Raw genomic sequence first — 114,497 nt, forward strand, 5'->3', positions numbered from 1 at the left:
AGGGTTCGAATCCCTATTCCTCCGCCATCAGAATTAAGAAATCCCTAAGTCACACGGCTTAGGGATTTTTACTTTGTATTACGTTATTTGGTCAATCCATTCACTAGTGAAATAACAGTCTGAATATCGCTATCAAACAATTTTCCTTCTTTCACAAATTTTACTTTTCCCGTTTTGTCTAACACGATAATTGCACTATCTTTAGAATTTAATCCCCAAGCATTTTTTACCGCACTTTTATCATCTAACACAACTTGGCTATGTGGATTTTCCTGTTTGCCTTTTTGCGCACTATTTTTTACAAACATACCTGTACCAACAATCGCATCATCCGCATTAATAATAGTGGTTGTTTGGTATTTTACAGGATTAAAATGGGATGCTTTTATCGCATCAATCATCGACTGATTTTTCTCTTTTGCAGCCGTTCTACCCGCTAAATGATGAACAACACGCACTTTACCCGCTAATTCCGCAGAACCCCAAGGTTGAAACGCAGTATCTTTTCCTGAAAGCACAATTTCACCATACTCCGTTACTTGCACTGCTGGTAAAGATTGCTCTAATTGCAAATTGTGTGCCCAAGTCGAACTACTAAACATTACGCCACAAACTAAGGCAAGAATTTGTTTTTTCATACATTTTCCTCAAAAATTTATCAAAAACTTTCACGCTTTGGCGAAAGACATCTTTTTGCTATACTCGCGCGTCTATTATATGTAATCAAGAAGGAAAACCCAATGGATCAAATGCCTAATTGCCCAAAATGTCAAAGTGAATACGTTTACCACGATTCAATTAATTTTGTTTGCCCTGATTGCGGTAATGAATGGGACAATAATGAAATTCAAGAATCAAATGACGATCAACTAATCGTAAAAGACAGCAATGGGAATTTGCTTGCAGATGGCGACAATGTACTTTTGATTAAAGATTTAAAATTAAAAGGTTCATCAGAAGTATTGAAAAAAGGTACAAAATTCAAAAACATCCGCTTAGTAAATGGCGATCATAATGTCGATTGCGGCAAAATCATGTTGAAATCTGAGTTTTTGAAAAAGGCTTAATCGAAAAAACGCGGTCTAAATAGACCGCACTTTGCACTTTAAAGAAATAAATTTATTTAATAATATCAATCACTTCTCTGACTAATCGTCCAATTTCATCCCAATTTTTGGATTGAATCAATTTTTTCTCCACAAACCAAGAGCCTCCACAAGCAACAATATTAGGAATAGCAAGATAATCCCTTATGTTATGAAGCCCTATACCACCAGTCGGCATTATCTGTAATTGAGCATAAGGACCGAGCAATGCTTTAATCATTTTCACTCCGCCTGAAGCCTCTGCAGGGAAAAATTTTACCGCCGAAATTCCCATTTCTAATGCAGTTTCAATTGCCATAGGATTATTCACCCCTGGCGTTATTGGAAAATTTAAATCTTGACATAATTTCACAATTTTTGGATTTAACCCAGGAGTAACCACAAAATCTGCTCCGCTACTTTTAGCTAAAACTACTTGTTCCGCAGTTAAAACTGTGCCCGCAGCAATTAAAAAGTCAGGTCTATTTGCACGCAACAAACGGATCGCATCTGCCGCTGCTTCAGAGCGAAAAGTAATCTCTGCCACAGATAAACAATTTTTAGCCAACGTATCTGCTAGCGGCAAAATATCGTCTGCATTATCCAACGCAATTACAGGCACAATTTTGAGTTCACGAAGTTTTTCAATAATTTGTTGAGTTGTGTATGACATTTTAATTTGCTCCTATTAGACTCCACTATACGCAGAAAAACCACCATCAACAGGTAAAACCACGCCATTGACAAAAGCAGAATAATTTTCATCTATTAAGAAAAGTAATGCACCGAGCAATTCTTCTGACTCACCAAAACGTCCCATTGGTGTGTTAGTGAGGATTTTATTTGCTCTATCTGTTGGTTTTCCTTCAGTATCAAATAATAAAGCGCGGTTTTGATTACTAACTAAAAATCCTGGTGCGATAGCATTACAACGAATACCAACTTTTGAGAAATATACAGCAAGCCATTGAGTAAAATTACTGATTGCAGCTTTTGCACCAGAGTAAGCAGGAATCTTTGTGAGTGGCGTAAAGGCATTCATACTGGAAATATTAATAATATTTGCCCCTTGTTTACCAAGCATATCTTTTGCAAAAACTTGGGTTGGTAATAATGAACCTAAGTAATTGAGATTAAATACAAATTCTATACCAAATTTATCTAAATCAAAGAATGTTCTTGTCGTTTCATTTAAATCAAATTGATGGAACTCATTATCTGTTGTCGCTTTTGGATTATTCCCACCAGCACCATTAATTAAAATATCACAAGTGCCAAAATCAATAGCTATTTGATCACGCACTTCTTTAATATTTTCAAGTTCTAACACATTAGTTTTATAAGCTTTTGCTTTTCCACCTGATTGGTTAATTTCCTTTGCTACTTTGTCTGCTGCCTCGAAATTCAAATCTAACAGGGCAATATTAGCTTTAGTATACGCTAACTGCTTAGCTAGAAATGAACATAACACTCCGCCAGCCCCCGTAATTATAATTAGTTTATTTTCTAAGTTATGGTTTGCTGCAATATTCATAGTAAACTCCATTAATTAAATTCAGATTGAAGATGAGAAGTTGCGACTTTATCTATGATCGCACCTTTATGTTGAATGACGATGCCAGCAATACGATTACCTTGCTGACAACAAATTTCTAAAGGCTTATTTCGTAAATAACCATTCAGAAATCCAGCATTAAAAGAATCACCAGCAGAGGTTGTATCCACCACATTTAAAATAGGTTCAGGCATCACTTGCCCATATTGAGATAAATACCTATCTGAAAAAATAGCACCATTCTTACCGCACTTCACAATCACTTTTGGTATACCAATTTTATGTAATCGCTCTAAAGTATCCCTAGATGTTTTATCTTTCCATAATGCTTGTTCATCATCAAAAGTCACCAAAGCTATATTGACACTAGGTAAAAGCTGCAAATAACAATCTTGTGCTTCTTCTAATGAACCCCAAAGTTTAGGGCGATAATTACTATCAAAAACAATTTCTACGCCTTTTTTAGCTAAAGAAGATAATTGTTCAATTAAAAAAGTGCGGTCATTTTTCGATAAGATTGCTAATGAAATACCACTTAAATAAATCAAATCAACTTGCTGAAGTTCTGCAATAATCTTAGCAAAATCAGGATGTTGAACCATATAACGTGCTGCAGATTGATTACGCCAATAAAGGAACGTGCGTTCGCCTTGAGCATCTAATTGGATTAGATAAAGACCTGGTTGATGCTGTTCATCCTGTAAAACACAATTTATTTGGATGCCATCTTCTTGCCAATATTTAAGCATTTGCTTGCTTAAATTATCGGTTCCTAATGCAGAGACATAATGAACTTGAATCTCTTTTGATGAACTTACTCGGCTAAGATAAGTGGCAGAATTTAAGGTATCTCCACCATAACTTTGCCACATTTCCGCAAAGGGTTTCCCATTGAGTTCAATCATACACTCGCCGATAAATGCTATTTTTTTCATGATGCAACTTCCTAATAAATCAAGATAACCAATTCATTGGAACAATTACAATTTCAGGAAAAAATACGATCAACATCATAATAATTGCGTACACAAATAAGAATGGAGCAATTCCTTTGGATAATGCTCCTATCCCTAATTTTGATATCCCTGAGCCTACATACAAAACTGTTCCCACAGGCGGTGTTATTAATCCTATAGATAAATTAATCACCATCATGATTCCAAAATACGCAATATCAATATTATATGCTCTTAACACTGGTAATAAGACTGGAACAAAAATTAATACCGCAGGAATTAAATCCATTACACATCCAACAAGTAATAAAAATAGCATTATAATAAACATTAAAATTGTCGGACTATCAGTTAATCCTTTAATCGTTTGGACTAATTCTGTTGGAATTTGAGCAACTGTAATCGCAAAAGCAGATATCATTGCTGATGCAGCAACAAACATTACCATTGATGTTGTTTTGATGGTGCCAATGAAGACGTCTTTTAATTTAGAAAATGTTAAGCCTTTATAAGCAATACTTACTATGCCAGCATAAATTGCAGCAACAACTCCCGCTTCTGTTGGAGTAAAAATCCCTCCTCTTAATCCCACAATAATAATGATAGGTAATAATAAAGGCCAAAATGCTTTTTTAAAAGCAACCCATCTTTCTTTGCCAGTTTGTTTTCTTTCTAGACTTGTATCATTATTTCTATACAAAATTTTCCAAGTAACCCATAATCCAACGACCATTAATAAGCCTGGTACAGTTCCCCCCATAAATAATTTAGTGATGGATGCTCCAGCAGTAATACCGTAAATGATCATAGGAATGCTTGGAGGAATAACAACTGAAATAATACCTGCAGCACAAATTAATCCTGTGGAACGAGCACCATCATATTTTTTAGAAATCATCATAGGAATTAGTATTGCACCTAACGCGGCCGTATCCGCTACCGCAGAACCAGATAACCCTGCAAATATCAACCCAGAAATGATCGCAACATAACCTAAACCACCTTTAATATGACCAACCATACTTGTTGCAAAATTAATGATTCGCTCAGAAATTCCACCATGCTTCATTATTTCTCCAGTAAGCATAAAGAAAGGAATAGCCATCAAAGGAAAATTATTCGTTCCCATCACAAAGTTTTCTGTAATTAATTGCGTATCAAACATATCAAGATGATATAGCATAATACTCGCACTCAACAGCATTGATAGTGCTACAGGTACACCAAGAAATAACAATAAGAATAAACTACACAAAAATAATAGTAACATTATAAGCTCCTATTTATCAGAGGATTCTTTATAGTCTTTAATCATGCTAAACATGACAATAAAAAAGTAAGATACGGCAGATATAACAGCAGCTAAATATAAAAAAGATGAAGATATACCTGTAGCTGGCATTTGTTGAGTATAGGTCAAAGACATCAGTTGTAATGCACCATAAGCTATAAAAATCATTGCAATCAGAACGCATATATTTGCAACTATTAAGACTATTTTTCTATACTGCTCAGGTAACGCAGAAATAATAATATCAACAGTAAGATGAGCTTTATCCTTGGCAACAAGGATAATCCCAAAGAAAATCATATATACAAAACAAATCCTAGAAAACTCTTCAGAAAATGCAATTCCAGAATCAAAGAAGTACCTCAAGACAGAATTAAAAAACACGAGAGAAATCATAATAACTAATGCTAAGATAGAAAGATATTCTAATGATTTGTCTAAATACTTTGCTATTTTCATAAAACAAGCTCCTTCTTTATCCCCCATGAGCAATTTATAAAATTGAACATAGGGGATCTTATTAATTATTTAGCTTCGTTAATTTTTTGGACTACATCCTTAGCCCAATCATATTTTTTATAAAAACTATCATAAAGCACCTTAGATGCATTCACCATGTCATTTTTAAATGCTTCACTTGGTACGATAATTTCATTTCCATGTTTAGCTAGATAATCTTTAACTTCTAATTCTGTTTTAATTGCTAATTCCCACTCTTTCTCTTGATACAATTTAGCTGCTTTTTCAAAAATAATTTGATCTTCTTTTGGAATTTTATTCCAAGTTTTTAAGCTAATTTGTAATAATCCTGGAGAGAAAATATGGTTACTTTGGATAATATATTTTTGTACTTCATATAACCCAGAGTCTTTAATTAACATATACGGATTTTCTTGACCATCAATTACCTTTTGTTCTAATGCAGTAAAAACTTCACTGAGCGGCATGCTTTGTGGATTTATATTCATTGCTTTAGCCCAATCAACAAAAAGTGAATTCAGCGGAACTCTTAAACGTAAACCTTTAAAATCGTCAAATTTCTCTAATTTTTTATTAGATGAAATAACACGAAATCCATTCATACCATAGGCAAGTAATTTAATTCCATACTTCTCCATTTTTTGACCAATTTTATTTGCGATTGGAGATTCCAATACTTTTTTAGCCTCTTGATTATCCTTAAATAAATAAGGCCATTCCCAAACTCCAAAAATAGGATCTACATTTTGCAATAATAAACCTGTAATACCTGCTTCTATAGTGCCATTACGTAATCCATTTACAATTTGATCTTCACCGCCAAGTTGATTATTAGGATAAAGTCTAATCTCATATCTATGATTTGTTTCATTTTCAATTGTTTTCTTAAAATATTCCTGTAATGCAATATGTGATGGATGTATATCAGAATTATAATGTCCTAACTTAATAATTGTTTTTCCAAATGCACTGCTACTAAACAATATACTTGAAGCAAGTAATAATTTACCTAAGCTTTTAATTGACTTCATAACTTTCTCCTTATTGATTATGTTTTTTAGAAAACTGCATTAATTTTTAAATAATTTTCTGGATGATCAGATAAATCAGAAATAAAACTAGGAATTTCTTCAAATTTGATACACTTAGTAATGATATGAGATGCATTAATTTTATTAGTAGCAAGCATATCCAATGCCTCCTCAAATTCCCCCTTGCTTGTTCTAGAACCATAAATATTCAATTCTTTAAAGGTAATTAAATTTGTTGGTAATGGAGTTTCTGTTTTTGGCCATCCTGTTAAAGCAATTCTTCCTGCAAAGGAGGTATAATGCAGAGTATTTTTGATAGAAATATTAGCACCAGATGCCTCCATAACAACTTCTGCCATACGACCACTTGTAATTTCCTTAATTCTTTTAATGTCATCCTCCTTATGCGGATTTACAATATGTTCAATTCCCAAGGATTTTGCATACTCAAGACGTTGTTCTAATATATCAACTAAAATTGGGATTGCTCCATATTGAACCGCTGCTAATGCTGCCATTAATCCAATTGCACCAGCTCCAATAATTACTATGTGTTCCCCTGATTTTAAAGTTGTTCTATGTAAAGCATGTAAAGCTATTGTTAAAGGTTCAGCTAAAGGTAATTGATGAATCGGTAGGTTATCTGGGACTTTAGTTAAAAGATGAGCGGGATGTCTAATTACCTCTTGCATACCTCCATCAATATGAACACCAATTACCTTTAATGATTCACAACAATTGGTTCTACCAATTGAACAAGGATAGCATTGACCACAAAAAACATAAGGATCAACAATTACTCGGTCTCCAACCCTCACCCTATCCGGCATACCAATTCCACTTTCAATTACTCTCCCTACAATTTCATGCCCAAGTATTCTTGGATAAGTTACTAATGGATTAGTTCCTCTATATGCACCAATATCAGAACCACAAATCCCCATTGATTCTACCTGAATAAGTACATCATTATCACTTTTCTCGGGATAAGGCACTTCTTTAACAACTACATTGTTTGGTTTTTCTAAGCATATTGCTTTGATTCGCTCCTTCATTTTTAGACTCCTTATATGCCATTGACAGAATAAAATTACTTGTTATGTTTAACTATGATATGATTATGAAACATAAAAACTCTTTTTGGAATACCAAATATCTATTTTTGTGAGCCGTATCACAAAAATAAAAAATTGGAATACCAATTTAAGGAAAAATATGGAAAATATAGTAAATAGAACATATACCCGAATCGGTCAATTGCTAAAACAAGATATTTCTCAAGGAATTTATAGCATTGGAGACAAACTCCCTACAGAACGAGAAATTTCTGAAAAATTTGGTGTAAGTAGAACTATTGTTAGAGAAGCAATGGTTATGTTAGAAGTAGAAAAATTAGTAGAGGTAAAAAAAGGGTCAGGCGTTTATGTAGTAAGAACCCCCGAATCAATACATATGGAACATTCAGATTTACCAGATGTAGGTCCATTTGAACTTTTACAAGCTAGACAACTATTAGAAAGTAGTATTGCTGAATTCGCAGCGTTACAAGCGACTAAAAAAGATATTTTAAATTTAAAACAAATACTGAATCGAGAGAAAGAATTACTTACTCAGAATCAAGATGACTATAGTGCAGACAAAGATTTTCATTTGGCACTTGCAGAAATTACACAAAATGATGTGTTAGTCAAATTACAAGAACAATTGTGGCAATATCGCTTTAATAGTGCGATGTGGGCACAATTACATTCTCGTATTTTACAAAATGATTATCATCATTTATGGATAGAAGATCATCAAACAATTTTATCTGCTATTCAAAAGAAAAATGCTAATGAAGCTAGAAAAGCTATGTGGCAACACTTAGAAAATGTAAAAGTAAAATTATTTGAATTATCTGATGTAGAAGATCCACATTTTGATGGATACCTATTCAATACAAATCCAGTTGTTGTAGGTATCTAAATACTTGTAATAACATAGGAGTTAAAAATGGAACAAGCATGGCGTTGGTATGGACCAAAAGATCCTGTTTCTTTATCTGATATTCGTCAAGCAGGCGCAACTGGTATAGTCACTGCACTTCACCATATTCCTAACGGTGAAGTGTGGAGTATCGAAGAAATTAAAAAACGCAAAACTGAAATAGAGAATGCTGGTTTAATCTGGTCAGTAGTGGAAAGTGTACCAGTTCATGAAGAGATTAAAACTCAGACTGGAAATTATCAAAAATGGATTAATAACTATAAACAAACTCTTCGCAATCTTGCTCAATGCGGAATTGACACTGTTTGTTACAATTTTATGCCTGTTTTAGACTGGACTCGTACTGATCTCGCTTATGAATTACCAGATGGTTCTAAAGCATTGCGCTTTGATCATATCGCTTTCGCAGCATTTGAACTTCATATTTTAAAACGTCCTGATGCAGAAAAAGCCTATAATCAAGAAGAACAAGTTGCAGCAAGAACCTATTATGACAAGATGTCAGAGCAAGATATAACGCAATTAACGCGTAATATTATTGCGGGCTTACCCGGTGCAGAAGAAGGTTATACTCTTGATGAATTTCAAACTCAATTAGATCGCTATAAAGATATTTCACCCGAAAAATTCCGTACGCATTTGGCTTATTTTTTAAATGAGATCGTACCTGTTGCCCAAGAAGTAGGAATCAAAATGGCGATTCATCCAGATGATCCTCCACGCCCAATCTTAGGCTTACCGCGCATAGTTTCAACTATTGAAGATATGCAATGGTTTGTAGAAACTCAACCATTACCAGCAAATGGTTTTACAATGTGTACGGGTTCTTATGGCGTACGCTCCGATAATGATCTCGTAAAAATGACAGAACAATTTGCAGATCGTATTTACTTCGCACATTTACGTTCTACTCAACGTGAAGATAATCCACTAACCTTCCATGAAGCAGCTCATCTAGAAGGAGACGTAGATATGTTTAATGTGGTAAAAGCCTTATTAAATGAAGAATATCGTCGATTAAATCAAGGAGAAACGCGTTTAATCCCAATGCGCCCAGATCATGGGCATCAAATGTTGGATGACTTACGTAAAAAAACCAACCCTGGCTACTCTGCCATTGGTCGGTTAAAAGGTCTAGCTGAATTTCGCGGTTTAGAGATGGCACTAAAAAAAGTGTATTTCAATAAGTAAAAGAAAAAGTGCGGTCATAAAAAACATTATTTTTATCGACCGCACTTCCAATTTATTTTATCAATCTTCTCATTCGAATATTGATCATTTCGACCACAACAGAGAATCCCATTGCAAAATAGATGTAACCTTTCGGGATGTGAATATCTAAACTTTCTGCAATTAAACTAATTCCAACTAAAACCAAGAAGGCTAAAGCTAGAATTTTCAAGGTTGGATGCGTATCTACGAAAGCGCCGATTGGTTTTGCTGCAAACATCATCACGCCAACGGCAATAATAATCGCCAAAATCATCACAGGAAGGTGGCTTGCCATACCTACTGCTGTAATCACAGAATCTAAAGAAAAAACAATATCTAGCACTGCAATTTGAATTAATACGCCAAAATAACTCACTTTGTTTTTGCTTTCAGAATTATGGTGTTCTTGATGATTTATTGCCTCTTTAATTTCCCCAAAGCTTTTTATAATCAGGAATAAACCACCGATTAATAAAATCAAATCACGCCCAGAAATTTCTTGATTAAACACAGTAAATAACGGTGCAGTAAGTTTCATTATCCACGCTAGTGACATTAAAAGTAAAATTCTTGTTAGCATTGCCAAAGCAAGCCCAAGAATACGACCAGACTGGCGTTGGCGTTCAGGTAAACGTCCAACTAGGATGTTAATAAAAATAATATTGTCGATTCCTAAAACGATCTCTAAAGCCGCAAGTGTCGCAAGTGATATCCACGCTTCAGGATCTGCAATCCATTCAAACATAATTTTTCCTATAATTGAGTTAAATAAATCCGAAAATACAGATCATAATGGCTTTATGACGAAAAGCAATCGTTATTTATATTTGAGAAATGATTGATTAGTCGTTTTTAAGCGTTTCAAAAATCCTTTCAGCAAGTTTAGGGGAAATGCCCGGTACAGAGGCTATTTCATCTAAGGTCGCCTTTTTCACACCTTGTAAACCACCAAGATATTTCAGTAAAGCCTGACGACGTTTAGCTCCCACACCTTCAATGGTTTCTAAACCACTTTGTGTAAAGGCTTTTTGACGTTTTTTACGGTGTCCGCTTATTGCGTGATTATGGCTTTCATCACGGATGTGTTGAATCAAATGCAATGCCAAACTATCATCAGGCAAATGAATTTCGCGGTCTTGTTTGCTGATGATCAGTACTTCCTGTCCTGCTCGACGATCCACACCTTTTGCCACGCCAATTAAGTGCGGTCTATTTTTATCCCATTTTACTTGAAGATGTTGGAACACGTTCAATGCTCGATTTAACTGCCCTTTTCCACCATCAATAAAAATAATATCGGGAATTTTATCTTCTTCTAAATCACGCTCATAACGTTTCTGCAACGCTTGTTCCATCGCAGCATAATCATCTCCGCCAGTAATGCCTTCAATATTAAAACGACGATAATCAGATTTCAGTGGACCTTCTTTATTAAAAACAACACAAGATGCGACTGTTTGATTTCCCATTGTATGGCTTATATCAAAACATTCCATACGCTTAATTTCAGGAAGATTTAACAGCTCACACAACGCTTGATAACGCTCTGACATTCGTGAAGATTGTTTAAGTTGTACATTTAAAGCCGCTTTAGCATTAACTTGTGCGAGCTGTAAGTATTTACTTTTATCGCCTTTTACGCTTTCTTGAATCGTCACTTTTCTGCCAGCTTGCTCCGTAAGAAGTTGCTCAAGCTCTGATTTTTCAGATAATTGACGATCGACAATAATACTATTCGGAATACTTCGTCCTTGATGACCTTGTAAATAAAATTGCCCCACAAAAGTTTCGGTAAGTTCCGATAAATCCGTATTGGCGGGGACTTTTGGGAAATAACTGCGATTGCCTAGCACTTTTCCTTGACGAATAAACATCACCTGTACACAGGCTAACCCGTGTTGGTAAGCGATAGACATAATATCCATATCATCTAAACGCTCATTGGATACAAATTGTCTTTCTATAACCGAACGCACAACCTGAATTTGATCGCGATAACGAGCAGCCTGTTCAAAATCTAAATTTCTGCTTGCCTGCTCCATTTTACCGATTAAATAATCTAACACCTGTTGATCTTTGCCTTGTAAAAATAAGCGGGCTAATTCAACTTGCTGATTATATTCTTCATCGGAAACATATCCCTGTACACAAGGCGCAGAACAACGCCCAATTTGATACTGCAAACAAGGACGAGAACGGTTGGAATAAACGGAATTTTCACATTGGCGAACAGGGAAAAGTTTTTGCAAAAGCGATAAAGTTTCACGCACAGCCCCTGCGTGAGGATAAGGCCCGAAATATTCGCCTGCAAATTTTTTAGAACCACGATAAGAAGTAATTCTTGGGTGGCGTTCTTTGGTTAATAAAATAAATGGATAGGATTTATCATCACGCAATAATACGTTATAGCGAGGCTGATAAAGCTTGATAAAATTATGCTCTAGCAGTAAAGCTTCCGTTTCAGATGAAGTTAGCATGGTGTCAATATGATGAATTGATGCTACCAACGCCTCTGTTTTTTTACTACTCAGATTTTTACGAAAATAGCTTGAAAGACGTTTTTTTAGATCCTTTGCTTTCCCAACATAAATAACCTGATCTTTATCGTCATACATACGATAAACACCAGGTTCGTGAGAGACATCCGCTAAGAACTTTTTAGCATCAAACATTTTAATTCGCCGCTAAAATTGCCCGCACTTTTTCCAAATCTTCAGCAGTATCCACCCCCACTGCAGGCACTTCTTTCGCAAGCTCTACGTGAATGCGTTCGCCGTTATATAACACACGAAGCTGCTCAAGTTTTTCTAGATTTTCAAGTTGAGTCGGAGCCCATTGCACATATTGTTTTATGAACCCCGCACGATATGCGTAAATGCCAATATGACGTAAGTAAGCGTCCGCAAGCTGTACTTTCTGAACATCCTGTAAATTCATAAACTGATCACGATCGTAAGGAATAACCGAACGGGAAAAATATAGCACATAGCCGTCTTTATCCGTCAAAACTTTCACTGCATTTGGATTGAATAATTCCTCAGCATCATGAATTTTTACCGCAAGACTTGCCATATTGACATTAAATTTTGCTAAATTATCTGCCACTTGTCGCACGATAACGGGAGGAATCAAAGGCTCATCGCCTTGAATATTGACAATGATTTCATTGTCAGGAATCGCTAATTTTTCTACAACTTCCGCTAAACGTTCTGTACCAGAATTATGATTAACCGAAGTCATGCACACTTCCGCGCCAAAATTTTTGGCAACATCAGCCACATTTTCATTATCGGTGGCAATAATCACTCGGTTCGCCCCAGACTGCAGCGCTTTCTCAAATACATGTTGAATCATTGGCTTACCTGCAATATCGGCAAGCGGTTTTCCAGGTAAACGACTTGATGCAAAACGAGCGGGGATAATAACGGTAAATGACATAATTTATTCCTTATTCTTTAATATTTCAGCTTTCTCGGTAAGCAATCAAAACAACTGGAGATAAATCCTTTCAGCCATTTCTATATTGCGCCACAAGTTTGTCTATTTTGCTCCAAAAGTGCGGTAAATTTTCACGTTGTTTTTCAGCCTCAATAATTTCTGCATCGACAGGGACATACCACCAATTATCTTTAGCAAAAGATTGGCATTTTACGGCATCTTTTTCCGTCATAAAGAGCGGTTGATTTTCAGAAAGTTTTTCTAATTGAGACGCTTCAAAATGTTGATGATCTTGAAATGCTTGAGTTTGCTTTAACTGAATCCCTAACTTTTCTAACATACTAAAAAAACGCTGTGGATTGCCAATCCCTGCGATGGCAACACCAGATTGAAATTCATTTAATTGGCGTTTTTCATTGGTTTTTAAATTAATCGCGAAATGAGGCACAAGACGCATAACTGCATCTGAATACTGATTTTTTCCACCATTAGTGATCACAAAATCGACAGATTTTAATCGACTTGGTAATTCTCGCAATGGACCTGCTGGCAATACAAAACCATTTCCCAACGCACGCTCAGCGTCCATTACGACAATTTCCAAATCACGCTGTAATTGATAATGTTGTAAACCATCATCAGAAACAATAATATCGCACTCTGCTTGGCTTAAGAGTAATTCAATCGCTTGCTGGCGATTTGGGGAAATCACTACTGGCACATTGGTGCGTTTAGCAATCAATACAGGTTCATCACCACCTTCAATCGGATGCGTATTTTCAGTAACGCATAACGGATACGTTTTAGATTTACTGCCGTAACCACGAGAAATCACACCTACGCGAAAACCTCGTTTTTTTAATTCTTCCACAAGCCAAACAACCACAGGCGTTTTGCCATTTCCACCCACAGACAAATTTCCCACAATTATCACTGGTTTTGGTGCGCGATAAGAAGACTTCAGCCCCAAAGAGAATAAGGCGCGACGAAGTTGGCTAATCAACCAAAACAATAAAGAAAAAGGCGATAAGAGCCAAATAAGTTTGGAGTTGGAATACCAGAAGGGCATAGAAAATCCTTTCTAATAAGTGCGGATAAAATAACGCGAGTTTTTCAACTCGCGTTTTCGATAATCAATAAATTAGCCAGTAAACTGCATACTATGCAACTGTTTATAGGCACCATTTTGTTCAAGCAATGTTTTATGGTTGCCACGCTCACGAATTTCTCCGTGATCAATCACAAGAATTTCATCCGCATTTTCAATAGTAGATAATCGATGGGCAATCACAACAACCGTGCGATCTTTCTTTAATTCCTCTAATGCAGATTGGATTGCTCGTTCTGATTCCGTATCTAGTGCAGATGTAGCTTCATCTAAAATTAATACTGGCGAATTACGCAATAAAGCACGAGCAATCGCTAAACGCTGACGTTGCCCACCTGATAGGCTAGCGCCATTTTCGCCAATTACCGTATCAAAACCTTGCGGTAATTTTTCGATAAACTCTAAAGCATAAGCCGCTTTTGCTGCAGCGATAATTTCTTCGCGAGAATACTTATCTTGTGCTGCATAAGCAATATTATTCGCAATAGTATCGTTAAATAAATGGACTTGTTGAGAAACCACAGCGCAGTTTTCACGTAAATTAGATAAACGATAATCTTGGATATTTACGCCATCAAGTAAAATCTCGCCTTGCTCAATATCATAAAAACGTGTCACTAAATTAGCAATGGTTGATTTGCCCGATCCAGAACGTCCCACTAAAGCAACGGTTTTTCCTGCAGGCACGCTAAAAGAAATATTATTTAATGCAAGTTCCTCTTTTCCCTGATATGCAAAACTCACATTTTTAAATTCTAACTCGCCTTTAGCAGGTTCTGCTTTATAAGTGCCGTTATCTTTTTCTGGTTCTAAGTCTAAAATGGCAAATAAAGTTTGACAGGCTGCCATTCCACGTTGGAATTGAGAGTTTACATTCGTTAAGGATTTTAATGGGCGCATCATTGCCAACATAGATGAAAAAACTACCGTAAAAGAACCCGCACTTAGATTATCTTCCGCAATTAATGGCGTGGTAGCTAAAAACAATACAGCAACTAAAGCAAAAGAAGCAATAATCTGCACAACAGGGTCGGAAATGGAATCTGCAGTAACCATTTTCATACCTTTACGACGCATGTTGTTACTCACTTTATTAAAACGCTCTTCCTCGACAAACTGACCACCAAAAGAAATCACGACTTTATGTCCTTTCAGCATTTGCTCCGTCGTCGCCGTCAATTCCCCCATTGAATCTTGTAAATTTTTACTCAACTTACGGAAAATTTTTGAAACGATAGTGATCAATACTGCAATAATTGGCCCGATAACAAATAAAACAAGGGTTAATTCCCAGCTTGTATAAAACATCACTGCCAATAGCGAAATAATATATGCTCCTTCTCGCACAATGGTAATCAAAGATCCTGAAGAAGAACTTGCAATCATCTCAGAATCATAAGTGATACGAGAAAGTAATTTCCCCGTTGAATTTCTGTCAAAGAAACTCACTGGCATAAACATTAAATGTTTAAATAAGCGGCGACGCATTGTCATGACAACTTTGCCTGATACCCACGCCAAGCAATAATTAGAAATAAAGTTAGTCACGCCACGTAAAATAATCATTCCCACAACAACAAAAGCCATTATTTTCAAAAATGAATGGTTTGCCTTGCCAAAACCATCGTCCAACAAAGGTTTTAACAAGTAAATCAAGCCTGAATCAGCCAATGCATTAAAAACTAACGCAATACCTGAAGCAATAAGCCCCGCTTTAAAAGGTTTAATCATTGGCCACAAACGTTTAAAAGTTTGTAAGGTTGAAAAATCATTTTCTTGTAATTTTTGCTCTTGCATAATCGCTATCTAATAGTAAAAATTGCGTGCATTGTACCTTTTATTCCTTTGATAATCCAATTACACGCGCATACCAAGGGGAAAATTTTGTGCGAGCTTGCTGGATTTCTAATCGGTCTTGAAAAAAATTTACCCGCACTTGCCCCGAAACAGCGGTATTTTCTACCGCACTTTTATAGCGATGAAGCCTTTCCATAACCGAATAATGAGGGAATTTCCACGGATTCCAACGCCCACTAGAAATAATCGCTACATCTGGTCTAACCTGAGAAAGCAAGTATTCACTTGTTGATGTTTTACTCCCATGATGCCCCACTTGCAACACATCGATTTTGCCTAAAGCGCGGGCAAAAATTTGCTCATTTTTTGCTTCAGCGTCGCCAGTTAGCAAAACGCTATGCTTTCCATCATCGACTAAAATTACACAAGAATGGGGATTATCAGCTCGTGTCACAACGTTGTGAGGAGAAAGTATTTGAAAATGCAACCCTTGCCAATGCCAATCACGCCCAGCAGTACAAAAAGTGCGGTAATTTTCCCCATAATTTTTTTGCGAAGGGGTAATTAATTCCACATTGGGATACGCCTTTAAAATTGTTGAAGCACCACCTGCGTGATCGTTATCGTCGTGGCTTAAAATCAATTTTTCCAAAACAATCCCTTCTCTTTGTAAATAAGGCAAAATTTCCAACTCAGCCATACTTCCACCTCGCCAAGAAGAACCCGTATCATAAAGAATCCCTTTGCCATTTTTCACAATCAGCGTTGCCAAGCCCTGCCCCACATCTAAAGTATCTACCTGCCAAGTTGACTTACTAAATTGTTTAAACAACAAAATCGTAAAACACAGTAAGATAATGCCGAAAGAACATCGCAAAACGTTGATTCGTTCATTTTTTAGCAAAGGTTTACTGAGATTCAATGTAAAAAATCTTGGTCGTTTAATTTTCCAAGTTGATGATGAAACCTCTGGTTCTCGATAAATACGCCAAATAATTAACATAAAAATTCCTGCACAAAGTGCGGTTAAAACCAATGCTAAATTAAATGAAACATTAAACCAATTCCCTTGAAAAACAGAAATTAACCCAGTACTTCCTTCGGCTAACTTGTTTGCTAGTTGCCAAGAAAACATTGTGCCGTTAGTAAAAACGGCAAATAAAATTAATGGCACAAGCAAAAAACTATAAATTGGAACCGCCATAAGATTGGCTAAAAATCCACTCAGCGATAAGCCATTAAATAGAAAAAGTTGCAAAGGTGTAAAAAAAAGCAATAACCCAAATTGCAAATGAAATAAACTCAAAATCCACCGCACTTTTGGTGAAAAGGGGCGATTTTTCCATTGAAAAAGAGAAAAAGGCACATAACGATACCAGAGGATCAAACACCCAACTGCACCACAAGAAAGCCAAAAACTGACCGAAAGCGGCATTAATGGATCGCAGAAAAGCAAGAATCCGACAACCACCGTAAAAAGCTGAATGGGCGAATAATGTCGCCTCATTATTTGAATAAATAAAACGAAAACAAGTGCTGAAATGGCACGAAAAGTTGGCACGCTAAAACCAGCCAAATACGCATAAATTAAAGCAAATAAAACACCAAAAACTAAAGGAAAATAAGGATGAATAAAACGGGTGGGGAAAAATACTTGCACAACACGCACCAAGCAAAATCCAATTCCCATAGCCAACCCAATATGTAAGCCAGAAATAGCAATAAGATGTGCGGTATTGGTTTGTTGGTAAATTGACCAAGTGGTTTTATCTAACCAAGCCCGTTCGCCAAAAGCTAAGGCAATCAATAAACCTTGTAAGGACAACCCTTCTGTTTGTTTTTTCACTTGTTGCAATTTTTCTGCTCGCAATGATGAAACATCCGCAATTTTCACCGCACTTTTTACCGTTCCAACAGCCGTAATTCCTTTTGAAAAATACCATTGTTGCCGATCAAACCCACCAAAATTTAATCGTGCAGAAAGGGGACGTAAAGAAATTTCAGCTTGCCAAATTTCCGATAATTGAGGCACCTCTTTCGCTTTCCAATTTAAGAAAATTCGTTGTTCTTGCAAATTATTCGCCAATGTTGCTGTGGCGATAAGCGTTTGATAATCCTGTTGGTGCAAAATTTCTTGAATCTTAAAAGTTACCACTTGCTTTTGAGCGGTAATATTTTGAGCTTGTTGTAATAAACTCAAAGCCGAATAATGAAAATAGCCAAGAGAGGCAACAAAAAAAGCAAGGCTAACTAAGAAATTTCTACGCAAGAAAATAAAAAGAAAAATCAAAACAAGCGCAATAACGAAAGCAACTTGCCAAGGCAATAGCAACGGTTGCGGTAGAAATAACAACGTTAAATCCGCGACAATTAACAAGACAGCTAAAGTTATTAAGTTTAATTTCATTTTTATAAAAGATTAATTCCAGTCTCTCTAAGCCTAGGCTAGTTTTATTTAAATATGCAAACGGTTGCTTCAAATTTTGCGATCCATATCGTAAAAATAAATTTTTCAGGAAAATTTACTTGCTAAAACAAACAACTTCTGATATTTATACCGCCCGCAAAAGTTGGGTTCCTAAAAGAGCTGTCAGGAACAAACTAAAATAACAAGACAGGAAGTCGTGAAGTCCACGCTTAAATTCTGTATGTATTAGGAGTGAGAGATGTCAAGAGAATCATTGAGCTTGCTAGATTTAGCAGGCGTTAAGCCTTATCAAATGAAAAAAGATGAAGAATATATGAATGAAGAGCAAATTCTTCATTTCAGAAAGATTCTTAATGCTTGGCACGAGCAAATCGTGGAAGAAGCTTCTCGCACCGTTGCACATATGCAGGATGAAGTAACCAATTTCCCCGATCCTGCAGACCGAGCAACTCAAGAAGAGGAATTTAGTCTAGAATTACGTAATCGAGATCGCGAACGTAAACTAATGAAAAAAATCGAAGCAACCTTGAAGAAACTTGATACCGATGATTTTGGTTACTGCGATTGTTGTGGCGAGGAAATCGGTATCCGCCGTTTAGAAGCACGACCAACAGCAGATCTTTGCATTGATTGCAAAACTTTAGCTGAAATCCGCGAAAAACAAGTCGCTGGTTAATTCATTCTATTGAAAAATACAAAAGTGCGGTTAAAATTAGCCGCACTTTTTTGCATTTAAAAATGCAGGAAAATCCACTTGCCTTTTTCTTTACAGGAAAAGAGCCTGTCATTTATTTCCAACAACAAAACGGAGTAAATTATTCTTACTTATATCAAAAATTTGTTTGGCAAGAAGACAAAAAAATCAAAAGAGGTTGCCAAAACAAGTGCTCATTCTAAACGAGTTGAGCGTTCTAATAGCCAAATGCCAAAAGCGCGAGCAAAAAAATCAGAACAAACACGTCGCTATGATAAAAATGTGATTAAAGCGGCTCAATTTGATATTTCTCCGCGTGATTTTAGCCGTAATGCACTCAATGTAGTGGAAAAACTGCAACGTCAAGGTTTCGAGGCCTATATCGTCGGTGGATGTATCCGTGATTTATTGCTCGGTAAAAAACCAAAAGATTTTGATGTTGCAACAAACGCCCGTCCTGAGCAAATCCAAAACATTTTCCAACGCCAATGCCGTTTAGTGGGTCGCCGTTTCCGCTTAGCACATATTATGTTTGGTCGAGATATTATTGAAGTCGCCACTTTCCGTGCCAATCACAGTGATGCTCGCAATGAAAATCAAGCGAAACAGAGCAATGAAGGCATGTTACTGCGCGATAATGTTTACGGTACGATCGAACAAGATGCAGTGCGCCGAGACTTTACGGTCAATGCGCTGTATTACAATCCACAAGATAATACGTTACGAGATTATTTCGAGGGCATTAAAGATCTCAAAGCAGGAAAACTACGCTTAATTGGCGATCCTGTTACACGTTATCAAGAAGATCCTGTGCGCATGCTACGCTCCATTCGTTTTATGGCAAAACTTGATATGTTCCTTGAAAAACCAAGTGAACAGCCAATTCGTGAACTTGCGCCTTTATTAAAAAATATTCCACCAGCTCGCTTATTTGATGAAAGTTTAAAATTATTGCAGGCTGGACAAGGGGTAAAAACCTATCGTTTATTACGCCAATATGGTTTATTTGAACAACTTTTCCCTGCATTAAGCTCATATTTTACAGAGAAAGAAGATAGCTTTGCGGAACGCATGATCGTCACTGCACTTACTTCTACGGATGAACGTGTTGCGGATAAACTTCGTATTAATCCTGCATTCTTATTTGCAGCATTTTTCTGGTATCCATTACGCGAAAAAGTGGAAATCTTGAAAAATGAAGGTGGTTTAAATAATCATGATGCTTATGCGTTGGCTGGCAATGAAGTTTTAGATTTATTCTGCCGTGCTTTGGCTGCACCACGTCGTCATACTGCGGTCATTCGTGATATTTGGTTCTTACAACTGCAATTATTAAAACGTACTGGATCAGCACCAATGCGTACCATGGAACATCCAAAATTCCGTGCTGGCTTTGATTTACTGGCTATGCGTGCAGAAATTGAAGGTGGCGAAACCATTGAATTAGCCAAATGGTGGCATGAATATCAATTTAGTAATGGCGAACAGCGTGAACAATTAATACAAGAGCAACAACGTTTACATCCCAAACCAAAGAAAAAATACTACCGTCCACGCCGTCGTAAAACAACGCACTCAGCTGAATAAGGAAAAAGATGATTACTGCATATATTGCGCTGGGCAGCAATTTAAATACGCCAGTAGAACAATTACATGCTGCGCTTAAAGCGATAAGTCAGTTACCAAACACTCATTTAGTAACAACGAGCTCTTTTTATAAAAGCAAACCGCTCGGTCCACAAGATCAACCTGATTATGTGAATGCCGTTGTAAAAATTAAAACCGAGCTTAGTCCGCTCAAGCTATTAGATGAATTACAGCGTATTGAAAACGAGCAAGGTCGAGTGCGTTTACGTCGCTGGGGCGAACGCACGTTAGATTTAGATATTTTGCTTTACGGCAACGAAATCATTCAAAACGAACGCTTAACAATTCCCCATTATGATATGCATAACCGTGAGTTTGTCATTGTGCCGTTGTTTGAAATCGCATCGGATTTAGTTTTACCAAATAGTCAAATCATAACAGAGCTGGTCAAGCAATTTGCTGACCACAAAATGATAAAATTAAATCCCTAGAAATTTCACCGCACTTTTATGAACCTCAAAAGTGCGGTAGAATCAGCCCACATTTTTCTTCATTCATGACCCGTTATGGAAAGCTTAACTCAATATATCCCTGATGAATTTTCTATGCTTCGCTTCGGCAAAAAATTCGCCGAAATTCTTTTAAAATTGCATACAGAAAAAGCCATTATGGTTTATCTTAACGGTGATCTTGGGGCAGGAAAAACAACGCTGACACGCGGAATGTTGCAAGGCATCGGTCATCAAGGTAATGTAAAAAGCCCAACTTATACGCTGGTTGAAGAATACAATATTGCAGGCAAAATGATTTATCATTTTGATTTATATCGTCTAGCAGATCCTGAAGAACTCGAATTTATGGGTATTAGAGATTATTTTAATACGGGTAGCATTTGCTTAATTGAATGGTCTGAAAAAGGCCAAGGCATATTGCCGGAATCGGATATTTTAGTGAATATTGATTATTACGATGATGCACGAAATATTGAATTAATCGCACAAACAAATTTGGGTAAAAATATTATAAGCGCATTTTCTAATTAACTTATTTATGAAAACTAAAATTTTATTTTTTCTTTTTTTCTCGACATTTAGCTTTTCTATTTTTGCAGCTCCTATTACGATTGCAATTGACCCTGGTCACGGAGGAAAAGATCCTGGTGCAATCGGCCGAAACTTAGGTATTTATGAAAAAAATGTTACCCTTTCAATTGCAAAAGAATTAAAAGCCTTATTAGATAAAGATCCACATTTTCGTGGCGTATTAACACGTAAAAGTGATTATTATATTTCCGTGCCTGAACGTTCAGAAATCGCACGTAAATTTAAAGCGAATTATCTTATTTCCATTCATGCGGATTCATCTGAATCGCCTGATCGTCGCGGGGCTTCTGTTTGGGTATTGTCAAACCGTCGAGCCAATGATGAAATGGGTCAATGGCTAGAAGACGATGAAAAACGCTCGGAATTACTTGGTGGCGCGGGAAAGGTGCTTTCACACAATAATGACAAATATCTTGACCAGACTGTACTTGATCTGCAATTCGGACATAGCCAACGTACAGGCTATGTGTTAGGCGAACATATTTTGCACCATTTTGCGAAAATAACAACCTTGAGTCGTAGTACACCACAACATGCAAGTCTGGGTGTTCTACGTTCGCCAGATATTCCTTCTGTGTTGGTAGAAACTGGATTTCTTTCCAATTCAGAAGAAGAAAAAAAACTTAATTCCCAAACTTATCGTCGCCGCATTGCTTATATGATTTATGAAGGCTTAGTTGCATTCCGTAGCGGTAAAACCAACACTTTAGTTAAAGACAATTTAGTGCAAAACATCAAACAAAACGATATAAAAAAATCAGGGAAAAATAACCGCACTTCAGAACAAAATATAAATGAAGATAATATTAAAGACAGTGGCATTCGCCATATTGTAAAAAAAGGAGAAAGTTTAGGTAGCTTATCAAATAAATATCACGTAAAAGTCTCTGATATTATTAAATTAAATCAATTAAAGAGAAAAACACTTTGGCTAAATGAAAGTATTAAAATCCCTGATAATGTCGAGATAAAAAATAAATCATTAACAATTAAAGAAAATGATTTTCATAAAAAACAAAATAGCTCAGTAAATAATACCAATAAAAATTTAAAAAAAGAGAAAAATACACAAACTAATAATCAAAAAAATATAATTCCGCTCTATCATAAAGTAACAAAAAACCAAACACTTTATGCTATTTCGAGGGAATATAACATTCCAGTAAATATACTATTGAGCCTAAATCCACATTTAAAAAATGGCAAAGTTATTACAGGACAAAAAATAAAATTAAGAGAAAAATAAATGCCTATTAAAATTCTTTCCCCACAACTTGCTAACCAAATTGCTGCTGGAGAAGTGGTAGAACGCCCTGCATCAGTGGTAAAAGAATTAGTGGAAAATAGCCTTGATGCAGGTGCAAATAAAATCCAAATTGATATCGAAAATGGTGGGGCAAATTTAATCCGCATTCGTGACAATGGCTGTGGTATTCCAAAAGAAGAATTAAGCCTCGCTTTGGCACGACATGCCACGAGTAAAATAGCCGATCTTGACGATCTCGAAGCGATTTTAAGTTTAGGTTTTCGTGGCGAGGCATTAGCTAGTATCAGTTCCGTATCACGCCTAACCCTTACTTCTCGTACCGAAGAACAAACTGAAGCGTGGCAAGTTTATGCGCAAGGTCGTGATATGGAAACCACAATCAAACCCGCATCACATCCTGTCGGCACAACAGTTGAAGTCGCCAATCTTTTTTTCAACACGCCAGCCCGCCGAAAATTTTTGCGCACAGATAAAACAGAATTTGCTCATATTGATGAAGTCATTCGCCGCATTGCTTTAACAAAATTCAATACGGCATTTACATTAACGCATAATGGGAAAATTGTGCGTCAATATCGCCCTGCCTTCGATCTCAATCAGCAACTAAAACGTGTCGCCGTGATTTGTGGGGATGATTTTGTCAAAAATGCCTTACGAATTGATTGGAAACACGATGATTTGCACTTATCTGGCTGGGTAGCTACACCAAATTTTAGCCGAACTCAAAATGATTTAAGTTATTGCTATATTAATGGCCGAATGGTGAGAGATAAGGTAATCAGCCATGCGATTCGACAAGCCTATGCTCAATATTTACCAACCGATGCTTATCCTGCGTTTGTGTTGTTTATTGATTTAAACCCGCACGATGTAGATGTCAATGTTCATCCAACCAAACATGAAGTACGCTTTCATCAACAACGCCTCATTCATGATTTTATTTACGAAGGCATAAGTTATGCACTAAACAATCAAGAACAGCTTAATTGGCATACTGAACAAAGTGCGGTAGAAAATCACGAAGAAAATACAGTGCGCGAGCCACAACCGAATTACAGCATTCGTCCTAATCGTGCAGCTGCGGGGCAAAATAGCTTTGCGCCACAATATCATGAAAAACCACAGCAAAATCAACCGCACTTTTCTAACACACCAGTGTTGCCAAATCATGTAAGTACTGGTTATCGAGATTACCGTTCTGATGCACCGAGTAAAACTGAGCAACGTTTATATGCTGAATTGTTACGCACGTTACCGCCTACAGCGCAAAAGGATATATCGAATACAGCACAACAAAATATTTCAGATACAGCACAACAAAATATTTCAGATACAGCTAAAATCATCTCAACTGAAATAATTGAGTGCTCATCACATCTGCGAGCCCTTTCACTTATTGAAAATCGCGCGCTCTTATTACAACAGAACCAAGATTTCTTTTTGCTTTCATTGGAAAAATTACAACGCTTGCAATGGCAATTGGCTTTACAACAAATACAGATTGAACAACAACCATTGTTGATTCCAATCGTATTTCGTTTAACAGAGGCACAATTTCAAGCATGGCAACAATATTCAGATAACTTCAAAAAAATTGGCTTTGAATTTATCGAAAATCAAGCACAATTACGCTTAACCTTAAATAAAGTGCCAAATGTGTTACGCACACAAAATCTACAAAAATGCGTGATGGCAATGCTGACTAGAGATGAAAATTCATCACCATTTTTAACCGCACTTTGTGCACAATTAGAATGTAAAACCTTTGACGCTTTAGCGGACGCACTCAATTTATTAAGCGAGACGGAACGTTTACTCACGCAAACAAATCGCACGGCATTCACCCAATTACTCAAACCTGTTAATTGGCAGCCTTTATTAGACGAAATTTAGATTCTTCATGAAACCAACCACAATTTTTTTAATGGGCCCAACAGCCTCAGGTAAAACAGATTTAGCCATTCAACTACGAAGCTCACTTCCAGTCGAAGTGATTAGTGTGGATTCAGCTCTTATTTATAAGGGAATGGATATTGGCACAGCGAAACCATCAAAAGAAGAACTTGCTCTTGCGCCTCACCGTTTGATTGATATTTTAGATCCATCAGAAAGCTATTCCGCAATGAATTTCCGCGATGATGCGCTACGCGAAATGGCGGATATTACCGCACAAGGCAAAATCCCGTTACTAGTGGGCGGCACGATGTTGTATTACAAAGCATTAATTGAAGGGCTTTCTCCCTTGCCTTCTGCTGATGAAAATATTCGCGCCGAGCTTGAACAAAAAGCAGCTCAACAAGGTTGGGCAGCATTGCATACAGAACTCGCCAAAATCGATCCCATGTCTGCCGCCCGAATTAATCCGAGTGATTCTCAACGAATCAATCGTGCTTTAGAGGTTTTTTATATCACGGGAAAATCACTCACAGAGCTGACTGAAGAAAAAGGCGAAGCCTTGCCTTATGATTTTGTGCAATTTGCAATTGCGCCGCAAGATCGCCATGTTTTGCATGAACGCATCGAACAACGCTTTCATAAAATGATTGAACTGGGCTTTCAAGAAGAGGTAGAAAAACTTTATACGCGTGGCGATTTAAATATTAATCTGCCGTCAATTCGCTGTGTAGGCTATCGTCAAATGTGGGAATATTTACAAGGCGATTACGATCACGAAGAAATGATTTTCCGTGGTATTTGTGCAACGCGCCAACTTGCAAAACGCCAGCTCACTTGGCTGCGCGGCTGGAAAACACCAATACAATGGCTAGATAGTTTGCAACCTCAACAAGCTAAAGAAACCGTATTACGTCACTTAGATTCCTATCAAAAAGGTTAGAAAAAATGACCGTACTTTCTGCCCTCATTGAACAAAAATTACAATCTCTTGGCACAATCCTGTGCCAATCTTTTCCAGAACTTTCCCCAGAAAAAATTCACGAAGCCATTCAACAAAATTCAAATCATTCAGAACTGCCTGTTTATCAATTAGGCTATGCTATGGCAATATCTGACTTTGTGGAAAAAGTCTTGCAAAAATACCCGCACTTAGTGAAACAATGGTGGGAAAAATCCCCCTGTTTTACAGATTGCACTGCCTATATTGAACGTTTGAATAGAGAGTTAGCCAATGTACATGACGAAACTGCACTCTATCAAACATTACGCCAATTCCGTAACATTGAAATGGCAAAATTAAGTTTTTGTCAAAGTTTGAATCTTGCCACTGTTGAGGAAATTTTTGTTCAGCTTTCACAACTTGCAGAGAGTTTAATTATCGCTGCCCGCGATTGGCTTTATCATCAAGCCTGTGCGGAGATAGGCACACCAATGGATGAACAAGGCAATCCGCAGCAGCTTTATATTCTAGGAATGGGGAAATTAGGCGGCTTTGAACTAAATTTTTCCTCAGATATTGATTTAATTTTCACTTATCCATCACAAGGGGAAACGTCCGTTGAGAATACGAATGCTCGACGTTCTGTGGATAATGGAAAATTTTTTACACGTTTAGGGCAACGCCTTATTTCTGCCTTAGATGAATTTACCTCTGATGGTTTTGTGTATCGAACCGATATGCGATTACGCCCATTTGGTGACAGCGGTGCGCTTGTTCTCAGCTTTGCAGCAATGGAACAATATTATCAAGATCAAGGTCGAGATTGGGAACGTTATGCGATGATTAAAGGGCGAGTATTGGGCGTACAAACAAAGGATCCCAACGTTTCAAAATTGAAAAAAATGTTACGCCCCTTTGTGTATCGTCGCTATATTGACTTTAGTGTGATTCAATCTTTACGTGAAATGAAAGGCAAAATTGAGCGAGAAGTACGCCGTCGTGCTTTGAAAGATAATATTAAACTAGGTGCTGGTGGTATTCGTGAAGTCGAATTTATCGTACAAGCTTTTCAACTCATTCGAGGCGGGCGAGAAATCAATCTGCAACAACATTCACTCTTAAAGATCTTACCTGAAATTACCAAACTAGGATTAATTACCGAACAACAATTCCACGATTTACGTGAAAGTTATATTTTTTTACGCCGCGTAGAAAACATTCTACAAGCCATTAACGATCAACAAACTCAAACACTACCAACCGATGAAATAGATCAAATTCGTTTAGTCGAGGCATGTAAAACTTTCACCTGTTTAAATGAAAATAATCAAACCATTGAAAAACATTATCCAATAGAAAATTGGGACGATTTTTACCGCACTTTACAACAAAAACAAGAAAAAGTGCGGGCAGTATTTACTCAATTAATCGGTGATGAACAAGATGAGCCTTCACAAACTGATAGCCAATGGCAAGATTTTTTAGAAGCAGATTTTGAGGATATTGAACAAACATTATTAGAGAGTGGTGTATCAGAAAATAATATTAATGAAGTTTTAGAAAAGCTTGCTCAATTCAAAAACAGCCTAAATCACAGAGTGATTGGTTCGCGTGGGCGTGATGTATTAAGTCATTTAATGCCAACGGTATTTGCACTCATTTTTGAACAAGAAAATTACCGCACTTTGCTCCCCCGAATACTGAACATTATTGAAAAAATTTCAAGTCGTACAACTTATTTAGAATTATTATTGGAAAATCCTCGTGCCCTTCAGCAAGTTATTGAACTTTGTGCGCAGTCTCAACTTATTTCAGAGCAACTGTCCCGCCATCCTATCTTATTAGATGAATTGCTTAATACGGAAGCACTACGTCATTCTTTGCCATTTACCCAATATCCTACAGAGTTACACCAATATCCTACAGAGTTACACCAATATTTGCTTCGTTTCCCCCCTGATGATGAAGAACAGCTTATCGATGCTTTACGTCAATTTAAACAAGCAACCCTATTAAAAGTGGCAGCGGCAGATATTTTAGGTGCATTGCCAGTAATGAAAGTAAGCGATCATTTAACCTATCTTGCTGAAGCGATTATTGAAGTGGTTGTGAATCTAGCTTGGAAACAAGTTTCGTCTAGATTTGGCGTGCCTGAACATTTGCAAAATAATGAAAAAGGATTTTTAGTTATTGGTTATGGAAAACTTGGTGGTATTGAACTCGGTTATAAATCCGATTTAGACCTCATATTTTTGTACAATGCCGTAGAAAGTCAAACAACAGGTGGCAAAAAAGTGATTGATAACAATCAATTTTACCTACGCTTGGCACAAAAGATTGTGAGTATTTTCAGCATAAATACTTCCGCTGGCGTACTTTATGAGGCAGATATGCGCCTGCGCCCTTCTGGCGATGCTGGCTTAATTGGCTGCTCTCTTTCTACATTTTCCCATTATCAATTGAATGACGCTTGGACATGGGAAAAACAAGCACTTGTGCGCGCTCGTCCAATATTTGGCGAATCATCTCTTAAAGCTAAATTTGAGCATATCCGCCAACAAGTGCTTTCTGCATCACGAGATATTGAACAATTAAAACAAGATGTTGTTGAGATGCGGAAAAAAATGTTTGCCCATTTATCTCACTCAAAACACAGTGAATTTAACCTTAAAACAGATCGCGGTGGTATCACTGATATTGAATTTATCGCTCAATATTTAATGCTTGCCAATGCCCCACAAAACCCACAACTGACAAAATGGTCAGACAATGTTCGTATTTTCGATGATATGGCTGGGGCGCAAATTATTAGCCAAACAGACTGCAACGCTTTAAAACAAAGTTATGTCAATTTACGCAATACCATTCATCATTTGAATTTGTTGGGTAAATCTTCCGTTGTGGAAAACAGTAAATTTGTTAAAGAGCGGTCATTTATTCAAGCATTTTGGGATAAGCTATTTAGTTCGTAAAATAGTAATTAAATCCCATTTTAATGAACTAAATCTAACATTTCCTGTGCATTGGCTAAGGCTAATTCTGTAATTTCACTTCCGCCCAAGAGTCTTGCCAAGGCTGGTACACGTTCAGATTGTGAAAGTGCGGTCATTTTTGTTTCAGTTTTATTATCCACAGTAAATTTTTCTACATTAAACTGATGATGACCATGACAAGCAACCTGTGGCAAGTGAGTGACGCATAATACTTGGCAGCGTTCACTTAATTGACGTAAAAGTTTTCCGACAACACTTGCTGTTTTTCCGCTAATGCCCACGTCCACTTCATCGAAAATTAAGGTTGGAATAGCCGATTGATCAGAAGTTAAAACTTGAATCGCTAAAGAAATACGAGAAAGCTCACCACCAGAGGCAATTTTAGTTAATGGCTGCGGTTGTTGTCCTAAATTACTACGCAAAGTGAAAATCACATTATCCGCACCATTTGCACTCACTTTATCTAAATCCGTATTCAACTCTACATAAAATTCAGCGTTTTCCATTGCAAGTTGTTTTATCGACTGTGTGACATTTTGCGCTAAGCGATTTGCTGATTTCTGACGACTTGCTGTTAATGCTGTAGCCGTTGCTTGCATTTGTTCAAATGCGAGTTTTTCTTGCTCAATCAACATCTCTTCACTTTCAGAAAAATCCAAAAGTGCGGTTAATTCTGCTTTTAATTTTTTGTGCTGTTCTACAAGATCTTCAGGTTTAACTTGATGTTTACGAGCAAGTTGTAAAGTCTGACTAATTCTTTGTTCGATTTCCTGTAAAAGCTGAGGATCTTGCTCGATATTACTTGATAAATTTTGCACTTCACTGGTTGCTTCTTGCACTTGAATCAACGCATCATTCAACATATTTTGCACTTCAGCATATTGCGGATCAAGTTCAGCTAATTCATCAATATATTGTGTCGCACGATAAAGCAAACTATCGATATTTACGGTGTCATTTTCACTTAAAATTTGCAGTGCAGATTGGGAAAGTTGGGTTAGCTGTTCGCTGCTAGATAAACGACGTTGTTCATCTTCTAATTCCAAATATTCATTTGGTCGAAGGTTAAATTCATCTAGTTCATCCACTTGATACTGTAAAAGTTGTTTACGTGCTTCATTTTCCGCCACTTTTTGTTGAAAGGTTTTAACTTGATTTTGAAGATTTTTCCATGTCTGATAATCTTCACGCATTTTCACAAGTAATTCAGGATGAGCGGCAAAATTATCAACTAACTGAAGCTGATAGTCATTTTTTAACAATAATTGAGAAGCGTGTTGCCCATTAATATGAACAAGATATTGAGCAATTTCTTTTAATTGAGAAGCGGATACTGGTGTACTATTAATAAAAGCCTTAGAACGTCCGTCTGCATTAATTATGCGACGTAAAATACATTCAGTTGGATTATCTGGATCCTGTAATTCTTGCTCACTCAACCAGTGATAAGCAGGATTTTGCGATTCTAGTTGGAAAGTTGCACAAATTTCCGCACGCTCTTGCCCTTCACGCACCATTGAGGTTTCTACTCTTTGTCCGAAACATAAACCTAAAGCATCAATGGCGATAGATTTTCCAGCACCAGTTTCCCCTGTTATAACAGACATTCCTTTCGCCAATTCAATATCAAGCTGACGAACAATCGCAAAATTATTGATAGTAAGTTGAGTAAGCATAGCAAAATCCTTTAACTGTATATTTAATATGATATAACTGATTTAATTTACAGTAAAGGATTTTTTACAGTATTTTGTCAAATCTATTTCAATCGAAAATTTTTACCATAATCAAAATGATTTTAACCAACCTAATTTGCTACTTAACACATTGTAATAATTATAATTTTTCAGATGAAGCAAACGGAGTTTATGCTCGCTTTTTTGAATATGCACCACATCATCTGGGGTAAAAGGTAAGGTAATTTGACTATCACAGCCTACTTCTAATTGAGAGGTATTATGTTCAGCAAAACGAATCGATATTTTACTATCCCCATCAACAACAAGAGGGCGAGAAGTTAATGTATGTGGAAACATTGGCACTAATGCAATGGCATTAAGGTTTGGTGTCAAAATAGGTCCACCAGCGGAAAGAGAATAAGCCGTAGAACCTGTTGGAGTAGAAACAATTAATCCATCAGAACGTTGAGAAAATGCAAACTTATCATTGATATATACGTGAAAATCAATCATATGTGCAATTTTGGCGGGATGAATAACCGCTTCATTTACCGCATTGCTGGTTGATACGATTTCACTTGCTCGTTCGATTTTTGCTTCCAATAAAAAACGTTCTTCCACAAAAAATTCGCCACGTTCTAAACAAGCTTCAAGCTGGGAATAGGCATTTTTCGGGTCAATATCCGTTAAAAATCCCAAATTACCACGATTAATACCAATCAATGGAATATCATATTTTGCTAATACGCGAGCGCGCCCTAGCATATTGCCGTCTCCACCAATCACAATGGCTAATTGGGCTCGGTGGCCTATTTCTTCTAACGTAGCAAGATGTTCAAAAGGTAACTCAAGTGTTATGGCGACTTCTTTTTCCACCAACACTTGATAACCACGTTCCATTAACCAATGAAATAAGTTTTTGTGCATTTGTAAGTTAATATCATTGCGAGGCTTACCTACAAGAGCAATGGTTTTAAAGGAACGATATAAATGATTCATAAAATGACCGCACTTGAATTTAACATTTTCGTCATTATATCGTTTTTTGCTACACTATGCCCAATTACGATTAATCAATTTTGTTTTACGGAGAAAAAAATGTCAGAACAAGAACAAAAAGTTAAAAACTCAGAAGTAGAAAATCAAGAAGAAGTCGTTGTGGAAGAAGCACAACAAGCAGATCCTTCTCAAGAATTTGATCCTTTAGAAGAAGCTATTGCCCGCGTGCAAGAGCTTGAAGAGCAGCTAAAAACTCAAATAGAAGAAGCCGCAAATAAAGAACAGGATATTTTACTTCGCTCTCGTGCTGAAATTGAAAATCTTCGTCGTCGTACTGAACAAGACGTAGAAAAAGCACATAAATTCGCTTTGGAAAAATTTTCAAAAGACATTTTGAATACTATCGATAACCTAGAGCGTGCGCTTGCCACTCCAGCAAATAAAGAAGATGAAAGCGTAAAAGCCTTATTTGACGGTGTAGAACTAACCTTAAAAGAATTAGTTTCAACCGTTGGGCGTTTTGGCGTGGAAGCTGTGGGAGTTGTCGGTGAAGCATTTAATCCTGATTTACATCAAGCCATTTCAATGCAACCTGCTGAAGGCTTTGAAACCAATCAAATTAGCGTCGTATTGCAAAAAGGCTACACCTTAAGTGGTCGAGTCATTCGCCCAGCGATGGTAATGGTGGCAGCTTAATTTACATTTGGTCTAAAGAGCGGTCGGTTTTTCGACCGTTTTTTCTTTTTCCTGAATAACAACATAAACTTTACGGATAATTTCCCTAAAATCTTCGCTCGTTGTAGCCCAATCTAGAAGATCAACGCGCCACGGTAAATCTGATTCAGAAAAAGCTTCTTTTAATCTGTCACGAGCTAAAAAATCTAAAGGTTCCTCAGAGATAATCGCAAGGTCAAGATCGGAATATTTTTTTGCTTTTCCCTTTACACGAGAACCGAAAGCCCATACGGTATAATCAGGTACTAATTGTTGTAAAATAGTTTTCACAATCGCCAATTCTTCAGAATTTATATCAAGCTGTGCAAAACTAGTCATATTAATTTCTCTGACGTAATTGTTCCAATAGGAAACGACTTTCTATTAAAAAATCATCAATTTGTGCATAAACAGCCATGGCTTTTTCCTGATCATAAGTATGTGATGTAATATTACGCATATCACGATAAACAACCCATTTTGACATATCTTCAATCAAACCAAATCTCAATGCTTCTCGCAAAATATCCTTAAATCCATAAGCCCCAATATCATTGGTATTAATTGCATCTTGTTGAAGTTGGCGTTTCATCATTTTTAAACTTAACTCATAAACAAATTCAAATTTCTGAATTGCACCTGCAATTAAGGTATCTTGTACAATAGAGGGTTGCATATCAAACCAATTTCTGTCTGAAATTTGTACTACGGTTTGCTCTAACGAATAAAATGCAGCATCTAATACATTTAAATTTAGCTTATCAGTCATCATTTTTACCTCTGTTAAATACTCATCTATTTTACCATAGACTATTTTTTCTCAAAACCTATAACCCCAAAAGTAAACATTGTGATATTGATCACAAAATCAAAAATATTTGAGAAAAGCTCTCAACAACTTAATGTGATATTTTTCTAATAAAATCAATCTTTAACAAAATTATCTTACGACAAAAAGGTCTAAAACACTACATATTGTGTGTTGATTATCTTTTTAGATCTATATATAGTGCAATCCGCATTTCAAAAACACTATATATTGGAGCTATATCATGAGTAACTTTGGGGTCATCAAGCGCGATGGTTCTCGTGCGGAGTTTGAGATTCAACGTATCATTAATGCCATTAAAAAAGCCGCAAGTGCGGTCAATATTTCCGATGAATTTTATTGCCACCAAATTGGGCAAGAAGTAGGGAATGAAATTTTCACCCGTCATCAAGGCGAGATTGATATTAATCAGATTCAAAAAATCGTTGAAGATAAATTGATGGCAAGTCGTTATCCTGAGGTTGCTCGTGCGTATATCGAATATCGTCATGATCGTGATTTAGCGCGAGAAAAACGTAGTCAGCTGACAAAAGAAATTGAAGGCTTGATTGAACAAAGCAACGTAGAATTACTTAATGAAAACGCCAATAAAGACGCGAAAGTGATTCCAACGCAACGAGATTTGCTTGCTGGAATTGTGGCAAAACATTATGCCAAGCACCATATTCTTCCACGCGATGTGGTAGAGGCTCACGAAAAAGGTGAAATTCATTATCACGATTTAGATTACGCGCCGTTCTTTCCAATGTTTAACTGTATGTTAGTTGATTTAGAAGGGATGCTTTCTCGTGGTTTCAAAATGGGCAATGCGGAAATCGAACCCCCTAAATCTATCGGCACCGCAACGGCAGTGACAGCACAAATTATCGCCCAAGTTGCCAGCCATATTTACGGTGGCACAACCATTAATCGTATTGATGAAGTGCTTTCCCCTTATGTGCAAATCAGTTACGAAAAACATCTCAAACATGCCCAAGAATGGAACGTGCCTGATGTTGAAGGTTATGCCAAAGCATTGATTGAAAAAGAATGTTTCGATGCCTTCCAATCCTTAGAATATGAAGTTAATACACTACATACTTCAAATGGGCAAACACCATTTGTGACCTTTGGTTTTGGTTTAGGTACAAGCTGGCAATCCCGCTTAATTCAGCAAGCTATTTTAAAAAATCGTATTCGTGGACTCGGAAAAAATCATAAAACGCCAGTATTTCCAAAACTTGTTTTCACTATTAAAAAAGGCTTGAATCAAACTAAAGGCGATCCAAATTACGATATCAAACAACTCGCATTGGAATGTGCATCAAAACGTATGTATCCAGATATTCTCAATTATGATCAAGTTGTCAAAGTCACGGGCTCTTTTAAAGCCCCGATGGGATGCCGTAGCTTTTTAGGTGCATACGAAGAAGACGGACATGAAATTCATGATGGGCGTAATAATCTTGGTGTGGTGAGTTTGAATTTACCGCGTATCGCGTTGGAGTCTAAAAACGAAGAAGATTTCTACCGCACTTTAGATGAACGTTTAGCTATTGCGAAAAAAGCATTAATGACGCGAGTTGCCCGCCTTGAGAATACCAAAGCTCGCGTTGCCCCCATTCTTTATATGGAAGGCGCATGCGGAGTGCGGTTAAAAGCGGATGAAAATGTGGCACAAATTTTCAAAAATGGACGTGCCTCTATTTCACTTGGCTATATCGGTATTCACGAAACCATTAATGCACTATATAACAAAGGACATATTTTTGATGATGAACAATTACGCGAAAAAGGCATTGTGATTGTTCGCCACCTTAGCGAGGCAGTGAAACGCTGGCAAAAAGAAACAGGTTATGCCTTCAGCCTTTACTCCACGCCAAGCGAAAACTTATGCGACCGCTTCTGCCGTCTAGATACCAAAAAATTTGGTGTGATTGAAGGCGTCACGGATAAGGGCTACTACACGAACAGTTACCACTTAGATGTAGAAAAGAAAGTGAATCCTTACGATAAACTAGATTTCGAAATGACATATCCCCCACTCGCCAGCGGCGGTTTTATTTGCTACGGCGAATATCCCAATATTCAACACAACTTAAAAGCATTGGAAGATGTGTGGGATTATAGCTACGATCGCGTACCTTACTACGGCACAAACACACCGATTGACGAATGTTATGAATGTGGTTTCACCGGCGAATTTGAATGTACCAGCAAAGGTTTTGTTTGCCCAAAATGTGGCAATCACGACAGCACAAAAGTGTCTGTCACTCGCCGCGTCTGTGGCTATCTAGGCAGCCCTGATGCCCGCCCATTTAATGCGGGAAAACAAGAAGAAGTGAAGAGAAGAGTTAAACACCTTTGATTTAACACGATAGCAAAAGCACGCATTTTTTAATGCGTGCTTTTTGTTTCCAACTTTGGCATTCCCAAAATCTCCGCTAAAATAACCGCACTTTTTCTTATCTTCTAGGAAAGCAATATGTCAGATATTCTCAATAACCTTATTCATCTTCTTAAACTTGAAAAAATTGATGATTTAATCTTTCGTGGTGAAAGCCAAGATTTAGGTTTTCGCCAAGTATTTGGCGGGCAAGTAGTGGCACAGGCGTTATCTGCAGCAATGCAGGTGGCGCCAGAAGATCGCATTTTGCATTCTTGTCATGCCTATTTTCTTGCACCAGGAGACAGTCAATATCCGATTATTTACGATGTAGAAACCTTGCGTGAAGGGCGTAATTTTTCTGCATTACGCGTAAAAGCCATTCAACATAAAAATACCATTTGTCATGTAACCGCTTCTTTCCAAGTGCCAGAAAAAGGTTTTGAACATCAAAATTCAATGCCAAATGTTGGCACGCCTGAAGACTTTACAGATGAAAATGTGATGCTACAAAAAGTGGCTCAAATCTTGCTAGAACCACTCAATGAAAAATTTGCGGCAGAGCGTCCATTTGAGGTACGTACCAAATATTTGAATAACCCATTTAACGGGACAAAATTGCCAGCCGAGCAATATTCTTGGTTTAAAACCAATGGTGAAACGCCGCTTGATATAAAAATTCAGCAATGTTTATTGGCTTATTTTTCCGATTTTCACTGTATTTTGACCGCACTTCATCCGCACGAAAAAGGCTTTTTACAAAAAGGAATGAAAGTGGCAACCATTGATCATAGTATTTGGTTCCATCGTCCGTTTGATTTAAATCACTGGCATTTGCACGCAATTGAAAGCAATAATGCCTTTGGAGGGCGAGGCTTAGCTCGCGGGCAAATTTTCTCACAAGATGGTCAATTAATCGCAACAACACAACAAGAAGGCTTGATCCGTTTTAACGAATAAGAAAGAAAAAATGACCGCACTTATTACACAATTTTGGCAACAGGTTGAAACCGCACTAAAAACAGCGAATCCACAAGAAAAATGTCGTTTAGTTAATGACCTCTACGATAATCTTCTGCCACAAATTCAATTGATTAAATTAGAAGATTTTCCCGAAGTCGTACCGCAAGATAATATTGCCACTTTTCCTGAAAAACCGCTCTTAGTTGCACCGAAAGATGTGCCAAAACGTTCTTTTGCCACAGAAGAAGGCTATGCTGCCACATTGCACGCTATCGCACATATTGAGTTTAATGCGATTAATTTAGGCTTAGATGCGGCTTGGCGATTCGGGCGTAATGCACAAGAAGAACTGGGCGAAGGTTTGGCTTTTGTGAAGGATTGGCTGCGTGTTGCTCGTGAAGAAAGCACGCATTTTTCCTTAGTCAATGAACATTTGAAAACATTGGGCTATCAATATGGTGATTTTGAAGCCCATGCTGGATTATGGGAAATGGCACAAGCCACCGCGCACGATATTTGGGAACGAATGGCATTAGTTCCTCGTGTATTAGAAGCAAGAGGTCTCGATGCAACACCTGTTCTGCAAGAAAAAATCGCACAACGTAAAGATTTTGCCGCAGTGAACATTTTGGATATTATTTTGCGCGATGAAATTGGCCATGTGTATATCGGCAATCATTGGTATCACGCACTCTCTAAAAAACGGGGTTTAGATGCGATGAAATGCTTTACAGAGCTTTTACACAAATATCGTATTGTGATTTTTAAAGGTGTCATTAATACCGATGCTCGTATTCAAGCGGGTTTCACGCAGCATGAGTTAGATTGGATTTATGAAGTGGAACAAACATTAAAATCCTACATTAAGAAATGATGAAAAAATAAAAAGACTAAGTTCGATTGAATACCGAACTTAGTCTTTTTAATGAAAGTGATTTAACGTTTGAATTTATTGCTTACGCCAAGTTGTTCCATTCGGACCATCTTCTAATACGATACCCATAGCGGTAAGCTCATTACGCGCAGCATCTGCAGTGGCCCAATCTTTAGCAGCGCGGGCTTCATTGCGTTGTTTAATCAGAGCTTCAATTTTTGCCACTTCATCATCGTTAGAACCTGCTTGTAAGAATTTCTCTGGATCTTGTTGAAGTAATCCTAAAATCGCCCCCAATTCACGCAAACGCACGGCCAGTCCATTGGCTTTCTCAACATCTTCTGTTTTTAACTTGTTAATTTCACGCGCCATTTCGAATAAAACAGAAAGTGCATTTGGCGTATTGAAATCATCATCCATTGCTTCACGGAAGGTTTCCGCAAAATTTTCTCCGCCAAAAACAACCGCACTTTGATCCGTTCCGCGTAAAGCCGTGTATAAACGTTCCAACGCACCTTGCGCTAAATTCAAGTTTTCTTCGCTATAATTGAGCTGGCTACGATAATGTGCCGTTAATAAGAAATAACGTACAGCTTCTGAATTGTAATGGTTTAATACATCACGAATTGTAAAGAAATTGCCGAGGGATTTCGACATTTTTTCTTTATCCACCATAATCATGCCAGAATGGATCCAATAATTCACATATTGGCCACCATGCGCACAGCAAGATTGTGCAATTTCATTTTCGTGGTGTGGGAACATTAAATCAGAACCACCACCGTGAATATCAAAATGTTCGCCAAGCTGTTTGCAATTCATTGCAGAACATTCAATATGCCAACCTGGACGACCAGCGCCCCAAGGGGATGGCCAACTTGGCTCGTTTTCTTTCGACATTTTCCAAAGCACGAAATCCATTGGATTTTTCTTGATTTCATTGATTTCAATACGTGCACCAGCTTGTAATTGCTCAAGATCTTGACGGGATAATTTGCCGTATTCTTTGAAGCTTTCTACATCAAACATCACGTCCCCATTATCCGCAACATAAGCGTGTCCGCGTTTAATTAATTTTTCCACAATTTCAATAATTTCTGGAATATGATGCGTCGCACGAGGTTCAAAATCAGGGCGTAATACATTAAGTGCATCAAAATCTTTATACATTTCCTGCACCATGCGATCCACTAACTGATCGCAGGTTTCTTTGTTTTCTAACGCACGTTTAATAATTTTGTCATCTACGTCCGTAATATTACGTACATAAGTTAAATCGTAACCCAAAGAACGTAAATAACGGGCAATCACATCAAAACACACAAAAGTGCGTCCATGACCGATATGGCACAAATCATAAACAGTAACGCCACAAACATACATTCCCACTTTATTTTCGTGGATAGGTTTAAAGATTTCTTTTTCTCTCGTTAAGGTATTGAAAATTTTTAGCATTTTTAAGCTCGTAAAATGAAATAAAAACAAACCGCACTTTTATAGCACTTTTACCTCGATTGTGGAATAATACAGCCCTTAATTTTTTAGAGGGAAAACAAAATGGTTACATTACACACAAACTTTGGCGACATTAAAATTAAATTGGATTTTGATAAAGCTCCAGTTACAGCAGAAAACTTCTTAAATTACTGCAAAGAAGGTTTTTATAATAACACAATTTTTCATCGTGTTATTGATGGCTTTATGATTCAAGGTGGCGGTATGGAAAGCGGTATGCGCGAAAAAGCAACTAAAGCCCCAATCCAAAATGAAGCGAACAATCGTTTAAGTAACAAACGTGGAACCATTGCAATGGCTCGCACTTCAGATCCACATTCAGCGACAGCACAATTTTTCATTAACGTGGCAGACAATGATTTCTTAAATTATCGTTCAAAAGAAATGTTTGGTCGAGAAGTCGTTCAAGAATGGGGCTATGCGGTATTTGGTGAAGTGGTTGAAGGGATGGATGTTGTTGATAAAATCAAAAAAGTGAAAACAGGCAACAAAGGTTTTCATCAAGATGTTCCAACTGAAGATGTAGTGATTACATCGGTTTCAGTAGAATAATGCTGAATGGCGGATGAATTCCGCCATTTTTTATCGACCTAAAGGAAAATGCTCATGCCTTTCTTCGACACTCACACGCATCTTGATTATCTCCAACAATTTACTGGGGAACCGTTGTCACAGCTTATTGATAATGCTAAGCAAGCCGATGTGCAAAAAATACTGGTTGTGGCGGTGAAAGAAGCTGATTTTAAAACAATCCAAAATATGACCGCACTTTTTCCTGATAATTTGTGCTATGGGCTTGGGCTCCATCCTCTTTATATTCAAGAACACGCCGAAAATGATTTGATTCTGTTAGAACAAGCCTTAAAAAATCGTGATGCAAATTGCACGGCAGTGGCAGAAATTGGTTTGGAACGCGCAATTCCCGATTTGCTCACCGATGAACTTTGGGCAAAGCAATGTCATTTTTTTGAAAGCCAACTTTATTTGGCAAAGCAATTTAATTTATCCGTCAATATTCACAGTCGAAAAACCCATGATCAAATTTTTACTTTTTTAAAACGTATTCCATTATCTAAACTTGGCGTCGTACACGGTTTTTCAGGAAGTTACGATCAAGCAAAACGCTTTGTTGATTTAGGTTATAAAATCGGGGTTGGCGGCACTATCACTTATGAACGCGCTAATAAAACTCGTCAAGCAATCGCGAAGTTGCCGCTTGATGCCTTAGTGTTGGAAACAGACAGTCCAGATATGCCTGTATTTGGTTTTCAAGGCCAACCTAATCGACCAGAACGTATTGTGGAAAGTTTTAAAGCCCTTTGCACCTTAAGAAATGAACCTGCTGAATTGATTAAAAAACTTACATGGAAAAATGCTTGCCAGATTTTTTCTTGATCCACGTCACATTACTGAAATTATTTTGAATTAAATTGCAGTATTCAATGGCTTAAAATCCATGGTGACATCGGGCAATTATGCCTCTTATTATTTAGCGCTTTTGCCTTCTGAAAATGGCGAAACTATTGATAACTGGGTGCTTCCACTTGGTACTCAAGGCTTAACTTTTGAAGCTGATAGCTGGAATAGCTTAGGTATGCGTAGCAATGTTTCTTGCTTTATGCGCATGACCGATATGCCATTAGATCGTAGCTGGCGTGTAGCGTGGAACTCTCCCCTAATTACATGTATGCCATGGCAACTGGAGCAAAGATGAAAGCGTATTATTGCGCGGGCCTTATACATCATTAGTGGATTTATTTGAATCAGCATTACCTGATATTTTAATGCTCGAATTTTCTACGCCAAGAGCAGGAGAATTAAGTTCGTTATTAGAAAGTGAAATATTAAGACAAAAATGTATTTTAGGCTTAGGCGTCATCAATCCTCGTTCTGATGAAGTGGAAACTGTAACACAAATTGTTCAGCGCGCAGAAAAAGCCTTAAATTACCTTCCACCAGAGCAAATATCAAAATTTCAGACAAAAAAATAGCCCCATTAAGGGGCAATCTTATCAATGCGCTAAAGTTACTTATAGCTTTAAACAACGATTAAATATGTTGGTTAATGAAGTTAGCCAATTGAGTTTTTGGTAATGCACCAACTTGAGTTGCAACAACTTGACCATTTTTAATCAATAATAATGTTGGGATACTACGAACACCAAATTGTGCTGGCGTTGCTTGGTTGTCGTCCACATTCATTTTCACGATTTTAACTTTACCAGAAAATTCAGGTGCAAGTTCATCTAACACTGGTGCAATCATTTTGCAAGGACCACACCAAGGTGCCCAAAAGTCTAATAAAACGGGGATATTTGAATTAACTACAACACTTTCAAAATCTGCGTCATTAATGTGTAATACTTCGCTCATTTTGTTTTCCTTATTTTGTGAATGGAATCCCTATATAAGGGCTTTTTTTAAACTTACAAGTGCGGTGCAGAATAACACCGTTTTAAAAAATGTAAACTAATCGTTTTAATTGCCAAAAACTAAGACGGCAAAACAATATTTTCACACACTTTACCCAATTTCAATTTATAAATGTTTGATAAAGTCACGTCTGCAATATTGGTTAGTGCTTCTTCGGTTAAAAACGCTTGGTGACCTGTTAGCAATACATTATGGCAAGAAGATAAACGGCGGAAAATATCATCTTGAATCACTTCGTTGGACTTATCTTCAAAGAATAAATCACGCTCATTCTCATAAACGTCCATACCTAACGCACCGATTTTGCGCTGTTTTAACGCATCAATTGCAGCTTGAGTATCAATCAAAGAACCGCGACTCGTATTAACGATCATCACGCCATCTTTCATTTTTGCAAAAGCCTCGCGATTTAATAAATGATAGTTTTCTGGCGTTGCTGGGCAATGAAGCGTAATCACATGAGATTTAGCATAAAGCTCATCTAATTCAACATATTGTCCACCAAGATCTTCCACCACTGGATTTTTAAAAGGATCGTACGCCAAGATATTCATGCCAAAACCTTTCAAAATTCGCATCACTGCGATCCCGATTTTTCCTGTTCCAATTACGCCGACTGTGCGTCCGTACATATTGAAACCAATTAACCCCTCAAGAGAGAAATTCGCTTCTCGGGTACGCTGATAAGCACGATGAATTCGACGGTTCAGAGTCATCATCAAACCGATGGTATGTTCCGCCACCGCTTCAGGCGAATAAGCTGGAACGCGGACGACTTGGATGCCTAATTCTTGAGCTGCTTTTAAATCAACATTATTGAAACCGGCACAGCGCAAAGCCACAATTTTCACACCAAGTGCGGCTAATTTTTCTAATACTTTTCGGCTACCATTATCATTCACGAAAATGCATACTACTTCGCAATGTTCTGCCAAACGCACAGTGCTCTCGTTCAGCATAAAATCAAAAAATTCTAAATCGAAATTATATTTCGCATTAATGAGCTCAATATATTTTCTGTCATAACTTTTAGTGCTATAGATTGCAATTTTCATGGTTTGCTCCAATTATTTTAAGTTTGCAAAAGCTTGTAATAAGTCCGCTTTAATATCTTCTACATCTTCAATACCGACTGAAAAACGCAACAAGGTATTAGTAATCCCACGAGCTACACGCTCGGTTTCTGGAATATCCATATGAGTTTGAGTGGCAGGATAAGTAATAAAACTTTCTGTGCCGCCTAGACTTTCTGCAAAAGTAATCAATTTAATGGATTTTAAGAATGTATTAACCCAAGCTTCATCTTGTAAACGGAAAGACAACATTCCACCTTTATTTGGATAAAGCACCGATTCCACTTGTGGTTGATCTTTTAAAAATTCCGCAATAGCTTGTGCATTTTCTTGATGGCGTTTCATACGCAAAGAAAGTGTCTTCATACCGCGAATAGTCAGCCAAGAATCAAAAGGAGAAAGCACCGCACCTGCACCATTTTGAATATAAGCAATGCGATCACAAAGTTCTTGCCCTTTTGCAACGATTAAACCAACAAGTGCATCATTATGACCAGCAATATATTTAGTCCCGCTGTGAATTACCACATCCGCACCTAAATCTAATGGGCGAGAAAGCACTGGCGTTAGAAACGTATTATCCACGATCAACATCAAATTATGTTTTTTCGCAAGTTTTGCAATTTCAACCACATCACATTCTTCCATTAAAGGATTCGATGGGGTTTCAATAAAAATCGCTTTCGTATTTGGGTTAATGGCAGCCTCAATTTCTGAAGCAGATGCTGTATTAACATAAACAGGTTTTACACTATTGTTATTTTTATAAGAAAAATCTAATAGTCGATAAGTACCACCATACACATCGCTAGAAACAATCCATTCATCTAGGGCGGTAAAAAGCGTCATCAAAACTTGAATTGCAGCCATACCAGAAGAAAACGCAAAGCCACGATCTCCATTCTCTAATTTAGCTATCGTTTCTTCTAATACTGTGCGAGTTGGATTTTTGGTACGTGTGTAATCAAATCCCGTACTTTCACCGATACCACAATGACCATAAGCCGTAGAAAGAAAAATTGGTGCAGAAACCGCGCCCGTACGCTCATCACTGCGATTGCCTGCTTGAGCTAATAAAGTATCAATAGCATATTGTTGTGTCATAACATCCTCTAAAAATAATGAAAAAATTGACCGCACTTTACGTGTTAAAAAACGTTTAGCATTTTGGCACAAAGGAAAAAGTGATAAAAGTAGAAATTAGAAAATTACATAAAATTTCATTTTTCCATCATTTTCTGTGATTTATTTGAACAAAATGAACTTTTTTTAAACGGTTAGACAATTTTTTTAAATCTGTAATTGACAGTTATCTGAATTTCCGTAAAATGCGCACCACTAACAGCGAATGCGGGAATAGCTCAGTTGGTAGAGCACGACCTTGCCAAGGTCGGGGTCGCGAGTTCGAGCCTCGTTTCCCGCTCCAATTCGTGGCGTGTTAGCAAAGCGGTTATGCACTGGATTGCAAATCCATGTAGCTCGGTTCGACTCCGGGACACGCCTCCATAATACGCAAATGTTAGTTGTCTATGTGCCCGAGTGGTGGAATCGGTAGACACAAGGGATTTAAAATCCCTCGCCTTTCGAGGCGTGCCAGTTCAAGTCTGGCTTCGGGCACCATCTAATTCCAAACCAATAATCAGTACCTAGTCCAATACTTAACTTTAATTTTTAATTATCGTTAGGTGAGGAATTATGGACTTCTCTTCTGTTTCTAAAAAACCTTATATTATTACTGTCGCTTGTACTAAAGGCGGTTCTGCAAAAAGTACAAATGCTGCCAATATTGGGGCGTTCTGCGCTGACCACGATTTAAGAACTCTTCTTATTGATACTGATACTCAACCAACCTTAAGCTCTTATTATGCTTTAACTGAAGAAGCTCCCGGTGGTATTTATGAGTTTTTAACCCGTCGTGATATTGAACCTTCCCATATCATTTCAAAAACATCCATTCCTAATTTGGATTTAATTCAATCAAATGATCCATCAAACAATGTAAGTCAAACTCTACGTAATGCCCCTGATGGTGCAATTCGATTTAGTCACTTAATTAAAAACATTGATAATTATGATGTTATTGTGGTTGATACTCGAGGTACTAGAGACATTACTGTCGATATGTCTGTCTTAGCAGCTGACATCCTATTCTGCCCTATTCTTCCACACATTCTTTCTGCGAAAGAATTTATCCGTGGAACTATCGGAATGTATCAAGATTTAGAAACCTTTGAATCATTTGGTTTCAAATTACCACCTCTCAAAGCTATCGCAAATTGCGTTGATAATACTAATGACGTGAAATTTGTACTCAATCAATTGCATGTCCTATTTGAAACCAATTTTGATGAAAGCAAAACCTTCCTTGATTTTTCAATCCCTGCGCATGTGGCATATAGAGAAGCTGCAACTTATTCATTGCCAGTTTATCGCCATAGCCAAGCTGAATATCCTGTTATCAAAGAACTGTGTTGCTTGTTACTCCCTCAATTTAAAACACTTTTTGATAAACCAATGAAAAAGGAAGGCTAATATGACTGATAAACTTATTGCTTCTATTGAAGCGGAAAGTGCGGTCATTGGTGCTCTCATTATTGATAATGACAAATTTGATGAGATCGCAACTTTACTGCGCTCTGATGATTTTTATGTCTCAGCTCATAAAGTATTGTTTGAAGGTGTTAGCCATCTATTAACACAAGGAAAACCCGCTGATATTTTAACTTTGGAGCAGTATTTCAAAGATAAAAAACTGATTGAGCAGATAGGGGGATTAGCATATCTAGCAGAAGTTATTCACAATACTCCTTCTGCATCAAATATCACTGCCTATGCTGAGATTATTTCTCGTTATAGCAAACAACGTCGTTTTTTGACCCTGGGCCAGTTTATTGTAACTGAAATGCAATCTTCAAAAGATGAAATTGAATTAACTTCTTTTGAGGAAAGTGTTGATAAGCAATATACCAATATTGTCATCGAACAAGAGACGGATGGTGTTGCTGATCTTAATGCAAGTTTCGAGCGAATCCTTTCTCGCATGGAAACGTCCTCTATTAATGCCGATCCAGTTAGTGGAACACCAACAGGCATTATTGAATTAGATAGAGCAACAACAGGCGGTCAACCAGGAGAACTTATCATTATTGCAGCTCGTCCAGCAATGGGTAAAACAACCTTTGCACAAACAATTGCCGCAAGTACGTTAGATAAATTTCCTGACAGCCCTATCCAATTTTACAGTCAAGAAATGCCAGCTGATCAACTATTAGAACGTTTTATGGCAATGCGCTCTCGCGTCAGCTTGCAATCTATTCGTCAAGCGACTGAGCTTGAAGAGGAAGAATGGACTCGCCTTGCTAATGCAATGGGGACAATTAAAAAAGACTGGAAAGGTCGTTTGTTAATTGATGATGAAGCTTCTTTAACACCTCATCGTTTACGCGCCAAAGTACGTAAAAACACTCGTCTATACGGCAAACCTAAAGCGATTTTCATTGATTATATCCAACTAATGAGAACTGGAAATAAAACTGAAAATCGCAATTTAGAACTTGCCGAAATATCCAATGATTTAAAGAAATTAGCCAAAGAAACTGGATGCCCAATTTATGCATTATCTCAACTAAACCGAGGTTTAGAAAATCGAGCTAATAAGCGTCCAATCAATGCCGACTTACGTGACTCCGGCTCTCTTGAACAAGATGCTGATGTCATCATTCATCTTTATAGAGATGAAATCTATAACCCTGACACAGAAGATAAAGGCATTGCGGAAATCATCATTGGTAAACAGCGTAATGGCCCGTTAGCCACAGTAAAAACACTGTTTCAAGGTCAATACAGCATTTTTGAGAATTTAACGACACAGGATAGATATTATGAATAATCCATTTATTGCTAAAAATAAAAAACAACAAAGTCAATTAGACGCGATTGCGAAAGGATTAAATGTTCAACCTATTAATAATCAGTCTGCTGCTTATCAAACAACAACAGCAACACATTATCCTGCGCAATCTAAATACATTACCGTTACGTTAGATAAATTACGCCCTTATGAACACAACCCTCGTAAGACACGTAATCCTAACTTTGAAATGATTAAAGAGTCAATTCGTCGTCGTGGTCTTGATCATAAACCAAATATCACTCAACGACCTGGTGAACCTTTTTATATCATCGCTGACGGTGGGAATACTCGTATTCAAGCATTAAAAGAACTGTTTACAGAGACTCAAGATCAACGTTTTTGGTCTATTGAATGCTTATATAAACCCTGGAAAGGTGGAAGTGCTGATAGTGTAGAAGCGGAATTAGATTTGCTTATTGGTCATTTAATTGAAAATGATACACGTGCAGACTTAACCTTTATTGAGAAAGCCTTGGGCATCCAGCAAGCGAAAGAATACTATGAGCAAAAGTTAGGAAAATCCCTTTCTTCTCGCGAGCTTTCAAGTGAGTTAGAACATGATGGATACATTATTGCTAATACAACAGTAGCAAAAATGGAACGCTGTATTAATTTCCTATACCCATACATTCCTGATGTGCTATTTAATGGGCTGGGACATGCGCCAATTGATAAATTGCTTGCGATTCGTAATAACGCCTTAGCCATTTGGCAAAATTATCAATTTGAATTAGATGTTTCTTTCGATGAAATTTGGGGAAATAGCTTATCTCGCTGTAACGACGATCAGCCATTCCATATTAAAACTTTCCAAGATTATCTTATTGATGAAATGTCATCCATGTTAGGTGATCGTGTGAGTTATGAAGTCCTTTATCTTGAAATTGATCTCGATGAGCAAAAATTCAAGAAAATGGCGCAAAAACAACACGAAATACAGCAAAGCGTACAAGAAAGCATCCAAGATGTTCAAGCGTTTAATACACCACAGCCACAAGAAACCGCATTAGATACATTATCTCAACCTAGTGTAGTCACTACTCCAAAAATGACTACTACTGAAAAAAAATCAATACCTGCGCCAGTATTAAAGCAAGCAAGTGTTGAAATTTCTCCTTCATTTGAGGATGAAGCAGATAATAAAACAGAGGATGAAGAGTTTGATGAAACTAATGCTAATTCAGAAGGGCTTTCTTTTGATTTTGCTAAAAATTTAACTCAACAATTTGGCATTACTCCTGGCATGAGCATTCAGGAGCAACGCCAACAACGTGCAGAAGAAAATGGATTAGGCTTTGCTTGCGTAGGCCGTCAGCCAGTTGATGATATTTGGAAAATTTATCCTGGTCGTCAGCATAAAGTAGAAGCTTATTCACTAGCACTCGACATTGCGGAAAGTGTTGGATTAACTGACTACATTGAACATGTAGTAAAAGAGCCTGTTGATTACACTTACCGCGTAAAACCATTAGATAAAGATGTGAGCGGTGTAGCACAGATGTGTTATGACTTCTTAAATTTATTACAAACAGATGTGCACCCACAGACATCTTTCACCTTATTACCGGAATATTTACTCAATACTCAAGAAATTGATGATACCACGCTAGTTAAATTATTCCGTTTAATTCGCCTCGTTCGCTATATTCGTTCAGAAGGAGATGCATAATGAGCATGTTCAGCAATTTAAACCAAGTGGTATTGAATGAGATTTTGGTTAATTTACAAGAAGGCAATATCAATGTTTGCCGGAACTATGGTTTCTCAAAACAAGAATTGCAAGAAATTGAAAAACTCAGCACAGAGGAAGTTTATGAACTGGCTAACACCAAAGCTCCCTTTGCCAAAGTTGAAATTAATCACGATGCATTTTGGCGATTGGTGGCTCGAGTACGCATGTCGTCACAAGAACGTCGCCTTATTGATCGCGCATTAATGTTAGGTGCATCCATCCAAATGCTCAATTCCTACTTCGGCTTAACCACTTCAAAAGTATCTGCTCGTCGTAGCCTACTTGGAAAACAAGAACCAATGGGACGTAAGCCAGCTGCAACCGAAGAGGAAGAAAAATTAATTTGGGACTTATGGCAAGAGCATAAAGGTGATGTTCAAACAATTGAATCAACAGAAGGACTAGAGCTGTTAATTTTAATTGCGGAAGAAACCGGTATTAATTTAACTGAAATTTGGAAACTTGTTAGCCGCTGGAATGCAGCTTAAAAAACATAACGCCCAACCTAGTGCGTTACGTTAAGTTGGGCGTTATTCATATCGTTAGTAAGGAACTTGGGAAAGTTCATTGGCTATTGTAAAGATGTTTAAGCACATTGCAACAATAAAAATAAAATATTCTCAGAGAGAATTAAATTATGGAAACAAAATTACAAGAGCATGGGTTGCTCTTTTTTGGCAACCAGCATGAAACAGTTCCAACCCGTTTGCTATTTGATCCTTATTTAACATCAAGAGCAAAATTGGCATGGCAACTTATAAAATACAAAGCAAGAGAATTTCAATCAGGCATGTTCCCATCATACGAAGTGCTTGCAAAATTACTTTCAGATAAACCTTATGATGAAGCAGAACTCTCGCGTAAGCTAGTTAGCCAAACGTTGTTATTACTTAGATTAACTCGTTGGCTAACACTTTGTGAAACTGTACGTAATGAGCAAGGTCAAGTATTGGGTAATTTTTACATCCTTCATGATGAACCTATGCCAATCATTGATACGATTCAATTAAACCATGATTACATCGCACTCCTTGAAAAATCCATTCAGCATCGAGATAACTTTGTGCGAGGTGTAGCAAACCATATTGTAGAAAACCTGCTCTCGGATAATACTCAGTGGCATTATATTTCTCACATTGACTGGATGCGAGCTCGCCTTCAAGACTATCAAAAACGTCCAAAAATGGATATTTCAGAGCAAGAAGAATCAACATTTATTCAAGAAAACCTACTAAGTTCCAATAAGGAACTCTGTGAAAAAACAGGGGAACTCAGTAAAAATCACCTTAGTTCCAAAATGGAACTCAGCAAAATCAAACAGAGTTCCAAAAGGGAACTCAGTGCCCAAAATAATGATAAGTCATTGATTTCAGGCTTAGTTCCAAAAGGGAACTCAGGTTTTTCACAGTACAGTACAGGTACTAGTATTTATATAAATACGTACTGTACTGGTAATGCGGATGAAATTGACTGGCCGACTAATATTCAGTTTTCATCATTGGAAAAAACAGCAATTATGCAAGCAATGCGTGGACTTGATTTAGGAATCTGTAAAGCGATTTTATTTGAGCTAGAACAGCGTGTGGCAAAAGGTGAAGTGAAAAAACCACAAGGCTATGTAGTGACATTAATCCAACGTGCACACCGTGGTGAATTTAAACCATATTTGTATGAACAATTTTTGGCTACACAAGCGCAATCATTATCATCAAAAAATCGGTTATCACAACATGATGAAACTAGCTTAGTTAATAATGTGAAAGCCGATAGCACAATAAAACCAATGCGAGTGCAATCTGAAGAAGAGCGAAAAGCGAGAGCTGATCGCATTCGACAATTTAAGGCTTCAATTTGCAATTGAATAAGCTGTATAAAAAGTGAATAGTGTAGAAGGGTTCTACAAAGTACAAAATTTAACCACTGTAAAGGGACTTTACAAAGTACAAATTTTAACCAGTGTGCGGGGACTGCACAGTGAACAAAAATTAACCACTGTGCTAGGGTTGCACAGTGAACAAAAATTAACCACTGTCCAGGGGCTGGACAAAGTACAAATTTTAACCAAATGATAAAAGGTGACATAACATGACAACAACATACAACCAACAGCTTGGGCCGTTACGCAGTGAGATTACATTTACGCTTCATACTCAGTATGCAACACGTCTTTGGAATGGTCGTGACTTAGTTAAAAATGAAGCCGGGGAAGTCGTTACATCATCAATTCTCAGTATTCCTAATGCTCTATCTCTATTGAGTCAAATTCAGCAAGCTGCCGAACAAGATGATCCTTATGCTGATGATTATCTTCTTCGTTTTGAACAAAAAGTATTAGGGTTTCGTAAAGAAATGCAAGATATGACCTGGAGAATGGTTAATCTCTACAGTGAGAAAATTCCTGAAAACTTTCAAATTGAGCGTTGTGCCAATATTGCTCCGATTCAATACCCTATTTTTGTGAATACTCAGCTGGGTTATCAATTATTGTATCTTTTGGCTGACTTTGATTCGTTAGCTCGTACAGTGATGACCGCTTCACATATTGCATTACTTACAAAAGATGATGCGTATGATTGGTTAGAATCCGGAGCTAAATTAATTCGTCGTGCATTTGGTGTGCTTGAGAATTACAGAAATTCCGGTATTACACGCCAAGATGCGCTTGAAAATAACGCTCGCTATCAAGCTGCTGTAAAACGTATGAAATATACCTTAACGCCTGACGTGCTTTCCGGTACAACACGTGCAACATTTGCTCCAACAATTAAAAAATCATCACTTGCTGAATCAGATGATAATGGCTCTGTTGAAGTCCAAATTACAGCAAATAAAACTGAATAATGGAGATTGGGATTATGGATAACGTGCTCATTCCTTCTGATATGTATAAACAATTAGGACGCACAACCCCACTTAATGACTCGCTGAAACAGTTATTCAGTGAGTTAGACTCAGTGCAACAGTATGAATTACTAGCTGAATCCCTTGCTACAGTCCGTGAAGCTTTAATGTTGCAGCAGAATGAAATGTTGCAGAACGTTCGTAAAAGTGAACTTAGTGTATTACCTATTCACATGATCCGAGATAAAGCTTCATCATCCGGTGGGACGTTTTTACGCTGGCGCAGTTTTCAAGCCTCTAAGACTGGTGATGCTGTGTTAAATCCGGTATTTAATAATCCTCAGTTATCTTCAGACTTACGACAAAAACTTGTCTCAGCTGAGAAAGAACGCATTTTGATTAATCTGCAGGTCTCCGTACTAAATTTTATGATGAGACAGGTATCAAGTGCGGTAGATAAAATTAAAGAGATAGAAGATCATTTATAACATTCACATTTGTGAACGTTGGATCTTCTAGTTTGTAATCGGCTAATTTATATAGTTTGTGATCGGCTCACTAAAAGGCCTTTTAAAGGTAAGGGGACAAGCCCCTTACCTTAACGAAAAAAAGCCTTTGCCTTTCGTGGTTGTGTTAAAAAATCTCTGTGTTTTTTACTGAATTTACCCTTAAGGATTAGATGTAAAAAATGCACAATCTTGACAGTTAATTTTGTGATTTAGGAGAAATCAATATGGCTGGAATTAATAAAGTAATTATCGTGGGACATTTAGGTAATGATCCTGAAATGCGAAGCATGCCGAATGGTGAAGCAGTTGCAAATATCAGTGTAGCAACTAGCGAAGCTTGGACGGATAAAAACACCGGTGAACGTCGTGAAGTGACTGAATGGCATCGAATCGTTTTTTATCGCAAATTAGCTGAAATTTGCGGCCAATATCTCAAGAAAGGAGCGCAAGTTTATATTGAAGGACGCTTGCGTACTCGTAAATGGCAAGATCAAAACGGGCAAGATCGTTATACCACGGAAATCCAAGGTGATGTAATGCAAATGTTAGGTACTCGCCCTCAAAGTGCAGATGGTGCAAATAATTCTCAGCCAATGCCACAACAAGATGCATCGGCAAATGCTTTTGATGATTCAATACCATTCTGAACTCAATATAATTAAGGTTAATCGTGATGAAAAAAATAATTTTTGTTTTATCTGCCGTCGCTGCTTTAAGTGGTTGTGCTGAATTAAACTCATTGAATGATGCGGTTGGTAATGTTGCAGGTCAACTCAGCAGTGTTCTTGGCGGGGGGAATAGTTCCTCTAGTTCTTCCGGTGTGGCTTACACTCAAAGTTCTCGTTCTCATCGCTATAACGTAGAGGATTCAATTACATCATCTAAAAATATTGACTCTCTTTACGTAAAAATTAAACGTAATTTAAAATTCAAAACACGGGAGGAAGCATTAAGTGGATTATCCGGGTATGAGCGTCAACGTTACGAATCGCTTTTAGATGAAGAAGGACATGCTCATGAAGCGACTCCTGGGGTCTATTATCACATGGCAAATAGCTATGTTGGCGGTCGAAAAATTGACATAACGCTTGCAAAAGAGGATGGCAAGGTTAGAATTTCCTGGATTGCATCCTCAAATGAATCTGATTTTGCTCAATTTGTTAAATCAGAAGTGATAAAAGCAATTAAATAATACGACAACATAAACATAGTGTAGGTAATCAATACCTCATTCTCCTTTGCCCCAACCTTAGTGGGGCTTTTTTTATTTCAGGTGTTTTTAAATTTCGATACCGATAATAATGATTATTTTGTATGATAGATAACGAAACAAATTTGTTTTTTGAGATCCATCCAAACTTTTCCTTTTCCTCATATTGTTTAATATCTCAAACGTTTACCCCTTGGCTACAAGGGGTATTTTTCTCCTGTAATTGCAAAAAATAAATTAAGTGGCTCAAAATGAAGTGAAGATAATGGGCTTGCATACTTTGACAGAATTTTAGCTTTCTCTTTATGGTTTCTAACCAAAATAGGAAACTCCTTTACACCATTTGCAAGCAACCAAAGCGTTCTTGTCATACCATCATTAAGACTACAGCTTATTTCTCCATCTTTAATATGAACATTTACATCTGCAAGTGGAACTGGAGAATCCATACTTTTAGCAAATCCGTTTTCAGCATGATGAAACTTATAATCTTTTCTCCATGTTGACTCATCGCCCGCACATGTATTTTTATCTACCTCATACGGTGATCGCTGCCATAAAGAAAGAAACTTTTGAGCATCTACGATGACAATCATGTTCTCTTGATTAGCCATATTTTCAATATGCTGTGGATAACGCATATACACGACTTTCTGCTCTCTCGTTTTCATTCTAAAAATAATATATCTATCTCGACCTGAATATCTAAGCGTATCAACCATCACTCCAATTGATGAAGGGGTCAGTTTTATCATGATTTACTCCTCAGTTTAAAAAGAATTCCTAATTGTGGTTTATCTTATTACATCGAAAATATCTCTCAAATATCAATGAGAGAAAACATCATGAAATTATTTTTATGTGAAAAACCATCACAAGGCAATGATATTGCAAAAGTATTAGGTGCGACAAAGCGTGGTGAGGGTTGTTTATCAACACCTGACGGTCAGCTTACAGTTACCTGGGGAATTGGTCATCTAGTAGAGCAATTTAATCCTGAAGAATATGATCCTGCCTTTAAAAAGTGGGCATTTGAGACCTTGCCAATTATCCCGGGTAAATGGGGGCTTTCACCTAAAAAAGAAACAAAAAAACAGTTCAATGTCGTCATGAAACTTATCAAACAAGCTAAACTTGTTGTCATTGCAACCGATATTGATAGAGAGGGCGAAACTATAGCAAGAGAATTGCTGGATTTGGCAGGATTTCGAGGGCAAATAAAACGCCTTTGGTTGTCTGCACTAGATGATACCAGTATTCGCAAAGCCTTGGGCGCACTTAAAAATAATGAGGAGACACTACCTCTTTACTATGCGGGACTTGCACGTAGTCGAGCTGATTGGCTTATTGGTATGAATTTCTCTCGTCTCTATACCTTATTAGCGCAACAACAAGGGTATCAAGGGAAACCTTTAAGTGTTGGTCGGGTACAAACTCCAACATTAAGCTTGGTTGTTAATCGTGACCGTGAGATAAAAAACTTCATTCCTAAGCAACATTTTGCTTTGCAAGTAATGCTTTCTGATGGAAATCAGCATTTTGCTACGCAATATGTTATTCCGGAGCAATATTGTGATCCTGATGGACTTTGTTTGTCTGCCCAAGTTATACAAGCAGCAAATCAGCAAATTCGCCAATTTGGCCAAGCGAAAGTGGAATCAGTTGAAACTAAACGTGAAAGACAAAATGCCCCACTTTGCTTTGCATTAAGTGACTTACAATCAGAAGCTAACCGCCTTTATGGACTGGGTGCGCAAAGAGTATTGGATATAGCTCAATCACTTTATGAGACTCACAAAGCGACAACCTATCCTAGAACAGATTGTGGTTATTTACCGGAGTCTCAGTTTGCAGAAGCGCCTCAAATTATCCAATGTTTGTTGCAATCCGATAATCGATTACACCCCCTTGCAGGTATGTTAAACCTTAATCAAAAATCACGAGTTTGGAATGATAAAAAAATTACTGCTCACCATGGCATTATTCCGACTATGATTAAAGCTGATATTAGCAAAATGTCTGATGAAGAATTAAAGCTCTATGATCTCATACGTCGTCGTTATTTAGCTCAATTCTTACCTGTTTCTGAAACAGATAAGACACAAATTATTTTGAAGTGCGGTCAACATATATTAAGTGCACGTGGGAATGTGCTTATTGCTCCAGGTTGGAAAATTCTATTTGGCAAATCACTTGATGAAGATGATGACGCACCTCAAGCCTTGCCGACGTTAAAGCAAGGACAAATCTGTCAGATTTCTGATTCAGAAATAAAAACCTTACAAACATCACCACCTAATCACTTCACGGAAGGTACATTGCTCACCGCAATGAAAAATGCAGCTCGCTTTGTAACTGATGAGCGTTTAAAACAACGCTTACGAGAAACTGAAGGGCTTGGAACAGAAGCTACTCGGGCGGGAACGATTCAAGGTTTGATTGATAAAGGTTTCTTGAAAAAGAAAGGTAAATCACTATTAGCGACAGATGAAGCAATGACGCTAATTGATAATTTACCTCAGATGTTAAAAGATCCGGGTTTAACCGCACTTTGGGAGCAAGCGCTCAATCAAATTGCTGAAAGAACGCTTTCGCTAGAAGTGTTTATGCAAAAACAAGAAGTCTTTGTGCGGCATTTGATGGCTGATTGCCTTAAAAAGGGAATGAGTTTGGGGAATATTGAAATTCGTAAATGCCCTAAGTGCGGTGCACCAATGATTAAAAGAAATGGTAAAAATGGGGCTTTTTTTGGGTGTTCTGCTTATCCAAATTGCCAACATATTGAAAATATTGATAGCAAGAAGAATACTAAAAGTACAAAAAATTTAAAGAAAAAGTCGAGTAAAAGTGTGAGTGAGCAAATTTCATCTTTACGAAGCTTATTGAACTAGGATTTAAGCGCCTGTGAATGGCGAGCCCTCAAAAATAGTGCTATACTAAAGCCTTCGTAAGACCGTTCGTGAATTGTCGGTTATCAATTCACACTAGCCAAAAATGATTCCAGCACGCTGAAAGGAATTTCTCACATTGATTAACGCTCCTTGTGAGGTGTGCCACCTAGTTAATCAGAGTAATGATGGAGTAACGCCCCAATTTACTCTCGACTTTTCAAATCGCTGGCCATTGCGGATTTTTAAAGTGTATTGCAAAGTGCATTTTGAAAATTCGCAATGGCTTGCTACTTTTTCCTTACCGGAGCCCACCGGTGAAACAATGGGTGCCCTTTGTGTCAATTTGATGCCACAGATATAACCGATTGATGGCCACAAAGTAATCGGATAAGGCGAGCCGTAAAAATCCGTATATGGTAACGAACGTATCAGTATTTTTATGAATCAAATTAGTTTGGCCTACTTAATTTTTATTTAATCAATCTATAGTCAAAACTATAAGGTCATTCAGGAAACTGGGTGACCTTTTCTTTTGACTAAAATATCTCCAAATAGAATTTTTAATTTTTTATACATTTAAGGTTTGCTTTAGATTTTAATAACAACAGTTTTTAAGGTGCTGTGAAAACAGCCTTTAAGAAGTTGCACGATTCTTGAGAAGCAACGCCTTGCCTTAGCGCAAGTAGAATCATAGCCAAAATTTTTTCCAGCACACTGAAAGGAGAATCTACGAATAATTCGTAGGTGTGCCACCTTAAACTACCCTTAACCTAAAATAAGATTACTTATTCTAGTTTAATCACAATTTAACCCTTGGCGGGAAACATTTTTCCCGTGTTGGGTAAGGATGTTTCTCCGCTTTTTTACTACTTAGGAGAAACATTATGTCTACTCAAAACGCACAACCAAAATATTTCAATCTTCATACTTCTGGCATTGGTTATTTAAGCGATATTCGCGAAATCAAGCCGAAAAAAGGAGATGCATTTTGGGCTTGTCGAATTGCTGCTCTTACAGGTTCTTCCGATTCTCCGGAATATCGTTTTTTTGATATGAACGTATCCGGTGAAGAAACTGTAAATTTAATCAAACGCTGTCAAGAAGCTGTTGAAGCTAAGAAAAAAGTCTTGGTTTCCTTTGTAATGAGTGATTTGTGGTATGACACATTCACTTATTCAAAAGATAGCGAATATCACAAAAAAGGTGATACTGGCGTGTCGATTAAAGGACGACTCTATCGTATTAACTTTATTAAAGTTGATGGTGAGTTGAAATATCAAGCAAAACGCCAAGATGAGCAAGGGAATGACTAACCTATAAACTGATGAAAGCCAACAACAAAATTTGTTGGCTTTTTCTTTACCCTGAAGGGGAAACTCCCCTTATGGGTGGTTTCTCCTTTTTTATTTCTATTTGAGGAGAAACCTATGAATACTTACGCTAAATTTTGCCCTAATGTTTTTGTTGCTAAATGTCCGGATGCTCACCAAAAAGGTGACGTTATCATCTTAACCAGTAAATACGGTAAAGAGACTGAAGTGGAGATTCATAATCTCGTAAAAACCTCTGAGGATGCGTATTTTTATTCCTTCACCCGGTGTGATGGAGTGAATAGTCAAGTTCGTGCAGAACAAAAAGCTGAGCGTTATCAAAACGCAGCTAATAATGCATTAAAACGCAGTGAACAATATTGTGAAGCTGCTAATGAAGGCCGTGAATTTCTTAGCTTGGGAGAACCAATTAAAATTGGTCATCATAGCGAAAAACGCCATAGAGCCTTGATTGAACGTAATGCAAGACGCATGGATAAGTCTATTGAAGAAATGCGTAAAGCAGAAAGTTATGACGGTAAAATCGCTTATTGGGAACAGATGGCAGGGAAAATTGATTTATCCATGCCGGAAAGTCTTGAGTTCTTCAAGTTTGAATTGGAAAAAGCCAAAGAAAAACACCAAGAGCTTAAAGATAAACCTGAATTGCGAACACATGCTTTTTCTCTCACTTATGCTAAAAAAGCAGTCAATGAGCTTGAGAAAAAAGTAAAATTAGCCGAATTACTTTGGGCGTAAATTTAACTTTTGAAAACATAAATTGGAGAAATATATGTTTTACTATGTAAATAGTGGATTAGAGCTAATTACTTTAACAACGCAAGAGTTTATAAGTGAGTTTCTAGGAAAGGCAACTACCCCTAAAGGGATTGAGCCAAATCATTTCTATGATCCTCAAACCAAGCTAGTTTATGCATGGTACTCTGGCAAATGTGTAGCAACTTCTGAGTACCAATATACACCTCAAGAAGCAGAAGCTTTACTTGTTGAATTGGCATTGGAAAATGCTAGTAATAATGGGGATGGATCAATTATGTTCCAACCTTCGCCAACAAAAGAAGCACTAATTGCTGATATGAGTAATTATTTGGAATATTGTATAGATGATGAATCTGAGCACGATTTAGAATTTGCAGCAAAAATTAAACAGATTATCGACAGTTTAAAAACTTCTGATTAATAACATTAACTTTAATGTGCGATAAGCATTCTTTTCGCACCTTACCCATAGGGGATATATCCCTTATGGGCGATATTCCCTATTTTAGAAGGAATATCGAATGTTTAAATTAAACGAGCAACAACAAGCTATTTTAGAACAGGCACAGGTTATTTTAACTAAAGTGATGGAAGAAAAGCCCTTTTACCAAGGTGCACAGGAATTTACTGAGCCATCAATAGCTAAACTCTATTTTCAAACCATTATAGGTAATGAGGAAAGAGAAAATTTCGTGGTACTTTTCTTGGATAGAATCCACAGATTGATTAAATCTGAGGTGATGTTTCAAGGATCTGTTTCAGAAACTTCTGTGTCAATTCGGGAGATTATTCGACAAGCATTAAAGCTAAATGCATCAGCAATTATCATTGGGCACAATCATCCAACTGGAAATGTTGAGCCTAGTGATGCTGATAAATATATAACCAAGAGATTAAAGGAAGCTTGTGAATTAATGGATATTAAATTACTTGATCACTTTATCGTTTCTGGTTCAGCATCTTTTTGCTTTACTGATAATCATCTTATTTAGCTAACAACCTTTCACCCATTGGGGGATAACACCCTCAATGGCAGTGTTATCCCCTTTACTTTTTACATTTTAAAAATTTAGGAGAAACACTTATGTGTAAGGAAAATCGTATTTTAGAACTTGGAAAAATCTTCGTCTCTCGTCGTATCTTAGCGGAATTAACTACCGAAAAGATCAATGAGGTCATCTCGTGGCATCAAAATGGCTGCATTATCATGCTGGGGAATAAAGATTGGATTGAAAAACCGCCACATCCGCTTTCAGAAATTGTTATGAATTTCTATCAAGCAGATAATGGTAAAGACACCATTCAACTCTCTACTTCAGTAGATGATGACGGGAATCGAACAACTAAGATTTCTTTTTCTGATGAAAGTGAAGATGAGCAAAGAGGACACTTTGATTGGGATATATATCAATCAAAAAGAACACCACTTAAGTTAGGGGATGTTTCGTGTACTATCTGCGCTAAACAGTTATTGGGAATGCCAACCATTCATCGCTTAATTGAAAAACAATTAGGTTATGATTGGGGTGCTACCTGCGTTGAAGATTGGATTGAAAACGATCATGCCGTAGAGAAGGATAAACGCATTGTGAGCCAGCATTTTATTGATGGCGAAAGTGTTTTTGTCATCACTGAAGCAGATCGTAGTTCTACAACGATTATGCTCGGATATGAATATTAATCTATTTACCTTGAAAGCCTATCTACTTTATGTAGATAGGCTTTTCCTTTTTAGGATATGATAAATAAAACTCTTTTTAACAGTATAACGATGCCTTATTTAACTTCTTCACAAACTGAATGCCTAAAATGGTTAGCTCTTATCACGATGATTATCGATCACATTGGTGTGGCTTTTTCAAATGCTTACCCAGCCCTATCCTGGTGTCGGGTGATAGGTCGATTTTCCTACGTGGCGTTTGGATTTATCATCGCGCTTAATTTATCTCGAGATAAAGTAAACTTTAAAAGTTATTTCACTTGGATGATAGCAACCGCATTTTTATCTGAAATCAGTTTTACGCTTTTCGAGCCTAATTATGACCGTTTAAATGTCCTATTTCAGTTTTTGTCTGTAATCGGGGTAATATGGGTATATAAAAACCGTCAAGACTTAAATAGCTGGGTCATGTTTTTTGGATTGGGCTTTTTTATTATTCTTTCCGCACTCTCTGATTATGGTTTACCTGGGCTTTTATATTGCATTGGTTGTTACCTATTCTTGCAAACAAAAGATACTCAATTTCGTCTTATTACGATGCTAACCTGTGTATTGCTCGCACTTTTCGTCAATCACAGTTTTATTGATAATTTCGGGGAAACTATTGTTGAAACAATCAGTGTTGTTACTGTTGTGGTCGGTACAATGATATTTATTCTTCACCCTAAAGGCCTTCGTCAATGTAATATCTCAATCTCTCGAATGCCTAAGCTTTTCTTTTATCTTTTTTACCCGGTGCACTTAACAATTATTATTGGCATTAAATATATTTTTCTCAGCTAATTTTTCTATCTTTACTTCAAGAAGAATAAATTATTCAAATTCAGGTGAGAGTTATCCATATTAAGGCATTATTTAAATACCTTAATTGGAGCCTCATCATGAAAAAATTTCTATTAACCACTTTTGCATTGGTTGTGCTTTCAGGTTGTGCACATAAACAACAAACAGCCGATGAGCAACAAGCACTAGAAAATCCAAATATTCAACAAGGTCAGCATCAAGTTTTACAACCGGAAGATCGAATTGTTCGTCCGGATATTTACACAGACTATCAGCCTGAACGTACAGAAGTGTTACGTGAAGGTCGATACACTTTAATTAATTTCTCTCCAGAAGAAGGTCAAAAATACCTTCTAGACCAAAGTGTCACTGTCAACATGTTAGGTAAAAAGAAACGAGCCTTAACGGCAACCGTTGAGCAGGGATTACGCACGACGTTAAAAGATACAGGCCTTTCACTTTGTCATGGTTTTGGTCAGAATGAACCAACACTTTCTACGCTTTATTCCCGTCCATTACCAAAAGTACATTATCAATTTGGCCCGATGGCTTTACGTGATGCCCTTCAAATGTTAGCAGGGCCGGCTTATGAAATTACTATCAATGACGTTTCTCGTACCGTTTGTTTTAAATTACGCCCAGCTGTACCGGAACGTGCTACAGGGGAAAAGCCGAAAGTAGAAACCACAACAACGACAACAACTACAACAGAAATCATCGAGGAATAAGCAATGAATCATGTCAAAAAAATATCCTATGTGGCGATGATATTAGGGATGTTTTCTACTGCTGTATTTGCTGAAGTCACTGCGGCTAATACACTTGCTACTCAATCCCTCAATCAACAAAACTTGGTGACAAATAAATTAAATCAACAAGAGTTATTAGCTAAGTCTCAAGAGTGGGGTTTAACTGAGCAAGAATGGCAACGCTACCAAGAGCTTAATCAAGGTGCTCGTGGTATATGGTCGCCAGGTCTTGACCCTTTAACCTCGCTTGGTGTGGAGTCTCGAAATGAGCAGGAAAGAGAGCGTTATGCTCGACTACTGGCAAAAAAAATGCACGACCGCATGGAGAGAGAGCTGCAGTTCCAACGCACTTATGATCGCGTATTTGCTGAAATGTATCCAAATGAGCAACCATTTAAGGTTGAACCTCATATTTCAGAGCGGTTTGGACGGGTGATTTATTTTACTCGCCTAGAAAATTGTGACAAATGTGAAGCGAATGCTGATCGTGTACTGCAATATGTGAATGATAAAACGCCTATAGATATTTATTTTGTTGGCGTGAATAATAATGAGCAAATCTATAATTGGGCGAAAAAACATAACATCGACCCAAATAAAGTGAATAGAAAATTAATTACCCTTAATCATGATAATGGAGCCTGGTTACAGTATGCAGATGGCAAAATGCCTGCTGCATTCCAAATTCAACAGGATGGGCAATGGCAACAAATCGTCTATTAAAAATCGTATTTAGCTTAATCGGTCTTGGCGTTGCGACTCACTCCGTTGCATTTAATGGCTTTGGAACTGATATTGATGGCTATATTAAAGATGCATCTAATCGCTACCAGGTCGATGAAGCGATGCTACGTGGGTTAGTAAAAATTGAAGATGGGTGGTATGGAAATGTTTCCCCAACCGGGGCAACCGGTGTGGGGCAATTTACCCGGGGCACCTGGAATTGGCTTGCAACAACTGATGAGGGGCGAGCCTTAGGTATGACTCAAATCACTCGTTACAATCGTGATACACCTTTCGACCCTAGAAAAAACAATCAACTTAACACTCTAGCAACCGCACTTTTAGCTAGATGGCATATTAATCAGTTTTTTGAGCGAGGCATAAAACCATCCCATGAAAATTTATATCTTGCTCATAATATCGGTATAGATGGTTTACATCGAGCGCTACAAGGTAGAGCAACACGTGAAGATATTCTAAATATGAAGCGTAACGGGATGAAAAAAGGAATGTCGGTACAAGGCTTTCTTGTTTATCAAAGTGAGCGTTTTAATGTCAGTAAACAAATAGCTAACTTCCAGCGCCCTTCAGTATCACCACGTTATCAAATTGAGAATAAACCATTACCAGCCAATTTACATTGGGTTTCTCCAACAGAAACCGCTATGCGTTGGGTTGAGCCAGCGTCAAATCAAACAAATCAACAAGCTATTCGTTGGCAAAATCCAACCAATTAATACGAGAACAGAATTATGCAGTATAAATCCTTTTTCCTCTCTTTGGTCTGCTTAGGAGCAGTAGTTCAGGCGCAAGCTGAATTAAAAGTTATTGGTGATTTTGGCGGAGAAAGTGCAGTCCGTTTTTATGAAGCATTACAACCGGATGAATCAATGGTTCAAGCCTACCCTAATAGCGTTCCTTCAACATTGACCGAAGCGGATATTTTACCTGTTATCTCACATAGAATGACACCGGGCCAAATACAACCAGTCAGAATGAATCTTCCTGGAATGTTGCCTATTTTTCTTATTGGAACAGATAACTTATCTAAAAATTGGCTACACGCTAATTATAATTACCTTAAAAAAATTGGTGCAATGGGACTTGTAGTAAGCGTTAAAACAACAAACGAATTAAGCGAGTTACGCCAATTAGCACCGGATTTAACCTTAATGCCAACGCCAGGGGATGACTTAGCTTCAAGATTAAATCTTGCTCACTACCCTGCTTTATTGACTTCAGAAGGATTGTCGCAATGAGTCAAAAACATGTATTAGAAGGTTTACTTAGACCGCCTGTTGAATTTTTTCCAGCTGCCGTCCATGGTACTTGTGCTTTGGTTTGTTGCGGTGCGCCTTGGTCGCTCGCATTAAATCCTCTTATTGGATATGGATTAGGGGCCGCTTTCGCAGGTATGGGGGTTATGCGTTTTCGTCAAGGCATGGAAATTGTACGCTATCACCGAAATTTACGCAGACTCCCTCACTATGCTTTGACCAGTCGTCAAATTCCAGTAAGTAAAAAAGCCTTGTTCTTAGGACGAGGCTTTGAATGGGAACCAAAGCATACGCAACGTCTTTATGACTGTTTCTCTGCAAATGGGCAAATTTATTGGAAAAATGGGAAGTGGTTTAAAGCCGCTCGTGATTATGAAAAAGTGCATGATAATTGGTTATCTAGACTCACTTCAATGGACTCTCCATTAAATCCAGTCAGACCGCTACCGCCAGTTGGCGGCATTCCAGTGATGCATGGTGTGGAGCCGAATGAACGCGATATTATGCTTCCGTTAGGCGACCGTGGCGGTCATACCTTAGTATTTGGTACAACTGGCGTAGGGAAAACGCGTTTTGCTGAAGTGCTTGTTACACAAGATATACATCGAGGTAAAACACCTGAAGAGCGTGAAGTGGTTGTCTTTTTTGATCCGAAAGGCGACCCGGATATGTTAAAACGAATGTATGCAGAAGCAAAACGTGCGGGGCGTGAAAATGAATTTTATGTATTCCATTTAGGGCATCCGGAAATTTCTGCTCGATATAACCCAGTTGGTCGCTTCGGTCGAATTTCTGAAGTGGCAGGACGTATTTCTGGGCAATTAAGTGGTGCGGGAAATAGTGCAGCATTTAAAGAGTTTGCGTGGCGTTTTGTGAATATTGTCTCCCGTGCATTGGTTGAAATGGGAAAACGCCCGGACTATGTGCAAATCTCGCGTTTTGTGCAAAATATTGATGCACTTTTCTTAGATTACGCCAAACTTCATTTTGATGCCGTAGATAAGAAAATATGGCCAACGTTGGCTTCGGTTGCGGCTAACTTAGATGTAAAAAATTTACCGTTCTCGATGAAAGATAGACCGCTGATTGCTGTTATTAACCAATATATTTTAGAGAATAAGATTTTTGACCCGGTACTTGAAGGGTTATCAAGTGCGGTACGTTACGATAAAACCTATTTTGATAAAATTGTGGCATCGCTTTTACCGTTACTTGAAAAACTCACTACAGGTAAAACTGCAGAGCTTCTCTCGCCTGATTACACTGATATTCATGATGAGCGCCCTATCTTTGATTGGGAATCTATTATTCGTAAAAGAGGGATTGTTTACGTTGGATTAGATGCATTATCCGATGCGACCGTAGCTGCAGCTGTGGGTAATAGTATGTTTGCTGATTTGGTATCAATGGCTGGTCATATTTATAAATTTGGCGTAGATGAGGGGTTGCCAGATGCATTTAAAACTAAAAGCAAACCGCCTAAAATCAACCTTCATTGCGATGAGTTCAATGAATTGATGGGGGATGAATTTATCCCGCTGATCAATAAAGGTCGTGGTGCGGGAATGCAGGTAACAGCCTATACTCAAACACTTTCAGATATTGAAGCTCGTATTGGAAGTAAGGCAAAAACGGGACAAACAACAGGTAACTTCAATACACTTTTAATGTTCCGGGTAAAAGAGCCGGCCACTGCAGAGTTTTTAACGCGTCAGCTCAACGATGTCACAATTTATCAAAGCATGGTGACATCAAGTACGACAGATAACAGCAATCCGGATGATGGCAAGGCGTTTACTTCTAATACTGGTGAACGTATTTCTGAAAAAATGGTGCCAATGCTATCGCCAGCACATATTACAAATTTACCAAAAGGACAGGCATTTGCTCTTCTTGAAGGGAGTACGCTTTATAAATTAAGAATGCCTTTACCTGCGGTTGATAAAGATGATGTGATGCCGGAATCACTTCAAGAATTGACGGCTTATATGCGCAAAAACTACCATATTTCTCCAAATTGGTGGCAATCTGCATTTTCTGATTATGCGCCAAGTCAAGATATAGCAACCGCTTTTCAGTCAATGTCATTAAATCGAGCGCCTTCACACGCAGGAGAAGAAATGCTTTTCGGGGATGTTGAAGCTCCAGTTGCTGAAGATATGGAAGATGAAGATATTGATCAGAATGATGATACAGATGAGGATGATTTTGATGACACAGATAATTAATCAGCCGGATATGAACTTGCTTGATATTCCGGATATGAGCGTAGATTTCAATTCAGTCACTAGCTGTTCTTGTGGGCTGGAAAACGCTGATGAATTACTTAATTACTTTTTACCTTATTTGGAAGATTGGAATAATCAGCGTTATACCACACATGAATTTGCGAAAAAGTATGCAAATAAAGGCATCTCACTTTGGACGGCTAATGATGTAAAAAAATCTGAAAATGGCATCCAGGCAATTCAAATTTTTTTAGACGGTGAAGTAAAAGGTTATCTTTTCTTTCACTGTAAATTATCTCCAGCGGGAACATTACAGTAATGGCAGAACAACAAGTCAAAAAAAAGAAAAAGGGTCTTTTTTACTACATTAATGCGGTATTAGCCGCCTTATTGGGTTCCCTGATTTTGAGCATTATTCTTGAATGGTTAGGTATTGCATTTTTATGGCCTGAAGAAGGTCATTTACACAGTCAAAAAATGATGCTAACTGAGCTTGGATGGCTTTCTGATAGTCTAACGAGAGGTCTTTTCTATCATTCTCCAAAAGAGCTGGCTGAAGGTCTTATTTTGTCATTACATGAATGGCTTTTTGTGAAAACAGGTGTAAAAGATTGGTTAGCCAACCCTCGTGAGCATAGTGGCGTAGGTTTGTGGGTGTATCATTATGGGCGAGCGTATATTGAGTCAGTGATTTATGTTTTTATCACCTTTGTTATTCGACTTGTAGTGATTGTTTTTACTTCCCCACTCTTTTTGTTAGCCGCATTTGCGGGCTTTACTGAAGGGTTAATGATGCGTGACCGTCGTAAATTTGGTGCGGGCAGAGAGTCTAGTTTTCTTTATCATCATGCACGTCGATTAATTGGCCCGATTATGTTGTCGGCATGGGTATTGTATCTTTCTATCCCAATTTCTATTTACCCGAATATAATTTTGGTGCCAGCTGCATTTCTATTTGGACTATCCATCTGTGTAACGGCAGCGAGCTTTAAAAAATACCTTTAATATTCCTCTATGTTGTCATTATGGGTGCTTATTTTTCCAAGAATAAGCGCCCTTTTTTATCACTAAAAACTGTTTTGAATTTAAAAAGAGTTTCTCATTAAATTTCCCTCTCTTCTTTGGCACTCTTTGCTTGGAATCTGTTTCAAGTAAGGAGTTCTCCGTGACTAAAAATATTTTCAGTTTATCTCTAGCAATAGGGTTATTGTTTGGCGCTATAAGTGCTCAAGCAACAGAGCAAGAGCATTTAGCGCAAGCAATTAAACAGTTGGATGCAGCAAAACTCTCATTACAGCGAGCAGCTGCAAGTGCAAAGGTTTCTGCGAAAAGTCGTGAATATTTTGATTACGCTTCAGCACATCAAGATATTGCTACGGTACAGGCAGGGATTAAGCAATATATTAACCCTTCCCGGGCAATCCCTAGAAATCCTAAAGCTATTCGTAACTTAAAAGAAGATTATCTCAATCTTCGGAGTCAATAGCAGATGAGTAACGCTAATTTCCCTTCTGTTTCACCATTAGACAGTTTTTATACTGTAAGTGGTTTAGACCCGCTAAAACTGAAAATCATGCTGGCCATTATTTTGGTTGTCGTATTACTGCTTGCGTATATGTGGGCAACTAATCATGGCTACAAAGGCATGGTGAACGACGGTGATATTTGGTCATTCTTTAAACTGATTCTATGGGGCGCAGCATTAATTATATGTGTTGTCAGCTTTTTTATTTAACAAACCATAAGGACATCTCATGAAGTTGATTAAATCCTTCTTTCAGAATGTTTCAAGTCGTTTTCTTGCGGTAGTAACTTTACTTTGGTTATCCGTTGAAAATGCGTTTGCTACAGGCGGTGGTAATGGTATCAATGCCTCTAAAATCCCTGATTTTAAAATCCCAGGCGTAGATAGCAATACCAAAGACCCGATGGAAATCATCTATCTTGTTGCTAAATCATTGGCAACCTTGTGTGCAATTTTATTTGCAGCATGGTCAATCATGACAGTGGTTAAGGCATTAATTAAAACCTATAACGCAGCGACTGACGAAAATGACAAAAAAGGATGGGGCCCATTTATTATCGCTCTTATTCTTGGTTTCATTTTAATTTTCTTCAGCCTCTGGTTGGTGAAATTGGCTATCGGTCTGTTTTAATTATCTCTGTGAGGTCAAGATGTCAAGCGATAAAGAACAAACAATCCCCTTTCTTCCTACTCGATTAAATCGTGAATCGAGTGTGTATGGCGGGTTATCTGTAAGTGAATTTATGTTGGCTGCAGCAATGGGATTTATCTTGGGTGCAGTGCTTGGCCTCCTTTGTTGTTTTGCCTTAGGCTTTGATTTTTGGTTGTTAATTCCGTCTCTCGCCATGTTGTTTTGCATTCTTTCTGTGGTGATTGGCAAAGTGATTATTGCGCGCCTTAAACGAGGTAAGCCGGAAGCCTACTTGAATCGAATGATTGAGGTTAAATTAGATGGAATATTAGGGGGGAATCGCTTTATCTCCCGTCAAGGCACTTGGTCTATTCGCCGAGTTAAAAAATAAGAGAGTTTATTATGAGTAACTTAAAAGGGATTGTTCATCAAAAAAATCGCGAAATCATGACCGGGCGAATTGCTATCGGTGCATTGCTTGTGATTTGTTTGGTGCTATGTGCCATTATTTTTACCGCACCAAGTCGATTAATGATTTATAACCCACCGGATTTACGTGCGGGAAGTCAACGCCCTTGGTGGGAAGTGCCAAAATCAACCGTTTATGCCTTTGCTTATCAAACCTTCCAGCAGTTAAACCGCTGGATGGAGAATGGCGAGGAAGAATACAAATTAAATATTGAAAGAAATAAAGCCTTTATTACGCCAAGTTGCCAAGAATTTTTGAAGAAAGACTACTATGACCGTTTATCTAACGGTGAATTACGTGAACGTGCACGTGGTGTTTATGAAATTGTGGGACGTGGATTTAAAGACAGTAGCGTTATTGTGCATAGTCCAGATAGCTGGACGGTTAATCTTGATTTAAGTGTAGATGAGTATTTCAAAGATGAACCAGTAAAACGTGTTTTAACCCGCTTCCCGGTCAATATCGTGCGCATGGAAACAGATTTACAGAACAATCCTTGGGGATTGGGATTTAACTGCTACAGCTCAATTCCATTACGTTTAGAAGCAAAAGAATTTAGAGAAGGGGATAACCAATAATGAAAAAACTCACTTTGTTACTAAGCGCGGCTTTTATCTTTTCACCAATGACGGCATCTGCCGATGTGTTAATGAAATGGGCGCGCAAACCGTTACCTATTGACTTACAAATCGAAAAAGAACGTATTCTATTCGTAGATAAAAATGTAAAAGTAGGTTATCCACCTGAATTAGATAGCAAGCTTCGCATTCAATCAACTGGCGGTGCGGTTTATTTAAAAGCAACTGCAGATTTCCCAAAAACACGCTTGCAGCTTATGGATGTTGCAACTGGAGAAATAATCTTACTTGATGTGCAAGCGAAGCATTCTGTTGCCAATGCAAGTGAGCCAATTCGCTTTGTTTATGAAAATAAAGTTGAAAAACAAACAACTGCTTATGGCCAAGATGCAAATGCATATAACGAACCAATGCCAAATGCGCGTCCGGCACTCCCCGCTCCAGCTGCATTAACACGTTATGCCGCACAAATGTTTTATGCGCCTTTACGTTCAGTTGAGCCTTTGGAAGGTGTGCGCCAAGTTTCACATCGCCTTCCTACACCGCTTAAAACGCTCTTACCTGCATTGCCTGTGCGAGCTACTCCATTACTCAGCTGGCAACTTGATGAGTATGTTGTCACTGCGGTTCGCTTGCAAAACCAGGGGCAATCTCGCATTGATTTAGATCCTCGAGAGCTTCAAGGTCGATTCTATGCAGCAACATTTCAGCATAATTGGCTTGGGGGGCATGATACACCTGAAGATACCACAACGTTATATCTTGTGACAGAAGGTTCACCTAATCATTCTGTTATCCCTCAGTCAAATTCATATAAACCGAAAAAATTGAAAAAAGTCACCACAACAGTGACAACTCAAACAAAATAAGGAGCGAACAATGCAAATGAAAGCAAATAAAGCGTTCTATGTTATTGGTGGGATTACCGCTCTTGTCGTGACGCTGATGGCTGGATTTCTTTTCTCCGGTAGTAGTTCAACAAATACAGCAGAAACCAAGAAAGAAGATACTTTAGATATCTCTTTTAAAGATTTATCACCGGAAGAATTACGAGCAATGGGGATTGAGGGTGACACATCTAAAGATACGGTAAGAACACTTATAGGTAAAGTGAAAGAGCATAATAAGCGATTTGATGAAGTGATTTTACAAAATGAACGCTTGGTAAAAGAGAATGAGCAGTTAAAAAATCAAGCAAACAATACGGATTATCAAATTCAACAGGCGGTACAAGCAGAAACAGGGGCGTTAATTAATGAGATTAATGCGTTAAAAGATCAGGTTGTACAAGCTGGTAATCAAGTTGTAGGGAATGGAAATGCCCAGGCAAATCCCAATGCTCCTCTACCAATAAACGGAGCAACAACTGGCCCTCAGGTTGAAACTCGAGGGGGAATTAATTGGGTGAACCCTAGTGATATGCCAACTACAGACAGACAAGGGAATGCTCTACAAGGTATTGGTGTAAATGGTGCAGGAATCGGTTTTCCCAAAACCTTCGATAACAATGTGAATGACATCCGAAAATCTAATGATGGGTTGCAATCTAGTACAGGTAATAATGCAATATTTAATACCGCTACACCATTTTTCACAATTGCAGCTAACTCTACTTTAACTAATTCTGTTGCTATGACTGCGCTTGTTGGGCGTGTGCCGATTGACAATAAGGTAACCGAGCCTTATCCGTTTAAATTGCTTATTGGTCGAGATAACTTAATTGCAAATGGCATTGAACTGCCGGATATTGAAGGCGCAATTGTCTCTGGAACAGCAAGCGGTGACTGGACGCTATCTTGTGTTCGTGGTGATGTGAAAAGCTTAACTTTTGTGTTTAGCGATGGCCGCATTGTTTCAACAGACAATTCTGACGATAAAATTGGCTGGTTATCTGATCCACATGGTGTGCCTTGCATTCCTGGAGAACGCAGAACAAATGCTCCGGAATATCTAACGACCAACTTCTTCTTAACGGGGGCTTCAGCAGCTGCACAAGGCTTATCATCTTCTCAATCAACAACAGTGGTTGATGGCGGTGCAGTAATTGGTGCGGTAACGGGTAATAACGGTAAGTATATTCTTGGTCAAGCGTTAGGTGGCGGTTTGAGAGAAACAGCAGACTGGTTCCGTCAGCGTTATGGCCAAATGTTTGATGCGGTATATGTTCCACCGGGTAAAGAAGTGGCTGTACACATCGAAAAACAAATTGATATTGATTATGACCGCATGTCTCGAAAAGTGAAATACGGACAAGCCTCAAGACAATCTAACTTGGATTAAGGAGCAATAATGAAAGTTTTAATGATGATGGGCGTGATTTTAGCCGCAAGCAGTGTTTTGACTGGCTGCTCAACTTCTCAAGGTGATTTATTGCCAACAGGCGATGCAACAATGAAAGATATTTGGAATCGAGGCGGTAATGATAGCAATATTACATCTTATCGGACACCGAATGGCCGTCTTATTGATGCACCAAATTACGTTTCATCTCGTGAACAACAAACTTATACCCGTACAGCAGAAAACGAGGTGAAAAATCTTTTCCCTCGTTTACCAAACCCTGATTTAGTGATGTATGTTTATCCGCACTTAACTGATTCCTCAGAGCAAATGCCTGTACCAGGTTATTCTTCAGTAATTCCATTTTATGGACGTGTGCAATATGCCCAACCGGGTGAGCGTACAAGAATGTACTAGATGAGGTAAGAAACGATGGCATTATTCCAAGACGTGTTAGAGGCTTTCTTCCCTGCTAAAAAAGGTGATAAGCCTCAACCTAAAAAGGAACCTATCCTAACATCCATTGCACCGGAAGAAGCACAGCAGGATGATACCAATAACGTAGAAGAGACGATTGAAATCACTCCTGTTATGCGTAATAGAAAAATGACCAGAGAGCAACATGTTAAAATGCTTTATGGGCGCGATCCCTCTTTTATCTCCAATCTTCCTTATGCGGAATATTTGGAAGAAGAAGGCGTAATGCTTTTTGATGATGCTAAAAGTGCAGGTGCGGTATTTGATATTAAGCCTATAGGAACTGAGGGAAGAAGCAGCGACTATCTTAATCGCGTTCGCACATTGGTTAAAGATGCCTTACAGGATAGTTTCGATGAACTTGATACCAACCCTTACGTTGTACAATTCTATTGCCAGGATGACAAGGATTTAAGCGGTTATGTTGAGAATCTGAGACAGTACATTAAAACCACTTCACCTGAAGCGAGCGGTAGTGAGTTTACAGAACAGTGGCTTGGTGAAATGGAGCGTCACTTAAAAGCAGTAGGTAAACCAGGTGGGCTTTTTGTTGATGACCGGGTAACAAATACGGCATGGGCTGGAAAAGTGCGTAAAACACGCATGGTTATTTATCGTTATGCTGGAAATAATGAGACAGATACAATCGAGAAATTAAATACAGCTTGTGATCGTGTTCAAAGTGCTTTTATCACAGCTGGATTAACCATGGAACGCCAAAATGAAACACAAATTCATCGTTGGTTATTAGAATGGTTTAATCCAAATCCATCACGCTATTTTAACGGACTCGATGATAAAGCTTGCTATGATCTTTTATCACTCTCTAAGGATGAATCTGCTCTACCATTACAAGACCAAGATTTTAGTGAAAATCTCTTTTTTACGCCACCGGAAAGTAAAAATGGCTATTGGTATTTTAATGAGCAACCTCACGAAGTCATTGTAGTTGATAATATTCGTAAGCAGCCGGATGTTGGCCACATGACAGGCGAAGTCACTCGAGGTCGTAATATTAATGCACTATTTGATTTATTGCCGGAATCAACCATTATGGCTATCACTGTAGTCATTCATCCTCAAGATAAATTACAGGCGCATTTAGACAAATTAAGTAGTCGAGCTGTCGGTAATAACTATGAGTCTATCTATTTAAAACAAGATGCCCTCACAGTAACGGAATATTTAAAAGACGGACACAAGCTTTATCAAGCTGGCATGGTTTTCTATGTAAGAGGGAAAGACGATCAAGAGCTACGCATTCGCTCAAGAGAATTAAGAACGGTTTTACTCAGTAATAATTTAGTGCCGGTAAAAGAAGGCAACGAAGTTGCGCCTCTTAATAGCTATTTACGCTGGCTACCGATGAATTTTAATCCTCAATTAGATGCAAAATCTCGTTTTTATACCAAATATTATTGGGTGCAACACATTGCGAATATGTTACCTGTATTTGGCCGTGAGACCGGAACGGGACACCCAGGAATCACCTATTTTAACCGCGGTGGAAGCCCATTAGATTTTGACCCACTAAACCCTAAAGACCGGACTAAAAATGCGCATAAGCTCATTTTAGGCCCTACAGGTTCAGGTAAATCGGCAACATTAACCGCACAAATGGCACAACTGATGGCGGTGCACCGTCCTCGCTTGTTTATTGTAGAAGCAGGTAACTCTTTTGGATTGTTTTCAGATTATGCGGAGCGTTACGGTTTAACGGTTAACCGGGTATCTCTTGAGCCAAGTAGTAACATCGCTTTACCGCTCTTCTCTGAAGCGCATCGTTTATTGGAAATGGATATCGATCTTGAAGTTCAAGATGATGACGATAATGAAGATGAAGGCGAGGAACAACGAGACTTACTTGCGGAAATGGAATTAACCGCTCGCTTAATGATCACCGGGGGAGAAGCGAAGGAAGATGAGAAAATGAGCCGTGCTGACCGCTCGGCTATTCGCCAGGCTATTTTATTAGCTGCAGAGAAAACTTCACAAGAGACCCCACCTCGTCAAGTTTTAACCGGGGATGTAAAAGCCGCACTTGAGGAGTTAAGTCGTCGCCAAGATATTCGCCCGGAACGTGCATCTCGTCTTGCAGATATGGCCGAAGCAATGGATATTTTCTGCACTGGGGTAAATGGTCGATTCTTTAACCGTGAAGGGGAAATTTGGCCTGAAGCTGATATTACACTTGTCGATTTGGCGATGTTTGCACGTGATGGCTATGAAGCTGAATTAGCGATTTCGTATATTTCCCTAATTAACCATATCAACTCATTAGGTGAAAAATATCAACACAGTTTCCGCCCTATCGTGAACATTACGGATGAGTCGCATATCATTACCGTAAATCCACTTCTAGCTAAGTTCCTGGTTAAAGGTTCTAAAATGTGGCGTAAATTGGGTATTTGGTTATGGTTAGCTACACAGAATATGGCTGACTTCCCTGATGAATCTGATAAATTACTCAGCATGGTTGAATGGTGGGAATTACTTAACCTTTCTAATGATGAAGTCGAACAGGTAAACCGTTTCCGTCGTTTATCCGAAGCTCAGAAAATGATGTTGTTATCTGCGAAAAAAGCAGATAAGAAATATACTGAAGGTGTGGTGCTCGCAACCAATATGGAAGCCTTATTCCGTGTTGTTCCACCTAGTCTTTACTTAGCACTAGGGATGACTGAAAAACACGAGAAAGCACAACGTAAACAATTAATGATGGAACATAACTGTACTGAGTTAGATGCGGCATTGATGGTTGCTAAAGACTTAGACAAAAAACGGGGGATTGCAGTCAATGACGAACTTAACTCAATCGCAGCCTAATCCTAATATGACTTTTCATCGTATTTTTGACATTGGGCCTCGCATCCAATCACTTGCTTTTACCTCTGATGAGGTGAAAGCCTACGTGCTGCATTTCATTGCAAAAATTAAGACAAAAATTGGTTCAAACTGCCAATTAAGCGCATTTCCTCAGCGTGTATTTACTCAATCAAGTTGGAAAGTACACGCTAAAGGAGATAAAGGTGAAGTGCATTTATTATTTAATATCTCCGGGCGTTTCCAATTACCTGTGTTTTCTTCCGAAAACTGGCCAGCTAGACTTAATGTGGAATTAACCGATCACGTTGATGCATATTGGTTAATTCAATATTTGCTTTGGAAATTAGCTGCAATTTGGGAATCCCCTGCTGACTTATCCCCAGTTTTTGGGGATAAGACTGTGGGTAATGAATAAGGAGTCCTGATGTCTCAAGGTAAAAAGCCACAATCAAGAGGATGGCTTAAAAATGTACTCCGTTTTATTGCTATCCTTTTATTTTTATTTTTAGCCCTTACTGCAATTGGCATCTTTGCAACTCAATATCTTCAGAATGTTGATATTCGTGCTTGGTTTATTAAAACGCAGTGGATATGGTTTGCAGTACGATTATTACTATATGGTGCGATTATGTTGATGGTCTATTCCATTTCTCGTCGCCAACCATCTTCTATGCCGGCAAAAGCAAAATGGTTAATTGCGATGATTTTAATTTTTGCTGAAGCGATTACACAGATTACTTTAGCTTAGGGGGAAATATGACATTCTCAGTTGACAGTTATCTTGAATATTTCCTGACTCTACTTGGTTGGTTGCTTAATAACGGAGTTTTTGCGTTATTTGTTGGAACAGGGTTATGGCTTCTTCCGCTTATCGGAATGATCTTTAAAATTTGGCGTGACGTAGCTAAACAAGGGGATGATGAAGGTGAGAAAGGGGATTTATTAATCCGCTGGCTCACAATCGAACTCCTTCCAGCAATGCTTATCGTTGTTTTGACATTAGCCCCTCTTATCCCGGTATCATTGAATAACCTTGAATACAATGAACGTTCATCTATTCAATGTGGCTATAAAGTTCCTGCTTCCCCGGATAAATCAGGCTATGCGCCATTTACGACAACATTTGGAGACAGACAAGCCCGAATTCCTATTTGGTGGATGTTGATGCACAAAGTGGATAAAGGTCTAACTTATGGTATGACTGCAGTATTGCCTTGCCAGCGTGATTTACGTCAGGTTAGATTTGAAGTGCAACATCAAAAAATCACTAACCCAGCATTATTAACTGAAGTGCAGCAATTTGTGCAACAATGCTATATCCCGGCTCGTCAAAAATTACAAACAAGCCAACTTGCCTTGAGTCCGGCACAAATCCGCGAAACATCCTGGTTAGGTGGTAAATTGCTTATTAATAACAGCGAGCTCTACCCTCGTTTTAGGGCTCAGCAACCTATTAGCACGTTCCCTTATGATGCAAATCGAGATGCGGCATTACCTAATTCGGGAAAAGGTGGTTTCCCAAGTTGTGATCAATGGTGGGATGAAAGTGGAGCTGGATTAAAATCTCGCTTACTTACAGATATGCGTCAAAACTTATCTGCCCAGGTGAGTGATTTCTTTAACTCTATCGACAACCAAGATGAAGCTTTATTGAGAACACTTTTACGCTCTGAAAACATAGATGTTTCAAAAGGGAAAATGTATCAAGGTTACGGTGGTAGCGTGGATGCTGGATTTTGGAATGCGGTTACTCGACTCACCTCAACTGTAGGAACGGCTGTTGGAAGTTTGGCTATATTCCCAGGCCTAGATGCAATGCGACAAGCCCTACCAATGGTTCAAGCCTTTATGATTATGGCTGTAATTATTTTAATTCCAATTATTACGATTTTAAGTGGCTTTGCTATTAAAACTGTAATGACATTAAGCTTCGTATATTTTGCACTCATTACAACCACATTTTGGTGGGAGTTAGCAAGATGGCTTGATTCATACCTAATAGAAATTATGTATAGTTCTCCATCTCATAATATGCTAAACATCCACTTTTTAGAAAATGCAGAAGATGACATTATTTCTAACTTTGTGATGGGGAGTTTATTTATAATTTTACCTGGTTTATGGTTTGGAGCAATGACCTGGGCTGGAATTCGAGTGGGTGGCGAGCTTAGCGCTGCCATTGCGAAAGGAACTGAATCATCCCAAAAATCAGGGGGGCAATTTGGAGATAAAATTAGTAAAAAAATATAACGTATAAAAAAAGTCCATCTGTTAGACAGATGGACTTTTTTATTTACGAAAATAATTAATCGTCATCATCTCCGTAAACTTTTACTCCGTTAATATAATAGCCAAACCCCTGAAAACCATAATCCCACTTTCCTTCTTCTGATGAATCATCATTTGCAAGTAATTCTGACAACAAAGATGTATCACTTACTGGCTCTTCATCTAAATATTCAATGTTTTTAGAAGGCTTGGTTTTGGAAATTATAACTCCGGCCAAAATTGGACTCGCAGCAAGAGCAGCAGCTGTCACAACAGCTTTACGAGGCTTTCCTGGGAGAAATGACAAAGTGCGGTCAATTTTCTTAAAAAATTGTCCGACAGTATGGCCAAACTTTTGAGCGTCCATATTCTCTCTCCTATTACATATTCTCTCTCCTATTAAAATACTCTGACTTACTCTCATTGTACTCTTATTATTCTTTTATTAAAACCTCGTTTTAAGCAGGAAAAATGTGATTTTTGCGATCCACGTCGCAAATTTTACTAATTGGGGTCTGACGCTCAGTGGAACGAAAACTCACGTTAAGCAACGTTTTCTGCCTCTGACGCCTCTTTTAATGGTCTCAGATGTCCTTTGGTCACCAGTTCTGCCAGCGTGAAGGAATAATGGCCGAGCATATTGATATGTCCGTGGCAAAGCGGGGAGAGGCGTGCGATATCTTCATCATTCAGTGTTTCACCCTGCGCCCGGAGATGATCCAGGGCTGCCTGCATATAAATAGTGTTCCATAACACGACGGCGTTAGTGACCAGCCCCAGTGTGCCCAGTTGATCTTCCTGACCGTCGGTATATCGTTTTCTTATCTCACCTTTTTGACCGTGACAGATGGCTCTGGCAACGGCATGGCGACTTTCTCCCCGATTAAGCTGGGTCAGAATGCGCCGGCGGTAATCTTCATCATCAATATAATTAAGCAGATACAGCGTTTTGTTGATGCGCCCCACTTCAATGATTGCCTGAGTCAGTCCGGAAGGACGTTCACTTTTCAGCAATGAACGGACCAGCACTGAAACCTGTACTTTGCCCAGCTTCAGGGAGCCAGCGGTCCGGATCATTTCGTCCCACTGAAGGACTATTTTTCGGGGATCTGATTGCCCTCTGGCAATATCATTCAGCACGCCATAGTCGGCATCATGGTCCATTCGCCAGAAAACCGAAGCACCGGCATCAGCCAGGCGTGGAGAAAACTGGTATCCCAGCAGCCAGAAAAGGCCAAAGACAAGTTCGCTGGCACCTGCTGTATCGGTCATAATTTCGGTTGGATTCAGCCCGGTCTCCTGTTCCAGAAGACCTTCCAGCACAAAGATAGAGTCCCTCAGCGTCCCCGGTATAACGATGCCATGAAAGCCGGAATACTGATCGGACACAAAGTTGTACCAGGTGATCCCTCTGTTATTACCAAAGTATTTGCGGTTCGGTCCGGCATTGATTGTTCTGACTGGCGTAACAAAGCGCATTCCATCTGCAGATGCCACTTCTCCTCCACCCCATATCTGTGCCAGTGGCAGCGTTGCCTGAAAATCAACCAGTCTGGCATTAGCGCTGGTGATAGTTTCAGCCCGCAGATAGTTCGCTTTTGTCCAGTTCAGCCGGTGTCGGGTCAGTGCAGGAACATTTGATCTGATCAGTGGTTCCAGACCGATATTGCAGGCTTCAGCCATCAGCACGGCGCTGATGCTGACGGGCAGATCATCAACTCTGGCACTGGCTTCACTAGCATGGAAAAACTCATCAGCAAATCCGGTATGGGCGTTAATTTCGAGCAGCAACTCCGTTAAATCCACCGGAGGGAGTAGATCACTGATCATTTTGCTCAGTCGTTTCAGACTGTCCGGCTCATCAAGACTGGCGAGGGGAGAAATTGTCAACCGGGGCTTCGGGCCAGAAACATCGAGTTCGACAGCCTCATTTTCGCAAAGACGTGCAGCAACCTGTCTGTAACGACTATCAAGCTGATGACCCAGAGATTTTATTGCTTCCTGCGGGTCTGTCGGGTGCCCCAAAGAACGATAAACCTTAATCCGGTTTGCCTGCCAGTCAGCACCCTGTAGTAATCTTGCACGAGGATCTCCCCACCGGTTACTGCCGGTAACGTAGACATCCCTCCGCCTCAGACTATCCTGCAGTTTACTGAGAAAGCAGAGCGTGTATCCCCTGCGGGTGATATGTTTTTCCTTGTTAATCACCAGCCGTTTCCATGACCGACTGATAATTTCCGTTGGTGCGTCGTCAAAAAACTGCCGCCGTGAGCTGAACTCCCGGCTGAGGTAGTCACAGGCATTCAGAGTGGTAACCCCGGCAGGTGCGGATGAAAATTTAACGGTATTCAGCAGATGGGGCAGGAAACGACGAACGCGCCCGTACTGCTCCACCATTTCTTCATGAAAATTATCGTCTGAGGGCCGGGCAATTTCACGGACAAGCGTGATGATTTCAGCCAGCTTTTGCCTTGGGATGTAGCTGAACACCTCAGCACGAATCGATTCGTCCGGTGTTTCTTCTTTCAGCAGGTACGAACATGCGCTGGCGAGCGCCAATGCAGATTTATCCAGATCCTTCAGCGAGCGGAGCCGTTTTTTCTGCCCAATCTTTCTGGCGTCACGGATGATAACGGCCAGCATGGCGTCCAGAACGTCCAATGCATCATCCAGCGCCAGCGTTTCCCATGCAAGGACAAAGGCAACCAGAACCGCCATCCTTTTCTGCGGTGACATCCTGGCAATATTGAACACCGAAGTCATACCAGCATAACGTGCGAGATTTTTCAGGCGCACAGCCGGGAGTGTACTCAGGTTTTCAGCATGCAGGCCAAAATCGTTCAGAGTTTTCCAGCGTTCAATTGCTTCATTAAACGCCGGACCACTGATGGTCACAGGGCCCTTTTTCAGTGATTCCAGTAAAGACAGGCGGCTGCAATCAGTTGGCCCCAGCAGCATCTCCAGCTGTGAACGCTGTTCGGCTGACGGTATCAGTGCCAGTTTGTTCCACAGGCGCAACGTCGCCTTTTCCCTTACCTCTGAAATCAACCGGGTCAGCGTAGTGGCTCCGGGGAGAATAATACGATGTTGCATAAGCCACCCTGTCGCCAGATCGAAAAGCAGGCCAGGACGTTCGTTGCTTATCCAGCTCCGGGTATATAAAAGACGGGTAAGGCGAAATGTCCAGGGCCAGGCAAATTCACGATACTGATAGTGCTGACGTATCAGCGCTGCATGCTCACGGCGGGTATTTTCCCTCTGACCGTATTCTGCAAGAACGGTGATATCACGAATCCCGAGCTGTCTGGCGGTAAAATGCCGGACGCCGGAAGGAATATGATTCATATCGGTGAGGAAGGTGCCCAGAAAACGGACACATCCAATTTGCAGGGCAATGCCCAGACGGTTGTGATCACCTCTGCTTTTTCCGATAAATTCCTTGTCTGCTTCATCAAGGTGAAAATATCGTGCCAGCTGAAGCTCATCCGGTTCACCGGTGAATCTGCCATAGCTTTCAGTCTGCTCAGTGGTCAGAAAGTCAACGGGCATATCGGCCTCCCTGCCTGACGGGCATTTAGTAACATTTTTCCAACCGTACGAAATGTTATAAATTATCGGACATCGTAAAACTGTTACATTAATATGTCTATTAAATCGTAAATTTGTAATAATAGACATGAGTTGTCCGATATTCGATTTAAGGTACATTTTTATGCGACTTTTTGGTTACGCTCGGGTCTCAACCAGTCAGCAGTCTCTTGATCTTCAGGTCAGAGCACTCAAAGACGCAGGTGTGAAAGCAAACCGTATATTTACCGATAAGGCATCCGGCAGTTCAACAGACCGGGAAGGGCTGGATTTGCTGAGGATGAAGGTGGAGGAAGGTGATGTCATTCTGGTTAAGAAGTTCGACCGTCTTGGCCGCGACACTGCCGATATGATCCAACTGATAAAGGAATTTGACGCTCAGGGCGTGGCAGTCCGGTTCATTGATGACGGGATCAGTACCGACGGTGATATGGGGCAAATGGTGGTCACCATCCTGTCGGCTGTGGCACAGGCTGAACGCCGGAGGATCCTAGAACGCACGAATGAGGGCCGACAGGAAGCAAAGCTGAAAGGAATCAAATTTGGCCGCAGGCGTACCGTGGACAGGAACGTCGTGCTGACGCTTCATCAGAAGGGCACTGGTGCAACGGAAATTGCTCATCAGCTCAGTATTGCCCGCTCCACGGTTTATAAAATTCTTGAAGACGAAAGGGCCTCATGATACAATAACCCTGGTAAATGTTTCAATAATATTGAAAAAGGAAGAGTATGAGTATTCAACATTTTCGTGTCGCCCTTATTCCCTTTTTTGCGGCATTTTGCCTTCCTGTTTTTGCTCACCCAGAAACGCTGGTGAAAGTAAAAGATGCTGAAGATCAGTTGGGTGCACGAGTGGGTTACATCGAACTGGATCTCAACAGCGGTAAGATCCTTGAGAGTTTTCGCCCCGAAGAACGTTTTCCAATGATGAGCACTTTTAAAGTTCTGCTATGTGGTGCGGTATTATCCCGTGTTGACGCCGGGCAAGAGCAACTCGGTCGCCGCATACACTATTCTCAGAATGACTTGGTTGAGTACTCACCAGTCACAGAAAAGCATCTTACGGATGGCATGACAGTAAGAGAATTATGCAGTGCTGCCATAACCATGAGTGATAACACTGCTGCCAACTTACTTCTGACAACGATCGGAGGACCGAAGGAGCTAACCGCTTTTTTGCACAACATGGGGGATCATGTAACTCGCCTTGATCGTTGGGAACCGGAGCTGAATGAAGCCATACCAAACGACGAGCGTGACACCACGATGCCTGCAGCAATGGCAACAACGTTGCGCAAACTATTAACTGGCGAACTACTTACTCTAGCTTCCCGGCAACAATTAATAGACTGGATGGAGGCGGATAAAGTTGCAGGACCACTTCTGCGCTCGGCCCTTCCGGCTGGCTGGTTTATTGCTGATAAATCTGGAGCCGGTGAGCGTGGGTCTCGCGGTATCATTGCAGCACTGGGGCCAGATGGTAAGCCCTCCCGTATCGTAGTTATCTACACGACGGGGAGTCAGGCAACTATGGATGAACGAAATAGACAGATCGCTGAGATAGGTGCCTCACTGATTAAGCATTGGTAACTGTCAGACCAAGTTTACTCATATATACTTTAGATTGATTTAAAACTTCATTTTTAATTTAAAAGGATCTAGGTGAAGATCCTTTTTGATAATCTCATGACCAAAATCCCTTAACGTGAGTTTTCGTTCCACTGAGCGTCAGACCCCTAATTTTACTGATTTATCTATCCCCTCAATGTACCTTAACACTGCAATATAAAAATAAACCGTACCAGGAGGAGATATGAAAGCTCGTTTTAAAGAATGGCTTATTAGTTTAAATGAAATAGCAATGAATGAATTAGGAATTGATGAAATGCTTACTCATCTTGATGATGAACTGAACATCATTAACGGAAATGAATGTGAACAGGAGATTTTAAATAATTTAATACAAATCTTTAAAAATAGTGAATACCACTAAAAAAATAAGCGGGAAAATCCCGCTTATTTTATCTCTATTTACGCTTATGAAGCTTTCATACTGCGACGTTCAAAGTTTTGAGTTGCACTACCCGCTTTACAGCTCACCGTATCCATTTTACTGCCATTGGTGATATAAAGCATTGGCTCTTCAATACTGTTACTATTGTGTGGTTGCACAAATTGAATCGTGTAACTTGTGCCATTATTTCTCATTTCTAATGAGCTAGTAATAAATCCTGAACCAGTAGCTACATAAGAATCCTGATTAGCAAAAACTTGTTTTACCGGATTTTTAAAAGAAACCTGGCCATAAGTGAATTCATAATCTGAACCATTTTTTGTTACAGACACCGGGCTTCCGTTCTCTGCTGTACAAGAAAAAATATTATTAGCTGCAAAAGCTGGCGTTGCAAACATAGCTACCGCTCCAATAGTGAGTAATTTTTTCATAAAAATATCCTTTATTTATTTTCCTAAAATGTAATCTGCTTCTTGGTTACGACGTTTAGCATTTACACCATTATTATTGTTTTGACGATTTCTTACTGCATTTGCTAGTGCGTTCATATCGCCTGATTGCGCAGATGCCTGGGCTGCAGCAATCACATCTTTTGTTAATGAGCCATAGTTATAGGCATAAGATGTTAATGCGGCTTGGGCATTTGGCGGTAACTTATCCCATGTTGAAGATGATACGTTATTTCTCGCTCTATTTGCAAATTCTTGTGTTCGACGTGCTAAATCACGCTCTGCGTCAGCGCGACTAACTACAGTATCTTTCGTTACTTTGACAATTGTACCATCCGCTTTTGTGATAGTATCTGAACCATATCCAGTGCGATAAGCATTGACATCCCAATATGCTTTATCACTAAACCCTTCAAATTTTTTCAACAACCCTGTAGCTTGATCAAGTGCAGTCCCTTTAATTGCTGGAACTGATGAATAAGAAGTGTTACCTCTACTATTTCCGGATGTACCGCCAGTCCCGGTGTAAGACAGGGAGTTTGACATCTGAGGCACTTCTAAAGTGACATTGTTACGAGGAATATTGATATTGTCAGCATCTGCCAATTCAGCAGCATTGCTATTCGTACCATTAGCTAAATCGCTAATCCGTTTATCTACACTGTCACGTGTAACATTTCCGGTTCCAGTGTTATATTCACGTAGCTCTTTATTTTGTAGGATTGCAACTGCGGAATTCCCGGTAAGTGATTTTTGTAGATCAATCTCCATTCTAATTTGACCTATTTCTCGGTCAATTAAAGTGAGGATCTTTTCTAACTCTTCTTGAGCATCTTTATTGTTGGCCACATTTGGCTCACGCATACCCGTTAAAACAGCTCGACGTGCAAGAAGCATTTTCTCCATTGTTTTAGCTACAGCAATTTCACTGGCTAAACGCTGCCCTAATACTTGAGCATCGGGATCTTCTCGTAAAGACTCAATTAAGCCACGAGTTACAGGAACTGTTGTAGAACTTAATTCTGCAAGTACTTCAACGGAAGGAGTGCTCATGTTAAGCGCTTTTTGTAATTGAGTTACCGTCTTAATATTTTCTTTTTCAATTTCAGGTGTTAAACCAACACCAGCTCGAGAGCTACTAGCAGTACCACAATCTGTTTTACAAGTAGTTAATTGCTTCTCACCGATCACATTCGTTAACCAATCTGTCATATCTTTAGGATTATCCCAAGTTTGACAAAGTAATCCGCTACAACTACTACCGGAGATTCGACCTGATTCTAATACATTACGCTTGTTTTGCATGTTGTAGCCAGCTTTTGCAACATCCTCAACAATTTTGATTGGTTCTTGTCCTTGGCCACCGCGTTTTTTACCCCCGACCCACTCTTTACCTTCCTTACCTTGAGATTCCTCAAGTCTCTTTTTAGCTCGAGTAGCATCTGGTTCAGTTGAAGTAATGTCTTTAAAGGATTCCATATCCGAACTTTGAGACCAACGACCATTTAAAGTTGCGTCTGCAAGCTTCTTAGACATTTCTTCACAGCTGGTTTTTAAGCTATTAAAATCAATTTTACCTTGATATAAACCATTCGTAAGAATATCGTATAACTGAGGATTTGCTCGTTGAATAACCATTGCAGGTAAACTCGCCACAGCTCCTGTGGCTGATTCGATAACGTTACTATAAAGATCTTTAAATCCTTCAGTTAAACCATTTAACTGATTTTTAATACTCGTCTTAATGTCAAAATTACCGCACATCAAGTTAGCTTTCCAACCAATCCCAAATTCAGCTGCAGGAATCGTACCTCGACTCGGGGGAGCCATATAACCTACACCGCCCCCAATTTGATAAAACACCATATCAGACAAAATAGAATCGGCTTTATTAAATCCAAACGGATTACTATTAGAAGCTGATACTGGCATGGTTGAGGATAAGATTGCGCACGATATAGCAATATAAGATGCTTTCAGTGCATGATTTAATTTCATACTCAATTCCTTTATTAATTAGACCAATCAATACTATACAAAAATGTTTGTCCGCGTTTTTTACAGCACTTGTAAGGGCGCCATAATGCCCAGGCATAACTACCATTTTCAGATAGCATACTTGGCGGGTTATCAGGGAAAATAGCACAAGACTGTGAAGTAACCGGGTGAAGCTGTTGCCATTTATGTGTCTTTTCATCCCCTTCTTTCACTGGAGGGGGAAACCACTCACCATTCGATTGATTATCTTTTTTCGCAATCGGTATATATACATGTGGTTGGAAAGTATTTGTCACAACATCCGCTACTCGATGCGCTGTTACAGCTGAAGCTTTATAGTCATGAACTTGTGTTACTGTACCCGCTCGTGGATAAATATTTCCCCAAGTGTCTCCATTTGCTCTAATTTCTCTCATACCTGGAATAAGCGCTTCAGGATAAACCATTTCCGGAACACCAAATCGCCACGCTAAAAAGTCCAAACCACTCAAGTAATAAGGCACAAAAGGCGTTGTCTGACTTTTGCAGTAATACCCTGTACTATTAAGCATTTGACTAATCGCTCCCTGCGGATGACCGATTACATCAACATTTTTAAATGTTGCTTGCGTATAGTCTTTGTGTGGTGATTGATAATCTCCACCTTTTACCCCATTGCTAAGGAAATTCATTTCCACCCAAGGATTTTGAGCCTGATGGTTATAACTTGAAACCACTACCTCGGGAATATAGTGTTTTATTTTCGTAGATGTCCGGATTTTACAGCCGAATTTTGTACAAAATAGCCAAAAACAAGTACCAACGACCTTATAATCTAAACAACTTGTCGAAGCGCTTGATGCCATAATCGATGCAGTGTTTAAAGAAGATTGACCGGACTCCGAAGCTTGTCCTGAAATACTGGTCAACGCAATTGCAATACAAAGCCCGGATAATGTCATTTTTTTCAATTTCATCTTGTCCCCTCTTTTGTAATCTCTCGTTGCCATAAACTTAATGCCTGAGCAATATTGGTTTCACCATATATGACACTATCCTCTTTTCCCGGATATTGAAATAAAACTGCAGGCACCTTCTTGATTCCATTTTGCCAACCACTTATAAGGCCCTGATAAGAACGCTTTAATTGCTCTTCAGACTGTTTCCATTCAGCAGACTGAAAAATCTGAGATGCTTGCTGAGCTGCTACACTAGGATTCGCACTCAATCGCTGACTAATCAAATTTTCCCATTGCTCAACTTGATCAAGTAAATACACCTGGCTTGCAAGCTCTGCGTGAAGAATTGGATAATCTTGTGTTGAATAAACAGTAATTATGGGATTAGGCCCCTGGGCGAACACTGATAGTGGTAACAAACCGAAAAGAAACAGTGATTTTTTTATAGACATAACCATCCCTTACGATGAAATTGGATAGTTGAAACATTAACGAAATGACAGGGGGGAATATATAAAAAATTCTTTTTGATTTTGAGATAAATTCTCCATTTCCAAAAAACAATTTTTAATAGAGATTCGACAGCCTTATTAAGTATGATTGGACTTGATAAGTCGCTGTGCAAACAGCTCTTATAAGTTGCACGATTCTTGAGAAGCAACGCCTTGCCTTAGTGCAAGTAGAATCATAGCCAAAATGTTATCCAGCATTCTGAAAGGATACTCTACGCAATCGTAGGAATGCCACCTTAAAGACCTTCCGAGGGAAAATGATTCCCTTCGGGCATGTCATTTTTCCAAGGAATTTTTTATTTCACATTAGGAGAATGACTATGTCCTCATCCACTCAATTGGAACACTATGATGTTCCATCAAGTAACCCTCTTGAAACTCCAACATTTTCATTTCGTGTGGGAAAACACTTGGGCCGTTTTTTCGTTGCAGCTAAAAACAAAGCAACCGATAAATACAAACAAGTGACATCTGGTATCAATCAAAGCATTGAAGACGAAGAAGCTCGTCGGCTTTGCGAATTACAAATGATGCTAGATAGCCAAGCGGAAGAATATGAGGCAATTATTGATGATGTGCAAAGAACGTGGTTAAAACGAACAACGTTATTTAGCATTTTATTTTTGATTGTCGGTATTGTTGGTACAGTGGGTACTCTTTACTACCTTATGCATTAACATTGCATAAGCTATTCATTTTCAACCCTAAGGGGAATTTTTACCCTTAGAGGTAAAGGTTTCCCTTGCTGTAGGAGAAAACTTATGAAAGTGACATTACATAACAGTTGTTTAGCTTATTTAGCCAAACATAATGACTCAGAATCTCTAATAGAGGAAGTTCGCACTCAAGCATTAAATGCCTGGGAAAATCGAGGAAAAGATGTATCTTCTACTCGTATTATGGTGAATATCCCTAGTCAATACGGACAGAAATATCACTTCTTTACAGTTTCGCCATACGCAAACCGTAAAGATTTGTTAAGTGTAAGGGGGTAAACATGATTAAGCGTTTACTCAAGCTTGTTAGTTCCAATTGGGACAAAAAAACAATGCTGCTGGTTTCTGAAGATTTTCGTAAAATCGGCACTTACATCTTAGGTATTGCGTTTGTCGCAATGTTTGTTCAGAATGACAATATTCCGCTACTTCTTGCCATTATCATTATGATATTTGGCGGAATAGCTTGGTTCTGTGGTGTGTTGTTAGCTAAATATTGCAACAACTTAATGGAGACAGACGGAGCGTAACGTATGAATATTACGTTAAACTGGAATGGGTTCCTCTTTGCAATTGTCTTTGTACTGTTTTTTATGGGAACAGTTGCTTTTATTGGTGTGCGATCATTAAAACGTCAACAAGAGCAAAAAGCACAAAGCAAAAAAACACATTCCATTGGTGTTAATTCATAACTGAATTAATACCTGCAACCTTTACAACAAACCTTGATCATGCCATTGGCGTGTTCAAGGTTTTCTTTTACCCGACTGGGAGCAATTTCCCATTCGGGGGGTTGTTCCCTTTTTTTATTGGAGAACAACCATGAAAAAAAGAACTCAACCTGCCAAAGATTTATACCAACAAATTACAGACCAAATTCTCGAAGCATTAGAACAAGGTGTGATGCCATGGCAAAAACCTTGGGATAGTGGATGGCCACAAATGGCTATTCCATGCAACGGTGAAAGTGGTCGTCAATACTCCGGGATCAACGTACTTCTGCTTTGGATGAGCGCTATTAGAAAAAACTTTACTCAACGCAAGTGGGTAACTTTTCAAGGAGCAAATCATCTAGGTGGCCAAGTCCGAACAGGTGAGAAAAGTACAGTTATTATTTTCTATAAACAAAATATGTTTGAAGAAAAAGACGATAGCGGAAACATTGTACTTGATGAAAACGGTGATCCGAAAATGAAGTCATCTGTATTTATTCGTGGTCATCACGTGTTTAATATTGAACAGTGTGAAGGCTTAGAAAAATACTATGAAGAATATCCTGAACCAGAAAAATCTTCTGAAATGCAAGCTCGTCCGGATTTAGATGTATTACCCAATAAAATGGGTATGCAGCTGTATAACAAAGCACAAGATCGTGCTTGTTATATGCCGAGAAAAGATTGCATTGTGATGCCGGATTTCAAAAAATTCAATACAGCTGATGACTACTATGCAACTCTACTGCATGAATGCGGTCACGCCACCGGGCATAAAGACCGGTTAAATCGTGACGGTGTAGCTAAATTTGATAAATTTGGTTCTGAACAATATGCATTTGAAGAATTAATAGCTGAACTCACAAGCGCCTTTACCTGTGCGCACGTGAATGTTTGCAATAATATTTCACAAAATGCAGCGTATATTGAACATTGGATTAACGCATTAAAAGCCGATAAAAAAGCTATTTTCCGAGCATCTTCTCAAGCACGTGAAGCAACACAATTCTTGTTAAATGCTCTCGAATTAACATCGAATGAAGAAGCAAAATTAGCGGCTTAGCCTCTATTAAACCATTCTAACGTTTTTTGTTAGAGCTCTCATAAACCACCCTTTGGGGAGTAATCCTCAAAGGGGATTGCTCCCGTTATTTTAGGAGTAATCTATGGATTTCGAGAAAAAATTTACCGCACTTTTTAAATCGATAGCACCACAATATCGACGCTCAGAAGTGTTTTACGACTTTATTACAATCTTTGCCCTGGAATTCTATCTCATTATATATGGTGCACAAGCAGATGAATCGTTGAGACAACGTTATCAGACAGCTGGCGAGCATTATAATGAAGATGAAAAACAAGCTCTCAGTCGCCTTTTCAACATTATTGTTGAGGCTTTGGAGCATAAAACCTATGATTTCCTAGGATCAGTGTTCATGTCGTTGGATTTAGGTGATCAATATAAAGCTCAATATTTCACACCTAGTCACATTGCACACTTAATGGCAGCCGTAACTCTATCAGATTGTCATAGTTTAATTAAAAAACGTGGCTTTTTGACATTGCAAGAGCCAACTTGTGGGTCAGGCGTAATGATTATTGAGGCTTATAATTATTTGCGTGAAGAGGACTTTAACCCTCAGCAACAAATGTGGGCTCAAGCAAGAGATTTGGATTTTACTGCAGCATTAATGTGTTATATACAAATGACACTCTTGCATATACCGGGAGAAGTCATTATTGGTAACACCCTTAAAGATGAGGTGAATTACCATTTATACACACCTGCTCACATAATGGGAAATTGGAACAAAAAATTGGAGAGTGCAGATTCCTATACTGAAGCAGAATATCAAGTTATTGAACCTGAACCAGTAGAAGAACCCCCGCTTGACATTGATTGGGAAAATGAGCCAATGTTTTACTAACATAAACACCCTTATCTAAACAGATAAGGGTGTTTACATATTTAACAATGTACGCATTGGCGTAAATAAGGAGATTTTAAACATTTACACAAAACTGACAAAATAGTGCTTGCAAATGAACTGTATATTATATAATATACAATCATAGCCAAGAGATAAGGCTATACCCTCAAAAACTTTAACCAGACCCCACCAATCGGCAGGGGCAGAAAAAGGAAACAAATTATGTACTATGTAACAAACGATCTTGCGATTGACAAAAATACTTATACTAGACTTGATTTAGGCGATGATGACGTGATTTTATGCGCAGGCAGACAAGCTGATGATGCAGATACAATCATTATATTTTTTGAGACAAACGCAGACCCTATTTATATCGGTTGGGCTAGTGTGGACACCGGTGATGTAGAGATTACTTATGATGATTGGGATAATTACTTTGCCGGTATCAGACAAGATGATGTTATTGACGAGATTAATATCCTATTAGATGGCATTAAAATTTATGACAATATGACAGGCCATTTTCCGATTTACGCGAATGATCACAACAACGTTGTCGGTGAGCATAAAGTTTACTTTAAAACTGATGAGGCATATCCTGATCCAAGCATTGATAATGCAAATAGAGAGGATGGATATGTAACTTATAAGGCGGGCGCTATTACTGAAATGGGTCGTAAATGTTATGTTTATTGGGATTTTGTTGCGTATGATGATGACGGAAACGAGATTGATTCTGATTATTTTGATTATCAGAACACTGATTGCATTATCAAATATTATTAACAACAAGCCACGTAAGTGGCTTTAATTAGAGCTTTTAAAATGGCAAAAACAGCAGTACACCTATCAAAAACCGCATTGCAATATGTGACAGACCGTACACCACAGGGTGAACAAAAAGGATTGTCGGCTCATATTAATAATGCATTTGAGCAGTTAGCACATTTGACGCGCGCAGAAAAGCCGGAACTATCAAAATCGGAGTGGGTTGAGTTATACAATGTCTATGCGGGCAGTGATTTAACTCGACTTGTAATGCCGTTTGATTTGGCAGATGACTTACGCACACACTACGGCACTTTACCGCAAGATTTGACCGCACTTTACAACAAATTAGCGGGGATGACACAGGCGCAACAATTTGCTGTGCTTGATGCCGTCCGAGTGTATTGGGCGAGCGGCGAAGATGGGAATTAAAAACAAGCCGATAACAAGACCATGCCCGCAGTGCGGCAGAAATTATCAATATCGGCGGGCAAGTGGGCGTACTTTTGAGCTTTGCGAATATTGTCGCAATCTTGATTGTGTAGTTTGTGGTAAAAAAGTACCGCCGGAACGTGGGCGGAAAAATACTTGCTGTGCGGAGTGCGAAAAATTGAAGATACACAATATCCAAAATGCGCACTACGCCAAACGGATAGCGGAAGACCCTGAGTTAAATAAACGCAACCACGCCAAAGCCCGCGAAAACCGAAAAGCAGACCCGGAACGAATGCACGAACATTTGGAAGCACAAAGGGAAAGGCATTATAGACGTGTGCAAGATCCGAATTATCTAGCCACTCGGAAAGTTTATCAGGCTCAACGATGGCAGGATAAAAAAGATGAGATACTGGCTCAACGGCGCGAATTTTGGGATAGTTTAAGCGATGTTGAGAAAGCGGAGCGACTTGAGCGCAATCAAGCAATACAACGTAAACATAAAGCCAAAAAACGTGACCAGTTGAAATTAGATCCGCAAAAGTGGGCGGAATATCAAGAGTATCAACGCACAAAGCGGCGCGAACATAGACAGAGAAAGGCGCTTAATGAATTAATGGTCGGCACAAAGGAGTTATTAAATGTTACCAACAAAGACAAATAGTTTTGATATTGTCGCCGTTAAAAGCATGACAATCCAAGATTTAAAGGCGGAATTAGCCAAAACACTAAGCATTACGGCGGAATATCTCATGTATATTGCGGCAATATGGCGGGAGTTAGAGTCGCGTGGAGAGGACTTGAGCGAGTTACGCCATGGCGTGATGACTTATATCCCGTTAATCGCAACAAATCAACTTGACGCGCGGCTTGTTGTCAATTATGCCGGGCAAAAAACGCTGTTATCCAGCATGGCAAAATTACCATTAAGAGAGCAACAAAAACTGGCCGAAAAAGGCACTTTGGATGTTGTTATTTTGGGTGACGATAATCAACAGCTAATTAAAGAAGTTAAAATATCCGACCTCACAGCAGCCCAAGTTTATCAAACCATCGGTGATGGCAAAATAAAAACACCAGAACAGCAGTATCAAATCCTGTTAGTCCGCAATAAAGTGCGGTCAAAATCAAAGCCGAAAAAGACTTACCGACTAACGCAAAATTTAAAAATAGATGGTAAAAATTTAGTGATTGCCGGAAAACATGCGGTATCCATTGAGATTTTGAAAAAATATTTAGAGGATAACAATGAGCTATAGCAAGTTAAGCAACACCAGGAAAAAGACTATCAGTGTTAATGCTAATAAATACACTAAGGATAACTATAGACAGATACTTTTACGCCTAAAGCCAGATGTAGCAGATATGTTTGATTCAATCTGTGAAAAGGAAAAATTATCAAGGGCGGAAATGCTAAAAAAACTTCTAGAAACTTATTCAATATAACAAAACAAACAAAAATGGCAGAGTTGAGCCCTGCCATTTTTGTTTATAATTCTCAGAAATACTTAGCTGTTTTTTTCTACTCTTCAGACATTAAATTTTCCCTATTATAAATACCTTTTAGTCTCGCCACCGTTGATTTAGATAAATCATATCGTTTCATTACTGTTGAAATAGAATCACCAGCTTTAAAATCCGCATAAATCTTTTTACGTATTTTATCTGTCACTTTAGGTGGGCGGCCGCCTAATGCATTTTTATGACCTGAAGCAAGTTTTGTTCGCTTCCCTTCCTGAGTACGCTCGACAATAAAACTTCTTTCCAATTCAGCAAAAATACCTAACAATTGAATTAAGGCCATCCCCATAGGATTGTTTTGGGTTCGGGTATCTATTCCTTGTTGTATTGCAACAAAACCAATATTTTTATTCTTAAATAGTTCAAGTGTATTCAAACACTGAGCAAGGCTCCTTCCTAGGCGGTCAAGCTTAGTTACTGCAACAACATCACCCTCTCGGACATAATCCAGTAGTTCATCCAATTGTGCTTTATTTTTCTCAGCTTTACCGGAATGCTTCCCTGAAAAAATTTTCTTACAGCCGTATTCTTTTAATACTTGAATCTGTTCACTTAGATCCTGCTGTTGAGTTGATACTCGAGCAAATCCTATTAATGCCATCTTATCTCTTAAAATTATTTAAAAATGTTATTAAATGACTGTTGGTTATTTCTTTTAGCTAAATTTATACCAGCTTTTAAACCCTCTCTAAATGGAGTGCTTCCAAGCGGCGTCAATGGTTGAATAGGTGCTAAAGGTAGCAATGCGGATGCTCCCATAATCATTCTATAACCTTCTTCAAAGCCTTTTTGATAATCATAGTCCATAATTAACTCCTTTATTAAAAATTCAAAACATTAAATTTATATCCTAAATATGCAAAAATTATCGCTAGCAATATAAATTCCACTAAAAAATACTTTGCGATACCGATCTTCTTTGTAAGAAAACAAACAGCAGAGATAACAGCGGTCATTCCCATATAAATACTTAAAAGTTCAACTATTTCAGCTCCATTAAATTCAAGCTGTTTAAGTAAAATTGCAGGAGCAAGAAAAAAAGCAAATAACCCCAGCATAAGCATGTTGGCAGACACAAAAACCTTGAAAGAAACACTTTTAAACTGCATTTTTACTCCTTTGTTCAAAATTCAAAGTTTTCTTAATTTATCTTTTAAATCATCTAGATTCATTCTATTAGGGTTCTTTTCGGTATCTAGTAAATAGAGTCCAAAACCGCACCATAAGATTAAAAACGTTATTACATAAAACATTTGTATCCTCACTTATCAAAACTTAATAGTTAATCTCTTTAATGGCTAACACTTTGTATTTCAGATAACCATATTCAATATGCGGTAAATGATGAATCATACATAAATCACCTATTTTTTGTTGAGAAATAGGAATTAAAGCCCCTTTCCATACATCTGTTTGATATGGTTCGGCTGCTATCACTATACCTTGTTCATCCGTTCTTAACTTTGTGAAATCCTGTCCTTTGTCCTCAAGTTCAATTTCATAGCCTTTCATAAATACTCCTTTGTTCAAAATTCAACACTTAGAAAAATCAGATTCTTTTTGTTCCCATTTTTCCCATAGAGTGAAAACGACCCCTATTTTTCTTGATCGATTTACAACCTGCCCCAACGATTTTGTTAGAGTGTAATCATCAGATATGTAATCTGTACCTATTACTGTTACCTCTTTAAAAGGTAAATCAATACCTTTTTCCAATTTCATTTCACATAAATAAATGATTAGCTTTAATTTATCTATGTTTGCTAATCGAATTTCATTGTCTGCTAGACAATAATTTAGGCGAACTGTGATTTTTTCCATTTTTTGCTCCTTGTATGTGCAAAACTTAAGATTTATCAATTTTGCTTTTAAGCTCAATAATCTTCTTTTCTAAAAGATAAACTCTAATCCACAAAGAAATTATGCAAAGCCACAATGCCACTAAACTGAATATTTCTACCATCGTTTTTCTCCTTTGTTCAAAACTTTATACTTTTTAGACTACCTAATATTGCCAGTCTAAAATCTTACCCCTCTCTAGTTTTTAGACTGTCTAAAAACCAAAATCAAAGTTTCTAGACAAATAATATAGATTTAGCTCTGTATCATCATTGATAATTTATTTTTATCTTCAGGAGAGTTTCTAAATAAAGCTACTTAGTATTGGATAGGATGTTTAGAATTAGTCATTTTTAAAATACTGACCCAACTATGAAACGCCATCTACTCTATATCACGTGTATTATTGCAACTCAAAGCCTTGAATCTATAGCTAATATAAGAGACCCTCACGAAGGAGGGATTTGTCACGTTGAAGCAGAATACTTTTATCCAGGAGTATGGGAAAAATATGGCGAAAAGGAGTTGATTTGTAACTACTGGAAATTTTTAGGTGATGAAGACCGAAGAACATTAGAATCAGAATTAAACGAAGATACAACTGAATCAGAGAATGAATATAGCGATTATGATAGCCCGGATGAAATGTATAGTGAATAAATCTATCCATTATGAACTAATTAGTTTAAAATAAAGACTAATTTTTAATAAGTAAAGATTTGATTTTATTACATTTTTGTGTGAATTTTATAAAAACTATATCTAGATATTGGGGTCATATAAAGATAAATATACCGTATAAAAATTTATATGGGAGTTTATCAATATGCAAATACAGAGATTTTTATCATTAATCATGACCGTTTTATCAAACTTCAATTTAGATCATTTATCTACCTTTGTAACTGAATTAACCGATCTTTCAATTGGTATTGGATTTATGTTCTTATGTATGAGTCTATTTTTATGGGTGTACAAAAAAAAATGAAATATTGGTCCAAAATGCCGAGTAGATGGGTTATTGACGGTGGTCTAAAAAAATTTAGATACTCATCTAATAACCAAAATCAAATGAATGCAGCAAATATTGCTGCATTAATGATGTTTTTAATTATCGTAAGTAAGGCACAAAAAGATGAATTTAATGATGAGTTGATAACAAATTTTACTTATAAAGAATTTTCAGAGAGTCTAGGTATTAGTAGGCAATCTATAAGCATGGGATTAAAAGTATTGGAATCCAATAATATTATTTCAATTAAGAGAATTGGAAGAGAAAACCAATATATAGTGAATCAAAATGAAGATAAAACGTGGTGTAAAGTCCCAATTCATGAGATAGAAGGCATATTTTGTAGAAGCTTCTCGTTGCGTTCACAAATTGAATTGTATGCACTAAAATTATTCATTTATTTTTCTGCAATAAGAGATAAAAAGTTTAAGTATTCAATGGCATCTTATCTCACGATAACTAAAAAAACAGGAATTCCAAAAGGGTTTATAAAAAAGACATTATCATTCATGCTGGTAAATGAACTACTCAGCAGAGTTGATAGAGGACACGATAACGTTAATGGAGAGAAGGTTAATTTACCTAACCAATATTACCTAAAAAATTATAATGAACTGATATATTCTAATAGATAAAATGATGGGGAGCCAAGCTCCCCATTGTTTAATTATTTTTCTAGCCGCTGCCTAGAACTCCTTCTACTTGCTCATTATAAGCTGGCCGAAGTTGCACTCTGCGGGTCCCTGCTATGTTTTATGACCGAGGGGACATTTACCCTGTCAATCTAATCTCTTAGATGTGCTTAATGTTAAGTATTTACTAATTAAATGTCAATCTAATTTTAACTCTTATGATTAACTCTTATGATTAACTCTTATGATTAATTCTTATGATTAATTCTTATGATTAATGACAATAGCTAATCGTTACTTAAAACTCATTTAATCGGTGCAAATAATGTAACTGCTGAGATCATTTCAACTTGTTTGCAATATTGTCTAATCACTGCTGCCGCGCTTTCAAATGTTGTTCCTGAAGAAGATATATCGTCAACGAGTAATACATGTTTAGCATCAGCTGGTAATTTTACATGATCACCACAAAAAATATGTAAGTAGCATCTATTCTTCGGTGCTATGTCTTTTATTGATAATCCCCCTTCGCTTCTCTTTAATGCAGTAATTAAGGACTGTTTTTTATCAGGGGGAATTGTGTTATCACTTCTAACATCCTCAATCAATGTTTCAGGCGTTTTTTTTCTGAGAAAATTATCAATAATATTTATGTTAAATTTTTGCTGCAATAAACAAGCTAAATTACGCCCAATACTATGTTTAGATGGCATAAGTATGATCACATCAAATGGTTGTTCGATATGTTCTTCAAATGGATATTCATCAATCAGTTTTTTAGCATATTCATATACAGCATCGATAGTTTCAATATCTGTTGTTAATCCTTCAGCTCCTTTCATGGCATACAACATAGGGCAATTATCACCGATAGGTCTGCATTTCCCTCTTCGTTCTTTATAACGCCTAATTATAGAGTATATAGTTATTTCTCCATTATGTTTTAATATTGTTTCTTTGCTAGGGTAAGAAGCTATAACAACCTGGTTATCTTTAATTTCAAACTTCATATTTTTCTTCTTTTTTTGTAATTGTTATTATTGTAGCAAAAAAAACAAAAGGTTAAAGGAATCCCTAACGGGATTAAGGGTAATGTAATAAAGGTAACCTTTCCAAGGGAAAGGTCTTACCTGAAAAGGCCAAAAGGCTTTCAAAATGGCTTTAATATTTATCTCCGATTTAGAATTATTTATTTATTGAGATCGATGCATAAATCAATATTCTTTTACAAAAAAGGTTCTGAGTTATGCTTTCATCTATTTTTCATAAAATCAGAGGGAAAAAACAAGATTCCCTTAATATCACATCCTCTCTAAAAAATCTTAATTTATCAACATTCAAAGTGGATGATGAGGGATGGATAACCCCCTTTACTGCATCAGAATTACTCAATTCTGAATTACGCCAAAAATACTTAAATTTACTTTGGCAACAAGTATCAATGACGCAAGATATGTTTAATGAGCTCTATAAAAAACCTATCGAGCGCTACGCTGAAATGGTTCAATTATTACCTGCCTCAGAATCACATCATCACTCACATTTAGGTGGTATGCTTGATCATGGCCTAGAAGTACTTTCATTTTCAGCTAAATTACGACAAAGTTATGTATTGCCACAAAATGCTGCTCCGGAAGAACAATCTAAGCAACGTGATGCTTGGACTGCTGCTGTTATTTATGCCGCATTGGTTCATGACATTGGTAAAGTTATTGTTGATATAGAGATACAATTAAAAGATGGTTCTCGTTGGTTTCCTTGGTTAGGAGTACCAACTCAACCTTATAAATTCAAATATATTAAAGGGCGAGATTATGATCTTCACCCAGTTATGGGTAGTTTTCTTGCAAACTATTTAATTCCTAAAGAAGCATTTGCATGGTTAGCAGAATACCCGGAAGCTTTTTCAGCTTTAATGTATGCCATGGCTGATCATAAAGATAAAGCTGGTTTATTATCTGAAATAGTACAAAAAGCAGACCAAAATAGTGTAACTCTTGCACTAGGTGGAGACGTATCAAAACTGACTCAGAAACCTATAACATCATTTGCAAAACAACTAGTCATGGCTTTACGTCATTTACTGCAACATAAATTTAAAATTAATACACCTAAAGGCCCATCCGATGGTTGGCTTACAGAGGATTCACTATGGTTAATGAGCAAACCCACTGCAGACCAAATTCGAGCTTATTTATTGGAGCAAGGCATATCAGCTCCAGCTGACAATCCTAAATTATTTAGTGAAATGCAATCGCTGGGGATTATTGAAAGTACAAATGATGGTACAGCAATTTGGCATTGTCGAATTAAAGCTGATTCAGGCTGGTGCCCACCTAAAGCATTTTCTTTACTCAGAATTAAACCGGAAGTAGCTTGGGAAAATCTTAATGACAGACCAAGTATATTTTTAGGTCGAGTCGATATTGAAAATGAAGAACAATTAAATTCAGCTGAAGATACTAAAGAAGAAAATTCAGTGATTATGGAATCTGAAATGCAGCTTCCTGCAATAACAGGCGCACTGAATAAACCGGATTTGTCTGAAAATACATCCTCTCAAAACACTCAAATCAATACCCAAAACTCAGAAACCGAGACGGATATGACTGATTTGGTAATGAATTTATTTTCACCTGTAGAAGAATCTCAAGACTCTACTGATAAAAAACCATCTCAAGAAAGCGAAATAAATAAAATCGCCTCTACCCCATCTATAACAGTGGGTGATGATAAAAAGGAAACTGAGGCTGTCTCAGGAGAGATTTTTGTTGAATGGCTAAAATCCGGAATTATCGGGAATACCCTAACTATTAATAATTCAAATGCTAAATTACATATAGTCAAAGGCAAACTTTTCCTTGTAACACCTGGAATCTTTCAACTCTTTTTCAATAGTAAGGGCATTACCAACTTTACTAAAAAAGATATCGAAAATTTGCAATATAGTTTCCAAGACCTTAAATTACACAAGAAATACCGTCAATCAAACAATGATAGTATTAATTTTTGGCGCTGTAAGGTTATTGGCCCAAGAAGAACCTCTCAATTGATTGGGTATTTGATTGATAAAATTGACTATTTTTTCGGTAATAGAATTCCAATTGATAATTTGCATTTATCACTTATTGAGGAAAATGAAAGTGAATAGAACCACATTTGATATGTTACTTAGTAATTTTTTTTTATACCGTCATTTACGTATAGATACTATTAAAAGCTATGAAAAAGCAATTAGACAATTACAGAAAAATTGTAGTATTCAATATCCTGATGAAATATCAGACTCATTAATACTCCAATGGAGAAAAAGAGTTGTTGGACAATCTATCATTGAAGTGACTTGGAATAGCTATATTCGTCAGCTAAAGACTATTTTCAAATTTGGAATTGAAAAACAACTCCTCCCATTTACAAAGAATCCTTTCGATGGTTTGTTCATTAGAGAAGGAAAGAAGAAAAGGAAAGTATATACTTCTTCAGATTTAAAAAAACTTAGCTTTGGAATCACTGAATCAAAGCATCTTCCTCCTATTCTTCGCCCATTATGGTTTACTAAAACCATAATTATGACTTTCCGCTATACGGCAATTCGACGCTCTCAGTTAAATAAATTAAGAATTAAAGATGTAGATTTGCTGAATCAAGTTATTCATATTCCATCTGAGATAAATAAAAATCACGAGTATCATATACTTCCTATATCAACGACACTTTATCCTTATCTAAAGAAATTATTAACTGAACTAAGTAAACTGAATCAGCCTGTAGAATCTCAACTATTTAACATTAATTTATTTTCAAATGCTGTTAAACGAAAGGGAGAGAAAATGACCAATAACCAGGTGAGCTATATCTTCAAAGTTATTTCAAAATATACGGGAATTATCAGCTCCCCTCACAGATTTAGGCATACTGCAGCAACAAATCTAATGAAAAAACCTGAAAACCTATATATAGCTAAACAATTACTAGGACATAAAGATGTCAAAGTTACATTGAGCTATATTGAAGATAATATTGATTCAATAAGAGAATATACAGAATTGCTTTAGATAGGTATGCAAGGAGCATCTAAGGGTGTTCCTTGCAAAAATATTTTTAAAATTAGTACATTCAGGCTTTACAAACTAGTATTTTTGTGTAAGATCTAACCTATCCACAGAGCGTTAGTGGGTAGATCATGGTGTATTGGCTAGGTACACGGAATTGGTCTAAACAAATAGTTTTCAAACTTAAATGATGTACACAAGGGATTTAAAATCCCTCGCCTTTCGAGGCGTGCCAGTTCAAGTCTGGCTTCGGGCACCATTTAAACACCAATTCAAAGATTTTAAAATTTACTTTAAAATCATCTAATTGGGTCGTTAGCTCAGTCGGTAGAGCAGCGGACTTTTAATCCGTTGGTCGAAGGTTCGAATCCTTCACGACCCACCACTTAAAAATAAAGCAAACACCGAAAGGTGTTTTTTATTGCCTAAATCTGATACTACTTTTTAAATTACTTGCTTATTGAAAAATAGCTATTCTCTCCATCCAATCTAAAATAATTAATATATTTTATCGCTACGTTATATTTTCTAAAATAAAATAGCACCTGAAAATCAGATGCTATCCAAAACACAATAAAAATTTACCGCACTTTATGACTTCAATAAGTAAGCCCGTAGTTGTGCAAAATCATTATCCATTTCATCAGAAAGCAATGGTAGCTGATTATGTTTATCCAGTGTTTCAGGTAATGGAAGCTGAATACCAAGAATACGTTCTACGGATTCTTTAAATTTCGCTGGATGTGCAGTGCACAAGAAAATGCCTACTTCATCTGCTTTAAGTTGATCTTTCAACACCTGATAAGCTATCGCACCGTGAGGCTCACATAAATAACCTTTCGACTGCATCGCTTTTAAAGTATCTTCTGTTTCGCTATCACTTAGCATCCCCGAACCTAAATCAGTTAAATCCCAACCATTTCGTTTAAACAATTCCTCCACTCTCGGCCAATTATTTGGGCGACTTACATCCATTGCATTAGAAAGGGTTGCAACTGTCGTTTTAGGATCCCAATTACCCGATTTCAAATAACGTGGCACAGTATCATTTGCGTTTGTTGAGGCGACAAAGCGTTTTATCGGCAAGCCTAAGGTTTTTGCAATTAATCCCGCCGTTAAGTTACCAAAATTACCGCTTGGCACAGAAACCACGACATTATCACGTTTTTCTTTTGGCAATTGTGCGACAGCCTCAAAGTAATAACAAACTTGAGCTAATAAACGGCTGATATTAATAGAATTTGCAGAGTTAAGCCCGATAGCTTGGCGCAATTCAACATCATCAAAGGCTTGCTTAACTAAAGCCTGGCACGCATCGAAATCAGCGTTAATCGCAACAGTACGAATATTCCCACCTAAAGTACAGAATAGCTTTTCTTGTAATGGGCTGATTTTACCTTTTGGATAAAGGATAACTACATTAATATTTTTTAATCCATAAAACGCATGTGCTACAGCAGCTCCAGTATCGCCAGACGTAGCCGTTAAAATGGTGGTTTTTCCATCACCACGTACCGCAGCAAGTGCCTGTGCCATAAAACGACCACCAAAGTCTTTAAATGCCAATGTGGGACCATGAAATAATTCAAGTGCATAAATATTATCTTCAACTTTTTCTAACGGTGCGGTGAAAGTGAATGCATTTCTCACCATCTCGTCTAACGTTGCTTTCGGTAATTCTTCACCAATTAATGCACCTAGAATTTTTTGGCTACGCTCAACAAGAGGCAATTCAAGTAATTCATTAATGTTATTAAGTTTAGGAATAACTTCTGGAAAGAATAAACCTTGATCCCGCCCAAGACCTTGACGAACAGCCTGAGAAAAAGTGACTTGTTCTTCTGGGTGTTTGATATTGTATAAATTCATATTTAATCCGTTTTTAATCTGATTTCATCTATTTAAATTAACTTATTTAATTTCTCTTGTGCCTTCGTTATCAACTTTACATACATGCACAAAACCTTCATTATTTTGTAAATAATGGCTTTCTAAATAACTTGAAAGTTTAATTGCAGTTTGTAAATCAGGGGCAATAGAGAAAATAGTTGGCCCTGAGCCTGAAATACCCGTGGCAAGTGCACCTAAGTCTCGTGTAGCTTGTTTTACTTCAGCAAAATTAGGTAACAGAGATTCACGATAAGGCTCGGCAATGACATCTTTCATCATAATCGCGGCAAGATTTTCCTGATGGGTATGGCAAGCATGCACAAAGCCACCTAAATGACGACCATGGGCAATCACGTTTTGTCGAGTATAGCTTTTCGGTAAAATTGCACGAGCTTCAGCAGTAGAAACTTCAATTCCCGGATAGGCTAACACCCAATACCAATTATCAAAAAATGGCAATTTTTGACAAATATTGCCGAGCGATTGCACCATAAATTGCACACCGCCAAGATAACAAGGTGCGACGTTATCATAATGGATTGAACCAGAAATACGACCTTCCAATTCTCCCATCATTTCAAGCAATTCCATTTTCGAAAAAGGTTCATTATGAAACTGATTTAATGCCACTAATGCAGCAACAATAGAACAAGCACTGGAGCCTAAACCAGAGCCAATAGGCATATTTTTTTCGAGCGTTAAACGTAAAGGTTTAACATTTGCTCCGCGTAATTTTAATTGCTCGCTAAATAGCACATAAGCTTGGTAAACAATATTTTTTTGAGGTTCTTTCGGTAATTTACGAACAAAATAGCCCGCACTTTCTAACTCAAAACCAGTTGAAATAGATTCTATTTGAACCACATCGCCTAACAAAGAACCATCAATAGGAGAGATCGCAGCACCTAAAGTATCGAAACCTACGCTAATATTCGCGCTAGATGCAGGAGCGTAAATTCTTAACATTGGGAATCCTTATTAATGTTGTAATGTTCTTAAAATATCTGCAAAGATACCTGCCGCAGTAACTGCATTACCTGCGCCATAACCACGTAATAAAAGTGGAATCGGTTGATAATAACGAGTATAAAATGCCAAGGCATTTTCACCATCTTTCACTTTATAAAGTGGATTATTCAGATCTACCGCAACGATGGATACTTTGCATTTTCCTTCACTAATTTTTCCAACATAACGCAATACTTTGCCTTCTGCTTTAGCTGTGGCAACGCGAGTTTTAAACTCCTCGTCAAGCTGTGGCAACATTGCCATAAACTCATCTGCAGATTTTCCATCGGAGAAGCCTTTCGGCAATACACCTTCAACTTCAACATCTGAAAGTTCAAGTTCAATTCCCGCTTCACGAGCAAGAATTAATAATTTGCGTGCTACATCTTGTCCAGAAAGATCATCTCGAGGATCTGGCTCAGTAAAGCCTTTTTCACGCGCAAGTGCGGTTACTTCTGAAAGAGAAAGTCCTTCTTCCAACTTACCAAAAATAAAGGAAAGCGAGCCAGATAAAATCCCTTCAAAATATTCAAGCTCATCACCTGCTGCAAGTAAGTTTTGGAGATTTTCAATAACTGGCAAGCCCGCACCTACATTGGTTTCATATAAAAATTTATGCTGGCTTGCTTGGGCATTTTGGCGTAACTCATTGTAATAAACTAATTCTCGTGTATTCGCTTTTTTGTTTGGCGTAACCACATGGAAACCTTCTTTTAACGCACGAGCATAAAGCCCTGCTACAGATTCGGCTGAAGTACAATCTACAAATACTGGATTCACCACATGATGTAATTTAATGAAAGAAAGCAATACATCAAAATCTGATGGCTGAGTCGCATTTTCTAAATCGTTTTTCCAATCCTCTAAATTTAATCCATTTTCATCAAGCAACATACGGTTGGAATTCGCAATAGCACAAACTCGAATTTCAACATTCTTCTTTGCTAGATACTCCTTTTGACGCTTTACCTGCTCAATTAATTCTCCGCCTACTCCGCCAACGCCCACTAAAAACATATCCACGACTTTTTTATTATTGAAAAGCGCCTGATGGGTAGCCTTCACCGCTTCAATGGCTTTATTTTGCGGCACAACCGCAGAAATTGAACGTTCGCTAGATCCTTGTGCAATCGCCACAATGCTAATGTTTGCCTGCGCTAATGCCGAGAAGAAACGAGCAGCAATGCCTTTCGCTTGCTTCATTCCATCGCCCACAACAGAAATAATGGATAAATCTTTAATCACTTCAATTGATTCTAATTGATGTTCATTTAATTCATTAGCAAACTCCGTTTCTAGTACGGTTTTCGCTACTTCTGCAGATTTCACAGGCACACAGAAACTAATACTATATTCAGACGAAGACTGAGTAATTAAAATAACTGAAATGCCTGCACCTGACATGGCTGAAAATACGCGAGATGCCATGCCTACCATACCTTGCATACCAGGGCCTGACACATTAAACATCGCCAAATTGTCTAAGTTAGTGATACCTTTAACTTGCAAACTTTCTGATTTCACATTGCCATCAATAATCGAACCTGGCGCAGAAGGATTTCCTGTATTTTTAATGACACAAGGAATATTTTGTGGCAACAATGGCCCAATCGTACGAGGATGAATCACTTTCGCACCGAAATAAGAGAGTTCCATCGCTTCACGATAAGAAAGCGTTGGTAATAAACGTGCATCAGGCACTAAACGCGGATCGCAAGTATAAACGCCGTCCACATCGGTCCAAATTTCGCATACACTTGCGCCTAAACAAGCGGCTAAACAGGCTGCAGAATAGTCTGAGCCATTACGACCGAGCAATACCAACTCGCCTTTTTCATTACCCGCAGTAAAACCTGCCATCAGCACCACTTTATCTTTTGCAATACTTGCTGCATCAACACGTTTTGTTGATTCTTCAATTTCAACTGAAGACTCAAGATAACCGCCTTTTGCTAATAATTGCTTGACCGGATCCACAATATGTACGCTATAGCCACGTGCTTCAAACCAAGCTTTCATCATTGCAATAGAAAGTTTTTCCCCACGGCAATCAATGGTCGCTTTAACTGCATCTTCTACTTTTCCTGCCTGACGAATTTCTTCTAATAATCCTTTGATTTGAGCAAATTCAGCATCAATAAGTGCCTTGGTGCCATTTAAGTCGAATTGATTATTTTCGGCATGTAAGCCATTAATGATGTTATAGAAAATTTCGATTGCTTCGTTGAAATGCGTATCGGTTGATTGATTTAATGCAGCTTTTTCAGAAAGGGCGACGAGATGGTTGGTTATTTTGGCTGGTGCTGATAAAACACCTGCAGCCTGCTCTTCTAAATGAGCTTGCTCGATCAATTTCGCCGCTTGGGAAAAACGTTCCGGATTTGCAAGCGAAGTGCCGCCAAATTTAAGTACGCGCATAATTGGTTCTCCTAGATATTGTGTTTTTAAATTTATAAAAAAACCCGCTATTCAGTTGAATCGCGGGTTTTCTGTATCTTGTTTTTGCTGCACTAACCCGCACCATTAATCATAATAATGGTCATCATAATGGCGGTAATCGTGCTAATGATTACGGATAAAGTGCAGTTATTTTTCATTGTGTTTTATCTTGAAAAATGAATGCGTAAAGAAATACCGAAATTTCCCTAGCTTGTCAAACAGAAAGTGACAAATTTTTCAGAAATTTTCTTAGTCAATAAATTTCGTGTAAACTAACCGCACTTTTTTATAAAGGAAAACCTATGAATATCCAGCATAATCTCAACCTAATTCAGCAAAAAATTGAAACGGCTTGTAAAGAAAAAAATCGCAATCAAAATACCGTAAAATTACTTGCCGTATCTAAGACCAAACCTATTTCTGCTATTCTTTCGGCTTATCAAGCGGGACAAACGGCTTTTGGGGAAAATTACGTGCAAGAGGGGGTAGAAAAGATCCAATATTTTGAGTCTCAAAATATAAACCTTGAATGGCATTTTATCGGCCCATTACAATCAAATAAAACCCGTCTCGTTGCAGAACATTTTGATTGGATGCAAACGCTTGATCGAGCAAAAATTGCAGATCGTTTAAATGAACAACGACCGACCAACAAGGCTCCATTGAATGTATTAATTCAGATTAATATCAGCGATGAAGAAAGTAAATCAGGTATTCAACCTGAGGAAATGCTAATACTAGCAAAACACATCGAAAATTTACCGCACTTATGCCTACGTGGCTTAATGGCAATACCCGCACCAACCGATAAAATCGCTGAACAAGAAGCCGTGTTCAGAAAAATGTCAGACCTATTTGAACAACTGAAACAAGCCTTACCTAATCAACAAATTGATACACTTTCTATGGGAATGACGGATGATATGCCTAGCGCAATAAAATGCGGTTCTACAATGGTACGCATTGGCACTGCGATTTTTGGTGCGAGAAATTATTCAACATCACAAAATAAATAATCATGGAATAAGGCTCGAATTTAAAACAAGCCTTATTTCTTAATGAAATTTAAATGCCAGTACTCTCGCCACATTTTGAGCGGTAGAAATTAAATTTTGTTCGCCTTGTTTGAGAATATCCGATAAATCGCTAAGTTGGTGAATAATAGGGAACACCGCATCAATACCGTGATCAAACACCACATCATAATCTTCACGCAAACACCCTGCGATGGCGATCACTGGCTTATTGAACTGTTTTGCCGTACGCGCCACACCAATTGGCGTTTTACCCATAATACTTTGTGCATCTATTCGCCCTTCACCCGTAATCACTACATCAGCATCTTTTACATAGTCAATTAAATGTAACCGGTCTAACACAATTTGTATGCCTGCTTTCAGTTGTACGCTTGGTAATAATAGCAAGCCACCACCCATACCACCAGCAGCACCTGCGCCAGCCTGATCACGAATTTGTTTACCGCAATCGCGTTCGGCAATTTCAGCAAAATGCGAAAGTGCAGCATCAAGTTGTTTCACCATTTCAGGTGTTGCGCCTTTTTGTGGTCCAAAAATGGCAGATGCGCCACATTCACCACAGAGCGGATTATTCACATCGCACGCTACTTCAATGTGAACTTGTTGCAAACGTGGATCTAATTGTTGAACGTCAATCTTCACAATATTTGCTAGCTCTGCTCCACCAAAACCGATAGGCTTATCTTGCGAATCTAAACATTGCATCCCTAGTGCTTGCAACATTCCTACACCACCATCGTTGGTTGCGCTACCGCCAATGCCAAGAATGAAACTCTCCACGCCTAAATCTAATGCCAGTTTAATCAACTCCCCTGTGCCGTAACTGGTGGTAAGCAAGGGATTGCGTTTTTCAGGCGGAACAAGATGTAAACCAGAAGCTGCTGCCATTTCGATAATCGCGGTTTTTCCATCTCCCGATAAACCGAAGAAACTTTTCACTTTGTCACCCAAAGGCGCGGTGACTTCACATTCAATGAGCTTGCCTTGCGTGGCATCCACAAGGGATTGAACTGTACCTTCGCCCCCATCTGCCATTGGCAATTTTACATAGTCCGCATCGGGGAATACACGTTTGAAGCCTGTTTCAATGGCGGTAGCGACTTCAAGTGCGGTCAAACTTTCTTTAAAAGAATCAGGTGCAATCACAAATTTCATAACAACTCCTAGAATTTAAATACGCCAAAAATTAAGGTAGAAACGATGGTCATCATCAAACCGACCGCACTTTCATAAGGAATAAGTTTTAAACGTTCTTTGATATCCATATTCACACTACCGCCTGTGGCATGGAAGAAAGAACCATGTGGCATATGATCAAATACGGTCGCCCCTGCATGAATCATTGCTGCACCAGCAAGACTGCTAACACCAAGTTCTAACAAGGTACTACTGAACACATTGGATGCCACCGCAGTACCTGCCGTGGTAGAAGCTGTCGCTAAAGACATCAACACCCCTGAAATTGGTGCAAGAATGTATGATGGCAAACCTGAATGCTCCAAACCTTGAATCAATACTTCTTTTAAACCAGAATTAGCAATGATGCCAGCAAGCGCGCCTGTACCAAGTAACATAATTGCCACGGGTGTCATTTTACTCAATCCATTGATAGCATAACTATTTATATTGCGAAGTTTGCCCATACAAAGCGCACCAATCAAACCACCTAACGGCAATGCAATTAATGGATCAACTTTAATATCAAACAATGGACGAAGTGCCAATAGCAAAATTGCCACTAAAGGTGCGACAAGTGCGGTCAGAAATGAAGGTAAATTTTGCGTTTCAAGCACGATTACCTCTTTGTCAGTCACTTTAGAACCTTTGTTGATTAAGCGTTTTGCTAAGAAGTAGGTGAGAATCAAACCAAATAGTGCGGGAATTATACCAGCCATCATCACGGAAGTGAGTGGCAAATGAAAAGTATCTGCTGCCGCAATGGCATTTGGGTTTGGCGACATAATATTACCAGCTTTACCACCACCAAATACAGCAAGTGAACTAGAAAAAATAAAACGAATTTTAGTATCAGATTCATCAAAATATGGGAAAGTGGCGACATTCCATATTTGTCCACTAACAAATTTTGATCACATAATTTGCGACAAAAATCTTGTTGAATCTGCACAGAATGGCATTAGAGAATTAAATATTAATTTAACTATCGTATAAATAAATTAATATAAATGATCTGCACCCCAAAACTAAACAAATAAGCTTACTCATTAAGGTGCAAATCAAAGTGCGGTTCATTTTTATATTATTTTTGACTACATACAGCAATAAAATGTAATTTATGTTCAGGATCATTAAAGGTTTTGAACATTTTTTTAAATTGCTCGCGATTTTCCGCTTTCATCGCATTACGGATGATTTTTAACGTACCGAAAATTCCTTCATCATAAATCATTCCTTTTGGAGAAAGTAATGTCATCTCGCCAGAAAAAGTATCAACATTTCTAAAGCCACTTTCTTGGAATATGCCTTTCCATCCATCTTTCGTTAATGGCGTGACAGTCACATTAATCGCTTTGCGCATATTTTCTAGAATAGTTTGATGATCATTCCCCACCAGCATAACATCGTGAGTAAGCAATAAACCATTGGGTTTTAACACTCGAAAATATTCTGCAATGGCTTTTTTCTTCGCTTCCACGGGTAACATTGTGAGCATCGCTTCATTGATGACAATATCAAAACTTTCATCCTCGAAAGGCAACTTCATCGCATTCGCACGCTGTACATGAATTTTTTCTTGCAAGCCATTTGCTTCAATATTTGCTTGTGCTTTTGCTAACGCATTTTCATCTAAATCAACACCTTCAATATGACAACCAAATTGTTTCGCCAATCCAATTGCAGTCGTCCCCATATTACAGGCAACCTCTAACACTTTTTTATCTTGGCTAAAATCGCCATTGGCAATTAACCAATCTGTCGCTTTTTTACCGCCTGGACGCAAACGCGTTTTACCCAAACGTGCAAGAAAATTATGCCCTACTTCATCTTTTGCCATTTTTATCTCCTAGTAATTAACTTGGTTTTTATATTATAGATAAAAATGATAACTATTAAAATGATAGATTAAATAAATTAAGGCGGAATAATTGTTCCGCCTTTTTCTATTATTTCTTCAATGCTTTTTTCAATTCAATTTATTCCTTTGAAGATAACAAAACTTACATACCGAAACGTTTTACTCAATATGTAAAAACATTGGTAGAAGGCACAAATCAGTATATTGGTGCTGGAAATATGTATAACGGCGGCGTAGAAGATTTGAATAAACTTCATCTTTATATGATGTCTCGAATGGAAAAACCGACAACTAAAGCTGAGTTGAAATCAGCATTACAAGGCTATTTAATTCAAAATGAATATCAAGATATGAATAACAATGATAAGTTGATTGATGAAACTTATGATTGCACTGAGTTATTTAATGAGCTTTGTGATGTATTAACAAGATTAGGCTATATCCAGCCTGTAAACCTATAATCTGTGTATGGTTCGTTTAATGTACCGTTTTGTTTTTCATCTAAATATCAATTTAAATTGAGAACTATTTGCATTTAAATAAAATTAGGCATAGAATAGCCACAATTCAGGCTTAACTGAATAATTTGCACTCAACATAAGGAGCTTTTCAATGCAATTTAAACATTTCAAACTTGCTACCCTTGCGGCAGCACTTGCTTTTTCTGCTAATAGTTTTGCTGATATTACCGTTTATAATGGTCAGCACAAAGAAGCCGCTGTTGCAGTGGCAAAAGCCTTTGAACAGGAAACTGGCATTAAAGTTACGCTAAATAGCGGAAAAAGTGCGCAACTTGCAGGTCAATTAAAAGAAGAAGGTGATAAAACACCCGCCGATGTTTTCTATACTGAACAAACAGCGACTTTTGCCGATCTTTCTGAAGCAGGGCTTTTAGCACCAATTTCAGAACAAACCATTAAACAAACTGCACAAAAAGGCGTACCACTTGCACCGAAAAAAGACTGGGTTGCATTAAGTGGTCGTTCTCGCGTAGTGGTTTACGATCACACTAAATTATCTGAAAAAGATATGGAAAAATCAGTGCTTGATTATGCAACACCAAAATGGAAAGGCAAAATCGGTTATGTATCAACTTCTGGTGCGTTCTTAGAGCAAGTTGTTGCTTTAAGCAAAATGAAAGGGGACAAAGTTGCGCTTAATTGGTTAAAAGGCTTAAAAGAGAACGGAAAACTTTACGCGAAAAATAGTGTGGCATTACAAGCAGTTGAAAATGGCGAAGTGCCTGCTGCGTTAATCAATAACTATTATTGGTATAACCTAGCAAAAGAAAAAGGCGTGGAAAACCTAAAAAGCCGTCTTTATTTCGTTCGCCACCAAGATCCAGGTGCGTTAGTTAGCTATTCAGGTGCTGCAGTATTGAAAGCCTCTAAAAATCAAGCTGAAGCACAAAAATTCGTTGATTTCTTAGCGAGTAAAAAAGGTCAAGAGGCATTAGTGGCAGCGCGTGCAGAATATCCGTTACGTGCTGATGTGGTTTCGCCATTTAATCTTGAACCTTATGAAAAATTAGAAGCACCAGTGGTATCCGCAACAACAGCTCAAGATAAAGAACATGCGATCAAATTAATTGAAGAAGCTGGATTGAAATAATCCAAATATTGCGTGCGTGTATTTGAAAAAATTCACGCACGCGTTTACAATTCTCTAACAAAATTAACCGCTTGCGTGCGTGAACTGAAAGGTTCACATTCCTAAAAGGATTTAACTTTGCCTCGCAGACCGCCATTCTGGCTCACTTTACTTATCATCTTAATCGGGCTTCCGTTATGTTTGCCGTTTCTGTATGTCATTTTTCGTGCGACAGAAGTGGGATTAACGCGAAGTGTTGAGCTATTGTTTCGCCCTCGAATGGCTGAATTATTAAGCAATACAATGCTTTTAATGGTTTGTGTAACTATCGGAGCTATTTCACTTGGCACGCTTTGTGCTTTTTTACTTGAACGTTATCGCTTTTTCGGTAAAGCTTTTTTTGAAGTGGCGATGACGTTACCCCTTTGTATTCCCGCCTTTGTAAGTTGTTTTACTTGGATCAGCCTCACATTCCGCGTTGAGGGTTTTTGGGGAACAATTGGTATTATGACATTAAGTTCATTTCCTTTGGCTTATTTGCCCGTTTCCGCTATATTAAAAAGACTTGATCGTTCTCTTGAAGAAGTAAGCCTTTCGCTTGGTAAAAGCCCTGTGTATACCTTTTGGTATGCTATTTTCCCGCAACTTAAACCCGCCATTGGTAGTAGTATCTTACTAATTGCTTTACATATGTTGGTCGAATTTGGTGCAGTGTCAATTTTAAATTATCAAACCTTTACCACTGCCATTTTCCAAGAATATGAAATGTCTTTTAACAACAGCACTGCTGCATTATTATCCGCCGTTTTAATGGCGATTTGTATACTTATTGTTTTTGGGGAAATTTTCTTTCGTGGAAAACAAACCCTTTACCACAGTGGAAAAGGTGTTACGCGTCCTTATCTCGTAAAAACACTTTCCTTTGGAAAACAATGTTTAACCTTCGGATTTTTCTCTAGCATATTCATTTTAAGCATTGGCGTGCCTGTGATTATGTTAATTTACTGGCTTATCGTGGGGACTTCACTTGAAAGTGCGGGCGATTTTTCAGAATTTTTATCGGCATTCAGCAATTCATTTATCATTTCAGGCTTAGGCGCATTGCTTACCGTAATGTGCGCCTTGCCATTAGTTTGGGCAGCTGTTCGTTACCGTAGTTATTTAACGATTTGGATCGACCGCTTGCCATATCTATTACACGCTGTGCCAGGCTTAGTCATTGCCTTATCATTAGTCTATTTTTCCATCCATTACGCTAACGACCTATATCAAACTTTTTTTGTGATTATCATTGCCTACTTTATGCTCTATTTGCCAATGGCACAAACTACATTAAGAGCGTCTTTAGAGCAACTTTCCGATCAAATTGAAAAAGTCGGACAAAGTCTTGGGCGAAACCCTTTCTATATTTTTCGCACCTTGACGCTACCAGCCATATTACCAGGTGTGGCCGCCGCATTTGCTTTGGTTTTTTTGAATTTAATGAAAGAGCTTACCGCGACGCTTTTGCTCACATCAAATGATATTAAAACCTTATCCATTGCTGTGTGGGAACATACCAGCGATGCGCAATATGCTGCCGCCACCCCTTATGCGTTAATGCTCGTTCTTTTTTCGGGTATTCCTGTATTTTTATTGAAAAAATATGCGTTTAAATAAAATGATAAATAATCCGTTATTAACCGTTAAAAATCTCAATAAATTTTTTAATGAACAACAAGTTCTGCACGATATTTCATTCAGCTTACGACGCGGAGAAATCCTCTTTTTACTTGGATCTTCAGGCTGTGGCAAAACTACATTATTACGTGCCATTGCAGGTTTTGAACAACCCTCTAATGGCGAAATTTGGCTAAAAGAGCGGTTAATTTTTGGCGAGAATTTTAATCTTCCAACGCAACAACGTCATCTCGGTTATGTGGTGCAAGAGGGCGTACTTTTTCCTCACTTAAATGTCTATCGCAACATTGCTTACGGATTAGGCAACGGCAAAGGAAAAAATAGCGAAGAAAAAACGCGGATTGAGCAAATAATGCAACTAACGGGTATTTTTGAACTGGCGGATCGCTTTCCACATCAACTTTCAGGCGGACAACAACAACGCGTAGCATTGGCGCGCGCTTTAGCCCCTAATCCAGAACTGATTTTATTAGACGAACCTTTCAGTGCCTTAGACGAGCATCTTCGCCAACAAATTCGCCAAGAGATGCTCCAAGCACTTCGCCAAAGCGGTGCTTCCGCAATTTTCGTTACTCACGACCGTGATGAAGCCTTACGCTACGCTGATAAAATCGCCATTATTCAGCAAGGTAAAATTTTACAAATCGATACGCCTCGCACCCTTTATTGGTCGCCTAATCATCTTGAAACAGCAAAATTTATGGGGGAAAGTATTGTTTTGCCTGCAAATCTGCTCGATGAAAATACCGCTCAATGCCAATTAGGCAATATTCCTATAAAAAATAAATCAATCTCACAAAATCAAGGTAGGATTTTGCTTCGCCTAGAACAATTTAGCCTGTTTAAAACATCAGAAAATCCAACCGCACTTTTTAATGGACAAATAAAACAAATTGAATTTAAAGGAAAAATTACCTCCATTCAAATTGAAATTAATGGCTACGCAATATGGATTGAGAACGTTATTTCTCCCGATTTATCTATTGGCGATAATTTGCCTGTTTATTTACATAAAAAAGGGCTTTTTTACGCTTAACAATAAAGCCTTATCTTCACAATAAGGCTTATTTTTAAACAATATATTCGGAAAAAATTTGTTCAAGATGTGATATTAAACAGTCTGCGCCTAAAATATTTTCCCCTTTCCACGCCTGTTGCAAAATCTCTGGAGAAAATTGCTGGCTTGCCAATTCAGCTAACGGCAAATAACTGATATGCCAAGGCTCCCGCCCCACTTTCTTATTGGACTGCATATTCATAAAAGGCAAAGCAAAATCAAAGTGCGGTAAATTTTCGGCAAGAAATTCACTCAATTCAAAGAAGTAGCCGCCTTTTTCATATTCCCAAGGCTCTAGTTGTAAAGATTGCCCTTGTGGCAAAAGATCAGGATCAAAAATATCCACTTCCGTTCCCCAATGATGACGGCTCGCCCCTGGCAATGCAGACCAACGTAAAATCGCCTGACATTTTTGCCAGTCATCTAATTGGCTTAAATCTAATGCCTTTCCTGTGTCATCATGGACTTTTCTCTCGCCTTTAAATTTGCTGTTCCAAATAAGTTGTTGGCGTTCAAAATCACGAAAACTACTCGCAGGCTGTAAATTAAAGCCATTTTTTGCCGCACTTTGTTGCAAAGCTTGAAATGCTTGCACAGCTTGCGTTTGCAAAAAATGATTTGATGAATGAGTTGTGGGTAAATTGACTAAATGCTCACGGGACTTTCCTGTAAGCATTTCTAGGGTTAATTTCATTTTAGCTATCCAATAAATTCACTAACATTTTGTGATAAATTTCACCGCACTTGCCAAGGTCTTCTACACTGACACATTCATTGACTTTATGAATGCTTGAATTTAACGGGCCAAATTCCACTACTTCTGCGCCCATCAATGCAATAAAACGACCGTCTGACGTGCCACCACCTGTTTCAGCCTTTGGCGTTATGCCTGTGATTTCCTCAATAGCGGAGGTTATCGAATCTAATAATTTACCTGGTTTTGTTAAAAAGGGTTTGCCTGATAAATTCCATTCAATACGATATTTCAAATTATGTTTTGCTAGCATTTCAGCCACTTTTTGCTTAATGATTTCATCCGTGACTTCTGTGCAATAACGCAAATTGAACTGAATATATAACTCAGCAGGAATTACATTATTACTTCCCGTACCTGCGTGAATGTTAGCAATTTGTAGGCTTGTTGGCGGAAAAAATTCATTACCTTTATCCCATTGATAGGTCGTTAATTCTTGCAAAAACGGGGCGGCTTTATGGATTGGATTTTCAGCTAAATGCGGATAGGCCACGTGTCCTTGAATACCTTGAATATAAAGGTTTCCCGTAATTGAGCCGCGGCGACCATTTTTGACAACATCGCCTAAGTTTTTAGCACTCGATGGCTCGCCAACCATACAATAAGTAATTTTTTCATCACGCGTCATTAACGTCTCAACCACGCGTATAGTTCCATCTTTTGCAGCAGCCTCTTCATCAGAGGTAATCAATAATGCAATGGTGCCTTTATGGTTAGGATTTGCTTTTACGTATTCTTCTGCCGCCACAATCATTGCTGCAAGGGAGCCTTTCATATCCGCCGCACCACGCCCATAAAGTATGCCATCAATAATCTCCGCAGAAAACGGCGGAGACGACCACTGATTTTCATCGCCAGTAGGCACAACATCCG

General features: G+C 38.2%; 118 protein-coding genes, 4 tRNA genes, 2 pseudogenes and 1 other annotated feature (1 of these 125 running past the window's edge). Of the genes and pseudogenes, 81 read left to right on the forward strand and 43 right to left on the reverse strand.

Features of this window, described 5'->3' with window-relative positions; genetic code table 11:
- Positions 1–83: 83 nt before the first annotated feature.
- Positions 84–638: a YtfJ family protein gene (locus HMPREF2813_RS07085; protein ID WP_005687488.1), complete on the reverse strand. Its 555-nt coding sequence runs from the start codon at positions 636–638 to the stop codon at positions 84–86.
- Between the two features lie 102 nt (positions 639–740).
- Here HMPREF2813_RS07085 and HMPREF2813_RS07090 point away from each other — a divergent pair, with 102 nt between their 5' ends.
- On the forward strand, positions 741–1,067 hold the full coding sequence (locus HMPREF2813_RS07090) for a zinc ribbon domain-containing protein YjdM (protein WP_005663260.1): 327 nt from the start codon (positions 741–743) through the stop codon (positions 1,065–1,067).
- 52 nt (positions 1,068–1,119) lie between these two features.
- Here HMPREF2813_RS07090 and HMPREF2813_RS07095 read toward each other — a convergent pair whose 3' ends face one another.
- Genes HMPREF2813_RS07095 through HMPREF2813_RS07125 form a run of 7 tightly spaced genes read right to left on the reverse strand, consistent with a single transcriptional unit; the run spans position 1,120 to position 7,453 of the window.
- Complete coding sequence (locus tag HMPREF2813_RS07095) at positions 1,120–1,758, reverse strand: bifunctional 4-hydroxy-2-oxoglutarate aldolase/2-dehydro-3-deoxy-phosphogluconate aldolase (RefSeq protein ID WP_005687490.1); 639 nt, start codon at positions 1,756–1,758, stop codon at positions 1,120–1,122.
- Positions 1,759–1,773: 15 nt separating this feature from the next.
- Entirely contained in the window at positions 1,774–2,619 is an 846-nt protein-coding gene (locus HMPREF2813_RS07100; protein WP_005687492.1) for an SDR family oxidoreductase, read from the reverse strand.
- A gap of 11 nt (positions 2,620–2,630) precedes the next feature.
- Positions 2,631–3,575, reverse strand: coding sequence for a sugar kinase (locus tag HMPREF2813_RS07105; RefSeq protein WP_014550617.1), 945 nt, complete (start codon positions 3,573–3,575; stop codon positions 2,631–2,633).
- 19 nt (positions 3,576–3,594) lie between these two features.
- Positions 3,595–4,866: a TRAP transporter large permease gene (locus HMPREF2813_RS07110; protein WP_005668000.1), complete on the reverse strand. Its 1,272-nt coding sequence runs from the start codon at positions 4,864–4,866 to the stop codon at positions 3,595–3,597.
- A 9-nt stretch (positions 4,867–4,875) separates the two neighbouring features.
- Positions 4,876–5,373: a TRAP transporter small permease gene (locus HMPREF2813_RS07115; RefSeq protein ID WP_014550616.1), complete on the reverse strand. Its 498-nt coding sequence runs from the start codon at positions 5,371–5,373 to the stop codon at positions 4,876–4,878.
- Between the two features lie 38 nt (positions 5,374–5,411).
- Entirely contained in the window at positions 5,412–6,398 is a 987-nt protein-coding gene (locus HMPREF2813_RS07120; protein WP_005667998.1) for a DctP family TRAP transporter solute-binding subunit, read from the reverse strand.
- A gap of 26 nt (positions 6,399–6,424) precedes the next feature.
- Positions 6,425–7,453: a zinc-binding dehydrogenase gene (locus HMPREF2813_RS07125; protein ID WP_005667996.1), complete on the reverse strand. Its 1,029-nt coding sequence runs from the start codon at positions 7,451–7,453 to the stop codon at positions 6,425–6,427.
- 160 nt (positions 7,454–7,613) lie between these two features.
- Here HMPREF2813_RS07125 and HMPREF2813_RS07130 point away from each other — a divergent pair, with 160 nt between their 5' ends.
- Entirely contained in the window at positions 7,614–8,363 is a 750-nt protein-coding gene (locus HMPREF2813_RS07130) for a GntR family transcriptional regulator (RefSeq protein ID WP_005687499.1), read from the forward strand.
- Between the two features lie 27 nt (positions 8,364–8,390).
- Complete coding sequence (gene uxuA / locus HMPREF2813_RS07135) at positions 8,391–9,575, forward strand: mannonate dehydratase (protein WP_048946761.1); 1,185 nt, start codon at positions 8,391–8,393, stop codon at positions 9,573–9,575.
- 52 nt (positions 9,576–9,627) lie between these two features.
- Here uxuA and HMPREF2813_RS07140 read toward each other — a convergent pair whose 3' ends face one another.
- From HMPREF2813_RS07140 to HMPREF2813_RS07165, 6 genes are all read right to left on the reverse strand, one after another.
- A complete protein-coding gene (locus HMPREF2813_RS07140) occupies positions 9,628–10,341 on the reverse strand; it encodes a TerC family protein (RefSeq protein WP_014550615.1) in 714 nt (237 codons plus the stop codon).
- A gap of 97 nt (positions 10,342–10,438) precedes the next feature.
- Positions 10,439–12,268, reverse strand: coding sequence for an excinuclease ABC subunit UvrC (gene uvrC / locus HMPREF2813_RS07145; protein ID WP_014550614.1), 1,830 nt, complete (start codon positions 12,266–12,268; stop codon positions 10,439–10,441).
- Position 12,269: 1 nt separating this feature from the next.
- The gene (gene kdsB, locus HMPREF2813_RS07150) at positions 12,270–13,034 is read right to left on the reverse strand and encodes a 3-deoxy-manno-octulosonate cytidylyltransferase (protein ID WP_005663240.1); all 765 of its coding nucleotides are present in this window, start codon (positions 13,032–13,034) and stop codon (positions 12,270–12,272) included.
- A 70-nt stretch (positions 13,035–13,104) separates the two neighbouring features.
- Positions 13,105–14,103: a tetraacyldisaccharide 4'-kinase gene (lpxK, locus tag HMPREF2813_RS07155; protein WP_014550613.1), complete on the reverse strand. Its 999-nt coding sequence runs from the start codon at positions 14,101–14,103 to the stop codon at positions 13,105–13,107.
- Between the two features lie 72 nt (positions 14,104–14,175).
- Complete coding sequence (gene msbA / locus HMPREF2813_RS07160; protein ID WP_014550612.1) at positions 14,176–15,939, reverse strand: lipid A ABC transporter ATP-binding protein/permease MsbA; 1,764 nt, start codon at positions 15,937–15,939, stop codon at positions 14,176–14,178.
- Between the two features lie 40 nt (positions 15,940–15,979).
- A complete protein-coding gene (locus tag HMPREF2813_RS07165) occupies positions 15,980–18,346 on the reverse strand; it encodes a DNA internalization-related competence protein ComEC/Rec2 (protein ID WP_014550611.1) in 2,367 nt (788 codons plus the stop codon).
- A gap of 259 nt (positions 18,347–18,605) precedes the next feature.
- On the opposite strand from HMPREF2813_RS07165, the gene dksA reads away from it, so the two are divergent.
- The 8 genes from dksA to glnE all read left to right on the forward strand — a co-directional run bounded on the left by dksA (position 18,606) and on the right by glnE (position 28,826).
- Entirely contained in the window at positions 18,606–19,043 is a 438-nt protein-coding gene (gene dksA / locus HMPREF2813_RS07170; RefSeq protein ID WP_005657744.1) for an RNA polymerase-binding protein DksA, read from the forward strand.
- A gap of 246 nt (positions 19,044–19,289) precedes the next feature.
- Entirely contained in the window at positions 19,290–20,648 is a 1,359-nt protein-coding gene (gene pcnB, locus HMPREF2813_RS07175) for a polynucleotide adenylyltransferase PcnB (RefSeq protein WP_014550610.1), read from the forward strand.
- 8 nt (positions 20,649–20,656) lie between these two features.
- Positions 20,657–21,139, forward strand: a complete 483-nt coding sequence (gene folK / locus HMPREF2813_RS07180) for a 2-amino-4-hydroxy-6-hydroxymethyldihydropteridine diphosphokinase (protein ID WP_014550609.1) — start codon at positions 20,657–20,659, stop codon at positions 21,137–21,139.
- A gap of 75 nt (positions 21,140–21,214) precedes the next feature.
- Positions 21,215–21,691 carry a tRNA (adenosine(37)-N6)-threonylcarbamoyltransferase complex ATPase subunit type 1 TsaE gene (gene tsaE, locus HMPREF2813_RS07185; protein ID WP_005657736.1) on the forward strand — a complete coding sequence of 159 codons (477 nt, stop codon included), beginning with the start codon at positions 21,215–21,217 and terminating at the stop codon, positions 21,689–21,691.
- Positions 21,692–21,698: 7 nt separating this feature from the next.
- Complete coding sequence (locus HMPREF2813_RS07190; protein WP_014550608.1) at positions 21,699–22,997, forward strand: LysM peptidoglycan-binding domain-containing protein; 1,299 nt, start codon at positions 21,699–21,701, stop codon at positions 22,995–22,997.
- A complete protein-coding gene (mutL, locus tag HMPREF2813_RS07195; protein WP_042602140.1) occupies positions 22,998–24,911 on the forward strand; it encodes a DNA mismatch repair endonuclease MutL in 1,914 nt (637 codons plus the stop codon). It begins immediately after the preceding gene.
- A gap of 7 nt (positions 24,912–24,918) precedes the next feature.
- Positions 24,919–25,854, forward strand: a complete 936-nt coding sequence (gene miaA, locus HMPREF2813_RS07200; protein ID WP_005687529.1) for a tRNA (adenosine(37)-N6)-dimethylallyltransferase MiaA — start codon at positions 24,919–24,921, stop codon at positions 25,852–25,854.
- A gap of 5 nt (positions 25,855–25,859) precedes the next feature.
- Positions 25,860–28,826, forward strand: coding sequence for a bifunctional [glutamate--ammonia ligase]-adenylyl-L-tyrosine phosphorylase/[glutamate--ammonia-ligase] adenylyltransferase (gene glnE / locus HMPREF2813_RS07205; RefSeq protein WP_048946762.1), 2,967 nt, complete (start codon positions 25,860–25,862; stop codon positions 28,824–28,826).
- Positions 28,827–28,846: 20 nt separating this feature from the next.
- Here the strand turns inward: glnE and recN are convergent, their stop codons facing one another.
- The gene (gene recN, locus HMPREF2813_RS07210; RefSeq protein ID WP_014550605.1) at positions 28,847–30,523 is read right to left on the reverse strand and encodes a DNA repair protein RecN; all 1,677 of its coding nucleotides are present in this window, start codon (positions 30,521–30,523) and stop codon (positions 28,847–28,849) included.
- 111 nt (positions 30,524–30,634) lie between these two features.
- Positions 30,635–31,525 carry an NAD(+) kinase gene (locus HMPREF2813_RS07215; protein ID WP_005663214.1) on the reverse strand — a complete coding sequence of 297 codons (891 nt, stop codon included), beginning with the start codon at positions 31,523–31,525 and terminating at the stop codon, positions 30,635–30,637.
- 99 nt (positions 31,526–31,624) lie between these two features.
- On the opposite strand from HMPREF2813_RS07215, the gene grpE reads away from it, so the two are divergent.
- The gene (gene grpE / locus HMPREF2813_RS07220) at positions 31,625–32,221 is read left to right on the forward strand and encodes a nucleotide exchange factor GrpE (RefSeq protein ID WP_146118305.1); all 597 of its coding nucleotides are present in this window, start codon (positions 31,625–31,627) and stop codon (positions 32,219–32,221) included.
- Positions 32,222–32,233: 12 nt separating this feature from the next.
- Here the strand turns inward: grpE and HMPREF2813_RS07225 are convergent, their stop codons facing one another.
- The gene (locus tag HMPREF2813_RS07225; protein WP_005663210.1) at positions 32,234–32,578 is read right to left on the reverse strand and encodes a nucleotidyltransferase family protein; all 345 of its coding nucleotides are present in this window, start codon (positions 32,576–32,578) and stop codon (positions 32,234–32,236) included.
- 1 nt (position 32,579) lies between these two features.
- Positions 32,580–33,011, reverse strand: a complete 432-nt coding sequence (locus HMPREF2813_RS07230) for an HI0074 family nucleotidyltransferase substrate-binding subunit (RefSeq protein ID WP_020910035.1) — start codon at positions 33,009–33,011, stop codon at positions 32,580–32,582.
- Between the two features lie 280 nt (positions 33,012–33,291).
- Between HMPREF2813_RS07230 and nrdD the strand changes: the two genes are divergently transcribed.
- The 3 genes from nrdD (at position 33,292) to HMPREF2813_RS07245 (ending at position 37,270) form a co-directional block, all read left to right on the forward strand.
- Complete coding sequence (gene nrdD, locus HMPREF2813_RS07235; protein WP_070647027.1) at positions 33,292–35,415, forward strand: anaerobic ribonucleoside-triphosphate reductase; 2,124 nt, start codon at positions 33,292–33,294, stop codon at positions 35,413–35,415.
- Positions 35,416–35,532: 117 nt separating this feature from the next.
- On the forward strand, positions 35,533–36,393 hold the full coding sequence (gene tesB / locus HMPREF2813_RS07240; protein WP_011961822.1) for an acyl-CoA thioesterase II: 861 nt from the start codon (positions 35,533–35,535) through the stop codon (positions 36,391–36,393).
- Between the two features lie 10 nt (positions 36,394–36,403).
- Positions 36,404–37,270, forward strand: a complete 867-nt coding sequence (locus HMPREF2813_RS07245; RefSeq protein ID WP_011961821.1) for a ferritin-like domain-containing protein — start codon at positions 36,404–36,406, stop codon at positions 37,268–37,270.
- A 75-nt stretch (positions 37,271–37,345) separates the two neighbouring features.
- Here HMPREF2813_RS07245 and cysS read toward each other — a convergent pair whose 3' ends face one another.
- Entirely contained in the window at positions 37,346–38,725 is a 1,380-nt protein-coding gene (cysS, locus tag HMPREF2813_RS07250) for a cysteine--tRNA ligase (RefSeq protein WP_048946764.1), read from the reverse strand.
- A gap of 102 nt (positions 38,726–38,827) precedes the next feature.
- Here cysS and HMPREF2813_RS07255 point away from each other — a divergent pair, with 102 nt between their 5' ends.
- From HMPREF2813_RS07255 to HMPREF2813_RS07270, 4 genes are all read left to right on the forward strand, one after another.
- Positions 38,828–39,337 (forward strand): peptidylprolyl isomerase, encoded by a 510-nt coding sequence (locus HMPREF2813_RS07255; protein WP_005690982.1) that lies wholly within the window; start codon positions 38,828–38,830, stop codon positions 39,335–39,337.
- Between the two features lie 54 nt (positions 39,338–39,391).
- On the forward strand, positions 39,392–40,180 hold the full coding sequence (locus tag HMPREF2813_RS07260) for a TatD family hydrolase (RefSeq protein WP_011961819.1): 789 nt from the start codon (positions 39,392–39,394) through the stop codon (positions 40,178–40,180).
- A gap of 61 nt (positions 40,181–40,241) precedes the next feature.
- A complete protein-coding gene (locus HMPREF2813_RS07265; RefSeq protein WP_005672297.1) occupies positions 40,242–40,499 on the forward strand; it encodes a hypothetical protein in 258 nt (85 codons plus the stop codon).
- A 34-nt stretch (positions 40,500–40,533) separates the two neighbouring features.
- Positions 40,534–40,776 carry a uroporphyrinogen decarboxylase/cobalamine-independent methonine synthase family protein gene (locus HMPREF2813_RS07270; RefSeq protein WP_224057370.1) on the forward strand — a complete coding sequence of 81 codons (243 nt, stop codon included), beginning with the start codon at positions 40,534–40,536 and terminating at the stop codon, positions 40,774–40,776.
- A 58-nt stretch (positions 40,777–40,834) separates the two neighbouring features.
- Here the strand turns inward: HMPREF2813_RS07270 and trxA are convergent, their stop codons facing one another.
- The 3 genes from trxA to HMPREF2813_RS07285 form a co-directional block, all read right to left on the reverse strand.
- Positions 40,835–41,158, reverse strand: a complete 324-nt coding sequence (trxA, locus tag HMPREF2813_RS07275) for a thioredoxin (protein ID WP_005663182.1) — start codon at positions 41,156–41,158, stop codon at positions 40,835–40,837.
- A 119-nt stretch (positions 41,159–41,277) separates the two neighbouring features.
- Positions 41,278–42,273 carry a 2-hydroxyacid dehydrogenase gene (locus tag HMPREF2813_RS07280; protein WP_014550599.1) on the reverse strand — a complete coding sequence of 332 codons (996 nt, stop codon included), beginning with the start codon at positions 42,271–42,273 and terminating at the stop codon, positions 41,278–41,280.
- 12 nt (positions 42,274–42,285) lie between these two features.
- A complete protein-coding gene (locus tag HMPREF2813_RS07285) occupies positions 42,286–43,395 on the reverse strand; it encodes a methionine biosynthesis PLP-dependent protein (RefSeq protein WP_011961816.1) in 1,110 nt (369 codons plus the stop codon).
- A 246-nt stretch (positions 43,396–43,641) separates the two neighbouring features.
- Here HMPREF2813_RS07285 and HMPREF2813_RS07290 point away from each other — a divergent pair.
- The 12 genes from HMPREF2813_RS07290 to HMPREF2813_RS07350 all read left to right on the forward strand — a co-directional run bounded on the left by HMPREF2813_RS07290 (position 43,642) and on the right by HMPREF2813_RS07350 (position 52,478).
- Positions 43,642–43,717: transfer RNA gene (locus tag HMPREF2813_RS07290), tRNA-Gly, on the forward strand.
- 6 nt (positions 43,718–43,723) lie between these two features.
- Positions 43,724–43,797, forward strand: a tRNA-Cys gene (locus HMPREF2813_RS07295).
- Positions 43,798–43,824: 27 nt separating this feature from the next.
- Positions 43,825–43,911, forward strand: a tRNA-Leu gene (locus tag HMPREF2813_RS07300).
- Between the two features lie 75 nt (positions 43,912–43,986).
- Positions 43,987–44,823, forward strand: a complete 837-nt coding sequence (locus tag HMPREF2813_RS07305; protein WP_070647029.1) for a ParA family protein — start codon at positions 43,987–43,989, stop codon at positions 44,821–44,823.
- Position 44,824: 1 nt separating this feature from the next.
- Positions 44,825–46,180, forward strand: coding sequence for a replicative DNA helicase (gene dnaB / locus HMPREF2813_RS07310; RefSeq protein WP_012564920.1), 1,356 nt, complete (start codon positions 44,825–44,827; stop codon positions 46,178–46,180).
- Positions 46,173–47,873 carry a ParB family protein gene (locus tag HMPREF2813_RS07315; RefSeq protein WP_065286029.1) on the forward strand — a complete coding sequence of 567 codons (1,701 nt, stop codon included), beginning with the start codon at positions 46,173–46,175 and terminating at the stop codon, positions 47,871–47,873. The genes dnaB and HMPREF2813_RS07315 overlap by 8 nt, the downstream gene beginning before the upstream one ends.
- Positions 47,873–48,424 (forward strand): DUF2857 domain-containing protein, encoded by a 552-nt coding sequence (locus tag HMPREF2813_RS07320; protein ID WP_005653590.1) that lies wholly within the window; start codon positions 47,873–47,875, stop codon positions 48,422–48,424. The genes HMPREF2813_RS07315 and HMPREF2813_RS07320 overlap by 1 nt, the downstream gene beginning before the upstream one ends.
- Before the next feature lie 149 nt (positions 48,425–48,573).
- The gene (locus tag HMPREF2813_RS07325; protein WP_070647031.1) at positions 48,574–49,797 is read left to right on the forward strand and encodes an STY4528 family pathogenicity island replication protein; all 1,224 of its coding nucleotides are present in this window, start codon (positions 48,574–48,576) and stop codon (positions 49,795–49,797) included.
- A gap of 224 nt (positions 49,798–50,021) precedes the next feature.
- A complete protein-coding gene (locus tag HMPREF2813_RS07335) occupies positions 50,022–50,777 on the forward strand; it encodes a PFL_4669 family integrating conjugative element protein (protein ID WP_005667775.1) in 756 nt (251 codons plus the stop codon).
- A 14-nt stretch (positions 50,778–50,791) separates the two neighbouring features.
- The gene (locus HMPREF2813_RS07340; protein WP_005653583.1) at positions 50,792–51,265 is read left to right on the forward strand and encodes a DUF3158 family protein; all 474 of its coding nucleotides are present in this window, start codon (positions 50,792–50,794) and stop codon (positions 51,263–51,265) included.
- Positions 51,266–51,510: 245 nt separating this feature from the next.
- The gene (locus tag HMPREF2813_RS07345; RefSeq protein WP_005687556.1) at positions 51,511–51,933 is read left to right on the forward strand and encodes a single-stranded DNA-binding protein; all 423 of its coding nucleotides are present in this window, start codon (positions 51,511–51,513) and stop codon (positions 51,931–51,933) included.
- Positions 51,934–51,959: 26 nt separating this feature from the next.
- A complete protein-coding gene (locus HMPREF2813_RS07350; protein ID WP_005687559.1) occupies positions 51,960–52,478 on the forward strand; it encodes a membrane lipoprotein lipid attachment site-containing protein in 519 nt (172 codons plus the stop codon).
- 215 nt (positions 52,479–52,693) lie between these two features.
- Here the strand turns inward: HMPREF2813_RS07350 and HMPREF2813_RS07355 are convergent, their stop codons facing one another.
- Positions 52,694–53,251, reverse strand: a complete 558-nt coding sequence (locus HMPREF2813_RS07355) for a plasmid fertility inhibition factor family protein (protein WP_011271830.1) — start codon at positions 53,249–53,251, stop codon at positions 52,694–52,696.
- Between the two features lie 90 nt (positions 53,252–53,341).
- Between HMPREF2813_RS07355 and HMPREF2813_RS07360 the strand changes: the two genes are divergently transcribed.
- The 26 genes from HMPREF2813_RS07360 to HMPREF2813_RS07485 all read left to right on the forward strand — a co-directional run bounded on the left by HMPREF2813_RS07360 (position 53,342) and on the right by HMPREF2813_RS07485 (position 75,993).
- Positions 53,342–55,387 (forward strand): DNA topoisomerase III, encoded by a 2,046-nt coding sequence (locus tag HMPREF2813_RS07360; protein WP_014326561.1) that lies wholly within the window; start codon positions 53,342–53,344, stop codon positions 55,385–55,387.
- 884 nt (positions 55,388–56,271) lie between these two features.
- A complete protein-coding gene (locus HMPREF2813_RS07365) occupies positions 56,272–56,700 on the forward strand; it encodes an STY4534 family ICE replication protein (protein ID WP_011271832.1) in 429 nt (142 codons plus the stop codon).
- Between the two features lie 114 nt (positions 56,701–56,814).
- Positions 56,815–57,456 (forward strand): DUF3560 domain-containing protein, encoded by a 642-nt coding sequence (locus HMPREF2813_RS07370; RefSeq protein ID WP_011271833.1) that lies wholly within the window; start codon positions 56,815–56,817, stop codon positions 57,454–57,456.
- Positions 57,457–57,490: 34 nt separating this feature from the next.
- A complete protein-coding gene (locus tag HMPREF2813_RS07375; protein WP_011271834.1) occupies positions 57,491–57,898 on the forward strand; it encodes a hypothetical protein in 408 nt (135 codons plus the stop codon).
- Positions 57,899–57,998: 100 nt separating this feature from the next.
- Positions 57,999–58,469, forward strand: a complete 471-nt coding sequence (gene radC / locus HMPREF2813_RS07380) for a RadC family protein (protein ID WP_011271835.1) — start codon at positions 57,999–58,001, stop codon at positions 58,467–58,469.
- Positions 58,470–58,561: 92 nt separating this feature from the next.
- Entirely contained in the window at positions 58,562–59,158 is a 597-nt protein-coding gene (locus tag HMPREF2813_RS07385; protein ID WP_011271836.1) for a hypothetical protein, read from the forward strand.
- A gap of 57 nt (positions 59,159–59,215) precedes the next feature.
- Positions 59,216–59,980 (forward strand): TraX family protein, encoded by a 765-nt coding sequence (locus tag HMPREF2813_RS07390; protein ID WP_011271837.1) that lies wholly within the window; start codon positions 59,216–59,218, stop codon positions 59,978–59,980.
- A gap of 98 nt (positions 59,981–60,078) precedes the next feature.
- Positions 60,079–60,708 (forward strand): PFGI-1 class ICE element type IV pilus protein PilL2, encoded by a 630-nt coding sequence (locus tag HMPREF2813_RS07395; RefSeq protein ID WP_011271838.1) that lies wholly within the window; start codon positions 60,079–60,081, stop codon positions 60,706–60,708.
- 3 nt (positions 60,709–60,711) lie between these two features.
- A complete protein-coding gene (locus HMPREF2813_RS07400) occupies positions 60,712–61,452 on the forward strand; it encodes a TIGR03759 family integrating conjugative element protein (protein ID WP_011271839.1) in 741 nt (246 codons plus the stop codon).
- Positions 61,431–62,189 (forward strand): transglycosylase SLT domain-containing protein, encoded by a 759-nt coding sequence (locus HMPREF2813_RS07405; RefSeq protein ID WP_011271840.1) that lies wholly within the window; start codon positions 61,431–61,433, stop codon positions 62,187–62,189. The genes HMPREF2813_RS07400 and HMPREF2813_RS07405 overlap by 22 nt, the downstream gene beginning before the upstream one ends.
- A 15-nt stretch (positions 62,190–62,204) precedes the next feature.
- Entirely contained in the window at positions 62,205–62,711 is a 507-nt protein-coding gene (locus HMPREF2813_RS07410; protein WP_011271841.1) for an integrating conjugative element protein, read from the forward strand.
- On the forward strand, positions 62,708–64,957 hold the full coding sequence (gene traD / locus HMPREF2813_RS07415) for a type IV conjugative transfer system coupling protein TraD (RefSeq protein WP_011271842.1): 2,250 nt from the start codon (positions 62,708–62,710) through the stop codon (positions 64,955–64,957). Before HMPREF2813_RS07410 ends, traD begins: the two co-directional genes overlap by 4 nt.
- A complete protein-coding gene (locus HMPREF2813_RS07420; protein ID WP_005687581.1) occupies positions 64,941–65,276 on the forward strand; it encodes a hypothetical protein in 336 nt (111 codons plus the stop codon). The genes traD and HMPREF2813_RS07420 overlap by 17 nt, the downstream gene beginning before the upstream one ends.
- Positions 65,276–65,962 (forward strand): TIGR03747 family integrating conjugative element membrane protein, encoded by a 687-nt coding sequence (locus tag HMPREF2813_RS07425; protein ID WP_005687582.1) that lies wholly within the window; start codon positions 65,276–65,278, stop codon positions 65,960–65,962. The genes HMPREF2813_RS07420 and HMPREF2813_RS07425 overlap by 1 nt, the downstream gene beginning before the upstream one ends.
- Positions 65,963–66,122: 160 nt before the next feature.
- Entirely contained in the window at positions 66,123–66,443 is a 321-nt protein-coding gene (locus HMPREF2813_RS07430) for an integrative conjugative element protein, RAQPRD family (RefSeq protein WP_005687583.1), read from the forward strand.
- A 3-nt stretch (positions 66,444–66,446) separates the two neighbouring features.
- A complete protein-coding gene (locus HMPREF2813_RS07435) occupies positions 66,447–66,692 on the forward strand; it encodes a DUF3262 family protein (RefSeq protein WP_005687584.1) in 246 nt (81 codons plus the stop codon).
- A 19-nt stretch (positions 66,693–66,711) separates the two neighbouring features.
- Positions 66,712–67,113, forward strand: coding sequence for a DUF2976 domain-containing protein (locus tag HMPREF2813_RS07440; RefSeq protein ID WP_005687585.1), 402 nt, complete (start codon positions 66,712–66,714; stop codon positions 67,111–67,113).
- Positions 67,114–67,132: 19 nt separating this feature from the next.
- On the forward strand, positions 67,133–67,504 hold the full coding sequence (locus HMPREF2813_RS07445) for a TIGR03750 family conjugal transfer protein (protein WP_011271844.1): 372 nt from the start codon (positions 67,133–67,135) through the stop codon (positions 67,502–67,504).
- A gap of 11 nt (positions 67,505–67,515) precedes the next feature.
- The gene (locus HMPREF2813_RS07450) at positions 67,516–68,160 is read left to right on the forward strand and encodes a PFL_4703 family integrating conjugative element protein (RefSeq protein WP_011271845.1); all 645 of its coding nucleotides are present in this window, start codon (positions 67,516–67,518) and stop codon (positions 68,158–68,160) included.
- The gene (locus HMPREF2813_RS07455; protein WP_011271846.1) at positions 68,160–69,029 is read left to right on the forward strand and encodes a TIGR03749 family integrating conjugative element protein; all 870 of its coding nucleotides are present in this window, start codon (positions 68,160–68,162) and stop codon (positions 69,027–69,029) included. Before HMPREF2813_RS07450 ends, HMPREF2813_RS07455 begins: the two co-directional genes overlap by 1 nt.
- A gap of 10 nt (positions 69,030–69,039) precedes the next feature.
- Entirely contained in the window at positions 69,040–70,440 is a 1,401-nt protein-coding gene (locus HMPREF2813_RS07460) for a TIGR03752 family integrating conjugative element protein (protein ID WP_011271847.1), read from the forward strand.
- Positions 70,441–70,449: 9 nt separating this feature from the next.
- Positions 70,450–70,857, forward strand: a complete 408-nt coding sequence (locus tag HMPREF2813_RS07465; RefSeq protein ID WP_011271848.1) for a TIGR03751 family conjugal transfer lipoprotein — start codon at positions 70,450–70,452, stop codon at positions 70,855–70,857.
- Between the two features lie 15 nt (positions 70,858–70,872).
- On the forward strand, positions 70,873–73,743 hold the full coding sequence (locus tag HMPREF2813_RS07470; protein WP_011271849.1) for a conjugative transfer ATPase: 2,871 nt from the start codon (positions 70,873–70,875) through the stop codon (positions 73,741–73,743).
- Positions 73,715–74,158, forward strand: a complete 444-nt coding sequence (locus HMPREF2813_RS07475; RefSeq protein WP_005687593.1) for a hypothetical protein — start codon at positions 73,715–73,717, stop codon at positions 74,156–74,158. The genes HMPREF2813_RS07470 and HMPREF2813_RS07475 overlap by 29 nt, the downstream gene beginning before the upstream one ends.
- A 9-nt stretch (positions 74,159–74,167) precedes the next feature.
- The gene (locus HMPREF2813_RS07480; RefSeq protein ID WP_011271851.1) at positions 74,168–74,491 is read left to right on the forward strand and encodes a hypothetical protein; all 324 of its coding nucleotides are present in this window, start codon (positions 74,168–74,170) and stop codon (positions 74,489–74,491) included.
- 8 nt (positions 74,492–74,499) lie between these two features.
- Positions 74,500–75,993 (forward strand): conjugal transfer protein TraG N-terminal domain-containing protein, encoded by a 1,494-nt coding sequence (locus HMPREF2813_RS07485; RefSeq protein WP_011271852.1) that lies wholly within the window; start codon positions 74,500–74,502, stop codon positions 75,991–75,993.
- Between the two features lie 55 nt (positions 75,994–76,048).
- On the opposite strand, the gene HMPREF2813_RS07490 is transcribed toward HMPREF2813_RS07485, so the two are convergent.
- Positions 76,049–76,378 (reverse strand): hypothetical protein, encoded by a 330-nt coding sequence (locus tag HMPREF2813_RS07490; RefSeq protein ID WP_005667844.1) that lies wholly within the window; start codon positions 76,376–76,378, stop codon positions 76,049–76,051.
- Positions 76,379–76,554: 176 nt separating this feature from the next.
- Positions 76,555–79,560, reverse strand: a complete 3,006-nt coding sequence (locus tag HMPREF2813_RS07495) for a Tn3-like element Tn3 family transposase (protein WP_001143760.1) — start codon at positions 79,558–79,560, stop codon at positions 76,555–76,557.
- 163 nt (positions 79,561–79,723) lie between these two features.
- On the opposite strand from HMPREF2813_RS07495, the gene HMPREF2813_RS07500 reads away from it, so the two are divergent.
- From HMPREF2813_RS07500 to HMPREF2813_RS07510, 3 genes are all read left to right on the forward strand, one after another.
- A complete protein-coding gene (locus HMPREF2813_RS07500; protein ID WP_070647034.1) occupies positions 79,724–80,281 on the forward strand; it encodes a recombinase family protein in 558 nt (185 codons plus the stop codon).
- Positions 80,282–80,328: 47 nt separating this feature from the next.
- Positions 80,329–81,189 carry a broad-spectrum class A beta-lactamase TEM-1 gene (locus HMPREF2813_RS07505; RefSeq protein ID WP_000027057.1) on the forward strand — a complete coding sequence of 287 codons (861 nt, stop codon included), beginning with the start codon at positions 80,329–80,331 and terminating at the stop codon, positions 81,187–81,189.
- A 223-nt stretch (positions 81,190–81,412) separates the two neighbouring features.
- Entirely contained in the window at positions 81,413–81,592 is a 180-nt protein-coding gene (locus tag HMPREF2813_RS07510) for a hypothetical protein (protein ID WP_005667851.1), read from the forward strand.
- Between the two features lie 44 nt (positions 81,593–81,636).
- On the opposite strand, the gene HMPREF2813_RS07515 is transcribed toward HMPREF2813_RS07510, so the two are convergent.
- From HMPREF2813_RS07515 to HMPREF2813_RS07530, 4 genes are read right to left on the reverse strand one after another with little or no spacing between them, the layout of a single operon-like run.
- Positions 81,637–82,044, reverse strand: a complete 408-nt coding sequence (locus HMPREF2813_RS07515) for a hypothetical protein (RefSeq protein WP_005667853.1) — start codon at positions 82,042–82,044, stop codon at positions 81,637–81,639.
- 15 nt (positions 82,045–82,059) lie between these two features.
- Positions 82,060–84,060, reverse strand: coding sequence for an integrating conjugative element protein (locus HMPREF2813_RS07520; protein ID WP_005687597.1), 2,001 nt, complete (start codon positions 84,058–84,060; stop codon positions 82,060–82,062).
- Between the two features lie 14 nt (positions 84,061–84,074).
- Positions 84,075–85,016, reverse strand: a complete 942-nt coding sequence (locus tag HMPREF2813_RS07525; protein ID WP_011271853.1) for a TIGR03756 family integrating conjugative element protein — start codon at positions 85,014–85,016, stop codon at positions 84,075–84,077.
- Positions 85,013–85,450, reverse strand: a complete 438-nt coding sequence (locus HMPREF2813_RS07530; protein ID WP_005687600.1) for a TIGR03757 family integrating conjugative element protein — start codon at positions 85,448–85,450, stop codon at positions 85,013–85,015. The genes HMPREF2813_RS07525 and HMPREF2813_RS07530 overlap by 4 nt, the downstream gene beginning before the upstream one ends.
- Positions 85,451–85,830: 380 nt before the next feature.
- Between HMPREF2813_RS07530 and HMPREF2813_RS07535 the strand changes: the two genes are divergently transcribed.
- The 10 genes from HMPREF2813_RS07535 to HMPREF2813_RS07575 all read left to right on the forward strand — a co-directional run bounded on the left by HMPREF2813_RS07535 (position 85,831) and on the right by HMPREF2813_RS07575 (position 91,335).
- Positions 85,831–86,187: a hypothetical protein gene (locus tag HMPREF2813_RS07535; protein ID WP_005653504.1), complete on the forward strand. Its 357-nt coding sequence runs from the start codon at positions 85,831–85,833 to the stop codon at positions 86,185–86,187.
- Between the two features lie 84 nt (positions 86,188–86,271).
- Positions 86,272–86,505, forward strand: coding sequence for a hypothetical protein (locus HMPREF2813_RS07540; protein ID WP_005653503.1), 234 nt, complete (start codon positions 86,272–86,274; stop codon positions 86,503–86,505).
- Between the two features lie 53 nt (positions 86,506–86,558).
- The gene (locus HMPREF2813_RS07545) at positions 86,559–86,756 is read left to right on the forward strand and encodes a hypothetical protein (protein ID WP_015701374.1); all 198 of its coding nucleotides are present in this window, start codon (positions 86,559–86,561) and stop codon (positions 86,754–86,756) included.
- A gap of 3 nt (positions 86,757–86,759) precedes the next feature.
- Complete coding sequence (locus HMPREF2813_RS09910; RefSeq protein ID WP_005687605.1) at positions 86,760–86,918, forward strand: hypothetical protein; 159 nt, start codon at positions 86,760–86,762, stop codon at positions 86,916–86,918.
- Between the two features lie 130 nt (positions 86,919–87,048).
- A complete protein-coding gene (locus tag HMPREF2813_RS07550; protein WP_011271856.1) occupies positions 87,049–88,002 on the forward strand; it encodes an ArdC family protein in 954 nt (317 codons plus the stop codon).
- A gap of 103 nt (positions 88,003–88,105) precedes the next feature.
- Entirely contained in the window at positions 88,106–88,867 is a 762-nt protein-coding gene (locus HMPREF2813_RS07555) for an N-6 DNA methylase (RefSeq protein WP_011271857.1), read from the forward strand.
- Between the two features lie 225 nt (positions 88,868–89,092).
- On the forward strand, positions 89,093–89,659 hold the full coding sequence (locus HMPREF2813_RS07560) for a hypothetical protein (protein WP_011271858.1): 567 nt from the start codon (positions 89,093–89,095) through the stop codon (positions 89,657–89,659).
- A gap of 39 nt (positions 89,660–89,698) precedes the next feature.
- Positions 89,699–90,073, forward strand: a complete 375-nt coding sequence (locus HMPREF2813_RS07565) for a hypothetical protein (protein WP_011271859.1) — start codon at positions 89,699–89,701, stop codon at positions 90,071–90,073.
- Entirely contained in the window at positions 90,063–90,740 is a 678-nt protein-coding gene (locus tag HMPREF2813_RS07570) for a hypothetical protein (protein ID WP_011271860.1), read from the forward strand. Before HMPREF2813_RS07565 ends, HMPREF2813_RS07570 begins: the two co-directional genes overlap by 11 nt.
- Positions 90,718–91,335: a hypothetical protein gene (locus HMPREF2813_RS07575; RefSeq protein ID WP_011271861.1), complete on the forward strand. Its 618-nt coding sequence runs from the start codon at positions 90,718–90,720 to the stop codon at positions 91,333–91,335. Before HMPREF2813_RS07570 ends, HMPREF2813_RS07575 begins: the two co-directional genes overlap by 23 nt.
- Before the next feature lie 263 nt (positions 91,336–91,598).
- On the opposite strand, the gene HMPREF2813_RS07585 is transcribed toward HMPREF2813_RS07575, so the two are convergent.
- From HMPREF2813_RS07585 to HMPREF2813_RS07605, 5 genes are all read right to left on the reverse strand, one after another.
- Positions 91,599–92,198: a recombinase family protein gene (locus tag HMPREF2813_RS07585; RefSeq protein WP_011271862.1), complete on the reverse strand. Its 600-nt coding sequence runs from the start codon at positions 92,196–92,198 to the stop codon at positions 91,599–91,601.
- A 14-nt stretch (positions 92,199–92,212) separates the two neighbouring features.
- Positions 92,213–92,404, reverse strand: a complete 192-nt coding sequence (locus HMPREF2813_RS07590; RefSeq protein WP_005653495.1) for a hypothetical protein — start codon at positions 92,402–92,404, stop codon at positions 92,213–92,215.
- Positions 92,405–92,418: 14 nt separating this feature from the next.
- On the reverse strand, positions 92,419–92,706 hold the full coding sequence (locus HMPREF2813_RS07595; protein ID WP_015701375.1) for a hypothetical protein: 288 nt from the start codon (positions 92,704–92,706) through the stop codon (positions 92,419–92,421).
- 166 nt (positions 92,707–92,872) lie between these two features.
- Positions 92,873–93,109 carry a hypothetical protein gene (locus tag HMPREF2813_RS07600; RefSeq protein WP_015701376.1) on the reverse strand — a complete coding sequence of 79 codons (237 nt, stop codon included), beginning with the start codon at positions 93,107–93,109 and terminating at the stop codon, positions 92,873–92,875.
- A gap of 21 nt (positions 93,110–93,130) precedes the next feature.
- Positions 93,131–93,418 (reverse strand): hypothetical protein, encoded by a 288-nt coding sequence (locus HMPREF2813_RS07605; protein WP_015701377.1) that lies wholly within the window; start codon positions 93,416–93,418, stop codon positions 93,131–93,133.
- 390 nt (positions 93,419–93,808) lie between these two features.
- Between HMPREF2813_RS07605 and HMPREF2813_RS07610 the strand changes: the two genes are divergently transcribed.
- Together HMPREF2813_RS07610 and HMPREF2813_RS07615 are read left to right on the forward strand one after the other, a co-directional pair.
- Positions 93,809–94,096: a hypothetical protein gene (locus tag HMPREF2813_RS07610; protein ID WP_041918233.1), complete on the forward strand. Its 288-nt coding sequence runs from the start codon at positions 93,809–93,811 to the stop codon at positions 94,094–94,096.
- A gap of 288 nt (positions 94,097–94,384) precedes the next feature.
- Positions 94,385–95,083: a helix-turn-helix domain-containing protein gene (locus HMPREF2813_RS07615; protein WP_050951541.1), complete on the forward strand. Its 699-nt coding sequence runs from the start codon at positions 94,385–94,387 to the stop codon at positions 95,081–95,083.
- 302 nt (positions 95,084–95,385) lie between these two features.
- Here the strand turns inward: HMPREF2813_RS07615 and HMPREF2813_RS07620 are convergent, their stop codons facing one another.
- Positions 95,386–96,090, reverse strand: coding sequence for a phosphoribosyltransferase (locus tag HMPREF2813_RS07620; RefSeq protein ID WP_050951540.1), 705 nt, complete (start codon positions 96,088–96,090; stop codon positions 95,386–95,388).
- Positions 96,091–96,326: 236 nt separating this feature from the next.
- On the opposite strand from HMPREF2813_RS07620, the gene mobH reads away from it, so the two are divergent.
- The 3 genes from mobH to HMPREF2813_RS07635 all read left to right on the forward strand — a co-directional run bounded on the left by mobH (position 96,327) and on the right by HMPREF2813_RS07635 (position 99,517).
- The gene (mobH, locus tag HMPREF2813_RS07625; protein WP_070647036.1) at positions 96,327–98,231 is read left to right on the forward strand and encodes a MobH family relaxase; all 1,905 of its coding nucleotides are present in this window, start codon (positions 96,327–96,329) and stop codon (positions 98,229–98,231) included.
- 61 nt (positions 98,232–98,292) lie between these two features.
- Positions 98,293–99,135 (forward strand): tyrosine-type recombinase/integrase, encoded by an 843-nt coding sequence (locus HMPREF2813_RS07630; protein ID WP_080358713.1) that lies wholly within the window; start codon positions 98,293–98,295, stop codon positions 99,133–99,135.
- Positions 99,136–99,441: 306 nt separating this feature from the next.
- A tRNA-Lys gene (locus HMPREF2813_RS07635) sits at positions 99,442–99,517 on the forward strand.
- Positions 99,518–99,723: 206 nt separating this feature from the next.
- Here the strand turns inward: HMPREF2813_RS07635 and thrC are convergent.
- From thrC to thrA, 3 genes are read right to left on the reverse strand one after another with little or no spacing between them, the layout of a single operon-like run.
- Positions 99,724–101,001, reverse strand: a complete 1,278-nt coding sequence (gene thrC, locus HMPREF2813_RS07640) for a threonine synthase (protein WP_014550597.1) — start codon at positions 100,999–101,001, stop codon at positions 99,724–99,726.
- A 42-nt stretch (positions 101,002–101,043) separates the two neighbouring features.
- Positions 101,044–101,988 carry a homoserine kinase gene (gene thrB / locus HMPREF2813_RS07645; RefSeq protein WP_005654296.1) on the reverse strand — a complete coding sequence of 315 codons (945 nt, stop codon included), beginning with the start codon at positions 101,986–101,988 and terminating at the stop codon, positions 101,044–101,046.
- Between the two features lie 12 nt (positions 101,989–102,000).
- Entirely contained in the window at positions 102,001–104,448 is a 2,448-nt protein-coding gene (thrA, locus tag HMPREF2813_RS07650; protein WP_011961815.1) for a bifunctional aspartate kinase/homoserine dehydrogenase I, read from the reverse strand.
- Between the two features lie 33 nt (positions 104,449–104,481).
- Positions 104,482–104,599: a sequence feature (Thr leader region), on the reverse strand.
- A 172-nt stretch (positions 104,600–104,771) separates the two neighbouring features.
- Here thrA and HMPREF2813_RS07655 point away from each other — a divergent pair.
- Positions 104,772–105,485, forward strand: coding sequence for a YggS family pyridoxal phosphate-dependent enzyme (locus HMPREF2813_RS07655; protein WP_005671969.1), 714 nt, complete (start codon positions 104,772–104,774; stop codon positions 105,483–105,485).
- Positions 105,486–105,524: 39 nt separating this feature from the next.
- Here HMPREF2813_RS07655 and HMPREF2813_RS07660 read toward each other — a convergent pair whose 3' ends face one another.
- The gene (locus HMPREF2813_RS07660) at positions 105,525–106,661 is read right to left on the reverse strand and encodes a glycerate kinase (protein WP_005654292.1); all 1,137 of its coding nucleotides are present in this window, start codon (positions 106,659–106,661) and stop codon (positions 105,525–105,527) included.
- Positions 106,662–106,669: 8 nt separating this feature from the next.
- Positions 106,670–107,503, reverse strand: a pseudogene (locus HMPREF2813_RS07665) (GntP family permease); the annotation flags it as partial.
- On the opposite strand from HMPREF2813_RS07665, the gene HMPREF2813_RS10020 reads away from it, so the two are divergent.
- A complete protein-coding gene (locus HMPREF2813_RS10020; protein ID WP_228840869.1) occupies positions 107,445–107,678 on the forward strand; it encodes a DeoR/GlpR family DNA-binding transcription regulator in 234 nt (77 codons plus the stop codon). The pseudogene HMPREF2813_RS07665 and the gene HMPREF2813_RS10020 overlap by 59 nt on opposite strands.
- 88 nt (positions 107,679–107,766) lie before the next feature.
- On the opposite strand, the gene HMPREF2813_RS07670 is transcribed toward HMPREF2813_RS10020, so the two are convergent.
- Positions 107,767–108,522 carry a class I SAM-dependent methyltransferase gene (locus tag HMPREF2813_RS07670; RefSeq protein WP_005664947.1) on the reverse strand — a complete coding sequence of 252 codons (756 nt, stop codon included), beginning with the start codon at positions 108,520–108,522 and terminating at the stop codon, positions 107,767–107,769.
- Positions 108,523–108,659: 137 nt separating this feature from the next.
- Here HMPREF2813_RS07670 and HMPREF2813_RS07675 point away from each other — a divergent pair.
- The 4 genes and pseudogenes from HMPREF2813_RS07675 to fbpC form a co-directional block, all read left to right on the forward strand.
- Positions 108,660–109,004, forward strand: a pseudogene (locus HMPREF2813_RS07675) (methyltransferase); the annotation flags it as partial.
- Between the two features lie 151 nt (positions 109,005–109,155).
- Positions 109,156–110,154 (forward strand): iron ABC transporter substrate-binding protein, encoded by a 999-nt coding sequence (locus tag HMPREF2813_RS07680; RefSeq protein WP_048946858.1) that lies wholly within the window; start codon positions 109,156–109,158, stop codon positions 110,152–110,154.
- A gap of 117 nt (positions 110,155–110,271) precedes the next feature.
- Positions 110,272–111,792 carry an ABC transporter permease gene (locus HMPREF2813_RS07685; protein ID WP_013525475.1) on the forward strand — a complete coding sequence of 507 codons (1,521 nt, stop codon included), beginning with the start codon at positions 110,272–110,274 and terminating at the stop codon, positions 111,790–111,792.
- Positions 111,779–112,849, forward strand: coding sequence for a heme ABC transporter ATP-binding protein FbpC (fbpC, locus tag HMPREF2813_RS07690; RefSeq protein ID WP_041174611.1), 1,071 nt, complete (start codon positions 111,779–111,781; stop codon positions 112,847–112,849). Before HMPREF2813_RS07685 ends, fbpC begins: the two co-directional genes overlap by 14 nt.
- 34 nt (positions 112,850–112,883) lie before the next feature.
- Here the strand turns inward: fbpC and HMPREF2813_RS07695 are convergent, their stop codons facing one another.
- Together HMPREF2813_RS07695 and dapE are read right to left on the reverse strand one after the other, a co-directional pair.
- Positions 112,884–113,564, reverse strand: coding sequence for a M15 family metallopeptidase (locus tag HMPREF2813_RS07695; RefSeq protein ID WP_014550593.1), 681 nt, complete (start codon positions 113,562–113,564; stop codon positions 112,884–112,886).
- 1 nt (position 113,565) lies between these two features.
- A protein-coding gene (dapE, locus tag HMPREF2813_RS07700) for a succinyl-diaminopimelate desuccinylase (protein WP_011961809.1) crosses the window boundary here: on the reverse strand, positions 113,566–114,497 show its 3' portion. Its footprint extends 202 nt past the window's final position; only the last 932 of its 1,134 coding nucleotides appear in the window; its start codon lies off the right edge, out of view — the gene reads right to left on this strand; the stop codon is at positions 113,566–113,568.

Source organism: Haemophilus sp. HMSC066A11 (assembly GCF_001811665.1).
Lineage (GTDB): Bacteria > Pseudomonadota > Gammaproteobacteria > Enterobacterales > Pasteurellaceae > Haemophilus > Haemophilus influenzae.

What these genes read in the sequence shown, in the direction of transcription:
- HMPREF2813_RS07230 (WP_020910035.1), bottom strand. Translation starts at nt 33,011, where the DNA reads ATGATGACTGATAAGCTAAATTTAAATGTATTAGATGCTGCATTTTAT.
- grpE (WP_146118305.1), top strand. Translation starts at nt 31,625, where the DNA reads ATGTCAGAACAAGAACAAAAAGTTAAAAACTCAGAAGTAGAAAATCAA.
- HMPREF2813_RS07320 (WP_005653590.1), top strand. Translation starts at nt 47,873, where the DNA reads ATGAGCATGTTCAGCAATTTAAACCAAGTGGTATTGAATGAGATTTTG.
- HMPREF2813_RS07615 (WP_050951541.1), top strand. Translation starts at nt 94,385, where the DNA reads ATGTATGAGTCTATTTTTATGGGTGTACAAAAAAAAATGAAATATTGG.
- HMPREF2813_RS07280 (WP_014550599.1), bottom strand. Translation starts at nt 42,273, where the DNA reads ATGAAAATTGCAATCTATAGCACTAAAAGTTATGACAGAAAATATATT.
- HMPREF2813_RS07450 (WP_011271845.1), top strand. Translation starts at nt 67,516, where the DNA reads ATGAGTAACTTAAAAGGGATTGTTCATCAAAAAAATCGCGAAATCATG.
- HMPREF2813_RS07485 (WP_011271852.1), top strand. Translation starts at nt 74,500, where the DNA reads ATGACATTCTCAGTTGACAGTTATCTTGAATATTTCCTGACTCTACTT.
- dksA (WP_005657744.1), top strand. Translation starts at nt 18,606, where the DNA reads ATGTCAAGAGAATCATTGAGCTTGCTAGATTTAGCAGGCGTTAAGCCT.
- HMPREF2813_RS07655 (WP_005671969.1), top strand. Translation starts at nt 104,772, where the DNA reads ATGAATATCCAGCATAATCTCAACCTAATTCAGCAAAAAATTGAAACG.
- HMPREF2813_RS07305 (WP_070647029.1), top strand. Translation starts at nt 43,987, where the DNA reads ATGGACTTCTCTTCTGTTTCTAAAAAACCTTATATTATTACTGTCGCT.
- HMPREF2813_RS07435 (WP_005687584.1), top strand. Translation starts at nt 66,447, where the DNA reads ATGAGTAACGCTAATTTCCCTTCTGTTTCACCATTAGACAGTTTTTAT.
- mutL (WP_042602140.1), top strand. Translation starts at nt 22,998, where the DNA reads ATGCCTATTAAAATTCTTTCCCCACAACTTGCTAACCAAATTGCTGCT.
- HMPREF2813_RS07440 (WP_005687585.1), top strand. Translation starts at nt 66,712, where the DNA reads ATGAAGTTGATTAAATCCTTCTTTCAGAATGTTTCAAGTCGTTTTCTT.
- HMPREF2813_RS07500 (WP_070647034.1), top strand. Translation starts at nt 79,724, where the DNA reads ATGCGACTTTTTGGTTACGCTCGGGTCTCAACCAGTCAGCAGTCTCTT.
- HMPREF2813_RS07360 (WP_014326561.1), top strand. Translation starts at nt 53,342, where the DNA reads ATGAAATTATTTTTATGTGAAAAACCATCACAAGGCAATGATATTGCA.
- HMPREF2813_RS07540 (WP_005653503.1), top strand. Translation starts at nt 86,272, where the DNA reads ATGAAAGTGACATTACATAACAGTTGTTTAGCTTATTTAGCCAAACAT.
- HMPREF2813_RS07570 (WP_011271860.1), top strand. Translation starts at nt 90,063, where the DNA reads ATGGGAATTAAAAACAAGCCGATAACAAGACCATGCCCGCAGTGCGGC.
- miaA (WP_005687529.1), top strand. Translation starts at nt 24,919, where the DNA reads ATGAAACCAACCACAATTTTTTTAATGGGCCCAACAGCCTCAGGTAAA.
- mobH (WP_070647036.1), top strand. Translation starts at nt 96,327, where the DNA reads ATGCTTTCATCTATTTTTCATAAAATCAGAGGGAAAAAACAAGATTCC.
- HMPREF2813_RS07370 (WP_011271833.1), top strand. Translation starts at nt 56,815, where the DNA reads ATGAATACTTACGCTAAATTTTGCCCTAATGTTTTTGTTGCTAAATGT.
- HMPREF2813_RS07215 (WP_005663214.1), bottom strand. Translation starts at nt 31,525, where the DNA reads ATGAATCATTTATATCGTTCCTTTAAAACCATTGCTCTTGTAGGTAAG.
- HMPREF2813_RS07460 (WP_011271847.1), top strand. Translation starts at nt 69,040, where the DNA reads ATGCAAATGAAAGCAAATAAAGCGTTCTATGTTATTGGTGGGATTACC.
- HMPREF2813_RS07575 (WP_011271861.1), top strand. Translation starts at nt 90,718, where the DNA reads ATGTTACCAACAAAGACAAATAGTTTTGATATTGTCGCCGTTAAAAGC.
- HMPREF2813_RS07610 (WP_041918233.1), top strand. Translation starts at nt 93,809, where the DNA reads ATGAAACGCCATCTACTCTATATCACGTGTATTATTGCAACTCAAAGC.
- HMPREF2813_RS07515 (WP_005667853.1), bottom strand. Translation starts at nt 82,044, where the DNA reads ATGAAAAAATTACTCACTATTGGAGCGGTAGCTATGTTTGCAACGCCA.
- HMPREF2813_RS07670 (WP_005664947.1), bottom strand. Translation starts at nt 108,522, where the DNA reads ATGGCAAAAGATGAAGTAGGGCATAATTTTCTTGCACGTTTGGGTAAA.
- recN (WP_014550605.1), bottom strand. Translation starts at nt 30,523, where the DNA reads ATGCTTACTCAACTTACTATCAATAATTTTGCGATTGTTCGTCAGCTT.
- trxA (WP_005663182.1), bottom strand. Translation starts at nt 41,158, where the DNA reads ATGAGCGAAGTATTACACATTAATGACGCAGATTTTGAAAGTGTTGTA.
- HMPREF2813_RS07110 (WP_005668000.1), bottom strand. Translation starts at nt 4,866, where the DNA reads ATGTTACTATTATTTTTGTGTAGTTTATTCTTATTGTTATTTCTTGGT.
- cysS (WP_048946764.1), bottom strand. Translation starts at nt 38,725, where the DNA reads ATGCTAAAAATTTTCAATACCTTAACGAGAGAAAAAGAAATCTTTAAA.
- nrdD (WP_070647027.1), top strand. Translation starts at nt 33,292, where the DNA reads ATGAGTAACTTTGGGGTCATCAAGCGCGATGGTTCTCGTGCGGAGTTT.
- thrB (WP_005654296.1), bottom strand. Translation starts at nt 101,988, where the DNA reads ATGTTAAGAATTTACGCTCCTGCATCTAGCGCGAATATTAGCGTAGGT.
- HMPREF2813_RS07495 (WP_001143760.1), bottom strand. Translation starts at nt 79,560, where the DNA reads ATGCCCGTTGACTTTCTGACCACTGAGCAGACTGAAAGCTATGGCAGA.
- HMPREF2813_RS07400 (WP_011271839.1), top strand. Translation starts at nt 60,712, where the DNA reads ATGAATCATGTCAAAAAAATATCCTATGTGGCGATGATATTAGGGATG.
- HMPREF2813_RS07475 (WP_005687593.1), top strand. Translation starts at nt 73,715, where the DNA reads ATGACGAACTTAACTCAATCGCAGCCTAATCCTAATATGACTTTTCAT.
- thrC (WP_014550597.1), bottom strand. Translation starts at nt 101,001, where the DNA reads ATGAATTTATACAATATCAAACACCCAGAAGAACAAGTCACTTTTTCT.
- HMPREF2813_RS07100 (WP_005687492.1), bottom strand. Translation starts at nt 2,619, where the DNA reads ATGAATATTGCAGCAAACCATAACTTAGAAAATAAACTAATTATAATT.
- HMPREF2813_RS07345 (WP_005687556.1), top strand. Translation starts at nt 51,511, where the DNA reads ATGGCTGGAATTAATAAAGTAATTATCGTGGGACATTTAGGTAATGAT.
- HMPREF2813_RS07115 (WP_014550616.1), bottom strand. Translation starts at nt 5,373, where the DNA reads ATGGGGGATAAAGAAGGAGCTTGTTTTATGAAAATAGCAAAGTATTTA.
- HMPREF2813_RS07590 (WP_005653495.1), bottom strand. Translation starts at nt 92,404, where the DNA reads ATGGACTATGATTATCAAAAAGGCTTTGAAGAAGGTTATAGAATGATT.
- HMPREF2813_RS07535 (WP_005653504.1), top strand. Translation starts at nt 85,831, where the DNA reads ATGTCCTCATCCACTCAATTGGAACACTATGATGTTCCATCAAGTAAC.
- tesB (WP_011961822.1), top strand. Translation starts at nt 35,533, where the DNA reads ATGTCAGATATTCTCAATAACCTTATTCATCTTCTTAAACTTGAAAAA.
- HMPREF2813_RS07390 (WP_011271837.1), top strand. Translation starts at nt 59,216, where the DNA reads ATGATAAATAAAACTCTTTTTAACAGTATAACGATGCCTTATTTAACT.
- HMPREF2813_RS07245 (WP_011961821.1), top strand. Translation starts at nt 36,404, where the DNA reads ATGACCGCACTTATTACACAATTTTGGCAACAGGTTGAAACCGCACTA.
- uvrC (WP_014550614.1), bottom strand. Translation starts at nt 12,268, where the DNA reads ATGTTTGATGCTAAAAAGTTCTTAGCGGATGTCTCTCACGAACCTGGT.
- HMPREF2813_RS07605 (WP_015701377.1), bottom strand. Translation starts at nt 93,418, where the DNA reads ATGGAAAAAATCACAGTTCGCCTAAATTATTGTCTAGCAGACAATGAA.
- HMPREF2813_RS07340 (WP_005653583.1), top strand. Translation starts at nt 50,792, where the DNA reads ATGGATAACGTGCTCATTCCTTCTGATATGTATAAACAATTAGGACGC.
- HMPREF2813_RS07395 (WP_011271838.1), top strand. Translation starts at nt 60,079, where the DNA reads ATGAAAAAATTTCTATTAACCACTTTTGCATTGGTTGTGCTTTCAGGT.
- HMPREF2813_RS07365 (WP_011271832.1), top strand. Translation starts at nt 56,272, where the DNA reads ATGTCTACTCAAAACGCACAACCAAAATATTTCAATCTTCATACTTCT.
- HMPREF2813_RS09910 (WP_005687605.1), top strand. Translation starts at nt 86,760, where the DNA reads ATGAATATTACGTTAAACTGGAATGGGTTCCTCTTTGCAATTGTCTTT.
- msbA (WP_014550612.1), bottom strand. Translation starts at nt 15,939, where the DNA reads ATGCAAGAGCAAAAATTACAAGAAAATGATTTTTCAACCTTACAAACT.
- HMPREF2813_RS07585 (WP_011271862.1), bottom strand. Translation starts at nt 92,198, where the DNA reads ATGGCATTAATAGGATTTGCTCGAGTATCAACTCAACAGCAGGATCTA.
- HMPREF2813_RS07165 (WP_014550611.1), bottom strand. Translation starts at nt 18,346, where the DNA reads ATGAAATTAAACTTAATAACTTTAGCTGTCTTGTTAATTGTCGCGGAT.
- HMPREF2813_RS07350 (WP_005687559.1), top strand. Translation starts at nt 51,960, where the DNA reads ATGAAAAAAATAATTTTTGTTTTATCTGCCGTCGCTGCTTTAAGTGGT.
- HMPREF2813_RS07125 (WP_005667996.1), bottom strand. Translation starts at nt 7,453, where the DNA reads ATGAAGGAGCGAATCAAAGCAATATGCTTAGAAAAACCAAACAATGTA.
- HMPREF2813_RS07410 (WP_011271841.1), top strand. Translation starts at nt 62,205, where the DNA reads ATGCAGTATAAATCCTTTTTCCTCTCTTTGGTCTGCTTAGGAGCAGTA.
- dnaB (WP_012564920.1), top strand. Translation starts at nt 44,825, where the DNA reads ATGACTGATAAACTTATTGCTTCTATTGAAGCGGAAAGTGCGGTCATT.
- HMPREF2813_RS07095 (WP_005687490.1), bottom strand. Translation starts at nt 1,758, where the DNA reads ATGTCATACACAACTCAACAAATTATTGAAAAACTTCGTGAACTCAAA.
- uxuA (WP_048946761.1), top strand. Translation starts at nt 8,391, where the DNA reads ATGGAACAAGCATGGCGTTGGTATGGACCAAAAGATCCTGTTTCTTTA.
- HMPREF2813_RS07595 (WP_015701375.1), bottom strand. Translation starts at nt 92,706, where the DNA reads ATGCAGTTTAAAAGTGTTTCTTTCAAGGTTTTTGTGTCTGCCAACATG.
- kdsB (WP_005663240.1), bottom strand. Translation starts at nt 13,034, where the DNA reads ATGTCATTTACCGTTATTATCCCCGCTCGTTTTGCATCAAGTCGTTTA.
- HMPREF2813_RS07660 (WP_005654292.1), bottom strand. Translation starts at nt 106,661, where the DNA reads ATGAAATTTGTGATTGCACCTGATTCTTTTAAAGAAAGTTTGACCGCA.
- HMPREF2813_RS07560 (WP_011271858.1), top strand. Translation starts at nt 89,093, where the DNA reads ATGTACTATGTAACAAACGATCTTGCGATTGACAAAAATACTTATACT.
- HMPREF2813_RS07525 (WP_011271853.1), bottom strand. Translation starts at nt 85,016, where the DNA reads ATGAAATTGAAAAAAATGACATTATCCGGGCTTTGTATTGCAATTGCG.
- HMPREF2813_RS07420 (WP_005687581.1), top strand. Translation starts at nt 64,941, where the DNA reads ATGACACAGATAATTAATCAGCCGGATATGAACTTGCTTGATATTCCG.
- HMPREF2813_RS07555 (WP_011271857.1), top strand. Translation starts at nt 88,106, where the DNA reads ATGGATTTCGAGAAAAAATTTACCGCACTTTTTAAATCGATAGCACCA.
- HMPREF2813_RS07455 (WP_011271846.1), top strand. Translation starts at nt 68,160, where the DNA reads ATGAAAAAACTCACTTTGTTACTAAGCGCGGCTTTTATCTTTTCACCA.
- HMPREF2813_RS07385 (WP_011271836.1), top strand. Translation starts at nt 58,562, where the DNA reads ATGTGTAAGGAAAATCGTATTTTAGAACTTGGAAAAATCTTCGTCTCT.
- HMPREF2813_RS07530 (WP_005687600.1), bottom strand. Translation starts at nt 85,450, where the DNA reads ATGTCTATAAAAAAATCACTGTTTCTTTTCGGTTTGTTACCACTATCA.
- HMPREF2813_RS07140 (WP_014550615.1), bottom strand. Translation starts at nt 10,341, where the DNA reads ATGTTTGAATGGATTGCAGATCCTGAAGCGTGGATATCACTTGCGACA.
- HMPREF2813_RS07695 (WP_014550593.1), bottom strand. Translation starts at nt 113,564, where the DNA reads ATGAAATTAACCCTAGAAATGCTTACAGGAAAGTCCCGTGAGCATTTA.
- HMPREF2813_RS07285 (WP_011961816.1), bottom strand. Translation starts at nt 43,395, where the DNA reads ATGACACAACAATATGCTATTGATACTTTATTAGCTCAAGCAGGCAAT.
- HMPREF2813_RS07510 (WP_005667851.1), top strand. Translation starts at nt 81,413, where the DNA reads ATGAAAGCTCGTTTTAAAGAATGGCTTATTAGTTTAAATGAAATAGCA.
- HMPREF2813_RS07355 (WP_011271830.1), bottom strand. Translation starts at nt 53,251, where the DNA reads ATGATAAAACTGACCCCTTCATCAATTGGAGTGATGGTTGATACGCTT.
- HMPREF2813_RS07260 (WP_011961819.1), top strand. Translation starts at nt 39,392, where the DNA reads ATGCCTTTCTTCGACACTCACACGCATCTTGATTATCTCCAACAATTT.
- HMPREF2813_RS10020 (WP_228840869.1), top strand. Translation starts at nt 107,445, where the DNA reads ATGGCATTTGGGTTTGGCGACATAATATTACCAGCTTTACCACCACCA.
- HMPREF2813_RS07465 (WP_011271848.1), top strand. Translation starts at nt 70,450, where the DNA reads ATGAAAGTTTTAATGATGATGGGCGTGATTTTAGCCGCAAGCAGTGTT.
- HMPREF2813_RS07470 (WP_011271849.1), top strand. Translation starts at nt 70,873, where the DNA reads ATGGCATTATTCCAAGACGTGTTAGAGGCTTTCTTCCCTGCTAAAAAA.
- HMPREF2813_RS07255 (WP_005690982.1), top strand. Translation starts at nt 38,828, where the DNA reads ATGGTTACATTACACACAAACTTTGGCGACATTAAAATTAAATTGGAT.
- folK (WP_014550609.1), top strand. Translation starts at nt 20,657, where the DNA reads ATGATTACTGCATATATTGCGCTGGGCAGCAATTTAAATACGCCAGTA.
- HMPREF2813_RS07505 (WP_000027057.1), top strand. Translation starts at nt 80,329, where the DNA reads ATGAGTATTCAACATTTTCGTGTCGCCCTTATTCCCTTTTTTGCGGCA.
- HMPREF2813_RS07620 (WP_050951540.1), bottom strand. Translation starts at nt 96,090, where the DNA reads ATGAAGTTTGAAATTAAAGATAACCAGGTTGTTATAGCTTCTTACCCT.
- HMPREF2813_RS07600 (WP_015701376.1), bottom strand. Translation starts at nt 93,109, where the DNA reads ATGAAAGGCTATGAAATTGAACTTGAGGACAAAGGACAGGATTTCACA.
- HMPREF2813_RS07120 (WP_005667998.1), bottom strand. Translation starts at nt 6,398, where the DNA reads ATGAAGTCAATTAAAAGCTTAGGTAAATTATTACTTGCTTCAAGTATA.
- HMPREF2813_RS07085 (WP_005687488.1), bottom strand. Translation starts at nt 638, where the DNA reads ATGAAAAAACAAATTCTTGCCTTAGTTTGTGGCGTAATGTTTAGTAGT.
- HMPREF2813_RS07315 (WP_065286029.1), top strand. Translation starts at nt 46,173, where the DNA reads ATGAATAATCCATTTATTGCTAAAAATAAAAAACAACAAAGTCAATTA.
- HMPREF2813_RS07105 (WP_014550617.1), bottom strand. Translation starts at nt 3,575, where the DNA reads ATGAAAAAAATAGCATTTATCGGCGAGTGTATGATTGAACTCAATGGG.
- HMPREF2813_RS07405 (WP_011271840.1), top strand. Translation starts at nt 61,431, where the DNA reads ATGGCAACAAATCGTCTATTAAAAATCGTATTTAGCTTAATCGGTCTT.
- tsaE (WP_005657736.1), top strand. Translation starts at nt 21,215, where the DNA reads ATGGAAAGCTTAACTCAATATATCCCTGATGAATTTTCTATGCTTCGC.
- HMPREF2813_RS07325 (WP_070647031.1), top strand. Translation starts at nt 48,574, where the DNA reads ATGGAAACAAAATTACAAGAGCATGGGTTGCTCTTTTTTGGCAACCAG.
- glnE (WP_048946762.1), top strand. Translation starts at nt 25,860, where the DNA reads ATGACCGTACTTTCTGCCCTCATTGAACAAAAATTACAATCTCTTGGC.
- fbpC (WP_041174611.1), top strand. Translation starts at nt 111,779, where the DNA reads ATGCGTTTAAATAAAATGATAAATAATCCGTTATTAACCGTTAAAAAT.
- pcnB (WP_014550610.1), top strand. Translation starts at nt 19,290, where the DNA reads ATGCCAAAAGCGCGAGCAAAAAAATCAGAACAAACACGTCGCTATGAT.
- HMPREF2813_RS07480 (WP_011271851.1), top strand. Translation starts at nt 74,168, where the DNA reads ATGTCTCAAGGTAAAAAGCCACAATCAAGAGGATGGCTTAAAAATGTA.
- HMPREF2813_RS07565 (WP_011271859.1), top strand. Translation starts at nt 89,699, where the DNA reads ATGGCAAAAACAGCAGTACACCTATCAAAAACCGCATTGCAATATGTG.
- HMPREF2813_RS07550 (WP_011271856.1), top strand. Translation starts at nt 87,049, where the DNA reads ATGAAAAAAAGAACTCAACCTGCCAAAGATTTATACCAACAAATTACA.
- HMPREF2813_RS07090 (WP_005663260.1), top strand. Translation starts at nt 741, where the DNA reads ATGGATCAAATGCCTAATTGCCCAAAATGTCAAAGTGAATACGTTTAC.
- radC (WP_011271835.1), top strand. Translation starts at nt 57,999, where the DNA reads ATGTTTAAATTAAACGAGCAACAACAAGCTATTTTAGAACAGGCACAG.
- HMPREF2813_RS07680 (WP_048946858.1), top strand. Translation starts at nt 109,156, where the DNA reads ATGCAATTTAAACATTTCAAACTTGCTACCCTTGCGGCAGCACTTGCT.
- lpxK (WP_014550613.1), bottom strand. Translation starts at nt 14,103, where the DNA reads ATGCCCTTCTGGTATTCCAACTCCAAACTTATTTGGCTCTTATCGCCT.
- HMPREF2813_RS07335 (WP_005667775.1), top strand. Translation starts at nt 50,022, where the DNA reads ATGACAACAACATACAACCAACAGCTTGGGCCGTTACGCAGTGAGATT.
- HMPREF2813_RS07445 (WP_011271844.1), top strand. Translation starts at nt 67,133, where the DNA reads ATGTCAAGCGATAAAGAACAAACAATCCCCTTTCTTCCTACTCGATTA.
- HMPREF2813_RS07130 (WP_005687499.1), top strand. Translation starts at nt 7,614, where the DNA reads ATGGAAAATATAGTAAATAGAACATATACCCGAATCGGTCAATTGCTA.
- HMPREF2813_RS07490 (WP_005667844.1), bottom strand. Translation starts at nt 76,378, where the DNA reads ATGGACGCTCAAAAGTTTGGCCATACTGTCGGACAATTTTTTAAGAAA.
- HMPREF2813_RS07425 (WP_005687582.1), top strand. Translation starts at nt 65,276, where the DNA reads ATGGCAGAACAACAAGTCAAAAAAAAGAAAAAGGGTCTTTTTTACTAC.
- traD (WP_011271842.1), top strand. Translation starts at nt 62,708, where the DNA reads ATGAGTCAAAAACATGTATTAGAAGGTTTACTTAGACCGCCTGTTGAA.
- HMPREF2813_RS07265 (WP_005672297.1), top strand. Translation starts at nt 40,242, where the DNA reads ATGGTGACATCGGGCAATTATGCCTCTTATTATTTAGCGCTTTTGCCT.
- HMPREF2813_RS07520 (WP_005687597.1), bottom strand. Translation starts at nt 84,060, where the DNA reads ATGAAATTAAATCATGCACTGAAAGCATCTTATATTGCTATATCGTGC.
- HMPREF2813_RS07225 (WP_005663210.1), bottom strand. Translation starts at nt 32,578, where the DNA reads ATGACTAGTTTTGCACAGCTTGATATAAATTCTGAAGAATTGGCGATT.
- HMPREF2813_RS07545 (WP_015701374.1), top strand. Translation starts at nt 86,559, where the DNA reads ATGCTGCTGGTTTCTGAAGATTTTCGTAAAATCGGCACTTACATCTTA.
- HMPREF2813_RS07375 (WP_011271834.1), top strand. Translation starts at nt 57,491, where the DNA reads ATGTTTTACTATGTAAATAGTGGATTAGAGCTAATTACTTTAACAACG.
- thrA (WP_011961815.1), bottom strand. Translation starts at nt 104,448, where the DNA reads ATGCGCGTACTTAAATTTGGCGGCACTTCGCTTGCAAATCCGGAACGT.
- HMPREF2813_RS07190 (WP_014550608.1), top strand. Translation starts at nt 21,699, where the DNA reads ATGAAAACTAAAATTTTATTTTTTCTTTTTTTCTCGACATTTAGCTTT.